108 protein-coding genes and 1 riboswitch (1 of these 109 running past the window's edge) are annotated in these 115343 nt (G+C 66.1%); of the genes, 85 read left to right on the forward strand and 23 right to left on the reverse strand.

Going from position 1 to position 115343, the window contains the following annotated elements; translation table 11 throughout:
- The first annotated feature begins 115 nt into the window (after positions 1–115).
- Both HCA61_RS00005 and HCA61_RS00010 read left to right on the forward strand, forming a co-directional pair.
- On the forward strand, positions 116–12271 hold the full coding sequence (locus tag HCA61_RS00005; RefSeq protein ID WP_240958875.1) for a non-ribosomal peptide synthetase: 12156 nt from the start codon (positions 116–118) through the stop codon (positions 12269–12271).
- Between the two features lie 172 nt (positions 12272–12443).
- Complete coding sequence (locus HCA61_RS00010; RefSeq protein ID WP_169685505.1) at positions 12444–13508, forward strand: alpha/beta hydrolase family protein; 1065 nt, start codon at positions 12444–12446, stop codon at positions 13506–13508.
- A gap of 101 nt (positions 13509–13609) precedes the next feature.
- Here HCA61_RS00010 and HCA61_RS00015 read toward each other — a convergent pair whose 3' ends face one another.
- The 5 genes from HCA61_RS00015 to HCA61_RS00035 form a co-directional block, all read right to left on the reverse strand.
- A complete protein-coding gene (locus HCA61_RS00015) occupies positions 13610–14638 on the reverse strand; it encodes an alpha/beta fold hydrolase (protein WP_169685507.1) in 1029 nt (342 codons plus the stop codon).
- Between the two features lie 102 nt (positions 14639–14740).
- A complete protein-coding gene (locus HCA61_RS00020) occupies positions 14741–15589 on the reverse strand; it encodes an ABC transporter permease (RefSeq protein ID WP_169685509.1) in 849 nt (282 codons plus the stop codon).
- A gap of 4 nt (positions 15590–15593) precedes the next feature.
- Positions 15594–16391, reverse strand: coding sequence for an ABC transporter permease (locus HCA61_RS00025; RefSeq protein ID WP_247274728.1), 798 nt, complete (start codon positions 16389–16391; stop codon positions 15594–15596).
- 50 nt (positions 16392–16441) lie between these two features.
- The gene (locus tag HCA61_RS00030; protein ID WP_169685513.1) at positions 16442–17452 is read right to left on the reverse strand and encodes an ATP-binding cassette domain-containing protein; all 1011 of its coding nucleotides are present in this window, start codon (positions 17450–17452) and stop codon (positions 16442–16444) included.
- Between the two features lie 141 nt (positions 17453–17593).
- Positions 17594–18283 (reverse strand): GntR family transcriptional regulator, encoded by a 690-nt coding sequence (locus HCA61_RS00035; RefSeq protein ID WP_169685515.1) that lies wholly within the window; start codon positions 18281–18283, stop codon positions 17594–17596.
- Positions 18284–18462: 179 nt separating this feature from the next.
- On the opposite strand from HCA61_RS00035, the gene HCA61_RS00040 reads away from it, so the two are divergent.
- From HCA61_RS00040 to map, 25 genes are all read left to right on the forward strand, one after another.
- On the forward strand, positions 18463–20112 hold the full coding sequence (locus tag HCA61_RS00040) for an amidase (RefSeq protein ID WP_169685517.1): 1650 nt from the start codon (positions 18463–18465) through the stop codon (positions 20110–20112).
- Between the two features lie 449 nt (positions 20113–20561).
- The gene (gene rpsJ, locus HCA61_RS00045) at positions 20562–20867 is read left to right on the forward strand and encodes a 30S ribosomal protein S10 (RefSeq protein WP_003938093.1); all 306 of its coding nucleotides are present in this window, start codon (positions 20562–20564) and stop codon (positions 20865–20867) included.
- A 39-nt stretch (positions 20868–20906) separates the two neighbouring features.
- Positions 20907–21560 (forward strand): 50S ribosomal protein L3, encoded by a 654-nt coding sequence (rplC, locus tag HCA61_RS00050; protein WP_169685519.1) that lies wholly within the window; start codon positions 20907–20909, stop codon positions 21558–21560.
- Positions 21557–22240, forward strand: coding sequence for a 50S ribosomal protein L4 (gene rplD / locus HCA61_RS00055; protein WP_169685521.1), 684 nt, complete (start codon positions 21557–21559; stop codon positions 22238–22240). The genes rplC and rplD overlap by 4 nt, the downstream gene beginning before the upstream one ends.
- Complete coding sequence (gene rplW / locus HCA61_RS00060; RefSeq protein WP_169685523.1) at positions 22237–22542, forward strand: 50S ribosomal protein L23; 306 nt, start codon at positions 22237–22239, stop codon at positions 22540–22542. Before rplD ends, rplW begins: the two co-directional genes overlap by 4 nt.
- Before the next feature lie 38 nt (positions 22543–22580).
- Positions 22581–23414 (forward strand): 50S ribosomal protein L2, encoded by an 834-nt coding sequence (gene rplB, locus HCA61_RS00065; protein ID WP_169685525.1) that lies wholly within the window; start codon positions 22581–22583, stop codon positions 23412–23414.
- Positions 23415–23433: 19 nt separating this feature from the next.
- Positions 23434–23715 carry a 30S ribosomal protein S19 gene (gene rpsS / locus HCA61_RS00070; protein WP_169685527.1) on the forward strand — a complete coding sequence of 94 codons (282 nt, stop codon included), beginning with the start codon at positions 23434–23436 and terminating at the stop codon, positions 23713–23715.
- A complete protein-coding gene (gene rplV / locus HCA61_RS00075; protein WP_169685529.1) occupies positions 23712–24104 on the forward strand; it encodes a 50S ribosomal protein L22 in 393 nt (130 codons plus the stop codon). The genes rpsS and rplV overlap by 4 nt, the downstream gene beginning before the upstream one ends.
- On the forward strand, positions 24104–24895 hold the full coding sequence (gene rpsC / locus HCA61_RS00080; protein WP_132471069.1) for a 30S ribosomal protein S3: 792 nt from the start codon (positions 24104–24106) through the stop codon (positions 24893–24895). Before rplV ends, rpsC begins: the two co-directional genes overlap by 1 nt.
- 4 nt (positions 24896–24899) lie before the next feature.
- On the forward strand, positions 24900–25316 hold the full coding sequence (gene rplP / locus HCA61_RS00085) for a 50S ribosomal protein L16 (RefSeq protein ID WP_169685532.1): 417 nt from the start codon (positions 24900–24902) through the stop codon (positions 25314–25316).
- Positions 25316–25552 (forward strand): 50S ribosomal protein L29, encoded by a 237-nt coding sequence (gene rpmC / locus HCA61_RS00090; RefSeq protein WP_054716697.1) that lies wholly within the window; start codon positions 25316–25318, stop codon positions 25550–25552. Before rplP ends, rpmC begins: the two co-directional genes overlap by 1 nt.
- The gene (gene rpsQ / locus HCA61_RS00095; protein WP_054805954.1) at positions 25549–25833 is read left to right on the forward strand and encodes a 30S ribosomal protein S17; all 285 of its coding nucleotides are present in this window, start codon (positions 25549–25551) and stop codon (positions 25831–25833) included. The genes rpmC and rpsQ overlap by 4 nt, the downstream gene beginning before the upstream one ends.
- A 297-nt stretch (positions 25834–26130) precedes the next feature.
- Positions 26131–26499, forward strand: coding sequence for a 50S ribosomal protein L14 (gene rplN, locus HCA61_RS00100; protein WP_003938082.1), 369 nt, complete (start codon positions 26131–26133; stop codon positions 26497–26499).
- Positions 26499–26816 carry a 50S ribosomal protein L24 gene (gene rplX, locus HCA61_RS00105; RefSeq protein WP_169685534.1) on the forward strand — a complete coding sequence of 106 codons (318 nt, stop codon included), beginning with the start codon at positions 26499–26501 and terminating at the stop codon, positions 26814–26816. Before rplN ends, rplX begins: the two co-directional genes overlap by 1 nt.
- 1 nt (position 26817) lies before the next feature.
- Positions 26818–27384 carry a 50S ribosomal protein L5 gene (rplE, locus tag HCA61_RS00110; protein WP_054716688.1) on the forward strand — a complete coding sequence of 189 codons (567 nt, stop codon included), beginning with the start codon at positions 26818–26820 and terminating at the stop codon, positions 27382–27384.
- A gap of 4 nt (positions 27385–27388) precedes the next feature.
- Positions 27389–27574 (forward strand): type Z 30S ribosomal protein S14, encoded by a 186-nt coding sequence (locus tag HCA61_RS00115; protein WP_169685536.1) that lies wholly within the window; start codon positions 27389–27391, stop codon positions 27572–27574.
- Positions 27575–27741: 167 nt separating this feature from the next.
- Entirely contained in the window at positions 27742–28140 is a 399-nt protein-coding gene (rpsH, locus tag HCA61_RS00120) for a 30S ribosomal protein S8 (RefSeq protein WP_054716682.1), read from the forward strand.
- 14 nt (positions 28141–28154) lie between these two features.
- Entirely contained in the window at positions 28155–28694 is a 540-nt protein-coding gene (gene rplF / locus HCA61_RS00125) for a 50S ribosomal protein L6 (RefSeq protein WP_169685538.1), read from the forward strand.
- Positions 28695–28696: 2 nt separating this feature from the next.
- Entirely contained in the window at positions 28697–29104 is a 408-nt protein-coding gene (gene rplR, locus HCA61_RS00130; protein ID WP_054716703.1) for a 50S ribosomal protein L18, read from the forward strand.
- Between the two features lie 31 nt (positions 29105–29135).
- A complete protein-coding gene (gene rpsE, locus HCA61_RS00135; protein ID WP_169685540.1) occupies positions 29136–29786 on the forward strand; it encodes a 30S ribosomal protein S5 in 651 nt (216 codons plus the stop codon).
- Positions 29786–29965 (forward strand): 50S ribosomal protein L30, encoded by a 180-nt coding sequence (rpmD, locus tag HCA61_RS00140; protein WP_054805962.1) that lies wholly within the window; start codon positions 29786–29788, stop codon positions 29963–29965. The genes rpsE and rpmD overlap by 1 nt, the downstream gene beginning before the upstream one ends.
- Positions 29966–29967: 2 nt before the next feature.
- Positions 29968–30411: a 50S ribosomal protein L15 gene (gene rplO, locus HCA61_RS00145; protein ID WP_169685542.1), complete on the forward strand. Its 444-nt coding sequence runs from the start codon at positions 29968–29970 to the stop codon at positions 30409–30411.
- A gap of 252 nt (positions 30412–30663) precedes the next feature.
- The gene (secY, locus tag HCA61_RS00150; protein ID WP_169685544.1) at positions 30664–31977 is read left to right on the forward strand and encodes a preprotein translocase subunit SecY; all 1314 of its coding nucleotides are present in this window, start codon (positions 30664–30666) and stop codon (positions 31975–31977) included.
- Positions 31974–32519 carry an adenylate kinase gene (locus HCA61_RS00155; RefSeq protein WP_169685546.1) on the forward strand — a complete coding sequence of 182 codons (546 nt, stop codon included), beginning with the start codon at positions 31974–31976 and terminating at the stop codon, positions 32517–32519. The genes secY and HCA61_RS00155 overlap by 4 nt, the downstream gene beginning before the upstream one ends.
- A gap of 17 nt (positions 32520–32536) precedes the next feature.
- Positions 32537–33334 (forward strand): type I methionyl aminopeptidase, encoded by a 798-nt coding sequence (gene map, locus HCA61_RS00160; protein ID WP_169685548.1) that lies wholly within the window; start codon positions 32537–32539, stop codon positions 33332–33334.
- On the opposite strand, the gene dtd is transcribed toward map, so the two are convergent.
- Positions 33335–33772 carry a D-aminoacyl-tRNA deacylase gene (gene dtd / locus HCA61_RS00165; RefSeq protein WP_169685550.1) on the reverse strand — a complete coding sequence of 146 codons (438 nt, stop codon included), beginning with the start codon at positions 33770–33772 and terminating at the stop codon, positions 33335–33337.
- A 186-nt stretch (positions 33773–33958) separates the two neighbouring features.
- On the opposite strand from dtd, the gene infA reads away from it, so the two are divergent.
- The 9 genes from infA to HCA61_RS00210 all read left to right on the forward strand — a co-directional run bounded on the left by infA (position 33959) and on the right by HCA61_RS00210 (position 39752).
- The gene (gene infA / locus HCA61_RS00170; RefSeq protein WP_006554587.1) at positions 33959–34180 is read left to right on the forward strand and encodes a translation initiation factor IF-1; all 222 of its coding nucleotides are present in this window, start codon (positions 33959–33961) and stop codon (positions 34178–34180) included.
- Positions 34181–34271: 91 nt separating this feature from the next.
- Entirely contained in the window at positions 34272–34385 is a 114-nt protein-coding gene (gene rpmJ / locus HCA61_RS26100; protein ID WP_003938068.1) for a 50S ribosomal protein L36, read from the forward strand.
- A 207-nt stretch (positions 34386–34592) separates the two neighbouring features.
- Positions 34593–34961, forward strand: coding sequence for a 30S ribosomal protein S13 (rpsM, locus tag HCA61_RS00180; protein ID WP_169685552.1), 369 nt, complete (start codon positions 34593–34595; stop codon positions 34959–34961).
- Complete coding sequence (rpsK, locus tag HCA61_RS00185; RefSeq protein ID WP_169685554.1) at positions 34961–35374, forward strand: 30S ribosomal protein S11; 414 nt, start codon at positions 34961–34963, stop codon at positions 35372–35374. Before rpsM ends, rpsK begins: the two co-directional genes overlap by 1 nt.
- A 27-nt stretch (positions 35375–35401) precedes the next feature.
- Positions 35402–36007 (forward strand): 30S ribosomal protein S4, encoded by a 606-nt coding sequence (gene rpsD / locus HCA61_RS00190; RefSeq protein ID WP_054715397.1) that lies wholly within the window; start codon positions 35402–35404, stop codon positions 36005–36007.
- Between the two features lie 144 nt (positions 36008–36151).
- Positions 36152–37210, forward strand: a complete 1059-nt coding sequence (locus HCA61_RS00195) for a DNA-directed RNA polymerase subunit alpha (RefSeq protein WP_054715400.1) — start codon at positions 36152–36154, stop codon at positions 37208–37210.
- A 30-nt stretch (positions 37211–37240) separates the two neighbouring features.
- Entirely contained in the window at positions 37241–37801 is a 561-nt protein-coding gene (gene rplQ, locus HCA61_RS00200; protein WP_169685556.1) for a 50S ribosomal protein L17, read from the forward strand.
- A gap of 5 nt (positions 37802–37806) precedes the next feature.
- Entirely contained in the window at positions 37807–38715 is a 909-nt protein-coding gene (truA, locus tag HCA61_RS00205) for a tRNA pseudouridine(38-40) synthase TruA (RefSeq protein ID WP_169685559.1), read from the forward strand.
- An 11-nt stretch (positions 38716–38726) separates the two neighbouring features.
- Positions 38727–39752: an alpha/beta hydrolase family protein gene (locus HCA61_RS00210; protein WP_240958876.1), complete on the forward strand. Its 1026-nt coding sequence runs from the start codon at positions 38727–38729 to the stop codon at positions 39750–39752.
- 423 nt (positions 39753–40175) lie between these two features.
- Here HCA61_RS00210 and HCA61_RS00215 read toward each other — a convergent pair whose 3' ends face one another.
- Positions 40176–41318, reverse strand: a complete 1143-nt coding sequence (locus HCA61_RS00215; RefSeq protein WP_169685563.1) for an acyl-CoA dehydrogenase family protein — start codon at positions 41316–41318, stop codon at positions 40176–40178.
- 70 nt (positions 41319–41388) lie between these two features.
- Between HCA61_RS00215 and HCA61_RS00220 the strand changes: the two genes are divergently transcribed.
- The gene (locus HCA61_RS00220; RefSeq protein ID WP_169685565.1) at positions 41389–41970 is read left to right on the forward strand and encodes a TetR/AcrR family transcriptional regulator; all 582 of its coding nucleotides are present in this window, start codon (positions 41389–41391) and stop codon (positions 41968–41970) included.
- A 19-nt stretch (positions 41971–41989) separates the two neighbouring features.
- Complete coding sequence (locus HCA61_RS00225; protein WP_169685567.1) at positions 41990–42577, forward strand: NAD(P)H-dependent oxidoreductase; 588 nt, start codon at positions 41990–41992, stop codon at positions 42575–42577.
- Between the two features lie 137 nt (positions 42578–42714).
- Here the strand turns inward: HCA61_RS00225 and eccE are convergent, their stop codons facing one another.
- Complete coding sequence (gene eccE / locus HCA61_RS00230) at positions 42715–44316, reverse strand: type VII secretion protein EccE (protein WP_247274687.1); 1602 nt, start codon at positions 44314–44316, stop codon at positions 42715–42717.
- Between the two features lie 148 nt (positions 44317–44464).
- Here eccE and eccB point away from each other — a divergent pair, with 148 nt between their 5' ends.
- On the forward strand, positions 44465–45922 hold the full coding sequence (eccB, locus tag HCA61_RS00235; protein ID WP_169685569.1) for a type VII secretion protein EccB: 1458 nt from the start codon (positions 44465–44467) through the stop codon (positions 45920–45922).
- On the opposite strand, the gene mycP is transcribed toward eccB, so the two are convergent.
- The gene (mycP, locus tag HCA61_RS00240) at positions 45868–47331 is read right to left on the reverse strand and encodes a type VII secretion-associated serine protease mycosin (protein ID WP_346777455.1); all 1464 of its coding nucleotides are present in this window, start codon (positions 47329–47331) and stop codon (positions 45868–45870) included. The two genes, eccB and mycP, sit on opposite strands and share 55 nt — an antisense overlap.
- Positions 47328–48791 (reverse strand): type VII secretion integral membrane protein EccD, encoded by a 1464-nt coding sequence (gene eccD / locus HCA61_RS00245; RefSeq protein ID WP_169685573.1) that lies wholly within the window; start codon positions 48789–48791, stop codon positions 47328–47330. The genes mycP and eccD overlap by 4 nt, the downstream gene beginning before the upstream one ends.
- A 173-nt stretch (positions 48792–48964) precedes the next feature.
- On the opposite strand from eccD, the gene eccCa reads away from it, so the two are divergent.
- The 9 genes from eccCa to HCA61_RS00290 all read left to right on the forward strand — a co-directional run bounded on the left by eccCa (position 48965) and on the right by HCA61_RS00290 (position 59750).
- Positions 48965–52966, forward strand: a complete 4002-nt coding sequence (gene eccCa, locus HCA61_RS00250; RefSeq protein ID WP_169685575.1) for a type VII secretion protein EccCa — start codon at positions 48965–48967, stop codon at positions 52964–52966.
- Positions 52963–54387 carry a type VII secretion-associated protein gene (locus HCA61_RS26715; RefSeq protein ID WP_169685577.1) on the forward strand — a complete coding sequence of 475 codons (1425 nt, stop codon included), beginning with the start codon at positions 52963–52965 and terminating at the stop codon, positions 54385–54387. The genes eccCa and HCA61_RS26715 overlap by 4 nt, the downstream gene beginning before the upstream one ends.
- A gap of 132 nt (positions 54388–54519) precedes the next feature.
- A complete protein-coding gene (locus HCA61_RS00260; protein WP_169685579.1) occupies positions 54520–54873 on the forward strand; it encodes a WXG100 family type VII secretion target in 354 nt (117 codons plus the stop codon).
- A 70-nt stretch (positions 54874–54943) separates the two neighbouring features.
- Positions 54944–55240, forward strand: a complete 297-nt coding sequence (locus HCA61_RS00265; RefSeq protein ID WP_169685581.1) for a WXG100 family type VII secretion target — start codon at positions 54944–54946, stop codon at positions 55238–55240.
- 266 nt (positions 55241–55506) lie between these two features.
- Positions 55507–55950 carry a 50S ribosomal protein L13 gene (gene rplM, locus HCA61_RS00270; protein WP_054714919.1) on the forward strand — a complete coding sequence of 148 codons (444 nt, stop codon included), beginning with the start codon at positions 55507–55509 and terminating at the stop codon, positions 55948–55950.
- Positions 55947–56465: a 30S ribosomal protein S9 gene (rpsI, locus tag HCA61_RS00275; RefSeq protein ID WP_169685583.1), complete on the forward strand. Its 519-nt coding sequence runs from the start codon at positions 55947–55949 to the stop codon at positions 56463–56465. Before rplM ends, rpsI begins: the two co-directional genes overlap by 4 nt.
- Positions 56466–56626: 161 nt before the next feature.
- Positions 56627–57964: a phosphoglucosamine mutase gene (gene glmM, locus HCA61_RS00280; RefSeq protein ID WP_169685585.1), complete on the forward strand. Its 1338-nt coding sequence runs from the start codon at positions 56627–56629 to the stop codon at positions 57962–57964.
- 110 nt (positions 57965–58074) lie between these two features.
- On the forward strand, positions 58075–58404 hold the full coding sequence (locus HCA61_RS00285; RefSeq protein WP_169685587.1) for a hypothetical protein: 330 nt from the start codon (positions 58075–58077) through the stop codon (positions 58402–58404).
- On the forward strand, positions 58401–59750 hold the full coding sequence (locus HCA61_RS00290; RefSeq protein WP_169685589.1) for a hypothetical protein: 1350 nt from the start codon (positions 58401–58403) through the stop codon (positions 59748–59750). Before HCA61_RS00285 ends, HCA61_RS00290 begins: the two co-directional genes overlap by 4 nt.
- An 11-nt stretch (positions 59751–59761) precedes the next feature.
- On the opposite strand, the gene HCA61_RS00295 is transcribed toward HCA61_RS00290, so the two are convergent.
- Positions 59762–60610, reverse strand: a complete 849-nt coding sequence (locus tag HCA61_RS00295) for a dienelactone hydrolase family protein (protein WP_169685591.1) — start codon at positions 60608–60610, stop codon at positions 59762–59764.
- 139 nt (positions 60611–60749) lie between these two features.
- Between HCA61_RS00295 and glmS the strand changes: the two genes are divergently transcribed.
- From glmS to tsaD, 8 genes are read left to right on the forward strand one after another with little or no spacing between them, the layout of a single operon-like run.
- Positions 60750–62615 (forward strand): glutamine--fructose-6-phosphate transaminase (isomerizing), encoded by a 1866-nt coding sequence (glmS, locus tag HCA61_RS00300; protein WP_169685593.1) that lies wholly within the window; start codon positions 60750–60752, stop codon positions 62613–62615.
- A gap of 36 nt (positions 62616–62651) precedes the next feature.
- Complete coding sequence (locus tag HCA61_RS00305; RefSeq protein WP_169685595.1) at positions 62652–64109, forward strand: NAD(P)H-hydrate dehydratase; 1458 nt, start codon at positions 62652–62654, stop codon at positions 64107–64109.
- Positions 64110–64167: 58 nt separating this feature from the next.
- Complete coding sequence (gene alr, locus HCA61_RS00310) at positions 64168–65346, forward strand: alanine racemase (protein ID WP_169685597.1); 1179 nt, start codon at positions 64168–64170, stop codon at positions 65344–65346.
- Positions 65343–66401 carry an alpha/beta hydrolase gene (locus HCA61_RS00315; protein WP_169685598.1) on the forward strand — a complete coding sequence of 353 codons (1059 nt, stop codon included), beginning with the start codon at positions 65343–65345 and terminating at the stop codon, positions 66399–66401. The genes alr and HCA61_RS00315 overlap by 4 nt, the downstream gene beginning before the upstream one ends.
- Complete coding sequence (gene tsaE, locus HCA61_RS00320; protein WP_240958877.1) at positions 66394–66858, forward strand: tRNA (adenosine(37)-N6)-threonylcarbamoyltransferase complex ATPase subunit type 1 TsaE; 465 nt, start codon at positions 66394–66396, stop codon at positions 66856–66858. The genes HCA61_RS00315 and tsaE overlap by 8 nt, the downstream gene beginning before the upstream one ends.
- Before the next feature lie 50 nt (positions 66859–66908).
- Positions 66909–67580, forward strand: coding sequence for a tRNA (adenosine(37)-N6)-threonylcarbamoyltransferase complex dimerization subunit type 1 TsaB (tsaB, locus tag HCA61_RS00325; RefSeq protein ID WP_169685602.1), 672 nt, complete (start codon positions 66909–66911; stop codon positions 67578–67580).
- Positions 67577–68056 carry a ribosomal protein S18-alanine N-acetyltransferase gene (rimI, locus tag HCA61_RS00330; protein WP_169685605.1) on the forward strand — a complete coding sequence of 160 codons (480 nt, stop codon included), beginning with the start codon at positions 67577–67579 and terminating at the stop codon, positions 68054–68056. Before tsaB ends, rimI begins: the two co-directional genes overlap by 4 nt.
- A 14-nt stretch (positions 68057–68070) precedes the next feature.
- The gene (tsaD, locus tag HCA61_RS00335; protein ID WP_169686772.1) at positions 68071–69099 is read left to right on the forward strand and encodes a tRNA (adenosine(37)-N6)-threonylcarbamoyltransferase complex transferase subunit TsaD; all 1029 of its coding nucleotides are present in this window, start codon (positions 68071–68073) and stop codon (positions 69097–69099) included.
- Between the two features lie 42 nt (positions 69100–69141).
- Here tsaD and HCA61_RS00340 read toward each other — a convergent pair whose 3' ends face one another.
- On the reverse strand, positions 69142–70818 hold the full coding sequence (locus HCA61_RS00340; RefSeq protein ID WP_169685607.1) for an Hsp70 family protein: 1677 nt from the start codon (positions 70816–70818) through the stop codon (positions 69142–69144).
- 314 nt (positions 70819–71132) lie between these two features.
- Here HCA61_RS00340 and groES point away from each other — a divergent pair, with 314 nt between their 5' ends.
- Together groES and groL are read left to right on the forward strand one after the other, a co-directional pair.
- The gene (groES, locus tag HCA61_RS00345; protein WP_006550071.1) at positions 71133–71435 is read left to right on the forward strand and encodes a co-chaperone GroES; all 303 of its coding nucleotides are present in this window, start codon (positions 71133–71135) and stop codon (positions 71433–71435) included.
- An 87-nt stretch (positions 71436–71522) separates the two neighbouring features.
- Positions 71523–73139, forward strand: coding sequence for a chaperonin GroEL (gene groL, locus HCA61_RS00350; RefSeq protein WP_169685609.1), 1617 nt, complete (start codon positions 71523–71525; stop codon positions 73137–73139).
- A gap of 156 nt (positions 73140–73295) precedes the next feature.
- Here groL and HCA61_RS00355 read toward each other — a convergent pair whose 3' ends face one another.
- Positions 73296–73589 (reverse strand): WhiB family transcriptional regulator, encoded by a 294-nt coding sequence (locus HCA61_RS00355; protein ID WP_054719026.1) that lies wholly within the window; start codon positions 73587–73589, stop codon positions 73296–73298.
- 624 nt (positions 73590–74213) lie between these two features.
- Here HCA61_RS00355 and HCA61_RS00360 point away from each other — a divergent pair.
- The 3 genes from HCA61_RS00360 to HCA61_RS00370 all read left to right on the forward strand — a co-directional run bounded on the left by HCA61_RS00360 (position 74214) and on the right by HCA61_RS00370 (position 76737).
- Entirely contained in the window at positions 74214–75014 is an 801-nt protein-coding gene (locus HCA61_RS00360; RefSeq protein ID WP_247274698.1) for a hypothetical protein, read from the forward strand.
- Positions 75015–75137: 123 nt separating this feature from the next.
- A complete protein-coding gene (locus HCA61_RS00365; protein WP_169685613.1) occupies positions 75138–75716 on the forward strand; it encodes a sigma-70 family RNA polymerase sigma factor in 579 nt (192 codons plus the stop codon).
- On the forward strand, positions 75709–76737 hold the full coding sequence (locus HCA61_RS00370) for an anti-sigma-D factor RsdA (RefSeq protein ID WP_169685615.1): 1029 nt from the start codon (positions 75709–75711) through the stop codon (positions 76735–76737). Before HCA61_RS00365 ends, HCA61_RS00370 begins: the two co-directional genes overlap by 8 nt.
- Before the next feature lie 80 nt (positions 76738–76817).
- Here HCA61_RS00370 and HCA61_RS00375 read toward each other — a convergent pair whose 3' ends face one another.
- A complete protein-coding gene (locus HCA61_RS00375; protein ID WP_169685617.1) occupies positions 76818–77228 on the reverse strand; it encodes a DUF5319 domain-containing protein in 411 nt (136 codons plus the stop codon).
- A gap of 241 nt (positions 77229–77469) precedes the next feature.
- Between HCA61_RS00375 and guaB the strand changes: the two genes are divergently transcribed.
- The 4 genes from guaB to guaA all read left to right on the forward strand — a co-directional run bounded on the left by guaB (position 77470) and on the right by guaA (position 83782).
- Positions 77470–78993 (forward strand): IMP dehydrogenase, encoded by a 1524-nt coding sequence (gene guaB / locus HCA61_RS00380; protein ID WP_169685619.1) that lies wholly within the window; start codon positions 77470–77472, stop codon positions 78991–78993.
- A gap of 71 nt (positions 78994–79064) precedes the next feature.
- Positions 79065–80204, forward strand: a complete 1140-nt coding sequence (locus HCA61_RS00385; protein WP_169685621.1) for a GuaB3 family IMP dehydrogenase-related protein — start codon at positions 79065–79067, stop codon at positions 80202–80204.
- A 199-nt stretch (positions 80205–80403) separates the two neighbouring features.
- On the forward strand, positions 80404–82149 hold the full coding sequence (locus HCA61_RS00390) for a GMC family oxidoreductase (protein WP_169685623.1): 1746 nt from the start codon (positions 80404–80406) through the stop codon (positions 82147–82149).
- Positions 82150–82210: 61 nt separating this feature from the next.
- Positions 82211–83782, forward strand: a complete 1572-nt coding sequence (gene guaA / locus HCA61_RS00395; protein ID WP_169685625.1) for a glutamine-hydrolyzing GMP synthase — start codon at positions 82211–82213, stop codon at positions 83780–83782.
- Positions 83783–83854: 72 nt separating this feature from the next.
- Here the strand turns inward: guaA and HCA61_RS00400 are convergent, their stop codons facing one another.
- On the reverse strand, positions 83855–84109 hold the full coding sequence (locus HCA61_RS00400; protein WP_169685627.1) for a hypothetical protein: 255 nt from the start codon (positions 84107–84109) through the stop codon (positions 83855–83857).
- Positions 84102–85517: a PspC domain-containing protein gene (locus HCA61_RS00405; RefSeq protein WP_169685629.1), complete on the reverse strand. Its 1416-nt coding sequence runs from the start codon at positions 85515–85517 to the stop codon at positions 84102–84104. The genes HCA61_RS00400 and HCA61_RS00405 overlap by 8 nt, the downstream gene beginning before the upstream one ends.
- Positions 85518–85614: 97 nt before the next feature.
- Between HCA61_RS00405 and HCA61_RS00410 the strand changes: the two genes are divergently transcribed.
- Together HCA61_RS00410 and HCA61_RS00415 are read left to right on the forward strand one after the other, a co-directional pair.
- Positions 85615–86952, forward strand: a complete 1338-nt coding sequence (locus HCA61_RS00410) for an ATP-binding protein (protein ID WP_169685631.1) — start codon at positions 85615–85617, stop codon at positions 86950–86952.
- On the forward strand, positions 86949–87635 hold the full coding sequence (locus tag HCA61_RS00415; RefSeq protein ID WP_169685632.1) for a response regulator transcription factor: 687 nt from the start codon (positions 86949–86951) through the stop codon (positions 87633–87635). The genes HCA61_RS00410 and HCA61_RS00415 overlap by 4 nt, the downstream gene beginning before the upstream one ends.
- A gap of 28 nt (positions 87636–87663) precedes the next feature.
- Here HCA61_RS00415 and HCA61_RS00420 read toward each other — a convergent pair whose 3' ends face one another.
- A complete protein-coding gene (locus tag HCA61_RS00420) occupies positions 87664–88146 on the reverse strand; it encodes a hypothetical protein (protein ID WP_169685634.1) in 483 nt (160 codons plus the stop codon).
- Between the two features lie 67 nt (positions 88147–88213).
- Positions 88214–89410: a serine/threonine-protein kinase gene (locus tag HCA61_RS00425; RefSeq protein WP_247274703.1), complete on the reverse strand. Its 1197-nt coding sequence runs from the start codon at positions 89408–89410 to the stop codon at positions 88214–88216.
- A 200-nt stretch (positions 89411–89610) separates the two neighbouring features.
- Between HCA61_RS00425 and HCA61_RS00430 the strand changes: the two genes are divergently transcribed.
- Genes HCA61_RS00430 through HCA61_RS00450 form a run of 5 tightly spaced genes read left to right on the forward strand, consistent with a single transcriptional unit; the run spans position 89611 to position 94282 of the window.
- Positions 89611–90417 carry a hypothetical protein gene (locus tag HCA61_RS00430; RefSeq protein WP_247274730.1) on the forward strand — a complete coding sequence of 269 codons (807 nt, stop codon included), beginning with the start codon at positions 89611–89613 and terminating at the stop codon, positions 90415–90417.
- Complete coding sequence (locus HCA61_RS00435; RefSeq protein ID WP_346777456.1) at positions 90414–92006, forward strand: DNA polymerase Y family protein; 1593 nt, start codon at positions 90414–90416, stop codon at positions 92004–92006. Before HCA61_RS00430 ends, HCA61_RS00435 begins: the two co-directional genes overlap by 4 nt.
- A gap of 27 nt (positions 92007–92033) precedes the next feature.
- Positions 92034–92795 (forward strand): alpha/beta hydrolase, encoded by a 762-nt coding sequence (locus HCA61_RS00440; RefSeq protein WP_169685636.1) that lies wholly within the window; start codon positions 92034–92036, stop codon positions 92793–92795.
- Between the two features lie 29 nt (positions 92796–92824).
- On the forward strand, positions 92825–93352 hold the full coding sequence (locus HCA61_RS00445) for a hypothetical protein (RefSeq protein WP_169685638.1): 528 nt from the start codon (positions 92825–92827) through the stop codon (positions 93350–93352).
- Positions 93353–93403: 51 nt separating this feature from the next.
- A complete protein-coding gene (locus tag HCA61_RS00450; protein WP_247274705.1) occupies positions 93404–94282 on the forward strand; it encodes a sucrase ferredoxin in 879 nt (292 codons plus the stop codon).
- Positions 94283–94304: 22 nt separating this feature from the next.
- Here the strand turns inward: HCA61_RS00450 and HCA61_RS00455 are convergent, their stop codons facing one another.
- Both HCA61_RS00455 and HCA61_RS00460 read right to left on the reverse strand, forming a co-directional pair.
- Complete coding sequence (locus HCA61_RS00455; protein WP_169685640.1) at positions 94305–96428, reverse strand: MMPL family transporter; 2124 nt, start codon at positions 96426–96428, stop codon at positions 94305–94307.
- 266 nt (positions 96429–96694) lie between these two features.
- Entirely contained in the window at positions 96695–98275 is a 1581-nt protein-coding gene (locus tag HCA61_RS00460; protein ID WP_169685642.1) for a multicopper oxidase domain-containing protein, read from the reverse strand.
- Positions 98276–98451: 176 nt separating this feature from the next.
- On the opposite strand from HCA61_RS00460, the gene HCA61_RS00465 reads away from it, so the two are divergent.
- From HCA61_RS00465 to HCA61_RS00490, 6 genes are all read left to right on the forward strand, one after another.
- Positions 98452–98955 carry a nuclear transport factor 2 family protein gene (locus HCA61_RS00465; RefSeq protein WP_169685644.1) on the forward strand — a complete coding sequence of 168 codons (504 nt, stop codon included), beginning with the start codon at positions 98452–98454 and terminating at the stop codon, positions 98953–98955.
- 3 nt (positions 98956–98958) lie between these two features.
- Positions 98959–99756: an SDR family NAD(P)-dependent oxidoreductase gene (locus HCA61_RS00470; RefSeq protein ID WP_169685647.1), complete on the forward strand. Its 798-nt coding sequence runs from the start codon at positions 98959–98961 to the stop codon at positions 99754–99756.
- A gap of 68 nt (positions 99757–99824) precedes the next feature.
- Complete coding sequence (locus tag HCA61_RS00475; RefSeq protein WP_169685649.1) at positions 99825–100733, forward strand: D-isomer specific 2-hydroxyacid dehydrogenase family protein; 909 nt, start codon at positions 99825–99827, stop codon at positions 100731–100733.
- A gap of 122 nt (positions 100734–100855) precedes the next feature.
- Complete coding sequence (locus HCA61_RS00480; protein ID WP_169685651.1) at positions 100856–104107, forward strand: error-prone DNA polymerase; 3252 nt, start codon at positions 100856–100858, stop codon at positions 104105–104107.
- An 11-nt stretch (positions 104108–104118) separates the two neighbouring features.
- The gene (locus HCA61_RS00485) at positions 104119–105000 is read left to right on the forward strand and encodes a DUF4349 domain-containing protein (RefSeq protein ID WP_169685654.1); all 882 of its coding nucleotides are present in this window, start codon (positions 104119–104121) and stop codon (positions 104998–105000) included.
- Positions 104993–105301, forward strand: a complete 309-nt coding sequence (locus HCA61_RS00490; protein ID WP_169685656.1) for a rhodanese-like domain-containing protein — start codon at positions 104993–104995, stop codon at positions 105299–105301. Before HCA61_RS00485 ends, HCA61_RS00490 begins: the two co-directional genes overlap by 8 nt.
- A 33-nt stretch (positions 105302–105334) precedes the next feature.
- Here the strand turns inward: HCA61_RS00490 and HCA61_RS00495 are convergent, their stop codons facing one another.
- Positions 105335–105799 carry a tRNA (cytidine(34)-2'-O)-methyltransferase gene (locus HCA61_RS00495; protein WP_169685658.1) on the reverse strand — a complete coding sequence of 155 codons (465 nt, stop codon included), beginning with the start codon at positions 105797–105799 and terminating at the stop codon, positions 105335–105337.
- 119 nt (positions 105800–105918) lie between these two features.
- Between HCA61_RS00495 and HCA61_RS00500 the strand changes: the two genes are divergently transcribed.
- The 3 genes from HCA61_RS00500 to HCA61_RS00510 are packed head-to-tail and all read left to right on the forward strand — an operon-like array spanning position 105919 to position 108589.
- Positions 105919–107433 carry a wax ester/triacylglycerol synthase domain-containing protein gene (locus HCA61_RS00500; protein WP_169685660.1) on the forward strand — a complete coding sequence of 505 codons (1515 nt, stop codon included), beginning with the start codon at positions 105919–105921 and terminating at the stop codon, positions 107431–107433.
- Between the two features lie 5 nt (positions 107434–107438).
- Positions 107439–108293, forward strand: a complete 855-nt coding sequence (locus tag HCA61_RS00505; RefSeq protein WP_247274710.1) for a bifunctional methylenetetrahydrofolate dehydrogenase/methenyltetrahydrofolate cyclohydrolase — start codon at positions 107439–107441, stop codon at positions 108291–108293.
- 11 nt (positions 108294–108304) lie between these two features.
- A complete protein-coding gene (locus HCA61_RS00510) occupies positions 108305–108589 on the forward strand; it encodes a DUF3017 domain-containing protein (protein ID WP_169685664.1) in 285 nt (94 codons plus the stop codon).
- A 31-nt stretch (positions 108590–108620) separates the two neighbouring features.
- On the opposite strand, the gene HCA61_RS00515 is transcribed toward HCA61_RS00510, so the two are convergent.
- Positions 108621–109748 carry a homoserine O-acetyltransferase gene (locus HCA61_RS00515; RefSeq protein WP_169685666.1) on the reverse strand — a complete coding sequence of 376 codons (1128 nt, stop codon included), beginning with the start codon at positions 109746–109748 and terminating at the stop codon, positions 108621–108623.
- Between the two features lie 110 nt (positions 109749–109858).
- A riboswitch (SAM riboswitch) is annotated at positions 109859–109973 on the reverse strand.
- A gap of 276 nt (positions 109974–110249) precedes the next feature.
- Between HCA61_RS00515 and HCA61_RS00520 the strand changes: the two genes are divergently transcribed.
- From HCA61_RS00520 to yhjD, 4 genes are read left to right on the forward strand one after another with little or no spacing between them, the layout of a single operon-like run.
- On the forward strand, positions 110250–111473 hold the full coding sequence (locus tag HCA61_RS00520; protein ID WP_169685668.1) for an NADP-dependent isocitrate dehydrogenase: 1224 nt from the start codon (positions 110250–110252) through the stop codon (positions 111471–111473).
- A 34-nt stretch (positions 111474–111507) separates the two neighbouring features.
- Positions 111508–112311, forward strand: coding sequence for an exodeoxyribonuclease III (locus HCA61_RS00525; protein ID WP_169685670.1), 804 nt, complete (start codon positions 111508–111510; stop codon positions 112309–112311).
- A gap of 57 nt (positions 112312–112368) precedes the next feature.
- The gene (gene trpS, locus HCA61_RS00530) at positions 112369–113418 is read left to right on the forward strand and encodes a tryptophan--tRNA ligase (protein WP_169685672.1); all 1050 of its coding nucleotides are present in this window, start codon (positions 112369–112371) and stop codon (positions 113416–113418) included.
- Positions 113419–113436: 18 nt separating this feature from the next.
- Positions 113437–114483 (forward strand): inner membrane protein YhjD, encoded by a 1047-nt coding sequence (gene yhjD, locus HCA61_RS00535; RefSeq protein WP_169685674.1) that lies wholly within the window; start codon positions 113437–113439, stop codon positions 114481–114483.
- Between the two features lie 158 nt (positions 114484–114641).
- Here the strand turns inward: yhjD and HCA61_RS00540 are convergent, their stop codons facing one another.
- On the reverse strand, positions 114642–115343 hold the 3' portion of the coding sequence (locus tag HCA61_RS00540; RefSeq protein WP_169685677.1) for a succinate dehydrogenase iron-sulfur subunit. It continues 78 nt past the right edge of the window; only the last 702 of its 780 coding nucleotides appear in the window; its start codon lies beyond the right edge, outside the window; its stop codon occupies positions 114642–114644.

Here is a 115343-nt window from a genome sequence, read left to right on the forward strand (position 1 = left end):
TCGTACGACACCTGCGGGTGAGACGCAGTTGGTGTCGTACGTGCATGGTGCCGCGGGCGTGGGCCTGGATGTCGGGGCGATCTCCCGCGAGGTATCCGAACGTCTTCCTTCGCATATGGTTCCGTCCGTCGTTCTCGAACTCGACACCATTCCGCTGTCGCCCACTGGGAAACTCGACCGCGACGCACTCCCCGATCCCAGCCCAGTGGTCACCGAGTTCCGGGCGCCGGAGTCCGCGACGGAGATCGCGGTGGCGACGGTGTTCGCGGATGTGCTCGGTGTCGAGCGGGTGGGTCTGGATGATGATTTCTTCGATCTCGGGGGTAACTCCCTCGTCGCGACCCGGGTCGCCGCCCGGCTCGGGGAACGCCTCGACACGCGCGTGCCTGCCCGCCTGGTCTTCGAAGGGTCGACCGTCGCGGAACTCGCCGCGCTCGCCGACCTGCACACCGGCGATACTGCCCGGACACCCCTCGTAGCCGGACCACGGCCCGATCCGATCCCGCTGTCACCTGCACAACAGCGAATCTGGTTCCTCAACCGGTTCGACACGGCGTCCGCTGCCGACAACATCCCAGTGGCCCTGCGGTTGCGCGGCAGACTCGACATCGCGGCGCTCCGCGCAGCCGTCCACGACGTGATCGAACGGCACGAATCGTTGCGCACCTTCTACCCCGACCGCGACGGTGTGGGCTGTCAAGTGGTCCTCGATGCGTCCGAGGTCGCGCCTCCCGTCGAGGTCGAGATCGTGCCTCCCGCCGATCTGGCCGGCCGTGTCATCCGCGCTGTCACCACTGGATTCGACGTCGCCGAAGAAGTGCCGCTGCGTGTCGAACTGCTGCAGGTGGCCGACGACGAGCATGTCCTCGTGCTCGTCGTGCATCACATCGCGGCCGACGGAGCATCCACCGGCCCGTTCGTACGAGACCTCGCCACCGCATACTTCGCTCGCACTGTGGGTGAGGCCCCAGGATGGTCGCCGCTCGACGTGCAGTACGCCGACTACACGGTGTGGCAGCGAGCGGTGCTCGGCCACGAGTCGGACCGCGGTTCGGTCGCGGCACGAGAGATCGAGTTCTGGACGAGAACGCTCGACGGACTACCCGACCGCCTCGACCTGCCGACCGACCGCCCTCGGCCCGTCGAGGCGTCCGGGCGCGGAGGCACCGTACTCTTCGAGATCGACGCCTCCCTGCACGCCGCTGTCGCGGAGACCGGGCAGGCGACGGGCTGTTCACCTTTCATGATCGTGCACGCTGCGCTCGCAACGCTGCTTGCAAGGTTGTCGTCCACGACGGACATCGCCATCGGCACCCCTGTCGCGGGGCGAGGCGAACAGGCCCTCGACGACCTCATCGGGATGTTCGTCAACACCCTCGTCCTACGCACGGCCGTCACGCCGGGCGACACCTTCGCGGCGCTGCTCGACCGAGTCCGCACCGGCGACATCGATGCGTTCGCGCACGCAGAACTACCGTTCGAGCGGCTGGTCGAGGTTCTCGACCCCGTGCGCTCGACCGGGCACCATCCCCTCTTCCAGGTCGCGTTGTTCTTCCAGAACATGGATCGTCCCGACCTGTCGTTGCCGGACCTCGACATCGACGCAGTCGATCTCGGCGGTGCCGTCGCCAAGTTCGATCTTCAGCTGACCGTCACCCCGCGACTCGACGCCGGGAAACCGTGCGGAATGTCCGCGCAGTTCACCTACGCCACGGATCTCTTCGATGAGAGCACGGTGCGCGGCCTCGCCGACGGTCTGGTCGCGACCCTCGATGCACTGGTCTCCGACCTCGACACCGTCGTGGGTGATGTCGACCTGCTGGCGCCCGAGGTTCGCCGCGAACTCGTCCACACCGTCAACGCCACCGACCATGGCGTGGACAGCGGAACACTGCTGTCCGAGTACCGCGCCCAGGTTCTCCGTACCCCGGATGCTTCCGCAGTCGTCTTCGGGGACGAGACGCTGACCTACGCGCAGTTCGACGCACGTGTCAACCGGCTCGCGCGCCACCTCATCGATATGGGCGTCGGCCCCGAGGCGCTCGTCGCGATCGGTATCCGTCGTTCCGTGGATCTCGTGGTGGCGATCTACGCCGTGATCACCGCGGGCGGCGCCTATGTTCCACTCGATCCGGACCATCCGTCGGAGCGGATCGGGCACATCCTCGACACCGCCCAGCCGGTGTGCGTGCTCACCACCGTCGCCGACGGTTCCGATCTGCCCTCCGACGCGAATGCGGTCGATGTCGACGCTCTCGTCCTGGATCACTATTCGGCGCAACCAGTTCAGGACCACGAACTGAGCGGGCCGATCCTGCCTGCCACCCCCGCCTACGTGATCTTCACCTCCGGGTCGACGGGACGCCCGAAGGGCGTCGCCGTGTCGCACGAGGCGATCGTCAATCAGGTCGCCTGGATGGTGCACGAATACACCATCGGCGCGGACGATGTGTACCTGCAGAAGACTGCCACCACCTTCGATGTGTCGCTGTGGGGATGGTTCCTGCCGCTGCGCAGCGGTGGGTGCCTGGTCGTCGCGGACCACGACGGCCATCGCGACCCGGCGTACGTGGCCGACATGATCGACCGTCACGGGGTGACGCTCACGGACTTCGTCCCGTCGATGCTCACCGTGTTTGCTGCGCACGCCCCGGCGGGGAGCTGCTCCGGCCTGCGTCTCGTGTTCGTCATCGGTGAGGCACTTCCCCCGGAAACGGTCGCCGCCTTCCATCGCCTCGGAACGACTGCCGCGGTACAGAACCTCTACGGACCCACCGAAGCCGCGGTTTCGGTCACCTACCAGGCCGCAGATGCCACCGGGGTCGTGCCCATCGGGCTACCCGAATGGAACGTCCGGGTCTACGTCCTCGACGCGCGTCTGCAGCCGGTTCCCCTCGGCACGCCGGGGGAGCTGTACCTCGCAGGAGTCCAGCTCGCGCGCGGGTACGTCCGCAGGCCCGACCTGACCTCCGACCGGTTCGTTGCGAGCCCTCTCGGGCCCGCCGGCGAACGGATGTACCGCACCGGCGATCTCGTTCGGTGGATCCGCACCGATGGCGGCGCAGTCGCTCTCGACTATCTGGGCCGTACCGACTTCCAGGTCAAGTTCCGCGGGCAGCGGATCGAACTCGGCGAGATCGAAACCGCGGTCCTCGCACACCCGGGGGTCACCCAGGCGACCGCGCTCGTCGTGCCCACCCCGACGGGCGAACAGCTCGTGGCCTATGTGGTCGGTGAATCCGTGGACCGGCAGGCGCTGCTCGCTACCGTGCGGGAGACATTGCCGTCGTACATGGTGCCGTCGGCGATCGTCGCGCTCGATGAATTCCCGCTCAACACGAGCGGCAAGCTGGACCGGAAGGCGCTGCCTGCGCCCGTCTTCGAGTCGCGAGAGTTCCGCGTGGCACGAACCCCGGTCGAAGAGATCGTCGCCGGTGTCTTCGGTGATGTCCTCGATGTCGAGCGGGTGGGCCGGGACGACGACTTCTTCGAGCTCGGCGGCAATTCGCTTGTGGCAACACAGGTCGTGGCGCGCCTCGGCTCCGCCCTCGGCACCAAGGTGGCGGTGCGCGCGCTCTTCGAGTACCCCGTCGTCGAATTCCTTGCCGCGCATGTCGAGTCCGCCTCGAGCGAGGCGTCCGTGGCGCCGTTGGCCGCGCAGATCCGACCCGAGCGGATTCCACTGTCGCTTGCACAGCAGCGGATGTGGTTCCTCAACCGGTTCGAGCCCGACTCGTCCGTGAACAACCTGCCACTCGCGATCCGGCTGCGTGGACCACTCGACGTCGAGGCCCTGCGCGCCGCGGTCGCCGATGTCATCCGACGACACGAGTCGCTGCGCACCGTCTATCCCGAATCGGACGGTACAGCGCAGCAGGTGATCCTCCCCGCAGCGTCGGCCGTACCCGACATCGTCGTGCTCGACACCGACGATGCCGACGTGGCGCGACACGTCGAGGCCACAGTGACGGGCGGGTTCGACGTTGCCGAACAGGTGCCCTTGCGGATCTCCCTGTTGCGCCTCGGCCACGACGAGCATGTGCTCGTCGTGGTGTTGCACCACATCAGCGGCGACGGTTTCTCGATGGGCCCACTCGCGCGGGACGTGATGCTCGCGTACACCTCGCGCGCGGAAGGCCACGAACCCGATTGGGCGCCGCTGCCCGTGCAGTATGCGGACTACGCGCTGTGGCAGCGCGAGGTCCTCGGATCCGAGACCGACCCGGAGTCACCGATCACCCGGCAGCTCACCTACTGGCGCGAGACGCTGAAGGGTATTCCCGAGCAGCTGGACCTGCCTGCGGATCGGCCGCGCCCCGCGGTCGCGTCGTATCGGGGTGCGATCACTGCATTCGAGATCGACGCACCGACACACGCGGCACTCGAACAGCTTGCCCGTGCGAGGGGCGCGTCGCTGTTCATGGTCGTGCACAGTGCACTTGCGGCGTTGCTCGCCCGGCTGTCCGGCACGGGCGACATCGTTGTCGGCTCGCCCATCGCGGGCCGCGGCGAGCAGCTCCTCGACGACGTGATCGGGATGTTCGTCAATACCCTGGTCTTGCGCACCGAGGTGAACCCGTCCGACACCTTCGGCGATCTGCTGGCGCGGGTTCGCGAAACCGACCTCGGTGCATTCGGACACGCCGACCTGCCGTTCGAACGCCTCGTCGAGGCCCTCGACCCTGAACGTTCCCAGGCCCGGCACCCGCTGTTCCAGGTCGCGCTGACGTTCCAGAATCTCGGGCAGTCCCACTTCGACCTTCCGGGGCTGACCGTCGAACCCGTCGATTTCCCGATCACCGACGCCAAGTTCGATCTGCAGGTCACCGTCGTCGAAGCCTTCGGGCCCGATGGGGCGCCCGGCGGAATTGCGGTGTCGCTCAACTACGCCACCGACCTGTTCGACGAGGCGACGATGAGCACATTCGGCGATCGACTCGGCCGGATGCTCAGCGCGGCTGCCGCCGATCCCGACACCGTGATCGGCGACGTGCCGCTGCTGTCCGAGGAGCAGCGTTCCACGCTGCTCGAAGCGTGGAACGAACCGGGTACGCGGGCGAGCGACGGCACTCTCGTCCAGCGTTTCGTCGATCAGGCGGCGCGCACACCCGACGCGATCGCCGTGACGTTCGGAGACCGGCACCTGACGTACCGCGAACTCGCTGCCCGTGTGAACCGGCTCGCACGTGAACTCGTCGATCACGGTGTGGGGCCCGACACTCTGGTGGCCGTGGCGATGGCTCGCACCGACGACCTCGTCGTCGCGCTGCTCGCGGTGCAGCAGGCCGGCGGCGGCTATCTGCCGCTCGACCTCACCTATCCGGCCGACCGCCTCGAGTTCATGCTCGCAGATGCGTCACCTGTCGTCGTGCTCGTCTCGGGCGACCGCGACGGGCTACCGAGCACCGGCATTCCCGTGATCGACCTCGCACTGATCGATCTGTCGACCCGTAGCGATGCACCCGTGACGGACGAGGATCGCGCAGCACCGCTGCGCAGCGACAATCTCGCGTATGTCATCTACACGTCCGGATCCACAGGCCGCCCCAAGGGGGTGCAGGTTCCGCACCGGACGGTCCTCGAATTGTTCGAGAACACCCGAGCAGCATTCGAATTCGACGGCGCCGACGTGTGGACCCTGTTCCATTCGTATGCCTTCGACTTCTCGGTCTGGGAACTGTGGGGTCCGCTCCTCCACGGCGGCCGGCTCGTCGTCGTCGACCACTTCACGTCCCGCTCGCCGGAGGACTTCCATGCGCTCCTCGTGCGAGAGCAGGTAACGGTCCTCAATCAGACGCCGTCGGCGTTCTACCAGCTTGCTGAAGCCGATCGTGTTGCGAAAGAACGAGACTCGGATCGGCTCGCGCTGCGTTACATCGTCTTCGGAGGTGAGGCCCTCGACCTGCGCCGTCTCGCCGATTGGTACCGCAGACACACCGACGATGCGCCTCGCCTGGTCAACATGTACGGGATCACCGAGACCACGGTGCACGTCTCCCGCCTCGAACTGAACTCGGACGACAGCGAGACCGCGGCCAGCCTCGTCGGCCGTGCGATCCCGGGGCTCGGCGTCTATGTCCTCGACCCGCGGTTGCAGCCGGTCCCCATCGGGGTCCCCGGCGAGATGTACGTGTCCGGCGATCAGCTCACCCGCGGCTACCTCGGCCGCAGTGCGTTGACCGCCGGCCGATTCGTCGCGGACCCGATCGGCTCGCCGGGCACCCGCATGTACCGCACCGGCGACATCGCGCGCTGGTCCTCCTCCGGGCAACTCGAGTACGTCGGACGCAGTGACTCCCAGGTGCAGCTGCGTGGATTCCGTGTCGAACTCGGGGAGATCGAAGCCGCGCTCATGTCTGTCGAGGGTGTCGCGCATGCAGTGGCTGTGGTGCGGACGGAGGCGCACACCGGAGACAAGCTCGTCGGATACATCGTCCCTCGCGCAGGTGCCACTGTTGCGCCCGCCGAGGTGCTCGGCGAGGTCGGGCAGTTCCTGACCGGATACATGGTCCCCGACGCGATCGTGATCCTCGATGCTCTGCCCCTGACTCCGAACGGAAAGCTCGACAAGAAGGCACTTCCCGCGCCGGTGTTTGCGGGGGACAAGAAATTCCGAGCTCCCGCAACGCCGACAGAGGTGGTGATCGCCGAGGTCTTCGCCGACGTGCTCGGCATCGACAAGGTCGGTGCCGACGACTCGTTCTTCGCGCTCGGGGGCGACAGCATCGTCTCGATCCAGCTGGTGTCGCGCGCCAAGGCGCTCGGCATCGTGTTCACGCCCCGGGAGGTTTTCGAACAGCGCACCGTGGCCGGACTCGCCGAAGTCGCGCGGATCGGTACCGGGACTGCGCCCTCGCTCGTCGAACTCGAGGGGGGAGGAATCGGCGAGATCCCGCTCACCCCGATCGTGCGATACATGGTCGAGCGCGGCGGCAACTTCGACCGCTACACCCAGACGATTGCGCTCGAACTTCCCGAGGGCATCACGCGTCCGGGCGTGGTCGCGACCCTTCGTGCCGTCATCGACCGGCACGATGTGCTGCGGGCGTCCCTGCGTCGCAACGAGACCGGAGAATGGGTGCTGGCGACGACCGCACCGGGCTCGATCGACGTCGATTCCCTGGTCACCCACGTCGAGGTGCCTGCCGACGTGGACGACGACCAGTGGCGGAGCATCGCGGCCCGCGAACTCGACAGCGCAGAGGCGCGGCTCGATCCGTCGCACGGCTCCGTGCTGCAGTTCGTCTGGCTCGACCCCGCACCCGGGGCAGACCGCACCGGACGGATGGTCGTGGTCGCCCATCACCTCGTGATCGACGGTGTGTCGTGGCGAATCCTGGTGCCCGACTTCGTGACTGCATGGGCACAGATCGATCACGGACAGCCCGTGGCGCTGCAACCGGTCGGAACGTCGTTCCGGACATGGGCCGATGCCCTGGTCCGCAGTGCCAGCGCTCGCACGGCCGAGCTGCCGATGTGGACGTCCATCTTGACCGGCGCCGACCCCCTTCTGGGTACGCGTGCCTTCGACCCCGCGATCGATCTTGCGTCGACCGTCGAGAAAGTCCAGGTCAGCGTCGCAGCCGAGGTCACCGAGACGCTGCTCACCACAGTGCCGGAGCTCTACCACGGCACCGTCAACGACGTGTTGCTCACGGGCCTTGCGCTGGCGCTCGCCGGTTGGCGTCGCGACCGCGGCACGGATGAACTGTCGGCGTTGATCGGACTCGAAGGTCACGGACGCGAGGAAGACCTCGTCCCCGGCGCCGACCTGTCACGAACCGTCGGCTGGTTCACCGCGATGTTCCCCGTGCGGCTGGATCTGTCCGGCATCGACCTGGACGACGCCATCGAGGGCGGAGCAGCTGCGGGCACTGCGCTCAAGGTCGTCAAGGAACACTTGCGCGCCATCCCCGACAAGGGACTCGGCTACGGACTTCTCCGGTACTGCAACGCCGACACTGCCGGGCAACTCGTACATCTGCCGTCCGGTCAGGTCAGCTTCAACTACCTCGGACGCCTCGACGCCGGTGAGGTGCCCCAGGGTCAGGCCGCAGAGTTGGGCTGGCTTCCCGCCGGCGACCTCGGTGACCTGTCCGGTCGCGACGACAGCGACGCCCCGGCGCTCGCGTCGGTGGACATCAACGCGGTGGTCATCGGAGGAGAGCTCGGCGCGAACCTCGGATTTCCCTCCGGTCTGCTCGACCGCGACGACGTCGAAGAACTCGGTCAGTGGTGGGTGCGCGCACTCGAAGCGCTCGCCACCCACGCGGCGCGCCCGGAGGCAGGAGGGCGGACACCGGCCGATCTCCCCTTGGTGGAGGCCACCCAGCGCGACATCGACACGTGGGAAGCGGAATACCCCAACGTGTCCGACGTCTGGCCGCTCGCACCGTTGCAGTCCGGATTGCTCTACCACGCGTTGCTCGCCGCAGGGCAGTCCGACGTCTACAGCACCCAAGTGCTGATCCACCTCGCCGGACTCGTCGACCCTGCGCGTCTACGAGGTGCTGCCTCCGCACTTCTCGACCGGTATCCCAACCTGCGAACCGCCTTCGTCTCGGGTGAATCCGGTGAACCGGTCCAGGTCGTCGTCGACGACGTCGTGCTGCCGTGGCGAGAACTCGACCTCACCGGGCCGGGAAACCGGGCGGCGGACACCGCAGAACTCGACGCGGTGCTGCGCGCCGACCAGGACGTGGCCTTCGACCTGGCAGCGCCACCGCTGATCCGCTTCACGATGGTGCGGACAGGGCCCGAATCCTGGACGCTCGCGGTCACGAGCCACCACATCCTCCTCGACGGCTGGTCGATGCCGTTGCTGATGAAGGACCTGCTGGTGCTGTACGCGACGTCGGGTGATGCTGCGGTCCTCGGCCGGGTGCCGTCCTACCGCGGCTATCTCGAGTGGCTGGGGCGCCGTGATCACCGCGAGTCGGTCGACGCGTGGGCCCACGCACTCGAAGGGGTCGACGAACCGTCGCTGCTGGTCGGCTCCGAGGCCGACGGCGCCGGAGCCACCTCGGCCGAGCACCACATCGATCTCGGCCGCGACCGCAGCGACACCCTCGGGGAGGTCGCCGCGACGCTCGGAGTCACGGTCAACACCGTCCTGCAGGGTGCGTGGGCGACACTCATCGCCCGCTCGACCGGTCGTGACGACGTCGTGTTCGGTACCACGGTGTCGGGCCGGCCCGCGGACCTTCCGGGTGTCGAATCGATGGTCGGACTCTTCATCAACACATTGCCCGTCCGCGTGCGACTCGGCGACTCCGAGACCACCGAGGAACTGCTCCAGCGCATCCAGGTCGATCAAGCGTCGCTTCTCGACCACCATCATGTGGGGCTCGCCGAGATCCAGCAGCGGACGGGCCTCGGAGCGCTGTTCGACACCCTGCTCGTGTACGAGTCGTATCCAGTGGACCGGAGTGGCATCGCAGAGGCGGGATCGATCGACGGATTGGTCGTCGCGGGGGTCAACACCCGCGACGCCACGCACTATCCGCTGACCGTTGCCGTCACCGCGGAAGACACCGTCACGCTCGGATTCAAGTATCGCAGCGACATTCTCGAGATGGATGCAGTGGCGGCGCTTGCCAACCGGTACCTCCGGATCATCGACAGCATCCTCGCCGACCCGGCAGTGCCGGTGGCCGCCCTGCCGTATCTCGACCCCGACGAGCTCCAGGACCTCGTCCGCCGCGACGGCGGACCAGCACTCCCAGCGGAGCCGCTGGGAGAGTTGCTGTCGACCGCAGCAGCACGCAACCCCGACGGCGTTGCGCTCGTCCACGACGGGCGTGCATGGACGTACTCCGAACTCGATGCGTTCTCGTCGCGGTTGGCACGACTGCTCATCTGGCGTGGACTCGGCACCGAAGACGTTGTGGCCGTGGGAATCACTCGATCGATCGAATCGGTTGCGGCGGTATGGTCGGTGGCGAAGACCGGTGCCGCGTACGTGCCCGTCGACCCGAACTACCCGGTCGACCGTGTCGCGCACATGGTCTCCGACTCCGGAGCGGCACTCGGCCTCACCGTGACACAGCATCGGCACGTACTCCCGGACGGTATCGAATGGATCGATCTGACCGCCGACACCGTCGTCACGGAGATGTCGGAATACTCGGTCCGGCCCGTCTCGGCGACCGAGCGGGTGCGTCCTGTGTACGCGGACAGCACTGCGTACATCATCTACACGTCCGGATCGACCGGTCTCCCCAAGGGAGTCGTCGTCGCCAACTCCGGCCTGGCGAACTTCTCCGCGGCACAGCGTGACCGCTACGGACTGGGGCCCGACACCAGGGCCCTGCATTTCGCCTCGCCGAGCTTCGACGCCTCAGTGCTCGAGATACTGCTTGCTGTAGGAGGGAGCGGGACGCTGGTGATCGCGCCGACGAGTGTCTACGGCGGCCGCGACCTCACAGAGCTCCTCCGACGCGAACGTGTCACCCACGCGTTCATCACCCCTGCGGCGGTGGAGTCGCTGGATCCGGAAGGTCTCGATGATCTCCGGGTGCTTGCAGTCGGCGGGGAGGCGGTCGCGCCGGAACTCGTGACGCGCTGGTCGCCGGGACGCATCTTCCACAATGTCTACGGCCCCACCGAAACGACGATCGTCACCACCATCAGCCGACCCTTGTCCGTCGATGACGAACTCACCATCGGTGGGCCGATCCGCGGTATGCGTGCTCTGGTCCTCGACTCCAGGTTGCGCCCGGTCCCGGTGGGTGTCGCGGGCGAGCTGTACATGTCGGGGATCCAGCTCACGCGTGGCTATCACCGGCGACCCGACCTCACGGCCGCGCGATTCGTCGCGGATCCGTACGGCTCCGGTGCCCGTCTCTACCGCACGGGGGACGTGGTGCGCTGGACCGAGAGCGGAGAGCTCGCGTACGTCGGACGCTCCGACTTCCAGGTCAAGATCCGAGGGTTCCGCATCGAACCGGGCGAGATCGACGCCGTCCTACGCACGCACGAGACGGTCGAATTCGCCGTCACGGTCGCTCGCGCGGCCGACGGCGGCACGGCGAGACTCGTCTCGTACGTGACGCCGGCTGCCGGTGCTGTGGCGGAGCCCCGGGAGCTGCTTGCCTTCGCCGCACAGTCGCTGGCACCGCAGATGGTGCCGGACGCAATCGTCGTTCTCGACGCGGTGCCGTTGACGCCGGTCGGCAAGATCGACCGGGACGCCCTCCCTGAACCCGAGGCTGTGATCCGTCCCTACCGTGCGCCACGCACGGACCTCGAAGCTCTTGTTGCGCGCGTCTTCGCCGAGATTCTCGGGGTGGAGCAGGTCGGTCTCGACGACGATTTCTTCGACCTCGGCGGAAATTCGCTCGTGGCCACTCGCGTCGTCGCGAGGCTGCGCGACGAGATCGGTGTCGGCGTGCGAGTCTCATGGCTGCTCGAGGCACCCATGGTGGCGACGCTCGCGGCCCGACTCGGTCGGGAGGCCGGCGGTGCAGGGGGCGTGGAACCGGATACCGCGCTTGCAGTGATCCTGCCGTTGCGCGCCGGGGATCCCACGGAAGCGGTGTTCTGCCTGCATCCGATGATCGGGCTCGCCTGGACCTACGCGCCGCTCGCGGCGCGCCTGGACGGACCGGGTGCCGTGTACGGGGTGCAGACACCGGTGTTGACCGAACCCGATTTCGCCGGGGCGTCACTGAACGATCTGGCGCGCAGGTACGCCGACGAGATAGTTGCAACCGTGCCGGACGGGCCGTACCGATTGCTCGGCTGGTCCCTCGGAGGTGTGCTCGCGCACGCGGTGGCGGTCGAACTCCGGTCCCGTGGTCTGAATGTGGAGAAACTTGCCCTGATCGACAGTATCCCGCGGATCGACACCGATCGTTTCGAGTCGGAGATCTCGGAGAACCTGCGCGCCCTCGGCGTCGAGGTGGAACCTGGGACGCTCGACGGCCGGCTTCCTGACGAGGCCGCCGAAGCCCTCGTGCGTGCGGTTCCGGCGGAACTGATCGAACTCGATATCGAGAGAGTCCAGCGCATCTTCGCTGCGGCGATGACGTCACCGGATCTGATCAACCGACACGAACCCGGAGTGTTCACCGGTGACGTGGAATTCTTCAGTGCGGTGGAGGAGCATCCGACCGAAGCGGACGCCGCGGACCTGTGGGTGCCGTTCGTCACGGGAGTCGTTCGCACCCGGTTCGTACCGGGGGGGCACGGAGAGATGATGGAACCGGCCGCGCTCGACGTGATCGTGCCTGCTCTGCACGATGATCGTGTCGATCTTGATCCACGGTGACCGCCCGGTATGGTGTGCTCGCGCAGGACTGTCGGATCGCGGATGTGCGATCCACGGTAACGTGCACGCCTGACCTGTAGATATACGTATTGCTGCGCCGGACGGTGCGCCTCGGACGCACCCGAGGTCTGGAGATCATGCCCGGGAAACGGGTCTGAGGAGGTTCAAGCGAATGAAGGTTGTCGAGTCGCGGACATGCACTCGAAGGACGAGACTCGCCGCGCTCTCGGCAGCTGTCGTGGCACTGCCGTTGTTCTTCGGTGGAGCCACGGCCGCGGCCGACCCCGTCTGGGACAGTGAGCAGCCTCTCGAGGTGGCCGAGTCCGAGAACGGCTCCTACATCACGCGTATCGAGCAGTACGGCGAGCAGCAGCTCCTCGTCTACGTCCACTCGGCGTCGATGAACAAGGAAGTGCTCCTGGATGTGTGGCGTCCGGCCGATACCAGCGAGCCCCGCCCGACGCTGTACCTGTTGAACGGTGCCGGCGGTGGTGAGGACAGCGCGACGTGGCGGTTCCGCACCGACGCCATCGACTTCTTCAAAGACAAGAACCTCAACGTCGTCTCGCCGGTCGGTGGCAAGTGGAGCTACTACACCGACTGGAAGAACGAGGACCCCGTTCTCGGAGTCAACAAGTGGGAGACCTTCCTCACCAAGGAAATCCCGCCGCTGATCGATGCTGCGTTGGGAACCAACGGCGTCAACGCGATCGCGGGCCTCTCCTCGTCCGGTACGTCAGTCCTCCAGCTGGCCATCGAAGGCGGCGACCTCTACCAGGGTGTGGCAGCGTACAGCGGCTGCGCGCAGACCTCCGATCCGATCGGACAGCAGTTCGTGAAGGTCACCACGGAGACCTGGGGCGGCGGCGACACTCGCAACATGTGGGGCGAGCTCGACGACCCGATGTGGCGGGAGAAGGACCCCTACGTGAACGCGGAGCAGCTGCGGGGTCTCGAACTGTACATCTCTAACGGCAACGGCCTTCCAGGTCCGTACGACACGCTCGATGGACCGGAGATCGATGGTCAAGTGGACGTGCTCGCGAACCAGGTGGTCGTGGGTGGCGTGATCGAGGCAGCCACCAACTACTGCACCCACAACCTGCAGAACCGCCTCAACGAGCTGGGTATCCCTGCGACCTACAACTTCCGCGACTCGGGTAGCCATTCATGGGGTTACTGGCAGGACGATCTGAAGGATTCGTGGCCGGTGCTCCAGCGCGCGCTCGGATTGTGACCTCTGCCGGACGTCCTCGATCCGGCACCTGACCGAGAAGGTCCCTCCTTCGGGAGGGACCTTCTCGGTGTCTCGGCGGGAACTCCCGTCGGGTCGGTGCTCTAGGGGGTTCCGGGCGCTTCCGGAACGGTGCAGGGCGCTTCGTTGACGTCGGCGTAAGCGGGATCGAGGGCGGATTTCACCAGATACAACGATTCGGGGAGCATCAACATCGTCGAATGATCTGCGGGTGAGGTCGGGCACAGGTCCTGGACCCACTTGTTCTCGACCGTGGCGCCGGCATCGGATTCGAGGAACGAACTCTCCGGAGGTGTCACGATTTCGTCGTGGCGCGTCGCGATCGACGTGTATTTGATTCCCGGCAGTGTCTCGGGGCCGTCGTTGAGCGCGGCGAGTACCCGGGAGCCTATGAGCTGTTGCTGGCCGGCCACACCGAGATTGGTGCCGGCGAACAGTGCCTGCGCAACGATGTCGTTGCCGTTCGTCAGGCCGAAGATCGCCAGCATCGCGTACAGCTGCTGGAGCCCATTGAAAGACGTGCCGTGATTCGTCGCACCGAGCATGATGAGGTTCTCGACCTTGTTACGTGCCGGGTCGAGGGGATCGGCTCCACCTTCGAACTTCAGGTACTGCCGTGACAGCATTCCGCCCTGCGAATGTCCTACCAGATCGACCTTGTCGCTGCCGGTGTGCTCGAGGACGGCATCGACGAAGTCCCGTACCTCCACCGCGGACTGCTCGATGTCGGTGACGCCCCAGATCGTCTTGTCGGGATCGAAGACGGCCTGCGCGCCGCCGTAGTTCAGCGCGTACACGCAGTAGCCGAGGTCGGCGAGCTGCGGCGCGACGATGGGCCACGTCTGCATCATTCCCGATCCGGTGCCGTGCACGAGTACCACCGGGCGCGGATGATCCGTGGAAGGGACGCAGTCGAGATCGTTGGTGCCTGCGGGACTGGGTCCCATCGTGGAGAGCAGTGCGGCGAGCCGCCCGTCGCCCGCCGCGGGGGCACTCGGCGGCTGATCCGTTGTTGGCTGGGCAGACGCCATCGCCGGTGTGGTGACCAGCGACGCCGAGGCAGCAAGGGCAGCGGTGGCGGTGGCCACAGCGATCCGGCGCGCAAATTTCATGGAGGCTCCTCGTGCGGACCGCCGGGGTCGTGGCGTATCCGTACCTGGTTGGACGCAAGTGAGATTAGCAGCGGAAACCATTTCCCTCCGGAAAGTTCGAGGTCATCCCTGCTGGGCTGCGCGCCGATAACCGCGAATGGCAGGCACCAGGAACAAGGCGAACATTCCGACCGACCACCCGAGGGTCTTGATCATCGGCTCGGCCAGCGGCCCACCCACCGCGAGGGCCCTCATGCTGTCGATCGCGCATGACATCGGCTGGTTCGCGACGATCGGCTGCAGCCACGTCGGATAGGCCATGACCGGCACGAATCCCGAATTGAAGAACATCAGGAGGGTGCACACGATCGACACCATCTCCACGAGTGGGATCTTGGTCGACAGAGTGGCCAGGACGGTCACCATCATGGCGAATCCCATCCCGAACACGATGGGTACCACCAACATCAACAATGTCGCCGGGATGCCCTGCGTGAACCGGAAACCCATGACGACACCTGCGGCGAAAATCACAATCGAGGTGACGAGGACGCGAACCGCCTCCGCCATCAGACGCCCCACCAGCCCCGCTGATCGATGGATCGGCAGCGTATAGAAACGACTCAGCAGGCCGGACTCACGTTCGGCACGCAACCCGACCGCACTGACGACGGAACCGAACATCGCACCCACCAGCACGATCATCGGTACTGTCCCGAATATCGATGGCTGCCCCGTTGCGGCGGTGATGCTGTCGCCGAGCACGATCCTGAACATCACCAGTGTCAGTGCGGGATAGATCAGCGCTTGGATCATCGTCGCCGGATCGCGTGCCCAGCGAAGTAGGAGCCGCCCGCATTGGAGGCGGCTGTGCTGCCACAACGCCGCGAGAGAGCTCTCGGCGACCACGGCGTTCGGCGCCGGATACCCGAACGATCCGGACCCTGTGCCCAGCGCAGTGCTCTGGCTCATCCGGTCACCTCCGCCTCGTATTGGCCCACACGGCGAGAGGCAGACACACGATGGTCAACCCGACCAGCCAAAGCAAACTCGGGTAGAACACCTCCCACGTGACCCCGCCGTCCGCCATGTCGCGCATAGCGAACGAGAACTGCGAGATCGGCTGATTACGCACGAACGGACGAATCCATTCGGGAAAACCTTGCTCGGGAACGAAGCCGCACGACAGCATCCCGAGGATCAGCTGGGGGAGTGTCAGCGCCTGCGAGGTCGCTTCGGGGCTCTTGGAGAGGCTGCCGATCGCATCGGCTCCCAGGCACAGCACGAGGCTGATGGCGAGTGCCGTCACTCCGAACAGAACCGCCTGCCCGAGTCCGGCGGTGAACCGGAAACCGATCAGATAACCGAATCCGATCGCGGCGAACAGGGAAATCACCGATCTCGTCATCCCCGCCGACATACGCGAAAGCAGCGGTACGGTCGGGGCGACGGGCATTGTCTTCAACCGGGTCGTCAGTCCGGTTGTCGCCTCCTGCGCGGCCATCTGGGCCGCCGAGATAGCGGTGAACGCCATCGATTGGAGGACGATGATCGGCATCAGGAACTGCGCGTAGTCGATGCCCTGCATCTGCATCACGAACTTCAGCGGGAGATAGAACCCGAGACCGAAGACGAAGGGTGCGATCACGGCAACGATCAGTTCGCCGTACCGCGCCATCGTGCGCAGAGTGCGTCCGGTCAGCGCCGACCATTGCGACACCGAGTTCGGATGGACACGGCGGTGCGTGCCGGACCGCCGGTCGGGAAGGCCCACACTCGGGTTGTCCGGGGGCCGACCGGCCGGAAGACGTTCGGTGCGGGCGGTCACGGGCCCTCTCCCACGGCGGCCGCGTCGAGTTCGGCGGATGCCGTCGACGCGCTGTGACCGGTCAGCTGCAGGAAGACGTCGTCCAAGGACGGCCGCCGCAAGCCGATATCGGCGAGTTCGATGTCGAGGGGCGAGAGCAGACGCAGTGCTTCGGTGAGGGTTGCTGCTCCGTCGGGCGCTGGGATGGAGACCCGGTCGATGTCGCCTGGCGACGAGAGATCGGCACGTACGGAATCGGGGACGAGGGAACCGAGCGCGTGCACGATCCCGGGCACCTCCGCAGGGTCGACAGGGACGATTTCGCAGTAGCTGCCCCCGGTCGAAGCCTTCAGTTCGTTCGCCGTCCCCCTGGCGATGACCGTTCCTCTGTCGATCACGATGATGTTGTCGCTCAGTACGTCGGCTTCTTCGAGGTACTGAGTGGTCAACAGGGTCGTGATTCCTTGCCGCTTCAGGGACTCGACCAGTGACCACACACCTTGGCGGGATCGTGGATCCAGTCCGGTGGTCGGCTCGTCGAGGAACACGACTTCGGGACGGACCACGAGTCCGCACGCGATGTCGACCCGGCGCCGCATACCACCGGAATAACCCTTGACCGGTCGGCGTCCCGCTTCGACGAGGTCGAACTCGAGGAGAAGCTCGTCCGCACGCAGCTTTGCAGAGGTCTTGTCGAGCCCCATCAACCGGCCGAACAGTACGAGATTCTCGCGTCCGGTGAGGGTGTCGTCCAAGGCGGCGAACTGCCCGGTCATCATGATCGAGCGTCGGACCGCAGCGGGGTTGGTCTCGACATCGTGACCTGCAACGACGGCACGTCCGCTCGAGGCGTGGATAAGTGTCGACAGGATCTTGACCATGGTGGTCTTTCCGGCACCGTTGGGGCCGAGGATCGCGAGGACAGAGCCTTCCGGAGCCGAGAAATCGACCCCGGCGAGTGCATGAACATCCCCGAACGACTTGTGGACATCCTCCACGAGGACTGCATGGTCGTGGTTGCCTCGCATCCGCACCCCACCGTCGAACTCGGTCCCTGTCGGGACTCGGTCATGGCCAGTCCAGCGGGTGTCCCCGCCTCCTTCGTCGAGATGCTACCGCTCCGAGGTGTTCCCGGCCGGGTGTCTGCGAACGGCCGGTGCGACGCGAGATCAGGACCAGATACCGATCTCGTCCAGATGCCGGACGAGACGACGTGCTCCATCGGTGAAGTGATCCCGGGTCTCTGTCCCGGCCGTGCTCGGATCATGCGCACGGAGGGCATCGAGAATTCGGTGATGCGCCGCAACGGCCTCGACCCCCCATTCCGGGTCGGACGAATAGAAACGTGCGGGGGTGTACCGCGTCGCGTTGTGCAGGAACCACGCGAGTTTGCGTGCGGCGGCGACCCGATTGAGTGTCCGATGGAAGGAGAATTCGAGAGCTTCGATTCGTGAGCCGTCGCCGGTCTGCACCGCGTCGGTGAACTTGGCGTTGATGTCGTCGAGCTCGGCGATCGTGTCGCCACCGATGGTCTCCGCAGCGCGCGCAGCGAGCTTCTCGGCGATGCACCCCTGCAACCAGAACACGTCGTCGATGTCGGATCGGGTCAGCGGTGCGACGACATAACCCCGATGCGGAACGAGTTCGACGAGGCCTTCGCCGCGAAGGGTGAGCAGGGCTTCACGAACCGGGGTCACGCTGACCCCGAGTTCGGCGGCGGTCTCGTCGAGCCGTACGAAATCGCCCGGCCGCACGTCGCCCGACATGATGCGGTTGCGGACGAACGACGCCACATCGTCCGACAGTTGGGGTCGCCGCCCCAGGCCGCGGGGAGAGCCGGACCGCTCGAACGGGGACATCGGCTTCTCCTGTATTCGTCATCGGTGCGGGGCTTCGTCGACGGTGGACTCGTCGATCCGGGCGATTATGGCGTACGGACAACGCCACGTGATGTGAAACCTCCCGATGGCGACGACCGCTCGTCGGCTCGCTGCATGTCAACTCTGCGCTCGCAGGGTATTCGTGCTTCTCTGGACAGATGAGTAGTGCGCTCTCCCGCCGCCGGATGTTGGGCTCCCTCGCGGGAGGTGCCCTGCTTCTGGGGACAACCACCGCGCAGCGTAGTCATGCCGCACCGGTGCGGCGACTTCCGGATCCGGGTGCGGTCGACGCAACGGACCCTGCACTTCTGAGTGCAGTCGAGGCCGCGAGCCTCCTGCACGCCGGCCGCTTGCACCCGAAGGAACTGCTCGATGCATGTCTGGCGCGGACGCGGGCTTTCGACGGCGCGATCGGCGCGTGGGTGCGGCTGTATCCGGAGTTCGCATATGCCGGCGCGGACGCCGCGGGGGAGAGGCTCACTCGGGCGCGGAACGAGGGGACCGCGGCTCCCGATGTCTGTGGTCTGCCGATCGCGCTCAAGGACCTTTTCGCCGTATCGGGGCTGCCACTGACCGCCTCGAGCAGAGTGCTCGAAGGGAATATCGCGGCCGGCGACTCCGGTGTGTGGAGCAAACTCCGGGACGCAGGCGCAATCCTCATGGGACACGCTCACACCGACGAGTTCGCGATCGGTATCGCGACACCGCAGGTGGGAAATCCGTGGAACACCGAGATGTCACCGGGTGGGTCGTCGGGCGGCAGTGCCGCGGTACTCGCGGCCCGCTTCGCTCCGCTCGCGGTCGGCAGCGACACCGGGGGATCGGTGAGGTTGCCTGCGAGCGCATGCGGGATCTCGTCGATCAAGCCCACGTACGGCCGAATCACTTCGCACGGCATGATTCCGCTGACCTGGACCCGCGACCACGTCGGGCCGATGGGGCGAAGTCTCGCCGATGCATCGTTGATGTTGTCGATCCTCGCGACCGTCGACGTCGCCGATCCGATCACTGCGCTCGGGCCCCCGGTCCCTGCCGGTGGGTATCCTCTCGTGGCGAAGGGCGGCGCATCGCCGTTGGCGGGGATTCGGCTGGGGCTTCCGCCGTCGGACCTTCCACCGCCGTTGCAGACTCTTTTCGACGATGCGGTCCACCTGGCACGTTCGCTCGGTGCTGAGGTGGTCCCCGTGGTGATGCCCCCGACTCCGACCTCGCTCGCGACGGGTGATGTCGTCGAAATGGGTTCGTATCACCGGCAATTCGCCGACCGGATCGGTTTGTATCGCCCGGAGCGAGTGCCCAGTGTCGGGTCTGCGGTGGCGTCCCTCGCGGTGCCTGTCGTGGACTACCTCATGCTCGAGCGAGACCGGTTGCGATACCAGTACGAGTACAACGAACTCTTCGTCGACAACGATCTGGACGCGGTGATGATCCCTGGCACGAAGGTGGACGCTGCCCGGCGCGAGGAGTTTCTCGGGGTGAGTGTGACCGAAGGCGTACCGGGTGACGTGAAGTGGGCCAACTACTCGGGTGCGCCGGTTGTGACACTCCCGGTGGGGCGGTCGGCGGCGACCGGAATGCCGTTCGGTGTACAGCTCGGCGCGAGGCCGTGGCAGGACGAACAGATCATCCAGATCGGCCTCGAGCTGCAGGAAACGCTTCCGGTGTGGCGCGACCTGCCCGTTCTGGTGCCTGCGCCGGGAGTTGCGCCCGAGGTGGTCCAGGTCGCGCCGGGTCCCGGGCCGGACCCGACCAACACCCTGGATGCGGCCGCGCCGTTGCGGACGCCCCCGATGAACGCGATAGGTTAGGTGTCCGCTCGACCGGTGAGAATTCGCCGGAGTTGTACTCGGCGGTGGATTGCTGCATACTGGTCGGGTTGCCTTGACCGGGCCATGGATGTTTCGCGGCTCGGAACGGTGAAGTAGTGACAGTCGCGGATCGAGCCTTACGGCCAGGTCGCGGCCACATGCAAGACGGAAGCAGTACCAGCGTGCGCTCGTATGAGCGCATCCGGTCCCGTTCTGTGCGGTGTCGAAATGCAGATTTCGGCGCCGGGGAATGAGCGACGGAGCGACACGCCCGACCGCGTGGACCGGAGAACAATGACAGATGAACAGCGGCAGCGGATCGGGTGAGCCCGGCTCGCGATGTGTATGAGTGCTGTTCTCTGTCGCCTGTTCCGTTCGGAACTGTGCAGACGAGGTGGTTCCCGATCAGATCGGGTGCTACGAAACGCGGCAAGAAAAGGACACTAAGCGTGGCGGGACAGAAGATCCGCATCAGGCTCAAGGCCTATGACCACGAGGCGATCGACGCATCTGCGCGCAAGATCGTCGAGACGGTCACCCGTACGGGTGCCCGTGTGGTCGGCCCGGTGCCGTTGCCCACTGAAAAGAACGTGTACTGCGTCATTCGCTCGCCGCACAAGTACAAGGACTCGCGCGAGCACTTCGAGATGCGTACTCACAAGCGGCTGATCGACATCCTCGACCCGACGCCGAAGACGGTTGACGCACTGATGCGCATCGACCTCCCGGCGAGCGTCGACGTCAACATTCAGTGACTTACAGCGAGCTTGTAGAAGACGCAGCGGAGAGAACAGATGACTAACCAGATCAAGGGAATCCTGGGCACCAAGCTCGGCATGACCCAGGTCTTCGACGAGAACAACCGGGTCGTTCCGGTGACCGTCGTCAAGGCCGGACCGAACGTGGTCACGCAGATTCGCACGGAGGAGCGCGACGGCTACAACGCTGTGCAGCTCGCCTTCGGTGCGATTGCGCCGCGCAAGGTCAACAAGCCGGTCCGCGGCCAGTTCGACAAGGCAGGCGTGACCCCGCGCCGCCACCTCGTCGAGCTTCGTGTCGAGGACTCCTCGGAGTACGAGGTCGGCCAGGAACTGACCGCAGAGGTGTTCGAAGACGGCGCATTCGTCGACATCACGGGCACTTCCAAGGGCAAGGGCTTCGCCGGCACCATGAAGCGTCACGGCTTCGCCGGTCAGGGCGCTTCGCACGGTGCGCAGGCTGTGCACCGTCGTCCCGGCTCCATCGGTGGCTGCGCCACCCCGGGTCGTGTCTTCAAGGGCACGCGCATGTCCGGCCGTATGGGTAGCGACCGCGTCACGACGCAGAACCTCTCCGTCCACAAGGTGGACGCCGAGAACGGTCTGCTGCTTATCAAGGGCGCGATCCCCGGCCGCAAGGGCGGCCTCGTGATCGTCAAGACTGCAGTGAAGGGTGGTGCACGGGCATGACCAGCACCGAGACCGCAACCAAGCTGACGCTGGACGTCAAGGCTGCAGGTGGCAAGTCCACCGGCACCGTCGATCTCCCCGCGGAGATCTTCGACGCCCCGGCCAACATCGCGTTGCTGCACCAGGTGGTTGTCGCGCAGCTCGCTGCTGCACGCCAGGGCACGCACTCGACCAAGACGCGCGGAGAGGTCCGCGGCGGTGGTCGTAAGCCGTACCGCCAGAAGGGCACCGGCCGCGCCCGTCAGGGCTCGACCCGCGCACCGCAGTTCGTCGGTGGCGGCACCGTTCACGGCCCGCAGCCGCGCGACTACAGCCAGCGCACCCCCAAGAAGATGAAGGCAGCCGCCCTGCGCGGTGCCCTCTCCGACCGGGCGCGCAACGAGCGCATCCACGTGATCACCGAGCTCGTCGCGGGTCAGACCCCGTCGACGAAGTCGGCACGTGCCTTCCTCGGTGAGCTCACCGAGCGTAAGAACGTGCTCCTGGTGGTGGGACGTGCAGACGTCGCCGCGTGGAAGAGCGTGCAGAACCTGCCGAACGTCCACACGCTCGCACCCGATCAGCTGAACACCTACGACGTCCTCTACAGCGACGATGTCGTGTTCAGCGTCGAGGCGCTCAACGCGTTCATTCACGGGCCGGCCGAGTCGGCTCAGGAAGTCAAGGAGGAGAGCAAGTGAGCACGATCGCCGATCCGCGCGACATCCTGCTGGCTCCCGTCGTCTCCGAGAAGTCCTACGGGCTGATGGAAGAGGGCACCTACACCTTCCTGGTCCACCCGGACTCGAACAAGACGCAGATCAAGATTGCCGTCGAGAAGGTCTTCGGCGTCAAGGTGAGCAGCGTCAACACCGCCAACCGTCAGGGCAAGCGCAAGCGGACGCGGTTCGGTTACGGCAAGCGCAAGGACACCAAGCGCGCGCTCGTGACCCTGACCGCCGACAGCAAGCCCATCGAGATCTTCGGAGGCCCGGTCGCCTAGGCGCCGGAACTCGCGAGAGATAGAGGACGAGAAGACTCATGGCAATCCGTAAGTACAAGCCGACTACGCCGGGCCGTCGTGGCGCCAGTGTGTCGGACTTCGCCGAGATCACTCGGTCGACGCCCGAGAAGTCGCTGATCCGCCCGCTGCACGGTCGCGGTGGTCGCAACGCGCACGGTCGTATCACGACCCGGCACAAGGGTGGCGGACACAAGCGCGCATACCGCTTGATCGATTTCCGTCGCAACGACAAGGACGGCATCCCGGCCAAGGTCGCTCACATCGAGTACGACCCCAACCGCACCGCCCGCATCGCGCTGCTCCACTACGTGGACGGCGAGAAGCGCTACATCATCGCCCCCAAGGGCCTGGTGCAGGGTGCTCCGGTCGAGTCCGGCCCGACGGCCGACATCAAGCCGGGCAACAACCTGCCGCTGCGCAACATCCCGACCGGTACCACCATCCACGCGGTGGAACTGCGTCCCGGTGGCGGAGCCAAGATGGCCCGTTCGGCCGGCGCGAGCATCCAGCTTCTCGGTAAGGAAGGCACCTACGCCACGCTGCGTATGCCGTCCGGTGAGATCCGTCGCGTCGACGTGCGCTGCCGCGCAACCGTCGGCGAGGTCGGCAACGCCGAGCAGTCGAACATCAACTGGGGCAAGGCCGGCCGTATGCGCTGGAAGGGCAAGCGTCCTACCGTCCGCGGTGTCGTGATGAACCCGGTCGACCACCCGCACGGCGGTGGTGAGGGCAAGACCTCCGGTGGTCGCCACCCGGTCAGCCCGTGGGGCAAGCCCGAGGGCCGCACCCGCAAGAACAAGGCGTCCGACAAGCTCATCGTTCGTCGTCGCCGCACCGGCAAGAAGCGCTAGTCAAGGAGGGAGTTAGAGAATGCCACGCAGCCTCAAGAAAGGCCCGTTCGTCGACGACCACCTCCTGGCCAAGGTGGACGCTCAGAACGAAAAGGGCACCAAGCAGGTCATCAAGACCTGGTCGCGCCGCTCGACGATCCTGCCCGATTTCATCGGTCACACGTTTGCAGTCCACGACGGACGCAAGCACGTTCCGGTGTTCGTCTCGGATTCGATGGTCGGCCACAAGCTCGGTGAATTCGCACCGACCCGTACGTTCAAGGGCCACATCAAGGACGACCGGAAGAGCAAGCGTCGATGAGTACTGAAACCACAAACCCGAGCGCTCGGGCTGTTGCGCGCCACGTGCGCGTGACCCCGATGAAGGCGCGCCGCGTCGTCGACATCGTTCGCGGAAAGTCTGTCGAGGAAGCCCTCGCAATTCTGAAGTTCGCGCCGCAGGCCGCTGCAGAGCCGGTCGCCAAGGTCATCGCCTCGGCAGCTGCGAACGCACAGAACAACCTGAACCTCGACCCCAGCACGCTCGTCATCGCGACGGCGTACGTGGACGAGGGCGCAACCCTCAAGCGGTTCCAGCCGCGTGCACAGGGTCGCGCGTTCCGTATCCGCAAGCGGTCGAGCCACATCACCGTGATCGTGGAGAGCGTCGGCTCGAACTCGTCTCGCAATCGCCGGAAGGGAGCTCAGTAGTGGGCCAGAAGATCAACCCGCACGGCTTCCGTCTGGGCATCACCACCGACTGGAAGTCGCGTTGGTACGCAGACAAGCAGTACGCGGACTACGTGAAGGAAGACGTCGCGATCCGTAAGTTCCTGGCCTCCGGCCTCGAGCGTGCGGGCATCGCGAAGGTCGAGATCGAGCGCACCCGCGATCGTGTGCGTGTGGATATCCACACCGCGCGTCCGGGCATCGTCATCGGCCGCCGCGGCGCCGAGGCCGATCGCATCCGTGCCGAGCTCGAGAAGCTGACCGGCAAGCAGGTTCAGCTCAACATCCTCGAGGTCAAGAACGCCGAGTCCGAGGCTCAGCTGGTGGCGCAGGGCGTCGCAGAGCAGCTCTCGAACCGCGTGGCGTTCCGCCGGGCGATGCGCAAGGCCATTCAGTCGGCCATGCGTCAGCCCAACGTCAAGGGCATCCGCGTGCAGTGCTCGGGCCGCCTCGGTGGCGCGGAGATGTCGCGTTCGGAGTTCTACCGCGAAGGTCGCGTCCCGCTGCACACGCTGCGCGCGGACATCGACTACGGCCTCTACGAGGCGAAGACCACCTTCGGTCGTATCGGCGTGAAGGTCTGGATCTACAAGGGCGACATCGTCGGTGGCCGTCGCGAGCTCGCTGCTGCCGCAGCTGCTCCCGCCGACCGTCCGCGTCGTGAGCGTCCGAGCCGCCCGCGTCGTTCCGGCGCCTCGGGCACCACCGCGACGAGCACCGAAGCGGGACGGGCAGCCGACGCCCCGGCTTCGGCAGAGAACAAGGAGGGCTGACGCAATGTTGATCCCCCGGCGGGTCAAACACCGCAAGCAGCACCATCCGAGCCGTTCGGGTAACGCCAAGGGCGGCACCCAGGTTGCCTTCGGCGAGTACGGCATCCAGGCTCTCGAGCCGGCCTACATCACGAACCGGCAGATCGAAGCCGCTCGTATCGCCATGACCCGGCACATCAAGCGTGGCGGCAAGATCTGGATCAACATCTTCCCGGATCGCCCGCTCACCAAGAAGCCGGCCGAAACCCGCATGGGTTCCGGTAAGGGTTCGCCCGAGTGGTGGGTCGCGAACGTCAAGCCCGGTCGCGTGCTGTTCGAGATGAGCTACCCGAACGAGGAGACTGCTCGTGAGGCCCTGCGCCGCGCGATGCACAAGCTCCCGTGCAAGTGCCGGATCGTGACGAGGGAGGAGCAGTTCTGATGGCTACCGAAACCCCCGCCGCAGAACTTCGCGAGCTCACCGAGGAAGAGTTGACCTCGAAGCTTCGCGAGTCCAAGGAAGAGCTGTTCAACCTCCGCTTCCAGATGGCTACCGGTCAGCTGGACAACAACCGACGACTGCGCACCGTGCGTAACGAGATCGCTCGTATCTACACGGTTCTGCGCGAGCGTGAGCTCGGTCTGGCCACCGGCCCGGATGCGGGTGACGTGGCATGAGTGAGGAAAAGGCAGTGACCCAGAACGAAGAGCGCGCGAGCCGCAAGGTCCGCATCGGCTACGTCGTCTCGGACAAGATGGAAAAGACCATCGTGGTCGAGCTCGAGGATCGCGTGAAGCACCCGCTGTACGGCAAGATCATCCGCCGTACGACCAAGGTGAAGGCACACGACGAGAACGGTCTCGCCGGCATCGGCGACCGCGTGCAGCTGATGGAGACCCGTCCGCTGTCCGCGTCGAAGCGCTGGCGTCTGGTCGAGGTGCTCGAGAAGGCCAAGTAGTCCTCTCACACCTCGTGTGACGAAAATCCTCGGCCCGGCGTCCATTTCGGACGCCGGGCCGAGGTCGTGTTCGGAGTGCGGAAGCAGACGCGGAGTTTCGTGCGTCCCACCGGGATCCGGGATGGGAGTGATCGCACAGTTCGCTAATTTGCCCGGGGTACGGTATATGGCCTACCCTGGACGGGTTGCTTCGCGGGACCCGTGTGTCTTGCACACGTGCGCCGTGAGTAGCCGACGACCGCGTACGTCCAGGTCGGAAATCTGACGTACAAACCAATCCAGGTCAAGGAGACGTAAGTGATCCAGCAGGAGTCGCGACTGCGCGTCGCCGACAACACGGGTGCCAAGGAGATTCTCTGCATCCGCGTTCTCGGTGGTTCGTCCCGTCGCTACGCCGGTATCGGCGACATCATTGTCGCCACCGTCAAGGACGCCATCCCCGGCGGCAACGTCAAGCGTGGCGATGTCGTCAAGGCCGTGATCGTGCGCACCGCCAAGGAGCGCCGCCGGCCGGACGGCTCGTACATCAAGTTCGATGAGAACGCCGCAGTCATCATCAAGGGTGACAACGATCCGCGCGGCACCCGCATCTTCGGACCCGTCGGTCGCGAGCTTCGCGACAAGCGGTTCATGAAGATCGTCTCGCTCGCTCCGGAGGTGCTGTGATGAAGGTGCACAAGGGCGACACCGTGCTCGTCATCTCGGGTAAGGACAAGGGTGCGAAGGGCAAGGTCATTGCTGCCTTCCCGCGCGAGAACCGTGTCCTCGTCGAGGGCGTGAACCGGATCAAGAAGCACACCGCGGTCTCGGCCAACGAGCGTGGCGCCTCTTCGGGCGGCATCGTGACGCAGGAGGCCCCGATCCACGTTTCCAACGTTGCGGTCGTCGACTCGGACGGAAACGCCACTCGCGTCGGCTACCGGACCGATGAGGAAACCGGCAAGCGCGTTCGGATTTCCCGGAAGAACGGGAAGGACATCTGACATGACCACCACCGAGAACAAGATCCAGCCGCGTCTGAAGACCCGCTACCGCGCGGAGATCCGTGACGCGCTGAACGCGGAGTTCGCCTACGCGAACGTCATGCAGATCCCCGGCGTCGTGAAGGTCGTCGTCAACATGGGTGTCGGCGACGCAGCCCGCGACGCGAAGCTCATCAACGGCGCGGTCAACGACCTCGCGTTGATCACCGGTCAGAAGCCGGAGATCCGCAAGGCCCGTAAGTCCATCGCGCAGTTCAAGCTTCGCGAGGGTATGCCCATCGGTGCGCGTGTCACGCTCCGCGGCGATCGCATGTGGGAGTTCCTGGACCGTCTCGTGTCCATCGCGCTTCCCCGTATCCGCGACTTCCGTGGCCTGAACGGCAACCAGTTCGATGGCAACGGCAACTACACGTTCGGCCTGAACGAGCAGTCGATGTTCCACGAGATCGACGTGGACAAGATCGACCGCCCGCGCGGCATGGACATCACTGTCGTGACCACCGCTACCAACAACGAAGAAGGCCGTGCCCTGCTCAAGCACCTCGGCTTCCCGTTCAAGGAGAACTGAGCCCATGGCTAAGAAGGCACTGGTCAACAAGGCCAACAAGAAGCCGAAGTTTGCGGTTCGCGCTTACACGCGCTGCCAGCGTTGCGGTCGCCCGCACGCGGTGTTCCGCAAGTTCGGTCTCTGCCGCGTCTGCCTCCGTGAGATGGCACACGCAGGCGAGCTTCCGGGAGTTCACAAGAGCTCCTGGTGACGTGAGCGGGTGGGCGGAGACCTCGTGCCTCCGCCCACCGTCACGCTGTCAGGGGCCGGCTCATTTCGGGCCGGCTCGCATTTGAAACCAAATTCGCTGCAGGCCCACGACCGGATTCTTCCGGTGTTGCATGGGAACCGCTCCGAGAAAGGTGTACAGGTCAGACCATGACCATGACCGACCCCATCGCAGACTTCTTGACGCGTCTGCGTAACGCCAACACGGCGTTCCACGACGAGGTGAAGCTCCCGTCGTCGAAGATCAAGGTGAACATCGCCGAGATCCTCAAGCGCGAGGGCTACATCTCCGACTACCGCACCGAGGACGCCGAGGTGGGCAAGACCCTCGTCGTCGACCTCAAGTACGGGCCTTCCCGTGAGCGCAGCCTCGCCGGCGTGCGACGCGTGTCGAAGCCCGGCCTTCGTGTGTACGCGAAGTCCACCAACCTGCCCAAGGTCCTGGGCGGACTCGGCGTGGCGATCATCTCCACGTCGTCCGGTCTGCTCACCGATCGCCAGGCGGCCAAGCAGGGAGTAGGCGGGGAAGTCCTCGCCTACGTCTGGTAAGGGAGGCCACCACAATGTCGCGAATCGGAAAACTCCCCGTTGCAGTTCCCTCGGGTGTCGAGGTGAACATCGATGGCCAGAATGTCGCAGTGAAGGGCCCCAAGGGCAACCTGTCGCTGACGATCGCTGAGCCCATCTCCATCGCCAAGGGCGACGACGGGGCACTGAACATCAACCGCCCCAACGACGAGCGTCGCAGCCGTGCGCTGCACGGTCTGTCGCGGACCCTGGTGCAGAACCTCATCGTCGGTGTGACCGAGGGTTACACCATCAAGATGGAGATCTTCGGCGTCGGCTACCGCGTGGCGCTCAAGGGCAAGGACCTCGAGTTCTCGCTCGGCTACAGCCACCCGGTGCTCATCGAGGCCCCCGAAGGCATCACCTTTGCCGTCGAGGCCCCCACGAAGTTCTCGATTGCGGGTATCGACAAGCAGCAGGTCGGCCAGATCGCGGCCAACATTCGCCGTTTGCGTAAGTCCGACCCGTACAAGGGCAAGGGCATCCGCTACGAGGGTGAGCAGGTCCGTCGCAAGGTCGGAAAGACGGGTAAGTGATCATGAGCCAGACCGAGAACCAGAAGGCCAAGCGGATCCCGCGCGGCAAGGATGCGTCCACCACGCGTCGGCTGTCGAAGACGCGTCGTCATTTCCGCCTCCGCAAGAAGATCGCCGGAACGGCAGAGCGTCCGCGTCTCGTCGTCAACCGTTCGTCGCGCCACATGCACGTGCAGGTCATCAACGACCTCACCGGCACGACCGTTGCCGCTGCGTCGACCATCGAGGCCGACGTGCGTGCGCTCGAGGGCGACAAGAAGGCGCGTGGCGCCAAGGTCGGCCAGCTGATCGCCGAGCGCGCGAAGGCTGCCGGCGTGGAATCCGTGGTCTTCGACCGCGGTGGACACACCTACAGCGGCCGCATCGCGGCCCTCGCGGACGCAGCGCGCGAGAGCGGGCTGAAGTTCTGATGATCATCTTTTCGAACGGAAGGAACGTCTGATGCCGGGACGTCAGCGGCGTGACGGCGGAAACGGCCCCGCCGGACAGAATGGCCCCAACACCGGGGACAACCGTGGTGGTCGCGACCGCCGCGATCGCGACTCGCGCGGTGGCAACGCTGCCGAGCGGTCGAACCACATCGAGCGTGTCGTCTCGATCAACCGTGTGTCGAAGGTCGTCAAGGGCGGCCGTCGCTTCAGCTTCACCGCGCTGGTGATCGTCGGAGACGGCAACGGTGTGGTCGGCGTCGGTTACGGCAAGGCCAAGGAAGTTCCCGCGGCCATCACCAAGGGTGTCGAGGAAGCTCGCAAGAACTTCTTCCGCGTTCCGCTCATCGGCGGAACCATCACCCACCCGGTTCAGGGTGAGGCTGCTGCAGGCGTCGTCCTGCTGCGTCCGGCTTCCCCCGGTACCGGTGTGATCGCCGGTGGCGCGGTTCGCGCCGTGCTGGAGTGCGCGGGCATCTCCGACATCCTGTCGAAGTCGCTCGGCTCCGACAATGCCATCAACGTGGTGCACGCGACGGTTGCAGCTCTCAAGGGCCTGCAGCGTCCGGAGGAAGTTGCGGCTCGCCGCGGGCTTCCCCTCGAGGACGTCGCTCCCGCAGGCATGCTTCGCGCCCGTGCACTGGCTGCTGGGAGCGTGAAGTAATGGCAGAGCTGAAGATCACCCAGATCAAGAGCACCATCGGTACCAAGCAGAATCAGCGTGACAGCCTGCGCACCCTCGGCCTGCGGAAGATCCGCCAGTCGGTGGTCCGCGAGGACAACGCGCAGAACCGTGGCTTGATCAACGTGGTGCGTCACCTCGTGACCGTTGAGGAGGTCTGAGAATGACCATCAAGCTGCATCACCTGCGCCCGGCTCCGGGCGCGAAGACGGACAAGACCCGCGTCGGACGCGGTGAGGGTTCGAAGGGCAAGACCGCTGGTCGCGGTACGAAGGGCACCAAGGCGCGTAAGAACGTCTCGGCAGCCTTCGAGGGTGGCCAGATGCCCCTGCACATGCGTCTGCCGAAGCTCAAGGGATTCAAGAACGCATTCCGCACCGAGTACCAGGTCGTCAACGTCAGCGACATCGCCCGGGTCTTCCCGGAGGGTGGCCAGATCGGCGTCGACGAGCTCGTTGCCAAGGGCCTGGTTCGCAAGAACCAGCTCGTGAAGGTCCTCGGCGAGGGCGAGATCGCGGTTGCCGTTCAGGTGTCCGCGAACAAGTTCTCCGGCTCCGCCAAGGAGAAGATCGCCGCTGCCGGTGGTACTGCAACCGAACTGGCCTGACCGGTTCGATTCTGTATGAATCACGGCTGACGAACGGCCGCGGTGCAGTCGATGACTGCGCCGCGGCCGTTCGCGTATCTCTGTGCTGCCGTACGCTTGTGACGTACTTGCAGCGCGTTGCGCCTCCTCGTCGTCCCGCGGATGATCCTGACCGGTGGCCGTCGGGGTGCGCACTGTTAGAGTTCTAGAGTTGTCTACTGTCCGACGGGCCCATCCGGCCTGTCGCTCCCGATCGGCCTGCCAGGAGGATTCTTGCTTTCCGCCTTCGTCTCGGCCCTCAGGACACCGGACCTGAGGCGGAAGATCCTCATCGCCCTCGGGCTGGTGGCTCTGTACCGTCTCGGCGCCTCGGTGCCGTCCCCGGGCGTCGACTACGGAAACGTCCAGGCGTGTGTCGACCAGCTCGCCGGCAGTGAACAGGCCGGCATCTACTCCCTGATCAATCTGTTCTCGGGTGGTGCCCTCCTTCAGCTGTCGGTGTTCGCTATCGGCATCATGCCGTTCATCACCGCGAGCATCATCGTGCAGCTGCTCACCGTCGTGATCCCCAGATTCGAAGAACTCCGCAAGGAGGGGCAGGCGGGTCAGGCCAAGATGACGCAGTACACGCGTTATCTGGCTGTGGCGCTCGCCGTCCTGCAGGCAACCGGCATCGTGGCGCTCGCCGCCCGAGGGCAGCTGCTGCAGGGCTGCTCCGAGCCGATCCTGGCCGACGACAGCGTCTTCGGCATGGTCGTGATCGTCCTCGTCATGACTGCGGGCGCCGCGGTGGTGATGTGGTTCGGCGAACTGATCACCGAACGCGGTGTCGGCAACGGCATGTCGATCCTGATCTTCGCAGGTATCGCGTCCGCGCTGCCGAGCGAAGGCCGGACGATCCTCGAATCCCGAGGTGGTCTCGTCTTCGCGATCGTGCTGGTTGTCGCGCTGCTTCTCATCACCGGCGTCGTCTTCGTCGAGCAGGGACAACGTCGTATCCCGGTGCAGTACGCCAAGCGGATGGTGGGCCGCCGTATGTACGGTGGTTCGTCGACTTATCTGCCGCTGAAGGTCAACCAGGCCGGCATCATCCCGGTGATCTTCGCGTCGTCGTTGCTGTATCTGCCCAACCTGATCGCTCAGCTCACCGGCGCGACCACCAACCCCGAGCCGAGCTGGTGGCAGCGCATCATCAACGAATATCTCGTCAACCCGAACAACCCGGTCTACATCGCGTTGTACTTCGGATTGATCGTGTTCTTCGTGTTCTTCTACGTCGCCATCACGTTCAATCCGGAAGAACGCGCCGACGAGATGAAGAAGTACGGCGGCTTCGTCCCCGGTATCCGGCCGGGCAGGCCCACCGCCGAGTACCTCAGCTACGTGCTCAACCGAATCACGGTTCCCGGCTCGATCTACCTCGGTCTCATCGCAGTACTTCCGAACTTCTTCTTGTCGGGCGGCCAGACCGCCAGCAGCATCTTCGGCGGCGCAGCGGTGCTCATTCTCGTCAGTGTCGCGCTGGACACTGTCAAGCAGATCGAAAGTCAATTGATGCAGCGCAACTACGAAGGGTTCCTCAAGTGAGACTTGTACTCCTCGGTCCTCCCGGTGCCGGCAAAGGCACACAGGCCGCAATCCTGTCCGAGAAGCTCGGCGTTCCCGCCATTTCGACCGGCGATCTCTTCCGCGCCAATATCGGGCAGGGCACCGCGCTCGGCTTGGAAGCCAAGAAGTACATCGATGCCGGAGATCTCGTCCCCGCGGAGATCACCAACAACATGGTGCGCGAACGGCTTGCAGAGCCCGACGCCGCCAACGGATTCCTTCTGGACGGGTTCCCTCGTAGCGTCGAGCAGGCCGAGGAACTCGGCAACATCCTGAAGAACCTGTCCACTTCTCTCGACGGTGTGCTGTCGTTCGTCATCGACGAGGACGTCGTCGTCGGTCGCATGCTCGCTCGCGGTCGTGCCGATGACACCGAAGACGTCATCCGCAACCGTCTCCGGGTCTACCGGGAAGAGACCGCGCCGTTGCTCGACCACTATGCAGATGTCCTCATCACGGTCGACGCTGTCGGCGAGGTCGACGAGATCAACGCGCGCGCACTCGCGGCGCTCGGCAAGTAGACACAGGAATTTTCGGTATGGGTTTCGGGCGCAAGCGCAAAGTGGTTCCGTTCCGCACTTCCGGCGAGCTCGACGCGATGGCGGCCGCTGGTGCCATCGTGGGCGCCGCGCTCGTAGCGGTACGAGATGCGGCCAAGCCGGGCGTGAGCACCCTGGAACTCGACCGGGTGGCGGAAGCGGTGATCCGTGATGCGGGTGCCGTTCCGTCGTTCCTGGGATACCACGGCTTCACCGGCTCGATCTGTTCGTCGGTCAACGACCGGGTGGTGCACGGCATCCCTTCGGCAGACGAGATCCTGGCCGAGGGTGACCTGGTGTCGATCGACTGCGGAGCGATCCTCGACGGATGGCACGGCGATTCCGCCTGGAGCTTCGGGGTGGGGGAGTTGTCCGCTGCCGACTCCGACCTCAGCGACGCGACGCGCCTGTCGATGGAAGCGGGTATCGCCGCGATGATCGCGGGTAACCGCCTCACCGACGTATCCCACGCGATCGAAAAGGGCACACACGCCGCAGAACGTCTGCACGGTCGTCCGTACGGCATCGTGGACGGCTACGGTGGGCACGCCATCGGCCGCGAGATGCATATGGACCCGTTCCTCCCGAACGAGGGCAAGCCCGGCAAGGGTCCGCAGCTCGTGGTGGGTTCGGTGCTCGCGATCGAGCCGATGCTCACCCTCGGCACCCACGAGACCGTCGTCCTCGACGACGAGTGGACCGTGGTGACCACCGACGGGAGTCGTGCGGCGCACTGGGAGCACACCGTGGCTGTCACCGAGGACGGTCCTCGTATCCTGACTCTTCGCGCGGAGTAGTCACACCTCGACGAGCAGGGTGACCGGGCCGTCGTTGACGAGGCTCACTTCCATGTGGGCACCGAACACTCCGGATTCGACATGTGCACCGAGTGTGCGCAGCGCCGAGATGAACTCGTCGATCAAGGGTTCGGCCACGGGTCTGGGGGCTGCCGCCGACCACGACGGACGTCTGCTCTTCCGGGTATCCGCCATGAGGGTGAACTGGCTCACGACCAGCAGCGGAGCATGCAGGTCCGAGGCAGACTTCTCGTCTTCGAGAATCCGCATCGACCAGACCTTGCGTGCGAGTGTCGCGGCTTTCGCTGCGTCGTCGTCGTGGGTGACACCGACGAGGACGAGCAGACCGTGACCGCCGTCCGGGGGCGTGATCCGCGCGACCTCCGCTCCGTCGACCGTGACGGATGCAGTGGTGACCCGTTGAATCAGCGCACGCACGTGTGCCTCCTTACATCATTGCCATTTGGCCAGGTGAGAAAGTTCCCGTAATATCGATCGGTGGTGCGCGCTGCGCTCCGGTCGGTCTGCGTCGACGTGGTCTTCGCAAAGGAGATCCGGGGATGCCGAGCGTCACGGTATCGGATACCGATGCAACCACACGTCGAACAACGGATCGCGGAGGATATGGCTAAGAAGGACGGCGCAATCGAGGTCGAGGGTCGGGTTATCGAACCGCTTCCCAATGCGATGTTCCGCATCGAGCTGGAGAACGGCCACAAGGTGCTGGCCCACATCAGCGGCAAGATGCGGCAGCACTACATTCGTATCCTTCCCGAGGACCGGGTTGTCGTGGAGCTTTCGCCCTACGACCTCACGCGTGGACGCATCGTCTACCGCTACAAGTAACAGGCTTCCCCGGCCGGACGGTCGGGGAAAAACATGTCTCCGGAAGGGCTACGCCGTATCCGGAGGCGCACATACAGGAGATCGGACGCACGTGAAGGTTCAGCCTAGCGTCAAGAAGATCTGCGAGAAGTGCAAGGTGATCCGTCGTAACGGTCGGGTCATGGTGATCTGCGAGAACCTGCGTCACAAGCAGCGTCAGGGCTAGATCCACCTTCCTCGCGAAGATCTGCTTGGCAACAAGCAAGAAGACCTTCCAGTACCAGTCGCACGGTTACGATCCGCGATTCGTCGCGGAGCTGTGCGATATACCCCCGGTTCGGAGGCCGGGGCCCCACTGTGTTTGTCACTACACAGTTTCTTACGCAGGGGACGGGCTGGGAGCAGACCTCCGCACACCGAATAGGAATGCCACATGGCACGTCTCGCAGGTGTTGATCTTCCCCGCGAAAAGCGGATGGAGATCGCACTGACCTACATCTACGGCATCGGCCGTACCCGCTCCAAGGAGATCCTCGAGGCAACCGGCGTCAGCCCGGACCTGCGCAGCAAGGATCTGTCCGACGAGGATCTCTCGAAGCTCCGCGAGTACATCGAGGAGAGCTACAAGGTCGAGGGTGACCTTCGTCGCGAGGTCCAGGCGGATATCCGTCGCAAGATCGAGATCGGCTGCTACCAGGGCCTGCGACACCGTCGTGGTCTGCCCGTGCGTGGACAGCGCACCAAGACCAACGCTCGTACCCGTAAGGGCCCGAAGCGCACCGTCGCAGGAAAGAAGAAGTAATGCCTCCCAAGTCACGCACCACCGGTCCGAAGAAGACCCAGAAGGCACGGCGCAGGGACAAGAAGAACGTCCCGCACGGCGCTGCTCACATCAAGAGCACCTTCAACAACACCATCGTCTCGATCACGGATCCTCAGGGCAACGTGATCTCCTGGGCGTCCTCGGGCCACGTCGGCTTCAAGGGCTCGCGCAAGTCGACTCCGTTCGCCGCGCAGCTCGCCGCCGAGAACGCTGCCCGCAAGGCGCAGGAGCACGGTGTCAAGAAGGTCGACGTCTTCGTCAAGGGCCCGGGTTCGGGCCGCGAGACCGCGATCCGCTCCCTCCAGGCCGCAGGCCTCGAGGTCGGCACCATCTCCGACGTCACGCCCCAGCCGCACAACGGCTGCCGCCCTCCCAAGCGTCGTCGCGTCTAACAACGGGAAAGGAAAAGGTTCTAAGTCATGGCACGTTATACCGGTCCCGTTACCCGTAAGTCGCGTCGTCTCCGCGTCGACCTGGTCGGAGGCGACCAGGCCTTCGAGCGTCGCCCCTACCCGCCCGGCCAGCACGGCCGCGCGCGGATCAAGGAGAGCGAGTACCTGCTCCAGCTGCAGGAGAAGCAGAAGGCACGCTTCTCCTACGGCATCATGGAGAAGCAGTTCCGTCGCTACTACGAGGAAGCAGCCAGCCGCCCGGGTAAGACCGGTGAGGTCCTGCTGACCATCCTCGAGTCGCGCCTGGACAACGTCGTCTACCGTGCCGGCCTCGCGCGCACCCGCCGCCAGGCCCGCCAGCTGGTGTCCCACGGACACTTCCTGGTCAACGGCAAGAAGGTCGACATCCCGAGCTACCGCGTCTCCCAGTACGACATCATCGATGTCCGTGAGAAGTCGCTGAGCACGCTGCCGTTCCAGATCGCGCGTGAGACCCAGGGCGAGCGCCCGGTCGCCGCGTGGCTGCAGGTCGTCGGTCCGCGTCTGCGGGTGCTGGTCCACCAGCTGCCCGAGCGCGCGCAGATCGAGATCCCGCTGCAGGAACAGCTCATCGTCGAGTACTACTCGAAGTAAGAGCGCTTCGTGCTCTGTGGTCGGAGCTTCGTGCTCTGGCCACCGGGCACTTCGTGCCGTGGTGTCCTCCTTGCCTTCTCGGGCGGGAGGACACCACACCACCACTAGGGCGTCAAATAGCGGACGCCCACAAGGAGGCAACTCATGCTCATCTCGCAGCGACCCACTCTGACCGAAGAGGTCCTCGCCGACAATCGGTCGAAGTTCGTCATCGAGCCGCTCGAGCCCGGCTTCGGCTACACGCTCGGCAACTCGCTTCGTCGCACCCTGCTCTCCTCGATCCCCGGTGCCGCCGTCACCAGCATTCGCATCGACGGTGTGCTCCACGAGTTCACCACGGTTCCCGGTGTCAAGGAGGATGTCACCGACATCATCCTGAATCTCAAGGGCCTCGTGGTCAGCTCGGAAGAGGACGAGCCGGTCACCATGTACGTCCGTAAGCAGGGCCCGGGCGTCGTCACCGCAGCGGACATCGTTCCGCCGGCCGGTGTCGAGATCCACAATCCCGATCTGCACATCGCCACCCTGAACGACAAGGGCAAGCTGGAGGTCGAGCTCGTCGTCGAGCGCGGTCGCGGCTACGTCCCCGCCGTCCAGAACAAGGCATCCGGCGCCGAGATCGGCCGTATCCCGGTCGACTCGATCTACTCGCCGGTGCTCAAGGTGACGTACAAGGTGGAGGCCACCCGCGTCGAGCAGCGCACCGACTTCGATCGGCTGATCCTCGATGTGGAGACCAAGAACTCGATCGCTGCACGCGATGCACTCGCGTCGGCAGGCAAGACTCTTGTCGAGCTCTTCGGTCTGGCTCGTGAGCTGAACGTCGAAGCAGAAGGCATCGAGATCGGTCCCTCGCCCGCCGAGGCCGACCACATCGCCTCCTTCGGACTTCCGATCGAGGATCTGGACCTGACGGTCCGGTCCTACAACTGCCTGAAGCGCGAAGGTGTTCACACCGTCGGCGAGCTGGTGGCACGCACGGAATCCGACCTGCTCGACATCCGCAACTTCGGTCAGAAGTCCATCGACGAGGTCAAGGTCAAGCTGCACTCGCTCGGCCTGTCGCTGAAGGACAGCCCCGCGTCCTTCGATCCCAGCAGTGTTGCCGGCTATGACGCCGCCACCGGTACCTGGAGCGACACCGACGCCGGGTTCGGCGACACCGACGGCAACGAGGACTACGCCGAGACCGAGCAGCTGTAGCAGCTCACGGTCCGTTACTAGGAGAAAATCATGCCCAAGCCCAAGAAGGGCGCCCGCTTCGGCGGGTCGGCCTCGCACCAGAAGGCGATCTTCGCCAACCTGGCCACCGCGCTCTTCGAGCACGGCCGCATCACCACCACCGAGGCCAAGGCCAAGGCCCTGCGCCCGTACGCCGAGAAGCTCGTCACGCACGCAAAGGCCGGCACGCTGGCTTCGCGTCGTGAGGTGCTGAAGGTCATCCGCAACAAGGACGTCGTGCACGCCCTCTTCGCGGAGATCGGTCCCTCGTTCGAGGACCGCAACGGCGGCTACACGCGCATCATCAAGACGATGCCGCGCAAGGGCGACAATGCGCCCATGGCGATCATCGAGCTCGTGCGCGAGAAGACGGTCTCGTCCGAAGCCGATCGCGCTCGGCGTGTGGCGGCTTCGCAGGCCGCACCGGCTGCCGAGGAGAACGTGGTGGAGGCCACCACGGCCGACGCCACCGACGCCGAGGTCGAGAACGCCGATGCTGTCGTCGAGGCGATCGAAGACACCACCGCAACGGCCGCTGACGCGACCGAGGCGGACGAGGCCAAGAAGGACTAGTCCACTTGGTTTCGGCACCAGCTGAATCGAACGAGCCCGTCGCCCCGTTCAGGGACGGCGGGCTCGTCGCATCGGACACCCCCGGTGAGCACCTCACGCGCCTTCGGCTCGACATCTCGTACGACGGAACCGATTTCTCGGGTTGGGCCCGTCAGCCCGGCCGCCGCACCGTGTGCGGTGAGATCGAAGAGAAGCTGTCGGCCATCGTGCGGGCACCAGTGCTTCTCACCGTGGCCGGACGCACCGATGCCGGTGTACATGCGAGGGGGCAGGTCGCCCACGTCGACGTGCCCACCGAGGCGCTGCCCGACGACCCGTCGCGTTGGGTCCGTCGTCTCGCGCGGTTCCTCCCACGCGATGTCCGAGTCACGGGGATATCGGTTGCGCCGGAACATTTCGATGCGCGTTTCTCCGCGGTCCGCCGTCATTACGAATACCGCGTGACAACGGCCGTGTACGGAGCCGACCCGCTACGTGCCCGCGACACCGTTTCCTGGCCGAAGAGCGTCGACCTCGGTGCGATGCAGAGCGCCTCCCGGTCATTGTTGGGACTTCACGATTTCGCGGCATTCTGCAAGCGGCGCGAAGGCGCGACCACGGTTCGTGAACTCCAGCGCTACGACTGGATCCGGTCCGGCGACATTCTCACCGCGCATGTGAGCGCCGACGCGTTCTGCTGGTCGATGGTTCGCAGTCTCGTCGGCGCGGCGCTGGCGGTGGGAGAGGGTCGCCGCTCGGTCGAATGGATGACCGCTCTCCTCGACGAACGTCGACGCGCTGCCTCTGTCGCAGTCGCTCCCGCGCACGGTCTCTCGCTCGTTCGCGTCGACTACCCTGCTGATGAGGATCTTGCTGCACGCAATTCGGAGACACGGGAGACGCGCGGGCCGATCGCCCGTGGCTGCTGCGGATGAGGGGAACGACCTTGGCTGGAACACGGTATGCGTTCGCAGCGGCTGTTGCGGTCACGGTCGTCGCGATGACAGGTGGCCCCGCGCCCGGCACCGTCCATGCCGACACCCCGCCCGCAACGGAGACCGGGACCGCTGAATACGGTGTCGCCACACTCGAGCGTGTGGACCGGCGTTCCGACCGTGACTGGTCTCTGTTCGTCTACTCCGCAGCGATGGAGCGCACGATCGAGCTTCAGGTGATCCGTCCCGCCGACACCAGCGCCGCGCGTCCGGTGCTGTATCTGCTCAACGGCGCCGGCGGTGGTGTCGACGACGCCACCTGGCGCAAACAGACCGATGTCATGGATTTCTTCGGCGACAAGGATGTCAATGTCGTCACGCCGGTAGGCGGTGCGTTCAGTTATTACACCGATTGGCTTGCAGACGATCCGGAGCTGGGTCGCAACATGTGGACGACATTCCTCACCGAAGAAGCACCGCCGATAGTCGACGCTGCCCTCGGTGCGAGCGGTCGAAATGCGATCGCGGGTGTGTCCATGTCGGCAACATCGGCGCTCGCGCTCGCCGAGCATGCGCCGAATCTGTACGCGGCCGTCGCATCGTACAGCGGTTGTGCCGAGACTGCGACGGTCGAGGGCAGCCGCTATGTCGAGATGGTGGTGGGCCTCGGCGGTGGTGACGTCGAGAACATGTGGGGACCGATCGATGGTCCGTACTGGGTGGAGCGGGATGTGATCCGCAATGCCGAGCGGCTGCGGGGAACCGCAGTGTTCGTGTCGTCGAGCGGGGGACAACCCGGCGTGCACGAAGCCCGCGCGTGGGATGAACACGGACCCGCAGTCATACCCGACATAGCGCTGCTCGGGGTGATCGAGACCGCGGTGAGTAGGTGCACGGACAGGCTGCGCACCGAGCTGGATGGGCTCGGAATCGAGGCGACCTACTCGACCCGCGCCGAGGGAACCCACACGTGGGGATATTGGGAAGACGCGCTGCATGAATCCTGGCCCCTGCTCTCGGAGGCCATGAGCGCCTGACCGCACTATCTGCGGCGTGTCACCCCCGGGGTGCGAGGCGACACGCCGCTGTCACCCGTAATGCGGGCCCGTGCGCCGGACGGTCCGGTGGGCAGGACGAAGTCTGCTCGTGCGAACACTATCTTGCCCGAGCGCGTAGGAGTTGTGGTGAGCCCTCAGAGGAGGATGCCCAAGCCGGCGAGCAGAGTGAGCAGGGTGGCGCCGAGTGATCCGAGAACCATGGTTTCCTCCTTCGTTCGGTGAGCCTCGGCCCGGTTCGGACCTGAGGGGGCGGCCTCGGCCCCCGATGGGGGGTGAGGGCCTCGGTCGCCCACCACAGACATACCCCACCTTGGCGGTATCAATCCTCGGTTGCGTCGAAATCTGGAGGGAGGTGGGCTGTCTCGTTCCGTGAACTCCTGCCCGATGGGGCTACGGCGCAGGTCAGCCGGCCAGTGACCGGGCAATCACGAGACGCTGGATCTGGTTCGTGCCCTCGAAGATCTGGGTGATCTTCGCGTCGCGCATGAACCGCTCGACGGGAAAGTCACGTGTGTAGCCGTACCCACCGAGGACCTGTACGGCGTCGGTCGTAACCTTCATCGCGGCGTCCGTGGCTACCAGCTTTGCGACCGAGGCCTGACGTGAATAGGGAAGACCTGCGTCCTTACGTCGAGCGGCATCGATGTAGGTTGCGCGCGCGGAGTCGACGGCGGCAGCCATGTCGGCCAGAACGAAACCGAGACCCTGATGGTCGATGATCGCCTTGCCGAAGGCCTTCCGCTCCTTCGCGTATGCGGTTGCTTCGTCGAGAGCGGCCTGAGCGAGTCCGGTCGCGACGGCAGCGATGCCGAGTCGTCCTGAATCGAGAGCGCTGAACGCAATGGGAAGGCCCTGCCCCTCGGCGCCGATGCGACGCTCGGCGGGAACGAAAGCATCGTCGTAATGGGCTGCGGTGGTCGGGATCGCATGCAGGCCCATCTTCTCCTCGGGCTTCCCGAAAGTCAGGCCGTCAGTTCCGGCGGGCACCAGAAAACAGGAGATGCCCTTGCTGCCGGTGTCGCTCGTCCGCGCGAACAAGGTGTAGAAGTCCGCTTTGCCGCCGTTGGTGATCCACGCCTTCGAGCCGTTGATTCGATATCCGCCTGGGGTCGCCTGAGCCCGGCAGGTCAGGGCCGCTGCATCGGAGCCGGCCTGCGGTTCGGACAGGCTGTAGGCGCCGATGGTCTCGCCACCGAGCATGTCGGGAAGCCACTGGGATTTCTGCTCGTCGGTGCCGTGCGTCGCGACTGCGAAGCACGACAGGCCGTGCACGCTCACAGCGACGGCGACTGCTGCCCACCGTGCGCCGAGCTCCTCGAGAACCTGGAGGTACACCTCGTACGGCTGATTTCCGCCTCCGAACTCTTCGGCGTAGGGGAGGCTGAGCAGTCCGGCTGCGCCGAGCGCGGGGAACACACCTTCCGGGAAGGTCTCGTTGCGTTCGTGTTCGACGACGCGGGGTGCGAGTACTTTGTCGGCGACGTCGCGTGTGAGCTCGATCAGGTCGTAGGCCTCGGGGGTGGGTAACAGGCGCTCGACGGGCACGGCGGAACTCCTCGCAGAAGACGGATACACAAAATAGTACTAGGAGTGATACTGCAGTACTGTATCGAGTATGGCAAGAGTAGGGGTACGGCGCACCACTGCACGGCAGGCGCAACTGTTCGACCAGCTTGTCGAGTTGTTCCTGGCCGAAGGATTCGCGCACTTCACTCTCGAGGACATTGCAACTCGTCTGCGGTGTTCGAAATCGACACTCTATGCCCTCGCCGAGAACAAGGACCGACTCGTCTACGCCGTCACCGTCCATTTCTTTCGCGGCGCAACCGAGCGTGTCGAAGCCGACATCGCGGACGCCGCAGGAGCCGAGACGCGCATCCGCACCTACCTCGAATCCGTCGGCAGGCAGCTCGAACCCGCATCGGCCCGCTTCATGGAGGACATCGCCGCAACACCGGTCGCGCGGGAGGTGTACGAGCGCAACACCCGCCTCGCAGCCGGCCGGATCCGGGCACTGATCTCGGACGGCGTCGATGCCCGCGAGTTGCGCGACGTGCACGCGGCCTTTGTCGCCGACGTCATTGCCACAGTGATGGTGCGTATCCAGCAGCGGCAGGTGGCGCAGCAGACCGGTCTCGACGACGCGCAGGCCTATCGCGAACTCGCGGCGCTTCTGACCCACGGTATGACGACCTGAGGCACCTTACGATCGGGGCATGGACCAGAAGCTGCAGGTACCGATCCGGCTCGGGATCATCGTGGCGAGTGTGCGTGAGGGCAGGGTCGCCCCTGTCGTCGCGAACTGGTTCGCCGAGGCGGCGAGACGCTATTCGACGGTAGATGCTCAGGAGTTCGACATCGACATCATCGATCTCGCTCGGACGCCGTTACCCCAAGAGCTTTCGGGAGGATCCGAAGTCGAGGCGTTCACGCGGCGGATCGATGCGGCGGAAGCATTCGTCGTGGTCACCTCCGAGTACAACCACGGTTATCCGGCAGCGCTCAAGACAGCCATCGACAGTGTCAAGCATGAATGGCGCGCGAAGCCGGTCGGATTCGTGTCCTATGGCGGGCTGTCCGGTGGGCTCCGTGCGGTCGAGCAGTTACGGCAGGTCGTCGTGGAGGTTCATATGGTGCCGGTGCGGGAGTCCGTGAGCTTCCACCGCGTCAAGCACGCCTTCGACGCAGACGGTACGACGCGCGATGGTGCGGCCATCGACGCCGCCGAGCGGATGCTCGGGCAGCTGGAGTGGTGGGTGCACGCAGTCAGGTGTGGCCGGAGATCACGCCCGTACCCGGGCTGACCGCACCGTAGTCGGCGCAAGCCCGGCCGTTCACGGTCGGGAGGAGGTCGGGAACGGTGTTCGAAGCGTCGTCACATGGATCGACGACCCATGCCGTGCGCGGATGCTCACCGCGAAGATGCTCACCGCGAAGATGCTCACCGCGAAGAGACGGACTCCATGGTGCGGGGGCGTCCGATGTGGGCGGACTCGGCCGCGATGGTGACGAGCGTCAGTGTCATCCGCTTTCGATGTGTGGTGAGCACAATCCGATTGCCGAATCCGTTCGGCTGTTCGATGGCAATGGTGGGAGATTCGCGGGGCCACTGATCCGGGTGTGCATGCACGTGGATCGTGCCGGGGTGCCGCCTGCCGGTCGGCCGTACTCCGTCGAAGACCACGGTGTCGAACTCGCGGTCGTCGGGATACTCGCCGGCGATCCGCAGTCGATCCGGTGATGCGGCACCGTTCAGCAGTGGGCGCCAGGCATCGGCGCGATCGGTGTGGATCACCACGCGCGCACCGACCGCCACCGCGCGGAATACGATCTGCTGCGCGAGATACAACTCGCCCGCCACATGGACCGAGTCCACTCCGGGGCCGGTGAGGCGTACCGCGACTGCTCGTCCGGACTCGTCCGAGCCGATCAGCTGACCGCAGCCCGCGACGGGCAGTGCCAACTCGTCGAGAGATCCACGACCGACGCTGCGCAGATCGGTGATGTCCTCGAGTCCGTTCGCCGCATACGGCAGGGATGCGAGCAGCACTTCACGCTCGCGCCCGTGGACGGTGCGCACACCGGAGGCGAGCGGTGCCTCGTGGGTGCGGGTGGTGTACCGGACGAGGCCTCCGACCCGTGTCGTGCCGAAGGACCCGGGGCGCATGCGCACCGTCACCGTCGACGACAGTGACGGGTGGGTCCAGATCTCGGTCAGGGTGCGCGCGTCGAGTCGCCGCGGATCGAGTACCCCACCCGTGCTGTAGCCGGTGGGAAGGCGGACATGACGCCAGGACTCCTCTGCCGTCAGCGGATCGGCGCCGTGAGTGATCCGGAGGGCAGCAGATCGGATCTCCTGTGCGGTCAGCAGCCTTGCCTCGCAGCCGGAATCGCTCAGCGCACGCACCACTCGCCGGGCCGACGCAGTGATCGTGCGGGTCGCGCCTCGGGCGCCACCGCCGCGCCGGTCCACGGCGTCGCGACACGTCGACGCATCGAGGCGTAGTGCAACCCACACCGTGCGCATCGCGGCAGCAGGCAGGGGGCCGATCAGCTGCGCATAGACCTGCCCCGCGGGCGTCGCGTCCAATACGCGTCGACCGTGGACGACGACATCGATTCCGTCGAGGGTCACGTCGTGTCGGCGCAGGCAGCCGGAGAGCGCGCCCAAGGGCAGAGTCAGCGACGAGTCGGCACGATCTCGTGCCAGCAGTGTGATGACCCCAGCAGGTGCGAGCACCTCGACGACCGCAGTTACTTGTGTTCCGTCCCAACGTAAACCGATCGGCCGGCCGGTCGGCTGTGCTGCATCGCGGATCTCCGCGCAGGCGTGTGCTCTCGGAAATCTGTACCGCAACAGCGTCATCGCAGCGTCGATCACACCGAGGCCGCGGACCCGGAGAAGCATGAGAACCGCGGTGGCAGCCGCTGCGGCGGCTGCCGCCCATGGGGGCGCACCCGACACGGCCACTGCGATCCAGACCACGAGTGCAGCGCACTGCGCCATGACGATCCGTGAGATGAGGCGGGGCCGTTCGTACACGGATCTTTCCCGCACGACCTCGGACACAGTTCGATCCACAGCGCTCCCCCCGACACCGATCGGGCGGCCCTGTGGGTGCGCGCCCGAACTTCCCGATGTGCAACTGTACTGTGTTGCGGCAGTGAGCGTGCCGCACGGGGGAGGACACATGGCATCGCAACCCACCACTCGATGGCAGGTAAGCGGTTACCGATTTCTGATGAGACGGATGGAGCATGCGCTCGTTCGCCGAGACGTGCGCATGGTCCATGACCCCATGCGCTCACAGTCGCGGTCGCTGATGGTGGGGGCGGTGATCGCCTGCCTGGTTCTTGCCGGGTGCGCCGCGTTGGCCCTGTTCCGGCCCCAGGACAAGATCGGCAATGCGGAACTCGTGGTCGGCAGGGATTCCGGTGCGCTCTACGTTGCGATCGACGGAACATTCCATCCCGCGATGAATCTCGCATCCGCGCGGCTTGTGCTCGATGATCCCGTCGAACCGACCGTCGTAGCCGACGAGGAACTGGAGGCCCGTCCCAGAGGGCCGCTCGTCGGCATTCCCGGTGCTCCGTCGTCCCTGGCGTACGTCGGACACGACACACCCTGGACCGTGTGCGACACGGTCGATTCAGGCGGACGGCAGTTCGTCACGACCGCGGTCTCGGCAGGCGTGCCCGAGTATTCCGGTGTCGGTGGCCCGCTCGACGACGACGAAGCGCTCCTCATCACCTCCGAGGGGGAATTCCACCTCGTCTACGGAGACGGCAGAGCCGAGATCGATCCGCAGGACCGCGCACTGACGCGGGTCCTGGGACTCGACCTCGGGTCGGCGAGGCCCGTAGGCGCAGGATTGCTCGCGGCACTCCCGGAACTACCGGAGCTCACCGCGCCGGACATCCCGGATGCGGGGAGCATCCCGCGAGTGCCGATAGGTGGTCTTCGCGTCGGATCTGTTGTCGGACTCGCGGAACCGAACGGTCAGCGCTATTACGTCGTACTGAGCGATGGCGTGCAGGAGGTGTCGAGCGCGACTGCACAGATCATTCATACGTCGGATTCACAGGGCATCGCCGAGATTCCGATCGTTCCGCCCGACACTCTCGCGGACGCGCCGACGGTACAGCACCTCGAGGTCGGCACGTTTCCCACGGTCGTACCCACGATCCTCGGGCCCGCTGACAGGCCCGTCGGGTGTCTGACATGGGAACCGGAAGCGGGACCCGAGGATCAGCGACGATCGGGTCTGGTGCTGTCGGCGGGTGAAGCCCTGCCGATTGCCGAGGACGCGATCCCGGTCGAGCCCGCGCAGGCCGACGGACCGGGACCGAACGTGGATGCCGTCCATATTCCTCCGGGGCGTGGCACATTCGTGCAGACGACGTCGGTCGTCCCCGACAGCGAACGCCGAGGTGCACTGTTCTACGTCGCAGACACCGGTGTCCGTTACGGCGTAGCCGATGCTGCGGCGGCCAGGGCACTCGGGTTGGAGGGAGACCCGGCGCGAGCGCCGTGGCAGATCATCGGCTTGCTCGCCCCCGGGCCCTCGCTCGGGCATGCCGAGGCGTTACTCGCTCACGATGGTGTCGCCCCGGACCCGCGACCTGGACCGATCGGCGCAGGAGAATGAGTGTTGCTCGCATGTCTCCGCCTACGTGCACGTTCCCGGAAGGGCAGTGCGGCGAGCAGCGCGGCGACGAGTAGGACGAGGACCGCGGCACCGCCGCTCCATGCAACGAGTCGTGCAGTCGGGTCGGGAGGTTCCACGTGCGCGGGGCCTGCGATCGCTCTAGGGGCCGCAGGGTGGTCCTGCTCGACCGGTAGTGGTGCGGTGACCGCGGCCAACGGATCGATCACGCCGTGCCCGACCCGCGGGTTCCAGCCTTCCGCAGGTGCGTGGGCGGTCGACTCGATGCGGTCCATCACGGCGCGGGCGTCGAGGTGGGGATGGCGGGCTCGCACCAACGCGACTGTTGCAGAGACCAGTGGTGCGGAGAAACTCGTTCCGGAGAGCGGCACCGGACCCTGGGCGCCGACCTGTGCGTCTATGAGACCGTCGGAGAACGGGTCGAGGGAGACGATGCCGTTTCCGGGCGCTGCGACATCCACCCACGGCCCGGGAACACTCTCGTCGGACGGTGTGCCGTCGGCTTCGACCCAGCCGACCGTGAGCACATAGTCGTCATACCAGGCGGGGGAGGCGATCGTCGTGATCGAATCCCACGGATCTGCCTGCGGGTCGAGCGGATTCGCTGCAGGAGGATTCCCCGCCCGGCACACATCCTTGTTCCCCGCCGCCGCGACCACCACCGCGTCTTCGACGTCGGTGGCGTACTGGACTGCCGCGCCGAGCGGTCCGTCGGCGATCCCGTCGACCGCGAGCGTGCACGCGACCTCCGAGATGTTGATGACGGTGGCGCCGAGGTCTGCAGCATGCCGCACCGCAGACGCCAGGGTGCGCACGTCACCGTAACCGGGAGAGTTCTGCGCGGCCGCTTCGTCGCCGGCGGAGCGGTCGGAATAGTTGCGGCTGGATTGACGGATGGCGATGACCTCGACGTCGGGGGCGCCGCCGGCGAATCCCGACCCCGCGACCGGTTGCGCCGCGATGAGACCGGCGACGAGGGTCCCGTGCGCGTCACAGTCGACCGTGCCGTCGTCGGTAGCCACGTAGTCGCCGCCCGGGGTGAGTCGGGGGAGTCGCGGGTGCGGGTTCACTCCCGTATCGATCACAGCCACGATCTGACCTGCACCGCGCGTCAGCGGCCACACCCGCTCGAAATTCATGATGCGTTGTGCGAGCGGTCGCTGCAGGCTGTCGGCGACAGGCCTGCCCCGGGTGCACATATTGCGCTGTTCGGTCGCCTCCGGGGCCCCGGGTTCGCCCGCGGCGGGCAGCAGTCCGCTGTCGGGGACGGGGGGAGTTGCGGTGGCCGGTCCCGCTGCCGCGATCGTGACGACCAGAGCGGTGACGAGCGAGGCAGCGGTGAGCCGTCGACGATGTGTCGCCCGCCGCGAGAGCGCCGGGAGGTCGCTCACAACCCACGGACCGCGGAGTAGAGGCCGGCAACCCAGCATGCCAGCGGCACGATCGCGGCGATGACGGCGTACTCGGTGAGTTCGCTGATCCGCCGCTGCACCGGTGTGAATGTGCGGCGCGGAACAACGACCCCGAGGACCAGGGCGCCGACGAACAAGACGACAGTGACCCCGAAGAGCACCTGTGGAGCAATGCTTCCGGAAAGCCCGGCACCGACCACCAGGCCGAGGAGGAGGATTGCACCACCGAGGATCATCGGCGCCGCCTGCTCCGACCCGATGTAGGTGCGACCTCGGAACATCAGGATGATCCCCGTCGCGACCGCCAGTGCGACTCCGGGCCAGGAGACACCCGACTCCTGCATCGGCCACGCTGCGCACCACGCACCGGCCGTCGCGAGCACGACCACCGCATAGATCCACCCGGTCAGATGAGCTCGCGCACGCGCGGTTCTCGCTTCGAGCTCCTCGAACGTGGGCGGCGGATTCTCGTCGTCCGGATCTGGAACCACGGGGTCGAGGGAGGTGCCGGGCGCCGGAACCGGGGGAAGGGGAAGGCGGGCGAGGAGCGCGGCGGCGCGGGCGGCGAAGGTCACCAGCAGCAGCGCGGTCACGACGATACCTGCGCCGAGCGCAGGTACCGGCGTGTCGGTCGCAGTCGCGACGATCAGTGCGATCGTCGCAACCGACGAGACCGTCGAGATCGCAGTGAACGTCGAGAGTCCGACCGTCGTGACGTTGACCGTGATCATGCCGACCGCGCCGGTCAGGATCGTGGCCAGCAGCAGGTGGGGGGCGCCGAAATCGCCAGGAACCAGCAGCATCCCGGTGACGAAGGACGCGGGTGCTGCGCAGACCGCCAGCAGCAACCCGATAGACCGGTCGAGGTAGATACGTGCGATGACAGCTGCCGCGGTCACGAGCAGGAGTGCCAGTACGGCAGTGGCGATTCCCGCGACCATTCGCTCGCTTCCGGACGACGGCAACAGGAGCAGCAACCCGCACCCGAGCGTGATCGCGGCCGCTGCGACCGCGGCCCCGACCACCGCCGCGGTGCGATCGGACCAACGACGCAATCGGTCGCGGCCCGCAACCGCCACGCTGTACATCACGTCGTCGAACAGTGGCGGCGACGAGGGCGCGGACGATTCTGCGAGGACGAGCACCTCGCCGTCGCGGATCCCGAGCTCGTCGAGACTCAACGCACCCGCGAGCGGTTCCTGGCCTATCCGGGCGAGAGTCCAGGTTTCCGGCTGGACCCGTTCGGGGGTGCGGTCGAAGTCGTTGTGGGGACGGTGAGCAGCCACCAGATCGACGATTCCGGCCAGCAGGAGGGCAACCGGCACGCCGAGTGGCAGCGCCAGATCGACCTCGGAATGTTTGGTGAGCACTGTGATCCGGCACAATTCCGGTGCCGCTACCGCACCGGGTACGTTCGGGCTCGTCGGTGCAGCCGTCATCGATTGTTCCCCCCGTCGTTCGTGCGCCGACCCGGAGACCGAAGGTGGCGCGGACCTTTCGACGACGCAGACCTTACGACATCGCCGTGGCTGTACTTGTTGCGGTGCGCTACTCTTCCACGACCGTGGGGGGAAGGTCGTTGTCGGCGGCCGGTGTGTACGGGGGATGGGGAATGAGCACGATTCGTTTCGCGCGTCGAGTGCGTCGGGATGCGCCACGCGCACCCGGTGGGGAAGTGAGTCTGCAGGCGCCACCGGATATTCCGAGAGCAACACCGGGCAACTTGCTCATGAAGCTGCTGCCCCTGGTGATGGTTGCGGCGATGATAGGCATGGTCGCGCTCATGTTCGGCTCCGGAATGGCGCGCAGCCCCATGGCTTTGGTCTTCCCGCTGATGATGATGGTGTCGATGATCGGTATGCTCGCCAACAGCGGTCGCGGCGGTGGCGCGAAAACTGCCGAGGCAAACGAGGATCGCAAAGACTACCTGCGCTACCTCGACACCCTGCGGGGCGACGTCGCCGAGACAGGGTCGGCGCAGCGGCGGGCCCTCGAATGGACCCACCCGGACCCGGCGCTGTTGTGGACCCTCGTCGGGACGGTCCGGATGTGGGAACGCCGAACTTCCGACGCGGACTTCTGCCACGTGCGGGTGGGCCTGGGGGGACAGCGACTCGCGACGAAGCTGATCGCTCCCGAGACCGGCCCGGTCGAGGATCTCGAACCGGTTGCCGCGGTGTCGCTGCGCCGCTTCGTTCGCGCGCACTCGGTGGTGCCTGCGCTCCCGACGGCCGTGTCGATGCGTGGATTCGCGTCGGTCGGTATCAGTGGCGACCGTGAGGCCGCACAGCAGTTGGCCCGGGCGATGCTCGCTCAACTGTGCACCTTTCATGCACCCGATGTACTCCAGGTCGCGGTCGTCTGCGGACCGGACACCGCCGCGGAATGGGAGTGGGTCAAGTGGCTCCCTCACGCGCAGCATCCCGAGGCGCGCGACGGGGCAGGCAGCACCCGCATGGTGTTCGGTTCCGTACTCGAACTCGAGACGGTCCTCGGTGTTCACCTGTCGTCGCGCGGACGGTTCGTCCGCAACGCACCCGCCGTCGAAACCGTCCCGCAACTGCTGATCGTCATCGACGGCGGGGTCTCCGGATCCGGTTCCGGCCTCCTCGACGAGGGGCTCGACTCGGTGACACTCCTCGACCTCTCCGGGTTCGCGCCGCGGCTCGCGGCGCATCGTGGGCTGCAGCTGGTCGTGGAGAACGGTCGTCTCGGCGCGAGAACGGGCAGTTCCGTGGAGACCTTTGCCGAGGCCGACGGGATCGGTGCCCCGCAATCGCAGGCCCTGGCACGCCGACTCGCCCCGTATCGGGCCGCTACTCAGTTCGCGACGGACGACGGAGCCGATACCGGCAGCATCGAGAATTGGCAGGACCTACTCGGACTCGGCGACATCGCACGACTCGATCCGCTGCAGGCCTGGGCACCGAGATCCGGTCGCGACAGGCTGCGAGTCCCGATCGGTATCGGTGTGGACGGCGCTCCCGTCGAGATCGACCTGAAGGAGTCTGCGGAGAACGGCATGGGTCCGCATGGCCTGTGCATCGGTGCCACGGGTTCGGGAAAGAGCGAGTTCCTGCGGACTCTCGTGCTCGGCCTCGTCGCAACGCACTCACCGGATGCACTCAACCTCGTCCTCATCGATTTCAAGGGCGGCGCGACTTTCCTCGGGCTCGATCGGAGTCCGCACGTTGCAGCAGTCATCACCAACCTGGCCGACGAGCTCGCGATGGTCGAACGGATGAAAGACGCACTCGAGGGCGAGATGACCCGCAGGCAGGAGCTGTTGCGAGCGGCAGGCAACTTCGCGAATGTCGGTGACTACGAAAGAGCCAGGAGCGCCGGTGCTCCGCTCGCACCGTTGCCGGCGTTGTTCATCGTCGTCGACGAGTTCTCGGAGCTGCTCGCCCAGCAGCCCGAATTCGCCGACCTCTTTGCGGCGATCGGTCGTCTCGGCAGGTCGCTGCACATGCACTTGCTGCTGGCGAGTCAGCGGCTCGACGAAGGAAAATTGCGTGGTCTCGACAGCCACCTGTCCTACCGGATCGGATTGAAGACCTTTTCTGCGAACGAATCCCGCAGCGTTCTCGGTGTTCCGGATGCGTACAGCCTGCCACCCACGCCAGGTGCCGGCTACCTCAAATGCGATTCCGCGGAGATCGTGCGTTTCGATGCAGCCTACGTTTCGGGGCCGTACGAACCCGGCCGACCGGCGCGCAGGAGCCGGACGGCGTCCGCGGGAACTGTCGGCCCGCGGGTGTTCACGGCCCGCGATGTACCTGCCGATCGGGGAGCCCCCCTGCCGGTCCCGCCGGTGAGCGATCCGAACCCGGACACGGAGGCGACCACGACCGACGGCGGCCGCACCGTCCTGGACGTCGTGGTCGGCAGGGTCCGTGGTCACGGCACCCCGGCACACGAGGTGTGGCTTCCGCCGCTGGACGAGTCTCCGAGCCTCGACAGAATCCTGTCGCACTCGTTGCTCACCGGAGATGTGCTGCGCCAGTCCACTTTGCGGACGATGATCGGGATCGTCGACCGGCCCTTCGAGCAGCGTCGGGACCCTTTGGTCGTCGACCTGTCGGGAGCTGCAGGCAACGCCATCGTGGTCGGAGGTCCGCAATCGGGTAAATCGACGTTGCTGCGCACCCTGATCGTCTCGTTGGCCGCTACCCACACAGCTGAGCAGGTCCAGTTCTACTGCCTCGATTTCGGTGGCGGCACTCTGGCCGGGCTCTCCGGCCTCCCACACGTCGGTTCCGTGGCGAATCGTCTTGCCGCGGACCGGGTTCGGCGCACCGTCGCGGAACTCATGGGGCTACTGCGTCGGAGAGAGCAGCAGTTCGGCGATTGGGGGCTCGAATCGATGTCGCAGATGAGACGGTTGCGTGCCGACGGTGCCCCGCATGTCTCCGCAGATCCTTTCGGCGATGTCTTCCTCGTGATCGACGGCTGGCCCAGCATTCGGGAGGACTTCGAGCCACTCGAGCAGAGTGTCGGTGTCCTGGCGTCGCGCGGGTTGTCCTACGGAATCCATGTCGTCATCAGTGCACCGCGGTGGTGGGACGTCCGGCCGGCACTGCGTGACCACCTCGGAACGCGTCTCGAACTCCGTCTCGGCGACCCGGCCGATTCGGAATACGGGCGCAAGAAGGCGGCGCTGGTACCCGAGGGCAGGCCCGGCCGAGGAATCGAGCGGGACGGACTTCACGTACTGGCTGCACTGCCGCGGGTCGACGGCAGTGCAGGTGTCGACGATCTCAGCGAGGGCGTGGCCGCGGCTGTCGCCGCGATCGCTGCGGCAACTCCGGGGGGGCACGCGCCGGCTGTCAGGATGCTGCCGGAGGAGGTCGACCGCGCGGCCGTGCTCGCTGCGCTTCCGGGCGGCTGGCCGATCTCGTCCAACGCACCGGTCGCGCAACGGCTACGCGTGCCGATCGGGATCGACGAGGCGGAGCTCGCTCCGGTGGCCCTCGACTTCGCCGAGAGTCCCCATCTGCTGGTGTTCGGAGATTCCGAGTGCGGGAAGACCACGCTGCTCCACGGGATCTGCCGGAGTCTGATGGAGTCGAACACCGGGGCGCAGGCACGGATCATCATCGGCGACTACCGCCGGACCATGCTCGGGGTGGTCGAAGGCGACCATCTCGGCGGTTACGCGCCGAGCGGGTCCGTGCTGTCGACGATGGCCGTCGAACTCGCCGGGATCTTCGAACGACGGCTTCCGGGCGCCGACACCACCCAGCAGCAGCTGCGCGACCGATCATGGTGGACGGGCCCCGAGGTGTTCGTCATCGTCGACGACTACGACCTGGTTGCGTCATCCGGTCAGAATCCGTTGACGCCGCTTCTCGAGTATCTTCCGCAGGCGAAGGATATCGGTCTGCACCTGATCATCGCGCGGCGCGCGGGCGGTGCGAGTCGAGCGCTGTACGAACCGGTCATCGCCCGGTTGCGGGAACTGTCCACGCCGGGCCTGATCATGTGCGGAAGTCGCGACGAGGGCGCGCTCATCGGCACTGCACGGCCCGGTCCGATGCCGCCCGGACGAGGAATCCTCGTGCGACGCAACGGTAACGAACTCATCCAGACAGCCCGACTGCAACCGTCGTGAGCACGGATGTGCTGGGACTCCACATCGGACCGTCAGGCGTGTGTGCGCGCCGTGGCGAACGAATCCGGTACGTGCCCGCCATCGCCGGGAGGCTGGGCGACGGGTGGGTTTTCGGAGACGCCGCGGCGGCACTCGAGACGACCGACGTGTTTGCGGATGACTCCGTCGAGATGCTCACCGGACTGATGCGCTATGCCGCTGCAGCGGTCGGTGCGGCCCCGAGCACGGGAACTGTCGTCGCGGTGCATCCCACGAAGTGGAGTGCGCGGCGGCGTGACGCGCTGTACACCGCCGTTCGGAACGTGGCCCGCAATGCGGAGTTGATCCCGGCCGCGGTCGCGGCATGCGACGCAGTCGAGGTGGCTCCGGACGAACGATGTGTGACGCTCGAGGTCGAGACGGACGGGGTCACGGCGACCTCGCTCGAACAGGGTGGCGGTGGGCGTGCTGTCATCGACCGTGTTGCGAGGGATCCGGGCCTGGCGGTCGACGAGGTGGATTCCGACGACGGCACCGCATGCCTCAGGTCTCTGATCGAAGCGGTTGCCGGACGAGTCGATCCGGATGTCCTGCTGGTGACGGGCGTTCCGGGTGAGCCTGCGGGTGTCGAATTGTGCGCGCGGTTGGGCGTGCGGATCGGACGCGGGATCCGGGTTGTTCCCGTCGCCGCATCGGAGATGCTTGCACCGCTCACGCAGGTGTCCGAGTCGAGTGATGGGCGGGCCGGGGCCGCAGAGAGCGATGCCGGGACGTCGACGGCGCAGTGGCTGCGGGACGTCCGTGCCCCGATGCCCGAGCCGTCACGTGCCCCGGTATCGGCTTGGGCGCTCGCGGGGGCGCTGCTCGTGGTCATCGTCGTTGCCGCGATGGTGCTCACATCGGGTAGTGAGGGTACCGGCGAGATCGTCGCGGACACCGGTGTTGCCGGCAGTACCGACGTGGCCGAACCTGCCGACAGCCCTTCGGCCACGGCCTCGCCGGATGCGGACGACCCCGAGTTCGCCACGATCGATCTGGGTCCCGTGCGCCTGGACCTCCCATCGTCTTGGCGTGTACGCGATTCCGATGCACAGCAGCCGGGACGGGCCGAGCTGTTGCCGGATTCAGGGCCCGATCGAAGGATTGTGGTCGTGTATTCACATCTGGCGGACGGGATGGATTCGGATGCGGTGGCGATCAGTCTTGCAGCGCGCGCGGCGGCGCGTAGCGATGTGATCCGAGATATCGAGTCGGACACACGCTTCGGTGATCGTCCGGTCATCTCCTACCTCGAGGTGCCCGACGAGTTCTCCACGGTGCGGTGGTCGGTCGTCGTCATGCCCGGTATCCAGATTTCGATCGGCTGCCAGTTCCTCGCCGACGAATGGACCGGAATCAGAAATGAATGCGAACAGGCTGTGCACACAGTGGAGCCGGTGTGAGAAATCTTCGACGTAGTTCGGATCGAGCGGAACCGATCCGGCGCGGGCTGCGTCGAATCAGGTGTAGGGGCGGAGCGGTCGGACCAACGGGGGCCGAGGGAACCGCAACGCCGAACAAAGGAGGGGTACGCGATGAGCGAGGACGGAAGCGGTAGCGGGGGGCAGGTCACTACTGATGTCGTGACCATGGAAGTGGTCGCGAGTCAGCTGCAGGACTCGCGAACCGAACTCGAAGGCACGATCCAGGCGCTTCGTGCGCGAGTCGCGGCGGTCGACGAAGTGTGGCGAAGCAAGGCAGCGAATCAATTCGCGGGAATCATGGAACGCTGGGACCGCAATGGCAGGCAGCTGAACCTGGCACTCGACGAACTGGCAGAGGGCGTTCGAAGCAGTGGCCGGTCCTACGAGGAGGCCGTGCAGGAGCAATCTGCGGCGTTGAATCGCGTCGATCCGGGATCCGGTTCGTCCCTGAGCGGAACTTACTGATCGACCGACGTACGTCGGCAGTCCACTGGACGGCAAGTCCAGGACCACTTCGAACAGACAGGAAACCCACATGCCCGATGGCGAGATCTATCAGAATTTCGGCGGCATAGATGATCTGCACGCGGGACTTTCCACGCTGCAGAAGAACATGAACGACACGCTCGACCGCATTGCGCGCCAGGTGGCCCCGCTGATCGAAACCTGGGGCGGCGACGCCCAGGAAACCTACCGAGGCACACAGGAACGCTGGAATCAGGCGCAACTCGGGCTCAATCAGGTCCTGTTCGAGATCAACTCTGCCGTTGCCGGCGGCAACGACAGGATGCGCGACACCGAGGCGCTGAACAAGGGACGTTTCCCCGGGTGAAATCTGCCCGCCATGCGGGATGGGGGAGACCCCGCTGCGCGATGTCCCGGGGGTGGAGAGGCCGCCGGGACATCGCGTGCTCGGGAAGTGGGAGCTGCCGCGCTTTGACCCTGCAGCCCTCCGGCGGGTATTGTGTGCGATCGGCGTGTCGCACGCTGTCGTAGCCATGTGCGCGGCAAACGTCGTCTCTCGGGTCTCAACTGGCCGCCGAGGTCGACTATGCGCGGCACGCGGGCCAGCAGCGAAACGATAGACGAGGAAGATCTGTGTCTACGTACACACCGAAAGCCGGCGACGTGACCCATCAGTGGCACGTAATCGACGCCACCGACGTGGTGCTCGGCCGCCTCGCGGTGCAGGCGGCAAACCTGCTCCGCGGTAAGCACAAGCCCACCTTTGCTCCGCATGTCGACGGTGGTGACTTCGTCGTCATCATCAACGCCGACAAGGTTGCCATCTCCGGCAACAAGCGCGAAGGCAAGTTCCTCTACAGCCACTCCGGTCACCCGGGTGGTCTCCGCGCTCGTTCCGTGGGCGAGGTTCTCGAGAAGAACCCCGACCGCCTCGTGGAGAAGGCCGTCACCGGCATGCTCCCCAAGAACAAGCTCGGCCGCGCCATCGCGAAGAAGCTGAAGGTCTACGCGGGCCCGAACCACCCCCACGCCGCGCAGCAGCCGGTGCCGTTCGAGATCAAGCAGGTGGCCCAGTGACGGCGCCGGAGGAGCAGAACGTGAATCCCGAAGAGTACGCCGACAACGTCGAGGTTGCCGCGGACGAATACGTCGTCGAGGAGGTTGCCGAGGACTTCGTCGAGGCACCCGTCGCGCCGATCGTGTTCGATCGTCCGATCCAGACCGTCGGTCGCCGTAAGGAGGCAGTCGCTCGCGTCCGCCTCGTGCCCGGCTCCGGCAAGTTCGTGCTCAACGGACGCACCATCGAGGACTACTTCCCGAACAAGGTGCACCAGCAGCTCGTGAAGTCGCCGTTGGTGACCGTCGAGCGCGTCGAGTCGTTCGACATCCACGCGAGCCTGCACGGCGGCGGACCGTCCGGCCAGGCCGGCGCTCTGCGTCTCGCCATCGCGCGTGCGCTGACCGAGGTTACCCCCGAGGATCGCCCGGCGCTCAAGCGCGCAGGCTTCCTCACTCGTGACCCGCGTGCGACCGAGCGTAAGAAGTACGGTCTCAAGAAGGCCCGTAAGGCACCTCAGTACTCCAAGCGCTGATGTGTCGCCGACGCTGACCTCGTCAGCTTCGGCACCTGTTCGACCACGAGAGCAGGCGCCGGTAGAGAACTACTACCGGTGCCTGCTTTCGTGCATTCTGATTCCGGTGACAGCGTCCATGAGTGGCCTGTCTTCCGAAGACTCGACGTGAGGACGTGTGTATGGCCCGGTTGTTCGGCACGGACGGGGTTCGCGGGATGGCGAACGCCGGATTGACGGTGGAATTGGCGATGCGACTCGCAGGAGCGGCGGCGACCGTGCTCGCGCCCGCCCGCGACGGTCGTCGCCGGGTTGCCGTGGTGGGGCGTGATCCGCGTGCGAGTGGCGAGATGCTCGAGGCCGCCGTCACCGCGGGGCTTGCCGCAGCCGGCGTCGACGTCGTGTCGGTCGGTGTGCTGCCCACTCCGGCAGTCGCATATCTCACCGGTGAGTACGCTGCGGACCTCGGTGTGATGATCTCCGCGTCACACAATCCCATGCCGGACAACGGAATCAAGATCTTCGCCGCGGGCGGTCACAAACTCGACGATGCCGCCGAGGACAGGATCGAGGCTGCACTGCACGATGAAACGCCTCCGGCCCGACCGACCGGAGCCGGTGTCGGCAGGATCCGAACCGCCGACGACGCGGCAGATCGTTATCTGGCGCACCTTGCGAGCGCGACGAGCGTGTCGCTCGACGGTGTCACAGTGGTGGTCGACTGCGCACACGGCGCGGCGTCACACGTCGGGCCCGCCGCCTATGCTGCGGCCGGCGCCACGGTGATTGCGATCAGCGCCGAACCGGACGGTCTCAACATCAACGACGGTTGCGGGTCGACGCATCTCGCGTCCTTGCAGAAAGCCGTGATCGAGCACGGTGCCGATCTCGGCCTCGGACACGACGGCGACGCGGATCGTTGCCTCGCGGTCGATGCGTCCGGCGCGGTCGTCGACGGCGACGCCATCATGGCGGTGCTCGCACTGAGCATGCGAGACCGCGACGAACTGCGTGACGACACACTCGTCGCAACCGTCATGAGCAACCTCGGTCTGCACCTGGCGATGCGGGAGTCCGGAATCGAGGTCGTGACAGTCGGCGTCGGCGACCGGTATGTGCTCGAGGAACTCCGCCGTGGCGGATTCTCCCTCGGAGGAGAGCAATCCGGACACATCGTCTTCCCCGCGCACGGCACGACCGGTGACGGCGTTCTGACCGGACTGCGGTTGATGGAACGGATGGCAGTGACCGGAACGTCACTCGCCGATCTGGCCGCGGTGATGCAGTCGCTCCCGCAGGTCCTCGTCAATGTTCCCGTATCGGACAAAGCTGCGGTCGCGGCGAACCGGGCGGTCGCAGATGCCGTTGCCGAAGCCGAACGGGAACTCGGCACTACCGGGCGAGTGCTGTTGCGACCATCCGGCACCGAACAGCTCGTCCGCGTCATGGTCGAGGCGTCGGAGAACACGCACGCACAGGCTGTTGCCGATCGACTGGCGAAAGTCGTTGCCGGCGTCTGAGGGAAATGATCGCCGTACCGCGGCGGTTCTTTTCGTCGAACGGGGAACCGGATCAGCTGCCGCTGCGTCAAACTCTGTGATGGTGTCGACCGACACGTGAAGGAGTGGGCGTGGAGCCACGAGCCGAACTGTATTTCGACGGCACAGCCGTCCGGGCTGTCGTTTCGACGGTGACCAGTTCTGCGATGTCAGCGGACCGGACATGTCGCCGTGCGCTCGGCGCCCTGGAATTCGGGCCGCGACACGCAGGGCAGTCGTATCGATCGCGAGGGGCTGCCCTCGAAGAGGGGTATCGGCGCCTACGGCGAGCGCTCGACGAATGGACCGCGGTGACCAACCGGTCTTCCGATGCCGCGGCGAGAGCCGCGGACGGATACCGCGACCAGGAACAGGCCACCTTCGACGCACTCCGCGGCACCCGGACGGACCTCGCTCCGTGAACTCATCGAGGACAGGTCCGTCCCTGTCGCTCGATGCCGGTGCACGCGGTCTGGATTTCTTCGCCGCCTACCTTCCGCACGCTCACAAGGCCGGCATCGCAGACCGGATCACCGTCGAAGGTTTGCGCGCACGCTACGACGAGCAGATCGGACTCGACATATCGGTACTCGCCGACGACGCAGCCGTGCTGACCCGACTCGCAGGCGACCTGGACAGCCTGGTCACGGAGCAATCGGACGGAGTGCGCGCCTTACGTTCGGCGTGGCGAGGAGATGTCGGCGACCTCGCCCACGACGACCTGCATCGAGCCGTGCAGCGCGGTGCGATGCTGTACGACACGGTAGATGCGCTGGCCAGAACCTGCACGGATGCCGTCGACGGCATCACCCGCGCGGTCGACGAGAAGGCGAACGCCATCGGACCATTCGCGGACATGTCGGTCGCCGGCCGGACCCCCGAGGACATCGGCACGATCATTGCCGGAACGGTCGGCGACGGAGGCCCCACCTTGGAGCAGGTGGCACGGTGGTGCGCGGAGGCAGGCACACCCGCTCCCGAGCCGGCCGGAGTCGCGGCGTGGTGCGAGCACTGGTTGGACGAGGTGTTCGCGCCGACGATGCAGTCGAGGATCGATCGGTTCATCGAGGTGTGCGATATCGCCCACGACACCGTCGACCGCCACCTCGTCGCGATCACCCGTGCCTTCGACCCGCTCGACACACCTGTATCGGCGTCGGAGCCCGCGAGACAGTCGAGACAGTTCGGCGGTGGTCCCTTCGGCACGGTCGATACCGGAGGGCCGGATGACATCCTCGGAGCGGCGACAGACCTCGTGGATGCCGGTCGAGAACTGATCGGTGCCGTTACGGATCTGACCGGTGCAGTAGCAGACCTCGCGACGGCCGCGATGGAGGGAGCAGCCGCTGTCACCGACGCTGCCGCGTCCGCCTTCACCGCCGCTGCCGCGTCCGGGATCGCCAGGCCCTGCGTCGAGGGCTTCGAGCCCCCACCGGACCCGGCCGTGCAGGCAGGGCCGGCAGACCCGGCGGTGCAGGCAGGGCCGGCAGACCCGGCCGTGCAGGCAGAGCCGGCAGACCCGGCCGTGCTCGCGCCGAAGGCGGCCGAGTCCGGCCCGGCTCCACAACCGCCGTCCACACCGCAAGAGCCGCCTTCGTCGCAGGACGCGTCGCCACCCTCCGGGGCCATGGTCGCTCAGGCACCCACCGAAAGCCGAGCTGCCAACCGTCGAACGGGCGTGAATGCGGGTGCCGCGGCAACCGACCCCGCCGACACCGAGTCGCCCCAGGACGACGGAGTCGTGCTCGCCGAGGCAGGACCGTTGTGACGACGCCGGATCTAGCTGCTGAGCAACTTGTTGATGCGGCTACCGAGATCGTCCTCGACCAGAGCGGGATCCGCGATCACGGTGGAACCGGGAATTTCGGTCGTGGGATCGGAGAACGCCGCGTAGGTCTTGTCGTCGGTGAGTAGGTTCAGGAGGTACCCGGTCAGGAGCGCCCGGGTGCGCTCCTGCGTCTTCCGCTCGGCCCCACCGAACCCGAGGGCGCCGAGCAGGCGACGGCCTTCCACGAGCCCCTGGTCGTCGGCCTTGTCGACGACGCGCAATTGCACGTCCTCGCCGCCCCAATTCCGGGCCAGCGATACCGCGTCGCTGTTCATCGTGCCGAAACTCTTCTCTCCGACGAGCACCAACCCGGGTGCTGTGACGCGGGCGGCGGCTTCGGCTGCCGACGGAGAGGTAGGGGCGGGGTAGAGCGCCGCGACAGCGCCCACCCTGCGCTGCGCCGCACCCAGAATCGCTGCACCGGCGCCCATACCGTGCCCGACGAGAGCAAGCCGGTGCGGATGCACGCTAATGCGGCCGGTGCCCAGGCGGACGCCCGTGCAGATGTCGAGGGTGGTCAGCAGATCGGTGGCCAACCCGACGGTGGAAGGGACAGGGCCGCGTTCGGTGCCGGGCGCTGCAGCCACGATCCCCCACGAGGCGAGATGCTCGAGCAGCCCCGAGTACTTGCCGATGCCGGTCAGCCAGCCGTGACCGAACGCCACCGCGGGAAGGTTGAAGCCTTCCGCAGGGGTGTAGACGATGCCGGGGAGACCGGCGAGCGCGAGGTCGCCGCGCAGCACCGTGTGCGGGCCGCGCTTCGAGAGTTGCCGAGCCAGGGATTTCGGGTTCGCCGCCACGGCGAGAACGTTAGCCGATCGTCGTGGCAGACGGGTGCGGTGATCGGGCTGGGCGTGCCGCATCTGCTCCGAGTACCGTGCACAACCTGGTCACCAGCGCATTGTCGATGAGCAGAGCGTGCCAAGTACCCTGCTAACCATGTGCGGAATCGTGGGGTATGTCGGGCACCGCCGTGCCCTCGACGTGGTGGTGGAGGCCCTTCGGCGGATGGAGTACCGAGGCTACGACTCGGCCGGCATCGCCGTTCTCGACGGCGCGGGTGGGCTCGCCGTCGAACGTAAGGCCGGCCGACTCGCGAACCTGGAAGCCGAACTCGCCGAGATCGGTGAGGACCGATTCGACGGCACGGCAGGGATGGGACACACGAGGTGGGCGACGCACGGTCGTCCCACCGACCGCAACGCGCATCCGCATCGCGATGCGAGCGGCCGGATCGCGGTGGTCCACAACGGCATCATCGAGAACTTCGCGCCGCTTCGTGCCGAACTCGAAGCGGCAGGCGTCGAACTGGAATCCGATACCGACACCGAGGTCGCGGTCCACCTGGTCGCCCGCGCGTATGCACACGGGCCTACGGCCGGTGATTTCGTCGAGAGCGCCCGCAGTGTGCTGCGCCGTCTCGAAGGCGCGTTCACGCTCGTGTTCGTGCATGCGGACCATCCGGGAACGATCATCGCGGCCCGCCGCTCGACGCCGCTGGTCGTCGGCGTCGGAGACGGTGAGATGTTCATTGCCTCGGATGTGGCGGCATTCATCGAGTTCACCCGCGACGCCGTCGAGCTGGGCCAGGACCAGGTCGTGGTGATCACGAAGGATTCGTACGAGGTCACCGACTTCGACGGCAATACCGATGTGCCGACGCAGCCGTTCACCATCGACTGGGATCTCGCGGCTGCGGAGAAGGGCGGTCACGACTACTTCATGCTCAAGGAGATCGAGGAGCAGCCCGCCGCGGTTGCCGATACCTTGCGCGGGCATTTCGTCGACGGCCGGATCGTGCTCGACGAGCAGCGGCTGTCGGATCAGGAACTGCGGGACATCGACAAGGTGTTCGTCGTCGCGTGTGGCAGCTCCTATCACTCGGGTCTGGTGGCGAAGTACGCGATCGAGCATTGGACGCGGTTGCCCGTCGAGGTGGAGCTGGCATCGGAGTTCCGGTACCGGGATCCGGTGCTGGACCGGTCGACGCTGGTGGTGGCGATCTCGCAGTCGGGGGAAACCGCCGACACGCTCGAGGCGGTGCGGCACGCGAAGGACCAGAAGGCGCGGGTGCTTGCGGTGTGCAACACCAATGGTGCGCAGATTCCGCGTGAGGCCGATGCGGTGCTGTATACGCGGACCGGTCCGGAGATCGGGGTTGCCTCGACGAAGGCGTTCCTGGCGCAGATGGCGGCGAACCTGTTGGTGGGGTTGGCGTTGGCGCAGGCGCGGGGCACCAAGTATCCCGATGAGGTGGCGCGCGAATATCAGGATCTCGAGGCGATGCCCGCGAAGATCGAGCAGTTGCTGCTCGGGATGGAGCCGGTGCGGGAGTTGGCGCGTGCGTTGGCGGCGTCGCCTGCGGTGCTGTTCCTGGGGCGGCATGTGGGGTATCCAGTGGCGCTCGAGGGTGCGCTCAAGCTCAAAGAGCTGGCGTACATGCATGCGGAGGGTTTCGCCGCAGGGGAGCTCAAGCACGGGCCGATCGCGTTGATCGAGGACGGATTGCCCGTCATCGTCGTCATGCCGTCACCCAAGGGGCGTGCTGTTCTGCACAGCAAGTTGCTCAGCAACATCCGGGAGATCCAGGCCCGTGGTGCGGTGACCGTGGTCATCGCGGAGGAGGGTGACGAGACGGTGCGTCCGTTCGCGGATCATCTCGTGGAGATCCCGGCGTCGCCGTCGTTGTTGCAGCCGTTGTTGTCGACGGTGCCGTTGCAGGTGTTCGCGGCGGAAGTTGCGCAGTCGCGTGGGTACGACGTGGACAAGCCCCGTAATCTCGCCAAGTCCGTCACCGTCGAATAGTCGCGAGAAGCGCAGATCGATCGACCGGGAGTCCCGATGCGCAGCTACCACCCGTGTGAGCAGGTTCGTGCCGCGGAGGCGAAACACCTGGCGGTCCTGCCAGAGGGCACGCTGATGCGCCGAGCCGCGTTCGGGCTCGCGCGGCTGGTGGCCGAGGAACTTCGCGCGCGCACAGGTGCCGTCGCGGGGCGGACGGTGACCTTGCTCGTGGGTTCCGGCGACAACGGCGGCGACGCTCTGTGGGCCGGTGCGTTCCTGCGTCGACGCGGGGTCGCGGTGACCGCACTGTTGCTCGCTCCGGATCGTGCGCATCCTGCAGGACTCGCCGCATTGCGCGCGGCGGGGGGCCGCACGGCAACCGCGACGCCCGAGCATCTCGGCGATCCCGACCTCGTGCTCGACGGTATCGTCGGAATATCCGGCCGTGGTCCGTTGCGCCCGGCAGCGGCAGTCCTCGTCGATGCGATCACCGCACCGATCGTCGCGGTCGACACGCCGAGCGGTGTCGATCCCGACACCGGGGCGATCGACGGCCCGGCGGTTACCGCCGCCCTCACAGTCACGTTCGGTGCACGCAAACCCGTGCACGTCCTTGCCCCGACGCGATGCGGGCGCGTCGAACTGATCGACATCGGTCTCGACCTGCCGCCGTCGGACCTGGTAGCGGCGGACCCCGCCGAGCTGGGCGCGATCTGGCCGGTCCCCGGGGCGGACGACGACAAGTACAGCCAGGGTGTGGTCGGCATCGTGGCAGGCAGCGCACGGTATCCCGGGGCCGCAGTGCTCTGCACGGGCGCAGCGGTGGCTGCAACTTCCGGAATGGTGCGTTACGTCGGTAGCGCGGGAGCGGAGATACTCGCGCATTATCCGGAGGTCGTCGCGGCGCCCACATTCGACGCTGCGGGTCGCGTACAGGCGTGGGTGGTCGGGCCGGGCGGTGGCACGGACGCGCGTGCGGAGAACACGCTGCGCGACGTTCTGTCGACCGATCTACCGGTGGTCGTCGACGCCGACGGCCTGACGATCCTCGCGCGCAACCCGTCACTCGTGCGGGGTCGTGCCGCGCCGACGCTTCTCACTCCGCATGCGGGGGAGTTCGCGCGTCTCACCGGCAACGACCCGCAGTCGGACCGGCTCGGTTCTGCGCGCAGCCTCGCCGCGGACCTCCAGGTGCACGTGCTGCTCAAGGGACGCACCACGCTCATCGCCCGACCCGACGGACACACGTTCGTCAACGATGCGGGTGGATCGTGGGCGTCGACCGCGGGCGCCGGGGATCTGCTGGCCGGAGTCGTAGGAGCGCTGGTGTCGTCGGGCATGCCGATCGACCTTGCTGCCGCTGCGGGCGCTCGCGCGCACTCACTTGCCGCGAATCTCGCAGCGCGTGGTGAGGACGGCGAGAGTGTCGGAACCGCACCGGTATCGGCAAGCACCATCGCCGAACATCTTCGCGCCGCGGTGCGAATTCTGCGGACCCACGCATCCGAATCGTAATCAGACACACCCGGGCTCCCCGAAGGCACCGATCGTCGCGGTGGCAGGATCAATTCATGTGACCGCCCTACAACGCACCCCGTCCACCGGCCGATCGCTTCCTCAAGCAGAAGCGATCATCGATCTGGACGCGGTCGCGCACAACGTCAGGCGCCTTCGGGACTACGTCGGCGACACAGCGATCATGGCGGTCGTCAAGGCCGACGCCTACAACCACGGGGCAGTCCCTGTCGCCCGCGCGGCGCTCGCCGCCGGCGCACGCGAACTGGGCGTCACCACGCTCGCCGAAGGGCTCGAGTTGCGCGCCGCCGGAATCGACGCGCCCATCCTGTCATGGCTGCACACGGTCGACGCAGACTACGCACCGGCGATCGCGGCCGGGATCGAACTCGGTGTCTCGTCGCCGCGCCACCTCGCGGCCATAGTTGCCGCCGCGGGAAGCATCGGCGAAACCGCAGTCATCACCGCCAAGGTCGACACGGGGCTCAACCGCAACGGTGTGGCACGCAACGAGTGGCCCGAGTTCGTGCGCGATGTGGCCCGTGCGCAGGCGACCGGCGCAGTCCGGTTGCGCGGACTGTTCTCACACCTTGCCCACGGCGACGAACTCGGCCATCCCGAGATCGATGTGCAACGCGACAGGCTCCACCAGGCCGCTGACGACCTCCGGCGCGCCTCGCTGACGCCCGAGGTCGTCCATCTGGCCAACTCTGCTGCCACCGTTACCCGACCTGACCTGCGATTCGACATGGTTCGGCCGGGAATTGCGATATACGGGCTGACGCCGATCCCGGAGCAGGGCGATTTCGGGTTGCGGCCGGTCATGACGTTGCGAACGAGGGTGGCGCTGGTGAAGAAGGTTTCGGCAGGTTCGGGTGTGTCGTACGGGCACCGCTGGGTTGCCCCCGCCGACACGACGGTGGCGCTGTTGCCGATGGGTTACGCCGACGGGATCCGCCGCAATCTCAGCGGCCGAATCGATGTTCTGCTCGGCGGTCGGCGCCGCCCCCAGGTGGGCCGCGTGTGCATGGACCAGGTCGTCGTCGACCTCGGTCCGGACGGTGGGGGAGTACAGGAGGGCGACGAAGCGTTGTTCTTCGGTGACGGACGTCTCGGTGAGCCCGGAGCACAGGACTGGGCCGAACTCTTGGACACGATCAACTACGAGATCGTGACGGGGATCGGTGGCCGAACCGTCCGCACCTATGTAGGTGGTGAAGGAGGCGTGTTGCGATGACGCTGATGGGTCGAATGGGTCTGTTGGGTGCCAGTCTGGTGACACTCGCATCATCGGCGGGTCTGTATGCCGTGCGGAGCGCCGGAATGCCCGCCAACGAGATGTACCGGGGTGAGGACTTCGACGCTCTGCTGCGGCTGCCCCAGCGAACCGTCCTGACCGACGACGGCATCTCCCTCGTGGTGCGCGAATCCGGATCGTCACGCGCTCCGCTGACCGTCGTGTTCGTCCACGGCTACTGCCTGCGTATGCAGTCGTGGCATCTGCAGTATCGGCACGTGCGCGAGCGGTGGGGCGAGGATGTCCGAATGGTCTTCTACGACCAGCGAGGCCATGGAGAGTCCGGTATGCCCGGCCGGAATTCGTGCACCATCGCACAACTCGGCCGCGACCTCGGCCGGGTCATCGACGAATGCACCCCGGACGGGCCGGTCGTCGTGATCGGTCACTCGATGGGCGGTATGACGACGATCGCTCTTGCGTCCCAGCGGCCGGACCTGTTCGAGTCCCGGATCGTGGGCGTGGGGTTGCTCGCGACCACGGCTGCTGGCCTGAACAAGAGCGGGCTCGGCCGCAACCTCGAGAACCCCGTCATCGACGCGTTCCGGTACGCGGCGCGGACCGCACCCGGATTCGTGCAGGCAGCACGCGGTATGGCGCGCGCGGTGGTCACACCGATCCTGCGTGCGGCGTCGTATGGGACGGTGGTCAGCCCGCGACTCGCCGAGTTGTCCGACCGGATGCTCGACGAGACCTCGGTACTGACGATCGTGAACTTCCTGCGCACCCTCGAACTGCACGATGAATCCGCTGCGCTCCCCGTGCTGGGGTCGGTGCCGTCGCTCGTACTCTGTGGCGACGCAGACATGGTGATCCCGTTCTCGAGCTCGGAGGCATTGGCCGAGTCGCTTCCCGGAGCCGAACTCGAGCGGGTCCGTGGGGGCGGGCACCTCGTCCAATTCGAGTTCCCGGAGATCGTCAACAGTGCGATCGACCGACTGATCCAGCGAGGTTTCGCGCATGAGGTTTCCACCAGACGAGCCGCAATTGTCTGATTCAGCACAGTCCGTCGAACTGCCGACCGTCGAGGACACCGAAGCGTTCGGCCGCCGACTGGCAGAAGATCTCCGCGCCGGGGACCTCGTGGTGCTCGACGGTCCGCTCGGGGCGGGCAAGACCGCACTGACGAGAGGACTCGCAGCCGGGCTGGGGGTACAGGGCCGCGTGACCTCGCCGACATTCGTCATCGCCCGCGAGCATCGGCCGGGACAGCGCGACGGTGCACCACCGGTGGGCCTGGTCCATGTCGATGCGTACCGGCTGGGCGACGGCCCGAACGCCCTCGACGAACTCGATGCACTGGATCTCGACACCGACCTCGACGCGGCCGTTGTGGTGGTCGAGTGGGGCGGCGGGCTCGTGGAGAAGCTCACCGACCGGCACCTGCGCGTGCGATTGCGTCGTGATCCCGGGTCCGATGTGCGCCGTGCGGAATGGGCCTGGGTCGACTGACCCGGCGCTGAAGTCCTGGCAAGACTGCGGACCGGGTAACCTGGTGAATCGTGCTCGTGCTCGCCGTCGATACCTCAACACCCGTCGTGACCTCGGGGCTCGTCCGACTCGGCAGTGAGGGAGACGCACCCCACATCTCCACGGTTGCCGTGCGCCTGACCGACAATCCCCGGGCCCACGCGGAGATCCTCACTCCACAGATCCTCGAGTGCTTCGACGAGGCCGGATACACACCGGCCGATCTCGACGCGATCGTCGTGGGTGTCGGACCGGGTCCGTTCACCGGACTGCGTGTCGGCATGGTCACCGCGGCGGCGTTCGGTGATGCCCTCGGCATTCCGGTCTACGGTGTCTGCAGCCTCGACGCAATCGCGCAGGATGCGCACGGTGGAGAACCCGATGGTGGCGAACTTCTCGTGGTCACCGACGCGCGGCGTCGTGAGGTGTACTTCGCTCGGTACGACGGATTCTGCCGCCGTACCGAGGGCCCCGATGTCCGCAAGCCTGCGGAGGTGCCCTCCGAGCCCTCGAGCCGGGTTGCTGGGTCGGCCCAGCATGCTGCGCTGTTCCCGCTTCCCGCAGTACCCGTGTACTCGCCGTCGCCTGCGGGTCTGGTTGCCGCGATCTCGCCGGCTCTGCGTGCGGGACGGGATCCCGAGCCATTGGTACCGCTGTACCTGCGGCGGCCCGATGCTGTTGCGACTGCGGATCGTCGCAGATGAGTGTGCGGATCGATGCACTCCGCGGCGACGACGTGGACCGGTGCGCAGAACTCGAAACCGTTTTGTTCCCTGGAGACGACCCCTGGAGCGCAGACGCGTTTCGTTCGGAACTGGCTTCGCCCCACAACTACTACGTAGCTGCGCGCGACGAGTCGGGGACTCTCCTCGGCTACGCCGGGCTGGCACGGCTCGGCACCGGAGTCGACCCGGAGTCCGAGGTGCACACGATCGGCGTGGATCCCGGCGCCCGGCGCCGCGGGATCGGTAGCGCTCTGCTGACCGCGCTGCTGCATGTCGCGGATCGATGGGGTGGGCCGGTGTTCCTCGAGGTCCGCACCGACAACGACGCCGCGATTGCGTTGTATCGGGGTGAGGGTTTCGAGGTCGTGGGGACGAGGAAACGTTACTACCAGCCGAGTGGGGCCGACGCGTACACCATGCGTCGCCCGGATCGGCGAGAGGAGCTACGACGGTGACCGGACCGATCGTGATGGGGATCGAAAGCTCGTGTGACGAGACCGGCGTCGGTATCGTCCGTTTCGTCGGTGACGGCACGCTCGAGCTTCTCGCCGACGAGGTCGCCTCGAGCGTCGACGAGCATGCCCGATTCGGTGGTGTGGTTCCCGAGATAGCCTCCCGCGCACACCTGGAGGCGATGGTGCCCACGATGCAGCGGGCGCTCGCCTCGGCCGGTATCTCCAAGCCCGACGCGGTATGCGTCACGATCGGCCCCGGCTTGGCGGGGGCGCTCCTCGTCGGAGTTGCCGCAGCCAAGGCATATGCAGCGGCGTGGAACGTTCCCTTCTACGCGATCAACCACCTCGCCGGACACGTCGCCGTGGACACGCTCGAACACGGACCGATGCCGCCGTGCGTCGCACTGCTCGTCTCGGGCGGGCACACGCACCTCCTGCACGTCGAGGACCTCAGCAAGCCGATCGTCGAACTCGGAACCACCGTCGACGACGCGGCGGGGGAAGCGTTCGACAAGGTCGCGCGTCTGCTCGGACTCGGCTATCCCGGAGGTCCGGAGGTCGATCGGCTCGCGCGAGAGGGAGACCGGAACGCGGTGGTGTTCCCGCGCGGCATGACAGGCCCGCGCGATGCCCGCAACGATTTCTCGTTCTCCGGGCTCAAGACGGCTGTCGCACGGTTCGTCGAAGCGAAGGAACGCGCCGGTGAGCCGGTACCGCTTGCCGATGTCGCAGCCGGTTTCCAGGAGGCCGTGGCCGATGTGCTCACGATGAAGGCGGTGCGTGCGGCCCGCGATCTCGGTGTCGACACCTTGGTGCTCGGTGGAGGCGCGACTGCGAACACTCGATTGCGTGCGCTGGCCGAGGAACGTTGCGCGGAAGCCGGCATGACCCTGCGTGTACCCCGGCCGCGGTTGTGCACCGACAACGGCGTGATGATCGCAGCGCTGGGCGCGCACCTCATCGCAGGGGGAGCGACTCCGTCGTCGCTGTCCGTGGGAACGGATCCTGGGCTGTCGGTGTCGGTGGCACAGGTTTCGGCCTGATCTCGACCCGGGACGGCGCTGTCTCCCTCTTACCCGGTCGTCTTACCCGGTCGTCGTCGAGGTGCCCGAGGGGGTCGGGTCCCCGCCGGTGTTGTTGCTCTCGGTGGTCGATTGTCCTTCGATGAGCGGTGTCGTGGAGATGAGTCCGGGCCGCGTGGTCAGTGCCGGAGATGACGGCTCGGGGGAGACGGATGGCACCGGGTCGGGCTCGGTTGTCTCTGTGGGGTCGGTCGTCTCTGTGGGGTCCGTCGGGTCCGTGGGTGTCGTGGGGTCGGTCGGATCTGTGGGGTCCGTGGGGTCGGTCGGGTCCGTCGGTGTCGTGGGGTCCGTCGGGTCGGTAGGGGTTGTGGGACCGGTCGGATCGGTGGGGGTCGGCTGCGGTGAGGTCGTCGTGTCACCGGGGCTGTGCGGCTGCCACTTGTCGGTGGTCTCGTCGGGTGCGGCCTCGAGCGTCTGGACCTGGTCGATCGGGGTCGGAGTTGCCGTGGGATTGCTGTTCGACACGGGGATATCCGTCTGCGGAATTGTGGACGGTGGTGGAGTGGGGAGCGGCGTCCCCTCCAACCGGCTCTCGGTGCTCCGCGTCGATGAGAGGGACGAGTCGGGATCGGCCGACGGGATATCGGTCTCCTCCGGATACGGTGGCTGCGACGGGTCTTCCGTGAGGACTACCCCATTGGTCCCGGCAGGGGACACCGGTGTGCTGGCGGACCGGTCGGTGAACTTGTCGGTGGCAAATCCGGCGACGACTGCGGCGAGCACCAGTGCGGCTGCCACAGCACCGGACATGCGCGCGCCCGCCGACGTCGATGAAGCGTTCGGTGAACCGACGACGTCGTAACCGCCGAAGTGAGCGGAGCTCGACAGGTGCGCAGCGCCCTGAGCTGCTGCGGAGGCGGGTTCCGGGACTGTGATGACCTGGCCGTCGAAGCTGTCGGTGACGGCGTCGGTCAACGCGGGAACTGCCGCAGTACCGCCGACGAGGGCGAGTGTGCGCGGACGTGGCAACGATTGGGTCGTGACCTGACGGGTGAAGGTGGCGGCGGTAGCGGACAGGTCGGCGGTGAGTGTCGCGAGATCGGTGCGGGTGAGGGTCACCGAGGCATCGGGCCCTGCTTCGGCAATGTCGATCCGGGTGTGTTCGGCTGTGGTGAGTACTTCCTGGGCGCCCTGACAGCGTGCCTTCAGAAGTGCGGGATCGACCTGCATGCGCATTTTCATGCGTTTGGTCGCGCGGTAGACGTGGTCGTAGATCACGGTTCCGATTGCATTGCCGCTGACGTCGTCTGTCCGCGCAGATCGCAGTACGGTGCCGGATTCCTGATCGAGGACCGAGACGGTGGTGCCGGACGCGCCCAGATCGGCGATAGCGATCGAGCCGGGCTCGGTGCGCGCTCCGACGGTACGAAGGTACGTCAGGAGGGCGGTGGTCTCGGGAACGAGCCGTACGAGTTTGCCTCGGCGTTCCGCAGCGGTACGGATCGCGTCTGCCTGCTCTTCGGTGCGATAGGCGACGGTGATGGAGTCGGGGACCGGTTGATCCACGACCTGTGTGGTCATCAACGAGATTGCATCGAAGACGAGATCGCCGACATCACGGTGGTGGTCGGAATCGACCGCCAGCCTGCGGTACTCGGATGTGAGCCCGGTGGCAGTGTCGACGAGCAGGGCCGCGCCGACGCCGGAGGCGCCGACGGAGATCCCTAGCGACGTTGGCATTGTTCACCTCTCGTGCGTGACTGGCGATCGTCGGGGCGAGGTTCGCTCTCCGCCATGATTACCGAATGGTCACGCTCTCGGTTTCCGTTATTGAACCGTAACATGCGAGCCGTCCCGTTCGCTCTCCGCGTGTCAGCACCCGCAGCCCTTGAGCGCTGGCACTCGCATGTATAGAGTGCTAGTGACACCGAGCGTCGGCCCGGCACCCGCGACGACGGGACTGCGCGAGGAGTCACTCTGGTGACTGAACAAAACCGAGTTCGAGGACGACGAGAGCCTCGGACCCAAGTACCCCTGAAAGTGGAGGGCTCATCGTGGCGAGCGTGAACATCAAGCCGCTCGAGGACAAGATCCTCGTCCAGGCCAACGAGGCCGAGACGACGACTGCCTCCGGCCTGGTCATTCCTGATACGGCGAAGGAAAAGCCCCAGGAGGGCACCGTCGTCGCCGTCGGCCCCGGCCGCTGGGACGAGGATGGCGACAAGCGCATCCCGCTGGACGTCAAAGAAGGTGACGTCGTCATCTACAGCAAGTACGGCGGAACCGAGATCAAGTACGCCGGCGAGGAGTACCTGATCCTTTCGGCCCGCGACGTTCTGGCTGTCGTCGCAAAGTAGGCCGCAACTGTTCCGCCCCGGAGTTCCGTAACGGACCCGGGGCGGAATCTGTTGGGGATCATCCGAACCCAGGAGTAGTCGGAGAACATGTCCAAGCAAATCGAGTTCAACGAGACCGCGCGCCGTGCCCTCGAGCGCGGTGTCGACCAGCTCGCCGACGCCGTCAAGGTCACCCTCGGCCCCCGTGGGCGGCATGTGGTGCTCGCCAAGGCGTTCGGCGGTCCCACGGTGACCAACGATGGCGTGAGCATCGCTCGCGAGATCGAGTTGGAGGATCCGTTCGAGAATCTCGGCGCCCAGCTCGTCAAGAGTGTCGCCACCAAGACCAACGACGTTGCAGGCGACGGCACGACCACTGCGACCGTCCTCGCGCAGGCGCTCGTCAAGGCCGGTCTGAAGAACGTTGCCGCGGGTGCCAACCCCATCGCACTCGGCGTGGGGATCTCCAAGGGGGCCGAGAAGGTCTCCGAGGCGCTTGTCGCCGCAGCGACTCCCGTCGAGGGAAAGAAGGCCATCGCTCAGGTCGCCACGGTGTCCTCCCGTGACGCCGAGATCGGCGAGATGGTGGGCGAAGCGCTCACCGTCGTGGGAGAGAACGGTGTGGTCACGGTCGAGGAGTCCTCGACCCTGAGCACCGACCTCGTCGTCACCGAGGGCGTCCAGTTCGACAAGGGCTACCTGTCGCCCTACTTCATCACCGACGTCGACGCTCAGGAAGCAGTCCTCGAGGACGCCCTCGTGCTGCTGTACCGCGAGAAGATCAGCTCGCTGCCCGACTTCCTGCCGTTGCTCGAGAAGATCGCCGAATCCGGTAAGCCGGTTCTGCTCATCGCAGAGGACATCGAGGGCGAGCCGCTCTCGACCTTGGTGATCAACTCGATCCGCAAGACGCTCAAGGCTGTCGCGGTGAAGGCTCCGTTCTTCGGTGACCGCCGTAAGGCGTTCCTCGACGATCTCGCCGTCGTGACCGCAGGTACCGTGATCAACTCCGACATCGGTCTGTCCTTGAAGGAGGCCGGACTCGATCTGCTCGGCTCGGCCCGTCGTGTCGTAGTGACGAAGGACAACACCACGATCGTCGACGGTGCAGGCTCGGCCGAGGACATCGAGAACCGCGCAGCTCAGCTGCGTCGCGAGATCGAGAGCACCGATTCCGATTGGGACCGGGAGAAGCTCGAGGAACGCCTCGCCAAGCTCGCGGGTGGAATCGCCGTCATCCAGGTCGGCGCTGCTACCGAGACCGATCTGAAGGAACGCAAGTTTCGCGTCGAGGACGCTGTCAACGCCGCGAAGGCTGCCGTCGAGGAGGGCATCGTGCCCGGCGGTGGCTCCGCGCTGGTGCAGGCGTCGTTGGCGCTCGCCGAGCTCGAGGCCTCGCTGTCCGGTGACGAAGCCACCGGTGTCGCAGTGTTGCGGACCGCCCTGACGGCACCGCTCTACTGGATCGCCTCGAATGCCGGACTCGACGGTGCGGTCGTGGTGAGCAAGGTCGCCGAGGCGACGAAGGGGCACGGCTTCAACGCGGCCACGCTCACCTACGGTGATCTGCTCGCCGACGGTGTCGTCGACCCCGTGAAGGTGACCCGGTCGGCGGTCGTCAACGCTGCTTCCGTGGCTCGGATGGTTCTGACCACGGAGAGTGCTGTCGTGGACAAGCCCGAGCCGGTCGAGGACGACGGCCACGGGCACGGACACGCCCACTAGGCGGTACAGGTCCTCCGGCGAGCTCCGGGGGGTCACGATGTACGAAGCCCCGCACGGATTTCTCCGTGCGGGGCTTCGTCGTGTCTCGGTGGTATGCATCAGGAACCGGCTGTCAGCCCCGCAGCGGGTGCGGGGGAGCTTCGGCCCAGGCGGCGCTCATACCGCGACCTTGCGGCGATGGTGTCGCGTGTAGAGCTCGCGTTCACTTTCCGACATCCCGCCCCAGATGCCATAGGGCTCCGCGACCCGAAGGGCGTGCTCGCGGCACTGGATGAGGACGGGGCAGCTCTGGCACAGTTCCTTGGCTCGGTTCTCGCGCTGGCTTCGGGCGCGACCGCGCTCGCCGTCCGGGTGGAAGAAGACGGAGGAGTCCGCGCCTCGGCACTTACCATGCATCTGCCAGTCCCAGAGGTCGGCGTTCGGACCAGGCAGGGTGTGAGGTGCGGGCATGTGCACTCCTTTGCAGCGTGCTCACCCGAGTAGGGGAGCGGACCATCGTTCGGAAAGGCGTCCTTCCGAACCGGACCCCAGTAATGTCCGGCTCCTTCACCGTAAAAGTGGTAACGATTATTCGTCAATGCCTTCGGTCAGTGGTGAAGTCCATAACGAAAATGGAAAGAATTAACGGCGAAAATATTTACATTGGTCGGTGATCATGATCGCGGTACGGGCACGATGACGGGCTGCAAGGCCGAAGTGGTGCCGTGATATCGATCGTTTAGGGACTCTGACCTGGGGGTTTCTTCCGGATGCGGGGTGTGCTGGGCTGTGATAATCGACGTGCGAGATCACGATTCACCGCCCGGAAACCTACATGCACCATGTATGCAATTCATTCTTTGTTCAACTGGATGTCGGTTTCAGGACTGGAGAAATGCCTGAATCCATTGTTTGAGAATTGTTGCGCACCCAGTGCGAAATTCTCGAACCCGAGGGAATGGGAAACTTTGCAGTCGCGGTGCAATGATTCTCCGTATGTTGATCCTCAGCAACTCGGAACCCGAAATCGGCGCGGAGCCTCGGGGTGACGCAACCTCGTTTCGTGCGGCGGCCTTCGGTGGGAGCCCGTCCCACGTGCCCACAACGGCTACTCCCGTGATCGAAGAACGCTGGATGCGTGCGGTCGCGCTCGGGGCGCAAGGCCGCTACAGCGCCGCCCGGGCGGAGTTGGCAGTGGTGAACCGGTCGGGTCCGCGAGGAGTGTGGGCGTCGCTTGCCGCGAGCACCGAAGCATCGTTCCTGAGGCAACTCGGATGGCACCGCGCTGCCGCAGTGCACGACGGTCGCGCACTGGCCGCAATCGCAGGAATTGCCATCGACACTCGCAGTGTCGAGTCGGGATTGCGACTTGTGGAGGCACGTTGCGACGCGTTGACCGGACTGGCCGCTGACGCGCTCGGCCGGGGGCGACTCGCTCAGGCGCATCGACTGCTCGAGCGGTGCTCCGAGGTTCTCGCCAGGCCACGGTGGGGCGACAACGAACTGCATGGCGAAGACGGACTGTTGCGTCAGCGGATCAGGTTGTCGTGGGTCACGGCGGAGACTGCCCTGGCATCCGGCGACTTCGAGACCGCGCGTGTGTTCGCGGATCGTGCTGCGACCGCCTCCGACGCTTTCGCGTCGGTACGCCATCAAGTGAAGTCGGACCTCATTCGTGCTGCCGCACTCACCGATGCGCCGGACCGGACTCCAGCCCTCGAGCTTGCGACCGAAGTGTGTGGCAGGGCTGCTGTGCACAGTCTGATTCCGCTGCAGTGGGCAGCGTCGATGTTGCTGGTCGGTCTGGGTGCGGGGGCCGGCGCCGAGCGCATGCGTGACGAATGCGCTACGGCGGTGGCGCGCGGTGGAGGCCGGTTCGCAACGATCCGGCCCTAGTTCGGTGCCCGCCCGCGATGGTTCGTCACGGGGTGTCGTTACTCTGGAGACGTTCCACTGCCAGGTGGAAGCACGCCCGGTTGGGGGACCGTGTCACTTGTAACGCCAGGACTTGCGCATTCGATGACTGTTATGGGTGAGGAGTTGGGCTCCGCCGTTGCTGCGGCTGCGCAGGGCGATCGGGCTGCTCTCGCTCGAGTACTTGCAAGTATTCGGCCTCTCGTCGTCCGGTATTGCCGGGCGCGGGTCGGATCTGCCGAGCGTGGACAGCTTTCGGCAGACGATGTGGCGCAGGAGGTGTGCCTGGCGGTGATGACGGCGTTGCCCCGTTACCAGGATCAGGGGCGTCCTTTCATGGCGTTCGTGTACGGCATTGCCGCACACAAGGTCGCCGATGCGCATCGCAACTCCGCACGTAACCGTGCGGATCCGGTAGCCGATGTACCCGAGGTGATGTCGCTCGACGACAGTCCCGAGGACCACGCGTTGAACTCCGAAGCGAGCAGGCAGATGAAGGATCTGCTCGGCACGCTGCCCGAGAAGCAACGGGAGATCCTCATCATGCGTCTGGTCATGGGGATGTCGGCCGAAGAGACGGCGTCTGCACTCGGGAGTACTGCAGGTGCGATCCGGGTGGCCCAGCACCGGGCCATCGCGAAACTCAAGAAGGAAGTGACGAGAGCAGGTGAGAGGAATGGGTAGGAGGCGCGGCGCGGGGCACGGCATATCCGACGATTTTCCCGACGACGGCACCCCCGTGGACATCGCGGCAGTGCGGCGCGATGACGCCCTCATCGATGCGATCTCGGGCGATGGTCCAGTGGAGACCCAGTCGACCGAAGAGTACGAGCTCGCCACGATGCTCGCGGGGTGGCGAGCCGAGATCCTGGCAGATCCGCTACCCGCAGGCCCTGATTTCGACGAGGTCGTCGCGGCGGTCAACCGTGAGCTCGGTGCCCGTGAGGCCCTGGCGGCGCAACCGCCGACGCGTTCCAAGGGTCAGCTCCGGTTGATCCGCCCGCTTGCCGGAGCCGCCGCACTCATCGCGGCTGCCATCGGCGGTGCCGCCACCGTCTCGTACAGCGCGGAACCGGGAGACGCACTCTGGGGCGTCAAGGAAGTCGTGTTCAGCGAACAGGCCGAGTCGACCATGGCGAGGATCGATACCAGTTCGACCTTGCAGAAGGCCGAAGAACTGATCGCAGGCGGCGAAACCGAGGCAGCGACCGAACTGCTCAAATCGGCGGAAGTGCGGTCCTCGGAGGTCAGGGATGCGGGCCAACGTAACGAACTCGGCGATTGGTTGCAGCGGCTCACCGAAGAGATGAACCGAGCGATTCCTCCGCTGCCGGTGCCGCCACCGCTCCCGGGAATGCCGTTGCCTCCCGGGCCGGAAGCTGCAGCAGTGCCGCCCGTGCAACCGAGCGTTCCGGGGGCACCGCAGCCGACGGCGCCCGTCGAACCCACGACGAATCCGGAGCCGAGCGTCGATCCGACGATCCTGAACGCACCTACGTCGCCGGTGGAGACAACCTCCCCGTCCGTGCCGCCGAGCACCGGGACACCCAGCCCGGACAGTTCGACCGGTACGACGGAGCCGGCCCCGACGACAACGGTGTCCGCACCGGACCCGAGTACGTCGTCCGGTACACAGGGATCGAGCACCGCACAGCCCTCGTCGGCCGACCTGGACCTCGACCAGACGACCTCCGGCGGCGCCTGACGTCAGACCACGAAAGCCCGGCAGCGCGAGCTGCCGGGCTTTCATCGTTGTGTCGCCCTGCTCCTCAGGAATCGGGGTCGTCAGGAATCGAGCCCGTAGGGGTCGACCGGCATGGCCTCGTTCATCGATGCGTCGGCGTAGCCGCGACAGTAATCCCACGTGACGTAAGCTTCGGGAGACGGGTCGAATGCGGGCTCATGCGGGCGAACTGTGCCGTCGACGAGCAGTTGGAGCAGGTTTGCGCGGAGCATGTCCCAGTCGTGGTAGTGCTCCTGGTGGCAATCCTCACAACATACGACGAGTCCGCGGACACCGCGGGGAGCCAACAATGCTTCGTACACCGCGAGGTCGGCAAGATCCTCTTCGACCGCGAGGCGTTCGGCAGGGTCCAAGGGTTGGCCCGGTTCGATCGCGTCCAATGCGGCAGACGGATCGTCGGGATCTCCTGCAAACGGATCCGGTGGCAGACCGGGGGGCAACTGATCACGCACGCCACCACGGTACGCAGTGCGAGGGGGTCCGCGCCAGCCGTCGAGGGTGGACACGCCGACGAACGGGGGTATTCGGGAGATCTCGACCACGCCTGCACGGGTTGCGGCGAGTCACGCGGTTGCAAACAGATACCATGGTCGTCGACGGCTTCGCCATCTGTGACGTTGTCGTTCACACAATCCCACTGTCGGACGGTCCGTCCGTCCGCCCCCATCGATCACCACGGAGGGTCCGAACCGCATGAGTAGTACCGGAGGGCACGTGCACACCGGCGGTGACGACCCGAACAAGGTCGCAATGCTCGGTCTGACCTTCGACGATGTGCTGCTGCTGCCTGCGGCCTCGGACATCGTCCCCAGCAAGGTCGACACCTCGAGTCAGCTCACCCGCGAGATCCGCCTCCGGATCCCGCTGGTCAGTTCCGCGATGGACACGGTCACCGAATCACGTATGGCCATCGCGATGGCCCGCGCCGGGGGTATGGGCGTACTACATCGCAACATGCCTGCAGAGGTACAGGCCGCGCAGGTCGAGACCGTCAAGCGGTCGGAGGCGGGCATGGTCACCGACCCGGTCACCTGCAAGCCCACCGACACCCTCGCCGAGGTCGACGCGAAGTGCGCGCGATTCCGGATCTCCGGCCTTCCGGTGACCGACGACGCAGGTCAGCTCGTCGGCATCATCACCAACCGCGATATGCGGTTCGAGGTGGACCAGAACCGCCAGGTCGCCGAGGTGATGACCCACGCTCCGCTCGTCACCGCAAGCGAAGGCGTGACCGCGGAGGCCGCACTCGGACTCCTGCGCCGCCACAAGATCGAGAAGCTGCCGATCGTCGATGGACAGGGCAAACTCACCGGTCTGATCACGGTCAAGGACTTCGTGAAGACCGAGCAACATCCCTTCGCCACGAAGGACCGCGACGGGCGACTTCTCGTCGGTGCCGCGGTCGGTGTCGGCGACGAGGCATGGTCTCGTGCGATGACGCTCGCCGACGCGGGCGTCGACGTGCTCGTGGTCGACAGCGCTCACGGGCACTCCGCCGGAGTGCTGTCCATGATCTCGAAGCTCAAGGCAGAGGTAGGCGACCGAGTCCAGATCATCGGCGGCAATGTCGCCACCCGCGAGGGAGCCACGGCGCTCATCGAAGCAGGCGTCGACGCAGTCAAGGTCGGCGTCGGGCCCGGCTCGATCTGCACGACCCGCGTCGTTGCGGGCGTCGGCGCACCGCAGATCACGGCGATTCTCGAAGCCACCGCGGCTGCGAACGCACTCGGCGTCCCTGTGATCGCCGACGGCGGCCTGCAGTTCTCCGGTGACGTCGCGAAGGCTCTCGCCGCAGGCGCCTCCACCGCGATGCTGGGCTCTCTCCTCGCCGGTACCGCCGAATCGCCGGGCGAACTGATTCTCGTCAACGGCAAACAGTTCAAGAGCTACCGCGGCATGGGTTCGCTCGGTGCCATGCAGAGCCGCGGCGAGGCCAAGTCGTATTCCAAGGACCGTTACTTCCAGGACGACGTCCTGTCGGAGGACAAGCTGGTTCCGGAAGGCATCGAAGGCCGCGTTCCGTTCCGGGGGCCACTGCAGCAGGTCACCCATCAGCTCATCGGTGGTCTGCGCGCCGCGATGGGCTACACCGGAGCCTCGACCATCGAAGAACTGCAGCGCGCCCAGTTCGTACAGATCACCGCCGCGGGGCTCAAGGAGAGCCATCCGCACGACATCACCATCACTGCGGAGGCACCGAACTACGCTGCCCGCTAGGTTCGGTGCGTTCGCACTAGGTCTCGTCTCGGTCGACGGGGCAACCGCATTCTCACGAGAAAGGGGCGCGCGTGCGCGACCTCGTTGAAATCGGCATGGGCCGGACAGCCCGCCGCACGTACGAGCTGGACGATGTGGACATCGTGCCGTCGCGTCGTACCCGCTCGTCCAAAGAGGTGTCGACGGCGTGGCAGCTCGACGCCTATCGGTTCGACATTCCCGTGCTTGCACATCCGACCGACGCGCTCGTGTCTCCGGCGTTCGCGGTGGAACTCGGCAAGGCCGGCGGCCTCGGTGTGATCAACGGTGAGGGGCTGTGGGGGCGGCACGCCGATGTCGATGCCGTGATCGCCCGGCTCGTCGACATCGCCGAGAGCGATCCGGATCCGAGCGCAGCGATCGCGTACCTGCAGGAGTTGCACGCAGCGCCGTTGCAGGCCGATCTGCTTGCCGCAGCGGTCGCGCAGGTGCGCGACTCGGGTGTCACCACCGCGGTGCGTGTGAGTCCGCAGAATGCCCGGGCGCTGACGCCGGAGCTGGTCAAGGCCGGTGTCGACCTTCTGGTGGTGCACGGCACGATCATCTCGGCGGAGCATGTGGCGCACGGCGAGAGCGAACCGCTCAACCTGAAGACGTTCATCTCGGAACTCGATGTGCCGGTGGTTGCGGGAGGCGTGAGCGATCACCGTACGGCTCTTCACCTGATGCGCACCGGCGCCGCGGGCGTCATCGTCGGTTTCGGGTCGACGCACGGAGCCACCACCACGAGTGCATCGCTCGGGATCGGTGTCCCCATGGCCACCGCGATCGCGGATGCTGCTGCGGCCCGCCGCGACTACCTGGACGAGACCGGGGGCCGGTACGTCCATGTCATCGCCGACGGCGACATCGAGACCTCCGGCGATCTCGCGAAGGCGATCGCCTGCGGTGCTGATGCTGCGATGCTGGGAGCCCCGCTCGCCATTGCTGCGGAGGCGCCGGGCAGTGGATGGTACTGGCCGTCCGCAGCCGCACATCCGTCCCTTCCTCGGGGTACCGCACTCCAGGTAGCCTTCGACGAGCGGCCGAGTCTGGCGCGTGTGCTGTCGGGGCCGTCCGACGACCCCTACGGTTCGCTGAATTTCGTCGGTGGTCTGCGACGGGCGATGGCGAAGTCGGGATACTCGGATCTCAAGGAATTCCAAAAGGTCGGGTTGTCGGTGCGGGCCTGACCGAATCCGTTCCACCAAGGTGGCCGGATGCGACAATGTGTGCGTTGTAGTGCACAGATGTCGCATCCGGCCACTGCTGTATGCAGTGACCTGCAGTTTCTGAAACTGCCCGTAACAGTGAGGATGCCCTTGTGTGCGCGAACACATCGGCGGCGTGCATACTGGCCGGTAACAACGCAGGTTCGGCGGAGGTGCTCCAATGGGTAAACAGCGGGTCACGGACTACGACGTTCTGATCGTCGGGTCGGGTTTCGGTGGCAGTGTCACCGCGCTGCGGCTGGTGGAAAAGGGCTACAAGGTCGGCATTCTCGAGGCCGGTCGTCGTTTTGCCGACGCCGACTTCGCCAAGAACAGCTGGGATCTGAAGCGATTCCTCTGGGCGCCGAAGCTCGGATGCTTCGGCATCCAGCGAGTCCATCTTCTCCGCGACTGCTTGATTCTCGCCGGTGCGGGTGTCGGCGGTGGATCGCTCAACTACGCCAACACCCTGTACAAACCGTCTGCCGCGTTCTTCCAGGACCCGCAATGGGCGGACATCACGGACTGGCACGACGAATTGAGTCCGTTCTACGACCAGGCGCGGCGCATGCTCGGCGTCGTGCAGTACCACCGTATGACCGCGGCGGACAAGGTGATCAAGGAAGTGGCCGACGACATGGGCGTGGGCGACACGTTCATTCAGACGCCGGTCGGTGTGTACTTCGGTGAACCAGGGAGGACTGTCCCGGACCCGTACTTCGGCGGCGCAGGCCCGGATCGTGCCGGTTGCATCGAATGCGGCGAATGCATGACGGGGTGCCGCCACGGAGCGAAGAACACCCTCGTCAAGAACTACCTCGGTCTTGCCGAGCGTGCGGGTGCGGACATCCTCCCCATGACCACCGTGACCGATCTGAGCGAAGGGGCGGACGGCACGTGGACAGTACGCACCGAACGCACCGGAGCATGGGTGCGCAAGGGCGCACGGAGTTTCACAGCATCGCACGTCGTGCTCGCAGCAGGGACCTGGGGCACACAGCACCTGCTGCACCATCTCAAGGACACCGGCGCCCTGCCGAAACTGTCCGACCGCCTCGGGGAGCTCACCCGCACCAACTCCGAGTCCATCGTCGGAGCGGGCAAGCTGAAGGTCGATCCCGAGATGGATCTGACCGACGGCGTCGCGATCACTTCCTCGTTCCATCCCACCTCGGACACCCACATCGAACCCGTCCGGTACGGCAAGGGTTCCAACGCCATGGGTCTGCTGCAGACACTGATGACCGACGGCGACGGCCCGGTCCCGCGCTGGGTGAAGTTCCTCGGCCAGGTCGCGAAGAACCCCACCAGGATGCTGCGGATGCTCTCGGTGAAGGACTGGAGTGAGCGGACCATCATCGCGCTGGTTATGCAGAACCTCGACAATTCCATCACGACCTACACCAAGAAGAATGTGTTCGGACGGCGCAAGGTGACCAGCAAGCAGGGCCACGGGGAGCCGAACCCGACGTGGATCCCGGCGGGCAACGAGGCCACCCGCCGGATGGCGGAGAAGATCGACGGGATCGCCGGCGGCACCTGGGGTGAGATCGTCAACATTCCCCTCACCGCGCACTTCCTCGGCGGCGCGGTCATCGGAACCGACCGGGAGCGCGGTGTCATCGACCCGTACCACCGGGTGTACGGCTACCCGACGCTGAGTGTTGTCGACGGGGCGGCCATCTCGGCGAACCTCGGCGTCAACCCGTCACTGACCATCGCGGCGCAGGCGGAACGTGCGGCCTCGCTGTGGCCGAACAAGGGTGAGCAGGATCTGCGTCCCGCGCAGGACGAGTCGTACGTTCGGCTGCAGCCGAACGAGCCGAAGAATCCCGTCGTCCCGGAAGGTGCGCCCGGCGCGCTGTCCCTGCCGATCGTCGAGATCACCGGTGGGGCGGGAGCGGTCCGAGTGCCACGGCAGATGTGATCTACGCATGACCTGAGCGGCCGCGTCCGGATGTCCGGGCGCGGCCGCTTAGACTGTTCGGGTGTCGCAAACCCAGCAGTCCCGACCCGTACTCGTCGTCGACTTCGGAGCCCAGTACGCACAGCTGATCGCACGACGTGTGCGCGAGGCCAATGTCTATTCGGAAGTTGTCCCGCACACCACGAGCGTCGAGGAGATCGCGGCCAAGGAACCCCTTGCGGTGATCCTGTCCGGCGGTCCTTCCAGCGTGTACGAGGATGGTGCTCCGCAACTCGACCCGAAACTGTTCGGCCTGGACATTCCGGTGTTCGGCATCTGCTACGGCTTCCAGGCCATGGCGAATGCGCTGGGCGGCACTGTCGCGCACACCGGAGCCCGTGAGTACGGCCGCACCGACCTGTCCGTGTCCGGCGGTGTGTTGCACGACGGTCTGCCCGCGACGCAACCCGTGTGGATGAGCCACGGTGACGGCGTGACCGTCGCACCCGAGGGATTCGAGGTGACCGCCACGAGTGCAGGCGCACCCGTCGCCGCATTCGAAGACCGTGCGCGTCGCCTCGCCGGCGTCCAGTACCACCCCGAAGTGCTGCATTCACCGCACGGCCAGCAGGTTCTGAGCCGGTTCCTGCACGAGATCGCGGGCATTCCCGGCGAGTGGACCGCCGCCAACATCGCCGATGCACTCGTCGAGCAGGTCCGGGAGCAGGTCGGTGACGGACGCGCGATCTGCGGGCTCTCCGGTGGTGTCGATTCCGCAGTGGCTGCGGCTCTCGTGCAGCGCGCTATCGGTGACCGATTGACCTGTGTGTTCGTCGACCACGGTCTGATGCGCGAGGGGGAACGGCAGCAGGTCGAGCGCGACTTCGTCGCAGCGACAGGGGCTCGGCTCATCACCGTCGACGCGTCCGAAACGTTCCTGAGTGAACTGTCCGGCGTCACCGATCCCGAGACGAAGCGCAAGATCATCGGTCGCGAGTTCATCCGCAGCTTCGAAGGCGCAGTGTCGGAGGTCCTCGGCGAAGGCGCATCGAAGGGCGAGAAGGTCGAGTTCCTCGTACAGGGCACCTTGTACCCCGACGTCGTCGAATCCGGCGGAGGATCCGGAACCGCGAACATCAAGAGCCATCACAATGTCGGCGGGCTCCCCGAAGACCTGCAGTTCGAACTCGTCGAACCGCTTCGCCTGCTGTTCAAGGACGAGGTGCGCGCGGTCGGTCGTCAACTCGGTCTGCCCGAGGAGATCGTGGGCCGTCAGCCGTTCCCGGGCCCCGGCCTCGGCATCCGCATCATCGGTGAGGTCACCCGCGAGCGTCTCGAGATCTTGCGCCATGCCGATTCGATCGCCCGCGAGGAACTGACGTCCGCCGGTCTGGACGGTCAGATCTGGCAGTGCCCCGTGGTGCTGCTCGCCGACGTGCGCAGCGTCGGTGTCCAGGGCGACGGACGCACCTACGGTCACCCGATCGTGCTGCGTCCGGTCTCCAGCGAGGACGCGATGACCGCGGACTGGACGCGCCTGCCCTACGAGACCCTCGAGCGGATCTCCACGCGCATCACCAACGAGGTGGCCGACGTCAACCGCGTGGTCCTCGACGTGACGAGCAAGCCGCCGGGAACCATCGAGTGGGAGTGACGACACCGTCGGTGTCGTGAGATATGCCTGTGCCCCGGACCGTCACGGTCCGGGGCACAGGCATCGTCGTCCCTAGTGGTGGTTCTTCCTGCGACCCGGAATCAGCACGAGGATCGCGCCGATGACGATCGCAGCACCGACGAGAATCCATCCGGTGTCGAACGTGCCGAGGAAGTCGAGGGAGAAGGGACCGATGAGGGCCCACCCGCTGACCACCAGTGCTGCGATCGCAGAGAGCAGAAGCAGGATCGAAGGCCCGCGTCGTGACTTGCCGGTTGCGCCGGCGTCGTCGGTTCCAGTGTCGAATGTGGTGTCGAAATCAGCCACGACGCACCTCCGTGTTTCCCATGACTGTGTCGATGTCGATGGACAGGACCGGTCCTCCGGGACCGTCGTCTCCACCGTCGAACCCCTGCATAGTGCACGGGGACGCGGCGGTCGAGCTGCACGTGATGTCGACGTCGAGGTTCGGGGGCAAGAAGATCTGCGAGTCGCCGAGCCGGGTGTCGATCGAGATCGCGTGGTCCTGCGTCAGATCGAGATTCGTCAGATCGAGCTGTAGGTCTCCGAGCTGCACGGAGTACTCCGAGTTCAACTCTGCGGCCGTACGCGCCTCGAATCGTTGCTCACCCGACGACTGGATGTCGAGCGGCCCGACCAATGATCCGAGGATGACGAACCCCATCAGAGGCCCGGTCACCACCAGGAGACCGTATCCGCGGTGCAGGAACGCACCGAGCAGGAGACCCAGACCGATCACCGCCAGAGCGATCGCCGCGATCCGTGCCGGGGTCAGCCATTGGAGATCGGTGGAGACTGCGACCGTCCCGGCAGCTGCCGCTGCCAATACCGCGAACCCGAGGATTGTCGTGGTCAGACGCGATCGCGGCTTCTTCTCGACGGGGACAGGTGAGTGCGTCGGTGCCGGTTCGGGGAGATCCCACGCAAACGGCGCGACACCGAGCGGATCCCAGGCGGGTGGTGTGGCACTGCCGGTACCGGGTGACCGGTCCTGCACCTGTGCGGTGTGGTTCGAGTCGGGCGCGTCCTTCGACAACGAGACGGTGCTGTCGCTCCCCGGCGCACCGTTGTCCGGGTCGTTGTTGCCCGGGCCGTCGGTCGCACCACCGGTGGCGTCACGCTGCGTGGCCGGGGATTCGGGCGCGAACGGTGACCGGGACGGCTGGGTGAACGTCGGGTCGGTGAACGGTGTCTGGGCGAACGGCGTCTGGAACGGTTGACCGAACGGCGGCGCCGGGAACATGTTGCGGTGGGACGAGAACCCGTTGGCCGGCGGCGGGAGGGTAGGAGGTGCGGGCCGACGTTGATAGAGCAACCACCAGCCGCCGAGCATCAGCACCATGCTGATGAAGCCGGAACCGCCGGAGCCGACACCGACCGGGCCGACCGCGCTTGCGGCGATCGCGAGTGCGACGAGAAGGACGACCACCTTGCTGCTCGAGTCGGAGCTGTGTCCGCGACCGACGAGCGATTCGATCGCCGATACCTGGTCGCCGTGCCGGGTGAACAGTACCCATGCCGCCAGGTACAGCACGATGCCTGCACCGCCGAAGAGCGCTGACACGACGAACGCAATCCGCACCAGCACGGGGTCGATGCCGTACCGCACACCGATACCTGCGCACACACCGGCGACGTGTCCCTGCTCGGGCAACCGCACAGGGCGGGTGCGCCACATATCTGTGAGTTGTTCTGGGAAGGTTCGCGTGGTCATGGCATCCATCCTGTCGGTCCGGGTCGTTCCGCACATCAGGGGCGAACCCTGATTTCGTGACCGCTGGAGGAGGCTTCGACCTCAGGGTCGTTCCCCGATGCCCCGGGGCGCGACATCGTGTCAGTATCGACTAGTGGACCTTGTATCCGGATTACCCGTGCCTGTCGATCGCCTCCAACGGAGGGTCGGCGGTCGAGTCGTCGGTGGGGTCGCAGGCGGCCTCGCCGATCATCTCGATATCGACGTCACCAAGGTACGTGTCGCATTCACGGTGCTCGCCGCGCTCGGAGGACTGGGCATCGTCGCCTACGGACTGCTGTGGATGTTCGTCCCGCCCGGAGCCGACACGGATCGGCCGTCGGGAACGGAACGCCGTCGCGCTGTGGGACTCGCAGTCATGGGCATTGCGCTCGCCATCGGGTTGTCGTGGTTGTTCAGCGGAGGTGCGGCCTCGGCGATCGCGCCGGTCGTCGTCGTGTCGGTGGGCGCGGCCCTCGTCTGGCGGGAGTTCGACGCCGAAGGCCCCCGCTCGGTGTTCGGTCTGCCTGCAAAACCGACAGTGCTCGCGTGGGCGCGCGTCCTCGGAGGCCTCACCCTCGTGGTCACCGGCCTCGGTGTCGTCGTCCTCGCTCAGGTGGACGTCGAGGCACTGCGATCGTCGCTGCTCGCTGTCATCGTCACGTTGGTCGGGGCCGCCCTGCTGTCCGTGCCGTTGTGGATTCGCATGTGGAGAGCCCTCGAGACCGAGCGCGCGGCACGGGTCCGCACCGAGGAGCGCGACGAGATCGCCTCGCACCTGCACGATTCCGTGTTGCAGACGTTGGCGCTGATCCAGAAACAGGCGGACAGTCCGCAGGAGGTCGTGCGACTCGCGCGCAGCCAGGAACGTGAGTTGCGGCGCTGGCTCTTCGGCGGCGACGAAACTCCTCGCACGTCCCTGGCCGAAGCGCTGCGCACCATCGCCGGGGAAGTGGAGGACCAGCGCGGTGTGTCCGTGGCTCCCGTGATCGTCGGCGACGTGGCGCCCGATGACGAGGACGTATCAGCGGAGGCATTCACGGCGGTGCTCGGTGCCACCCGGGAAGCCCTTGTCAACGCAGCGAAGCACGCGCAAGTGGACAACATCGACCTGTTCGCAGAGGTCGAACCCCACGAGATCAGTGTGTTCGTCCGCGATCGGGGTGTCGGTTTCGACCCGGACACTGTGCCGGAAGACCGGCATGGCCTCGCGCGGTCGATCACCGCGCGGATCGAACGACGCGGTGGACGCACCGTGGTCAAGACCGCGCTCGGGAAGGGCACGGAGGTCCGCATTCACATGCCTCGATCCGGTGGGGGACACGCCCCGGAGACGACCCCGCAGACGGCAGGTACGGAGGAGGCGACCTTAGAGTGGGAGGCGACCCAGCCCCACCACGAGGAGCAGCCCCAGTGAGTTCGACTTCGGTGACACCGTCCGAGATCTCCGAATCGACCCGGCGTTTCCGGGTTTTTCTCGTCGACGACCACGCGGTGTTCAGGTCCGGCGTCCGAGCCGAACTGGGACGCGAACAGGACATGGAGATCGTCGGTGAGGCCGGCGGTGTTGCGGAGGCTGTCGCAGGGATCGGCGCCGCGAAACCCGATGTGGTGCTGCTCGACGTGCACATGCCCGACGGTGGCGGTGTCGCAGTGCTCAGCCGTATCGATCCGGGGTCGGTGTGCCTGGCATTGAGCGTGTCCGATGCCGCCGAGGACGTCATCGCGGTGATCAGGGCGGGAGCACGCGGCTACGTCACCAAGACGATCTCCGGCCCGGATCTCGCCGACGCGGTACGGCGGGTGGCGGGGGGAGATGCGGTCTTCAGCCCACGCTTGGCCGGGTTCGTGCTGGATTCGTTCACCGGCAGGTCGACTGCGCCGGAGCCCCCGCTCGATCCCGAACTCGATTCACTGACTCCGCGCGAACTCGAGGTGCTGCGACTGCTCGCCCGCGGATACACCTACCGTGAGATTGCCGAGGAACTCGTGATCTCGGTGAAGACCGTCGAGACGCACGCGTCGAATGTGCTGCGCAAGACCCAGCAGTCCAACCGCAATGCGCTTACCCGGTGGGCGCATCGGCGGCGTATCGACTGATACGGGGACGGGGTGTCGGTGAAGCCCGTCAATGTGTGACGAGGCGTTCGGTGCTCCTCTCCGAGAGGGCTCGTGTCACGTTGTCGATGCCGGATCGGACGGTGGCGCCGTACCCGTCGTCGGCGAGGGCGTCGAGGTAGATCCGTGCCGCGGTGAGGTGCTCGGTTGCGGCATCGAAATTGCCCAGGCGGCGGTGATCGTCGGCAAGGTTGAGATGCAGCGACGGGTAGAACCCGCGGATCTGCAGCGATGCGTGCTCCTGCTGCACTCGGGTGTCGTCGAGAGAATCGGCAGCCTCGAGTGCCCGGGCATCCCACGTGAGGGAAATTGCTGCATCGTCGTAGAGATCGGCAAGGAAGTGCGCGAGAGTGCAGCGGTGCAGCGCGTCGCCGTCGGGTCCGATTTCGTCCCACAGAGTTTCGAGACGGGCACGCGCGGCGACGGTGTCGCCGGAGCGGCCTGTGGTGACGGCTTCGGTGATGGCGGCCATGGTCGGATCAGGTGTGGTCATCGGTCTCCTCGTGTTGGTTTCGCCGGGCTGACGAACAGTGGCACACGGCACCGACACGCTGCAGGGATCAGGCCACGAGGAACGCGATGACGAGCGCGATGACGAGCGCGATGAGGATGATCGCACCCATCACCGCCATCGCCATGGGCGCATACGCGAGGACCTTCTCCTGCGTCGATTCCGGGAGATCGCCCTTGGGAACCAGACGGTCGAGTACGGAGGCCGGCCACGAGGACGGCGAGCCGGTGCTTCCGGCCCTCGGTGTCGTGGGCATGGTCAAAGGCTGATCCATGAACGAACTTCGGGGGCGTGTCTGGTCGTCGGCCGGAGTCGAACGTTGGGCCCAGGACGGAACGGTGCCGTCCTGGGACACGATGGGCCTGCCGCGGAGCACGGCCGGGTTTCCGCCTGGGCCGAGCACCACTTCGGTGAGGCGATTGCGTGCCTCGATCATCGTCGGCCTGCGTGCCGGGTCGGGTTCGAGCATGGCGAGCAGGGTGTCGGTGAGGAGCCCGGTTCTGGTCGGAGGGATGATCTCGGCACGGGCGACGCGGTGCAGGAGCGCGATCGAGTCCGCTTCGTAGCCGAACGGTGGCTGCCCCTCGATTGCGGTGTAGAGGGTGGCGCCGAGGGAGAACACGTCGCTCGCCTCGGTGGGATCGCTTCCCCGGGCGACCTCGGGTGCGAAATAGGCGGGGGTACCGATGATCACACTGGACGGATCGTTGTCGCCCTTGGCGCGGGCGATGCCGAAGTCGCTGATCTTCACGACGCCTGCGTCGTTGCCGCGTTCGGCGATGAGGATATTGCCCGGCTTGACATCGCGATGCACGATGCCTGCCTCGTGAGCGGCTGCGAGAGCGTCGGCGACATCGGCACCGATCTGCGCGACCACGTACGGCGGCAAGGTGTCGATCGCGTTCATGACTTGCGCGAGGCTGCGGGACGGCAGGTGCTCCATGACCAACCACGGTTCGCCGTAGTGGAGTGCGACGTCGTACATGGAGATCGCGTGCTCATGGGTGAGCTGGGCGGCGACCCGGCCCTCGCGGAGGGCGAGTCTGCGGATCTCCTCGGCGGCGGCAGGGTCGAGATCTGCGGTGGAGATCACCTGCTTGACGGCCACGTTCCGCCCGAGTCGATTGTCGCGGGCGAGCCATACGGCGCCCATGCCTCCGCCACCGAGTTTGGAATCGAGTCGATATCGCCCGGCCACCAGGTGATCCGGACCGACGACCCTTCCCTCTCGTTCCCGTTCTGCCACCTCACGAGGGTAATCGATCCCGGCGGATACCTCGGCGGCTCGACGGATTGCGGTGGGGGCGATCACTTGACGGCAGGTACCGGCATCGGGTCTACTGGACAAGTTCGAAAATACGTTCGAATTCAATTCGGGCTGGGCCACGTCTTCCCCGTGGTCGGCAGGTCGTGAACGAATACGGCTGGCGGATGACAGGGGTGCATGTGGGTGAAGTGGCCGAATTTCCGGTCGATGAAGAAACAGTCGGCGACGGTGGAGGGCCGAGTAGAGCGGAGCGGATCGAAGCGCTGAGGCGCCGGATCTCCGCAGTTCCGGCGAAAGGAGAGACCTCCGCGCCTGCTCCGGTGCACAGTCCGGTCGAACGGGTACTACCGGTGCCCGAACCTCTCACCGAACTGCTCCCGCATGGAGGATTGGTTCGCGGCACCGTGGTGTCCGTATCGGGGTCGGCATCGTTGCTGCTGGGCATGGTGGCGGCGGTGACCGCGGCGGGTGGGCACGCAGCCGTTATCGGTCAGCGGCGACTCGGATTGCTCGCGGCGGCGGAAATGGGGGCCCGGCTGAGCCGGGTGGCGATGATCCCCGACCCGGGCCCCGACCCGGTGGAGGTTGCGGCCGTGCTGCTCGATGGGCTGGACCTGGTGGTGCTCGGTTTGGGAGGAAGGTCGATTCCGCCGTCGCGAAGCCGCGTCGTCGCGGCTCGTGTGCGGAGCAAAGGTGCGGTCCTGGTGGTCACCGACGGGCGTTGGGACGGCGCGCAGGTGCGCCTCGAGGCGCAGGTGAGTGGTTACGAAGGGCTGACAGGACCGGGACGGGCGCGGTTGTGCGGTATCGGGCTGTCGGTGCGGGCCTCGGGGCGTGCCGCCGGTCCCCGAACTGCGCGTATCGATGTCTGTGCCGAGCCCGATGGTGTGCGATGGGTATCCGGTGAGCGGCGGCGAGCAGATGCTGTGTCGACCGTTACTGCGTCGACCGTCGATTCTGTTCCGAACCTCGTGGTGGCCCAGTGATCAGGGATGGTCCGGCGACCGGAGGTGGCCGGTCGACGTCGCGTGTCGTGGCGGTGTGGTGCCCGGACTGGCCCGCGGTGGCTGCGGCTGCGGCGGCAGGCATTCCTGCCACCGCGCCGATTGCCGTGGTGTCCGGGAATCGGGTGGTCGCATGTTCGGCGTCGGCCCGAGCGGCCGGTGTCGTCCGTGGCTCGGTGCGTCGTGAAGCTCAAGGAAGATGCCCTGAACTTCATGTGGCACAAAATGATCCGGGCCGGGATGCTCGGCTCTTCGAGCCGGTGGTCGCGGCGATCGATGCGGCCGCTCCCGGTGTCGAGGTGCTGCGCCCGGGCCTCGTTGCACTCGCGGCGCGCGGCGTCGTGCGATGGTTCGGATCGGAGGAGGCCGCCGCAGAACGTCTCGTCGACGAGGTCGCTTCCGTGGGAGTGGAATGCCAGGTCGGTATTGCCGACGAACTGTCCACCGCAGTGCTCGCTGCCCGTAGGGCTGCATTGGTGTCGAGCGGCGACGGCCCTGCGTTCCTTGCTCCGCTGCCGATTTCTCAGTTGGCAGTGGAGCCGGCGCTGGCTGCGCCGGAGCGTGCCGACCTGGTCGATCTGCTACGTCGGCTGGGGGTGCGCACGATCGGGGCGTTTGCGGCGCTGCCGGTATCCGATGTGGCGTCGAGGTTCGGCGCTGACGCGGTGGTGGCGCACCGGTGTGCACGTGGACTACCCGAGCGTCCGCCGTCGGGGCGTGCGGTGCCTCCCGATCTCACGGTGGAGCACGTGTGCGATCCCCCGATCGAGCGGGTGGACACCGCGGCGTTCCTCGGTCGGACGCTCGCCGAACTGTTGCACACCCGACTTGCTGCGGCCGGTGTGGCGTGCACGCGGCTCCTCGTGTCGGCCCACGCCGGCAGCGGTGAAGAACTGGCGCGGACGTGGCGCTGTGCCGGGCCGTTGACCCCCGAAGGGACCGCAGACCGGGTGCGCTGGCAACTCGACGGTTGGCTTACCGGACGCAGCGCCGATCGCGCCACCACCGGGATCACCATGTTGCGTCTCGAGCCCGTGGAAGTGGTGGATTCCGGCACTTTGCAGTTGGGTCTGTGGGGCGGTATCGGCGAGGAGGACGAACGGGCACGGAGGGCACTGGTCCGAGTGCAGGGCCTGCTCGGCGGTGATGCGGTCCGGGTGGGGGTGCTCAGCGGTGGACGCGGACCCGTTGAGCGAATCACTCTCGTCCCGGTGGGGGAAGAGGCAGTGCCCTCGTCGGATCCGGACGCGCCCTGGCCCGGACGGTTACCACCCCCGGCCCCGGCCATGGTGATGCACGTGCCGCCGCCGATCGCGTTGGACGACGACGTGGGTGAGGGGGTGACGATCACCGAACGGGGTCTGCTCAGTGGTCGGCCGACGCAGTTGCGATGGGGAAGTCGCAGCTGGCAGGTGACCGGATGGGCGGGACCCTGGCCGGTGGACGAATACTGGTGGGATCCCGAGACCGCCCGCGACATCGCGCGACTGCAGGTGCAGCTCGATGGAGGCCGGGCCCTGCTGATCGTCCACGGAGCAGACGGGTGGAGTGTGGAGGGTGTCTACGACTGAGCGGGCAGGCTGATTAGGCTGACAACCGTGGCTACCTCCGTCCTCACCGCGACGCCGAACGATGTCGCGATCGCCTACCGGGATTCGGCGCCTCGCAGAACAGCTGAGGGGGTGCCGGTCGTGCTGGTGCACGGCATGGGCGGCGATGCGCGCACCTGGGACAGGTTCACCCGGCGGCTCACCGCCGCCGGGCGCCGGGTGGTCGCTGTGGACCTGCGCGGACACGGCCGCAGCGCTCGCGCGACGTCGTACCGGTTCTCGGAGTTCGCCGCCGATATCGCAGGCCTGTGCGAGCACCTGGGTTTCGACACCGTGGATCTGGTGGGGCATTCCCTCGGTGGGCACGCCGGTTCGCTGGTGGCGCAGCAGCAGCCCGGGTTGGTGCGACGGCTCGTCCTGGAGGAGGCGCCGCTACCGTTGCGCGCGAGCGATCCCGTTCCCGAGGTTCCTGCGCACCGCCCGACGCCCACCGAACTGTGGCATGCCGCCACCAGCATGGTGCTCAATCCGCGCGCAGTGTTCTCGTTCGACCGATCGATGATCGACTCCGTGGTATCTCAGTTCCACACGTCGAATCCGATGTGGTGGGAACAACTTCCGTCGATGAAGTCTCCGACGATGCTGCTGCGCGGTGCGCGCCGTGGAAGCATGGTCGACCCGCGACTGCTCACCGAGGCCCTGGCGCTGATCCCGAACGGTGCGGTGCGGGAGATTCCATGCGGGCACAGCATTCATCGCGATCGATCAGAGGATTTCGTGGCAGCGGTGATGCCTTTCCTCACCGACTGATCTCGCCGGACTTGGCCTACGATCGGGGCATGGCCTTGTCTTCACCCGACCGGAAGCTGATCGCGACCTCCGCTCTGTTCGTCGTTTCGCAGGCGAACATCGCTCGTGTCCTCGGTTCCACCGCGCTCACCGTCGGTACGGTGCAGACGACGTTCTCGGCGTCGAAGTACCGGAAGATACTCGACAATCTCGGACCGGCCGAGCTTTCCCGCTACCGGGAGCACTACTACTGGGACATGTTCCACCCGCTGACCTTCGCGGTGGCGTTGCGCGCCGGTGCGCGCGCACTCGACGACCATCGGCCGTTGTCGCCTGCGGTACGCAGAATCCTGCTCACTGCACCCGTGATCGCTGCGGCGGGCGACTACGCGGAGAACGTGGCAGGCCTGTACCTCCTCGACCACCGCGACAAGATTGCCGACGACTCGGTGCGCCTCGCATCCACGATCAGTGTCACCAAGTGGATGCTCGCCGCCGGTTGTCTCGCTTACCTTTCGCAGGGCTTCCTCAGGATCTGGACACAGGCGGGGCTCAGGCGTCTGCGGCGCACTCGCTGACATGTTGCAGCCCGACTTTCATCGGGTGTGCGGGCGGGACACAATGGCGACGTGACCACCGCTGCCCCCACTTGTTCTGCACTGTCCGCCGTCGACGAACCCTTGCCCGGCACCACTGCGACGGCCCCCGGCTACGTATGCCTGGAGTTCCCGTCGGCGTGGGGTCACGACGTACTCGACGGCACCGCGCTCGGCGCAGAGTTGTCGAGTGAACTCTCGGCCCGCGCTGCGGCGACGGGCGTACGGATCATGTTCATCAGGCGTCCCGGCCGCGATGTTCCGCGACCGGTGAAAACTGTGCTCATCGCTCGAACCGAGCCGGGCGACGCGTGGTGCGAACGACTCGAGGTCACCGACCCGGCGGAGCTGCTCGATATCGTGCCGCGCGTGGTGGCCGGGCCCCCTCCGGGGTTGGGGGAGGCGGTGTCCGGCCCGATCGTGCTCGTCTGCGCGCACGGCAAACGAGACCGGTGCTGTGCGGTGCTCGGCCGCCCCGTCGCGTCGGCGCTGAAGGAAGAATTCTCGGACGCGGTCTGGGAATGTTCGCATACCGGCGGGCACCGGTTCGCTCCGTCGATGATTCTGCTGCCCAGCGGTTACTCGTACGGTCGTCTCGACGCCGAGCAGAGCGTCGAGGTGGTGCGTGCGGCCGTCCGCGGTGAAGCCCTCGCGCTCGGTGCGCGTGGCCGCAGCACGTGGGGAGCAGCAGGTCAGGTTGCCGAACTCGCGGTACGGGGTGCTGTCGGTGACCTGTCGATCGACGCCTTCACCGTCGACGAGACCGGAACCGAACCACTCGTGCGGCACCGTGACGGACGGGAATGGCGGGTCGACGTCGAGGTTCGGGAGCTCTCGGATCGACCCGCGAGTTGCGGTGCCGCGCCCAAGCCTGTGCGCCCCGTGGTCGCCACGAAGCTCACGCAACTGTAGGTAGCTCGGCCGACGAACCTTTTCAGTGCCCGAGCCCGAATTTCTCGTGGACCTTCTTCATCCACTGCGGAGCCCACCAGTTTGCTTCGCCCATCAGTTTGATCAGCGACGGCACCAGCAGCATGCGCACGACGGTCGCATCGATGATCAGGGCGATGATCATGCCGACTCCGAGGAATCGCATGATCGACAATCCCGAGACGGTGAATGCTCCGGTCACCACGATCAGCAGCAGGGCCGCGGACGTGACCACACGTCCGGTGCGTGAGATGCCGTACTCGACGGCCTCGACGGTCGTTGCCCCTGCCGCACGCGCTTCGACCATGCGCGACATCAGGAAGACCTCGTAGTCGGTGGACAGTCCGAACACCACAGCAAGGATCAGCACGACGAATGTCGGCTCCAACTCGTTGGGCACCACATCGATCAGCGATGCGCCGTGCCCGAGCTGGAACACCCACGTGAGCACGCCGAAGGTCGCGGCGAGACTCAGACCTGCCATCAGCACGGCCTTGATCGGCAGTACCACCGATCCGAACGCGAGGAACAGCAGGATCAGGGTCGAGACCACCATGATCAGGACCATCCACGGCAGTGCGTCGGAGACTGCGGTATTTGCGTCGTCGACCAACGCCCGACTGCCGCCGACGAGCAGTTCGGAGCCGTCCGGGACGGGGATCGACCGCAACTCGTCGGTGATCTCACTGGCCCTGTCGGTACCGTCCACGCCTTGTGCGTAGACGGCCTGCACCACGGCGACGTCGTCCTGCTGACCGACGGTGACGACCTGCGAAATCCCCTCGATGCCTGCGACTTCGCGCGACACGGTGCGGAGGGCATCGGCGTCGACGGCCTGCCCGCCGTCGTCGCGCAGGACGAGTGTCGGACCGTTGCCCGTGCTCGGGAACTCGTCGAGGAGCGTCTGGGTCGCCGCGCGCGCGGCGCTGTCCTCGGGCAACGCGGTGTACTCGACCTCGCCGAACTGAGCTTTCAGGACCGGTGTGGCGAGGAACAGCAGTCCCGCGGTGATGACGATCGCGATGAGAGCGGGTCGCTTCATCACCTTGTGTACGACGCTGCCCCAGAACTTGCGTGCACGAGCCTCGCTGCGCGTCGACGCCTCGCGATCCCAGGTCCACGCGTTGATGCGATGCCCGAGGAGCGCCAACACGGCAGGCACCGCCGTCAGGGACAGGACGGCGGCACTGAACACCGAGGCCATCGCTCCGAGACCGAGCGACCGGAGCACGGCCTGTGGGAAGACGAGCATGCCCGCGAATGCGCAGATGAGCAGGGCCGCCGAGAACATCACGGTGCGGCCCGCCGTCAGCATCGTCCGTTTCGTCGCGGCAGCAGGGTCTGATCCGGCGGCGAGTTCCTCGCGGTATCGGCTGACGATGAACAATCCGTAGTCGATCGCAAGCCCCAGGCCGATCAGCGAGGTGATGTTGAGCGCGTACGACGACACTTCGGTGACCGTCGAGAGCAGCCGTAGCGTCGCGAGGGAGGAGAAGATGGCCAACACCCCGACGAAGACGGGGACAGCCGCGGCTACGACACCGCCGAAGATGAGGACGAGCAGGATGAGTGTGATCGGAATCGCGATGGCCTCGGCCTTGACGAGATCTCGCTCGAGAGTGTGGGTGAACTCGATGGAGACGACGGTGTTGCCCGCGAACTGGGACTCGACGCCGGGCACCTCGAGTTCGTCGAGGGCCGATTGGAAGTCGGCCGCCGTCACACCCGAGTTCGTGCCGAGCGTGATGGTGGCCGCCACACTCTGCTGGTCTGTCGAGAGCAAGAGCTGATTCGTCGGTGGTGGTGCCGTCCAGTAGGTCGTGATGGCCTCGGACGGATACTGCTCGTCGAACGCGGCGAGCGTCTGCTCGATGTCGGGCCGGATGTCGTCGATGGTCCTGCCCTCGGGCGCGGTGTACATCGCGATGATGTCGGCAGTCTGCGACCCGAACGTGTCGTAGATGATCTGCTGCGCCTGCATGGCTTCGCTGTCGGCGACGTAGTACCCGGCGCTGGACAACTTGCCGAAGACACCGATGCCCCATGCACCTGCGACGAGAACGACGAGTAGGACGAGGGCGAGCACCCACCGGCTTCTTGCTACGACGATCTCGGCCCAGCGATTCATACATACTCCCGGTCTGCTCGGTGCTGCCGAACGGCAACTGTAATCGCGAGCAGGACGCGGGTGATCGTCGGTGGGCCGGAGAGAGGCGGACCGACGCGCCGGGTGCCTCACGGCACGGGGCGCAACGTGGTTCCAGCCGGACGGTATTCCACGAAGGCAATTCACATTGGCTCCGGGGCGTACCGGCGCGCCGATCCGAATGGGTCAACGCGGTCGCACGAGGATCTATTCCGAGTGAACTGTTGTGCGACGAGGCGCACACTTGCCTACCCCGTGGCGTCCCCTCCACTGTGGCCCGAGTGGTCGCCGTGGGTCGAGTGGATGGGAAGGACACCGACCTCGTCGACCTCATCGGCGCCGACGACCACGAACTGACCCATCATTCCATCGTCCTCGTGCCGGAGCAGATGGCAGTGGTACATGTACGGAACGTTGGGGTCGGTGTGGTCGTCGAATCGCATGAGCAGTCGCACTGTGGCGCCGGGCGGGACGTAGACGGTGTCCTTCCGGCCGATCAGCGTCGGATGGTCGGTAGGCATACCGGTCGCCTCGACGACCTGGAACTGCACGTCGTGGACATGGAAGTTGTGGACCACCCCGCTGATGTTGGTGACTTCCCACAGCTCGGTGGTGCCGGCGACGACGACCTCGTCGATCCGGTTCATGTCCATCTCGCGGTCGTTGATCTCGGTCGAGTTCGTGAGGTCGAAAGTGCGGGTGACGGTCGGTTCGCCGAGATCCTCCAGCGTTGCCAGCCGTGCCGGGACCGCTTCGTTCGATTCGAGAATGTCGGCGGTGCGGAGTTCGAGAACGTCGACGCTGTCGTCGCCTCCCGAGAATCGGGTCTGCCAGAAATCGGCGCGCAGATCGGGTGGGGTGCTGCGGAGCATGTTCCGGGTTCCCGCCGGCGCCTCGACCACGATCTCCGCTCGCTCGCCGGGCGAGAGTTGGAGACTGCGGAGCGCGACGGGTGATTCCAACAGCCCGCCGTCGGTACCGATCAGATCGAACGGTAGACCGGTGTCGAACGAGAAGTTGTAGATTCGTGCGTTCGACGCGTTGAGCAGCCGCAGCCGGACGCGTTCGGTTGTTACATCCAGGAATGCGCCGGGAGTGCCGTTGACGAGGATCTCGTCGCCGAGAACTCCGACATTGGCGAACATCGCGCCGTCCTCGTCGAGCTGCGTGCCGTCGAATTTCTTGTCCTGCACGATCACCGGGATGTCGTCGACTCCGTACTCATCGGGGAGTCCGGGGCCGCCCTGCTCGTCGAGGAGGAACATGCCCGCGAGACCTCGATACACGTGCGACGCCGTGGAGCCGTGGAGGTGCGGGTGGTACCAGAGGGTCGCGGCAGGTTGGTCGATCGTCCAATGCGGAGACCAGGTGGCCCCGGGTTCGACCGTCTGGTGGGGGCCGCCGTCCATCGCGGCGGGCAGATGCATTCCGTGCCAGTGCAGCGTGCTCGTCTCGCCGACTTCGTTGGTCACGTTCACCCGAACGTTCTCACCGCGCTCGGCACGCAGGGTCGGGCCGAGATAGTCGCCATTCACACCCCAGGTCTGCGTGTCGGGCCCGTGCCCCAGGTCGCTGGTGCCGCGCTGCAGGGTCAGGTCGAACACGCGGGTGCCGTCATCGGTCACCGTGCTGTCGGCGAGTGGAGGAACATTCAGTGGCCGGTCGAATGCCACCTGTCCTGTCGTGTCGATCGAGGCCGTGTTCCAGAAGAAGAGCCCGGCACCCGCCGCGCCGAGAATCAGCACCACGCCGAGGGCGAACAGGGTCGCCACGATCCGCACCAATAGTTTCACGTGCTCGATCGTGGTCGTCCGAGACCGGGAACACATCAGGTTCGGGACCTGATCTTCGACTGGGGGAGAACCCCCGGTCCGCGTCCGCCGCAATTACAGGAGAAGATCTTCTGTAATTGCGTCGGAGTCGCTACCGTGCATGGCAGGGACCGAATCCTTCGGAGGGAGAAGATGATGCGTGCTGGGTTGCGAGGTGGGAGGGTCGACTGTCGATGAGCGATGTCGAGGAACTGCGCGAGATGGTCGCAGCGCTGGCCGCCGAGGTTCGTGTGCTCAGTGACCAGGTCGAGATCATGCAGCTGGTCGCCCAGTACGGACCCGCGGTCGACAGCGGGTCAGGGGAGGCGGCGGCTGCACTCTGGACCGACGACGGCATCTTCGACGCCGTTCCGCAGCGGCGGATGCGCGGGCACGAGGAGATCGTCGGCATGGTTCACGGCGAGGGCCACCAGAGCCTGCTCCGAGACGGATGCGGTCATGTCCTGACCGTGCCGCACATCGTGGTCGACGGTGACCACGCCACCGGCCGTAGCTACGCGCTCAACATCCGCTGGGATGCCGACGCCGACCGATTCTGGGTGGCGCGGGTCTCTGCGAACACCTGGCGTTGGGTGCGGACACCGAAAGGTTGGCGGATCGAGGAACGGATCAACGCCAATCTCGACGGCACCACCGAACACCGAGAGATGCTCACACCATTCACCGAAAGCGACTGAACAATGACGACAGACTTGGTAGACAAATACGGGCACTGGGGCATCGTCGTCGGTGGTTCCGACGGGATCGGTGCCGCGTTCGCTCACGGAATGGCACGCCGGGGCATGAATGTTGTGCTGGTGGCACGACGAACAACCGTGCTGGAGGAATGCGCCACCGAAATCCGAGCGCGGCACGGTGTCGAGGTGCGCACGGTCGCGCTCGACATGAGCGCTGCCGATGCCCCGGAGCGGCTCGAAACCGCAACAGTCGATCTCGAAATCGGGCTGTTCGTCTACAACGCAGGCAGTGACGATCGCAGTACCGCGTTTCTCGACAAGGATCTCGATACCCACCTGTCGCTGGTCCATCGCAATTGCACGAGTGTGCTCGAAACGACCTACAGGTTCGGTGGCCCGATGGTGGCGCGGGGACGCGGTGCCGTCGTCCTTGTGACATCAGGTGCCGCATGGGTCGGGGGCCCCACCCTCGCGACCTACGGCGCAACGAAGGCATTCGATCTCATCCTTGCGGAAAGTCTGTGGGCCGAGTGGCGCAGTAGCGGGGTCGACGTTCTCGGACTCGTGCTCGGCGCGACCGCCACCCCGTCGATGCATCGAGCGCTCGGCACTGCGGGTGAAACGCACCGCGATCTGGCCGATCCCCACGATGTCGCGGAGGAAGCGCTCGAGCACCTGTCCGATGGACCCACGTGGATCTGCGGTACCGACAACCCCACCGGCGGTTCACCGTTCGGAGCTATGGGCCGCCGCGACGCGGTGCTTGCGCTGAGCCGAAGCATGGGAGTGAACGACAAATAGGACGTCCGGAACACCTCCGGTGCGCACTTGTCTCGATGACGGCGCCGCGCGGCGATAGGGTTCCAGGCATGCGAATTCATCTGGGACCCGATCACGACGATCATCTCGCGACCGCGATCGTCGACGGCGGTGCCGCGCTCGCAGAGCTCGACGACGCCGACGCACTGGTGTGGGACGGTGGTCCCGACGATTTCCCGAAGAACCTGCCCGACCATATCCGTTGGGTGCAGCTCACCTACGCCGGTATCGAGCCGTTCTTCCGGGCCGGGCTGATCGACGACCGGCGCATCTGGGCGAATGCCTCGGGTGTGTACGCCGACAACGTCGCCGAGTACGCAGTCGGGGGACTGCTCGTAGGGTTGCGCCAGTTCCACACCTCACTCGGAGCGACGAGCTGGCGGAAAGACGAGATCGATCCGCGGGTTCGGACACTCCACGGATCGACCGTGGCAATCGTGGGAGCCGGCGGGATCGGCCGCGCCATGATCCCGCGGTTGCACGCTTTCGGTGTGGAAGTGGTGGCGGTCAACCGTTCGGGTCGCCCGGTCGACGGAGCGAAGGTGACGCTGCCGTCGAGCCGCACCGCGGAAGTGTGGTCGATGGCCGATCATTTCGTGATTGCGGCTCCGGCAACCGAAGACACCGATCGGCTCGTCGACGCCGCTGTGCTCGAGGCGATGCCTGACACGGCATGGCTCGTCAATGTTGCGCGCGGCAACCTGGTCGATACGGATGCACTCGTCGATGCGATGCGCGCGGAGAAGATTGCAGGGGCGGTGCTCGACGTGACCGAACCCGAGCCCTTGCCCGACGGACACCCGCTGTGGGATCTCGACAATGTCGTGATCACCCCGCACATTGCGAACACCCGAAGCGGTCTGACCGCGGCGTTCGCGCCGACGCTGCGTGAGAACGTGCGCAGGTTCATCGCGGGGGAGGAGTTGCTCGCTCGGGTCGAGCCGAGCGCCGGGTACTGACTCAGCTTTCCTCCTGTCGCACGGGTTTCCGAAGGCTCAGAACCTGAGGGAACCCATGGAACGGGAGGAAGGATGAATCGAACACGTGTACGATAACCGTGCTGGTGTCACGGGAGGCGAAGATGGGATGGAACAACGGTCCGCCGACCTGGTCGGAGATGGAGCGTGTCCTCTCCGGCCGCTCCGCTCCGATGCACCCGGGCGACGGCAACGACGCCCCCGCCTGGTCTCGTACCCGTCCCGGTTACGAGGGGAAGGTGCAGCTGCCCTCCGGTCCCGTCGTGCCGTACGCCGAACTGCACTCGCACTCGGCATACAGCTTCCTCGACGGCGCCTCGACGCCCGAAGAACTCGTCGAAGAGGCTGTTCGTCTCGGCCTGGAGGCCCTCGCGCTCACCGACCACGACGGCCTCTACGGCGTCGTGCGGTTTGCGGAGGCCGCGCGGGAGCTCGACATGCGCACCGTGTTCGGAGCCGAACTCGGCCTCGACGACGCGCACCTGCTGGTCCTCGCGCGGGGCAGCGAAGGGTACAGGCGCCTGTCTCGACAGATCGCCGCCGCGCACCTGGCGGGCGGGGAGAAGAACAAGCCCCGCTACGACTACGACGCACTCACCGACGCCGCCTGCGGACATTGGCAGATTCTCACCGGATGCCGTAGAGGGCATGTGCGGCAGGCTCTCGACGCGGACGGCCCCGACGGCGCGGACCGTGCGCTGCGCGAACTCGTCGACCGATTCGGAACCGAGCGCGTCACCGTCGAACTCACCTGGCATGGTCTGCCCGACGACCACGAACGCAACACCGTCCTCGCGGAACTTGCCGGACGATACGGACTTTCGTGTGTGGCGAGTACCGCTGCGCACTTCTCCGTTCCGCGCCGGCGACGGCTCGCGATGGCCATGGCGGCGATCTCCGACCGGCAGAGCCTCGACGCCGCTGCGGGCAGACTGCCCCCGGTCGGTGGCGGCCACCTGCGATCGGGCGCGGAGATGGCACGTCTGTCCGCGGCGTTTCCCGGTGTTGTACAGGCCGCCGCAGACCTCGGCCGCGAATGCGCCTTCGACCTGAGTCTCATCGCACCGAAACTGCCGCCGTTCGACGTACCCGACGGACACACAGAGCAGTCATGGCTTCGTGAACTCACCTACGGCGGAGCCCTGCGCCGATACGGGCCCCCGGAACACTACCGGGACGCCTACCGGCAGATCGAACACGAACTCGCCATCATCGAGCAGCTGGGTTTCCCGGGATACTTCCTCGTCGTCCACGATATTGTGCAGTTCTGTAAGAGTAACGACATCCTTTGCCAGGGAAGAGGTTCCGCGGCGAATTCTGCCGTGTGCTATGCGATCGGCATCACCAATGTCGATCCCGTCCGCAACGGTCTGCTGTTCGAGAGGTTCCTGTCGCCGGAACGTGACGGCCCACCGGATATCGATCTCGACATCGAATCCGACCGCCGTGAAGAGGCCATCCAGCACGTCTACGAGAAATACGGGCGCACCCATGCCGCGCAGGTGGCCAACGTCATCACCTACCGTGGCAAGTCCGCGGTGCGCGACATGGCGCGGGCGCTCGGCTATGCGCAGGGTCAGCAGGACGCGTGGAGCAAGCAGGTCAGCCGTTGGGGCGGTGTGGGTTCCGGATCTGAGACCGAGAGCGCGACCGATATCCCCGAGCCGGTGCTTCGGCTCGCAGCCCAGATCGAGGGTCTGCCGCGGCACCTCGGCATCCACTCGGGCGGGATGGTGATCTGCGACCGGCCCGTCGCCGACGTCGTCCCCGTCGAATGGGCACGTATGGCCGGTCGCACCGTCCTGCAATGGGACAAGGACGACTGCGCCGCCGTCGGACTGGTCAAATTCGATCTGCTCGGCCTCGGCATGCTCTCTGCGCTGCACTACATGATCGACCTCGTCGCCGAACACGAAGGCATCCACGTCGATCTCGCGCAACTCGATCTGTCGGAGGACGCCGTCTACGAGATGTTGCGCCGCGCGGATTCCGTCGGCGTGTTCCAGGTGGAGTCGCGTGCGCAGATGGCGACACTGCCAAGGTTGAAACCGCGGCACTTCTACGATCTCGTGATCGAGGTGGCGCTGATCCGCCCCGGACCCATCCAGGGCGGATCCGTGCACCCGTACATCCGGCGGCGCAACGGCCTCGAACCCGTCGTCTACGACCATCCGTGCCTCGAGAAAACGCTCGAACGCACTCTCGGGATCCCGCTGTTCCAAGAACAATTGATGCAGATGGCCGTCGATGTCGCCGGTTTCACCGCTGCGGAAGCCGACCAGCTGCGTCGCGCGATGGGGTCGAAGAGATCCCCGGAGAAGATGGAACGTCTGCGCGCGCGGTTCTATCAGGGTATGCGAGAGCTGCACGGACTGACCGGGGAGGTCGCCGATCGAATCTACGAGAAGCTGTACGCCTTCGCGAATTTCGGATTCCCCGAAAGTCATTCGCAGAGCTTCGCTTCGCTGGTGTTCTATTCGTCCTGGTTCAAACTGCATCACCCTGCGGCATTCTGCGCGGGCCTGCTCCGAGCGCAGCCGATGGGTTTCTACTCGCCGCAATCGTTGGTAGCCGACGCCCGGCGACACGGTGTCGTGGTGCACGGACCGGACGTCAACGCGAGTCTCGCCCACGCCACCGTCGAGAATCGAGGCCGGGAAGTGCGCCTCGGGCTGGGGGAGGTGCGACACATCGGCGATGATCTCGCCGCACGCATCATCGAGGAGCGACAGGCACACGGCCGGTACCTTTCCCTGCTCGACCTGACCGCCCGCGTCGAACTCTCCACGGCCGCGGCCGAAGCCCTCGCGACGGCCGGTGCATTGTCGAGTTTCGGCGTCACCAGGCGAGAAGCGCTGTGGGCGGCCGGTCCGGCATCGACGCAACGTGCGGGCCGGCTACCGGGCATCGGCGCGTCCGCCCCGGCCCCCACTCTGCCCGGCATGAGCGATGTCGAGCTCGCCGCGGCCGACGTGTGGGCCACCGGCGTCTCACCGGACAGCTATCCGACGCAGTTCCTGCGCGACCGGCTCGACGCGCTGGGGGTGATCCCCGCGTCGCGCTTGCTGCAGATCCCGGACGGGACTCGGGTGCTCGTCGGTGGTGCGGTCACCCATCGTCAGCGTCCGGCGACCGCAGCCGGTGTCACCTTTCTCAACCTCGAGGACGAGACCGGCATGGTGAATGTGGTGTGCTCGGTGGGGTTGTGGGCGAGATACCGGACCCTCGCGCACACCGCCCCCGCACTGCTGGTGCGCGGACGAGTCCAGAACGCGGACGGTGTCGTGACGGTGCTGGCCGACCGACTGCAGCGGATGGATCTACGGACACCGGTGAAATCCCGCGACTTTCGATAGCATCGCGCCCCATGAGACGCCTGATGATGGTTGCGCTCCTCGCGCTGGTCGCGTTCGTCGCCGCTGCGTGCGGTGAGGGCGGTGGCGGCAGCGGCTCGGGATCCATGGCGGATTCGGCACCTGCGATGTCCGAGTCCGGGCCGGCGCTCAGCGACGGTGCCCGTTCCTCTACGCCGGCAGGCGAGGCAGAGCCGGACCGGAAGGAGGTCGTGACCGGACGCATCATGCTCACCGCAGACGATCCCGTCGCGACCGGTCGCGAGGTGGTCACCATCGTGGAAGACGCCGACGGCCGTATCGACTCGATCACCGAGCGACCCGAGTCGAGCAGTGTGCTCACCGTCCGTGTCCCCGCCGACGGGCTCGACGCCGTGATCGACGACGTGCGGCAGCTCGGACGCGTCACGAGCCTGACCACGAGCCGCGACGACGTCACCCTGCAGTACACCGACCTCGAAGCCCGAGTGGGAGCGCTGCGCGCCTCCGTGGATCGGTTACGGACCCTGATCGAGACGGCCGACAACACCGCCGACATCATCGAAGCGGAGAACGCCCTTGCCGAGCGGCAGGCCGACCTCGACAGCCTCGAAGCCCAGCGTCGGCAGCTGGCCGACATGGTCGACCTGTCGACGCTCACCGTCGACATCAGCACCCAGCAGCGCCCGTCGGACAGTGACAGTTTCTGGGACGGCATCGTCGAGGGGTGGAACAGCCTGTGGGCGACCCTGGGGGCCGCGGTGGTCGCAGCGGGTGTCGCGCTACCGTGGTTGGCGTTCCTGATCGTGTGCGCCGGAATCATCTACCTGGTGGTCCGGTGGATCGCCCGATCGGGACGGTCTTCCGCCGGAAATCCCGGCGAGGCCCCCGACGAGAGGACCGACAACGATGCGTGAAGTCGATCTGGCTGCACTGGAAACCGCACTCGCCGAGGGGGCACCCGTCATCGACGTGCGCGAACTCGACGAGTACATCCAGGTGCGGGTGCCAGGCGTGACGCACATTCCGCTCAGCGAGTTCGTGGCACGGGTCGAGGAGATCCCCGCGGCCGAGACCGTGTACATCATCTGTGCGGTGGGTGGACGCAGTCTGCAGGCCGCCGACTATCTGTCCGGTCGCGGCATCAACGCCGTCTCCGTTGCCGGTGGCACCGACGGCTGGCAGCAGTCGGGCCGCCCCGTCGAGAGCGGTGCCTGAGCGCCGGCGTGGTCAGCAGCTGACGCAGACCGGTCACACTGCGCCGTCGAACCCGTGCTGGCGCCACGCCTCGTAGGCCACCACCGCGGCGGCATTCGACAGGTTCAGCGAGCGGCGTCCGGGCAACATCGGAATGCGGACCTGCGTGGTGACATGCGGATCGGCGAGTACCTCGTCGGACAGCCCGGTCGGTTCGGGACCGAACAACAGGACGTCGCCCGCGCGGTACTCGATGTCGGCGTAGCTGGTCGTGGCGTGTGCCGTGAACGCGAAGACACGCTCCGGCTTCAGTGCTTCCCACGCCGCTTGCAGATCGGCGTGCACCGTCACCGACGCCAGATCGTGGTAGTCGAGCCCGGCTCGCCGTAGCTTCGGCTCGGACAGATCGAACCCGAGAGGCTCCACGAGGTGCAGCTCGTCGCCGGTCGCGGCGACCATCCTGATCGCATTACCCGTATTCGGTGGGATACAGGGTGCATGGAACATCACTCGGAACACTCGCTCCAGCTTGCCAGCCGGTTCGAGGCAAGACACACGCGGGGGATGCGGCCGCGGCCGCGAGCTGTTTCAATCGGACGGGCAGACGCACAGCGAGACCGCGGAGGCGAACCATCGCGATGACACGCACCCACGGAGTCCGTCTGGCTCCGCGCGACGCCCTCCACGTGTTCACCTCGGAGGCGAACCCCGAAGACCCACCTGCGGTAATGCTGAGTTTCTATGTGTTCGACACCGAACAGGACGCGAATCCGGTCCGCACCAACGCCGAGGCAGTGGCCTGGTTCCTCGATCGGCTGGAGCGGACGCCGGCGCTTCGCCGCCGCCTGCATCGAGTTCCCGCCGACCTCGACTACCCGTACTGGGTCGAAGCGGATGTCGACCCCGAGCACCACATTCGTTTCACGAGGGTCGGCCACACCTCCCGCAGCGAACTGCACAGGCGCCTGGCCTCGATGAAGGAGGACCCCCTCGACCTGACGAGGCCGCCCTGGGAGGTGCATGTCCTGACCGATATCAGCGGGGTCGACGATCTTCCTGCGGCGTCGACCATCGTCGCGTTGCGAATACACCATTCGCTCACCGACGGACTGGGAGCCGCCGAGATCGCCCGTGCGTTGTTCGACGATCCGGGCGCGAAGCCGGTCGGCGCCGAGGCGCTCTCCTCCGTTCCCGGTGTGGTCCGCGCGGCATCGGCACTGCCGTTCAAGTTCGCGCGGATGGTACCTGCTGTGCTCGCTGCACTCCGAGCGCGGAAGGCGCTGACCACGCTGACCGCAGCGGGAACCATCACCCCACCGGCGCCGTGCCGTCCACGAACGCGTTTCGACACCGGTGGCAGCGGGCCTCGGCAGTTCGGCCGGGTCCGCATGGATCTGCGCGACGTCCGGGCCGTCGCTCGCTCCACCGGAACATCCGTCAACGATGTGATCCTGTCCGTGGTCTCGGGCGGTCTGCACTCGTATCTGGAACATCACGGAGAAATCCCGCCGGCGTCGCTCGCGGCGATCGTCCCCCGATCGACCCGGGGCAAGTCCGGCGTCGAGGCAGGGAAGACCCGTGCGGCCAACGAGGTCACGCTCATGTACGTCGACCTGCACACCGACCATGACGACCCGCTCGAGCGACTCCGCCTCGTCCGGGAATCGTCGAATCTGGAGAAGCAGCGTGTCGCGCATCCGGAGACGGCGGCAACCACCGCGCCCATCGATGCTTCGCCCGCGGTGGACCTGAAGGTGTCGATCCGGCGTGCCCGCAACCGGAAGCCCGAGTCGAGCGGCGACGTCGTCGCGCTGGCGAACACCGCGGTGACCAATGTGCCCCGCGGCCGGGTCGAGGGCCTCCGTTTCGGCGACAGTCCGGTGGTGGAAGCGCTGGGGACACCGATGCTCAGCCGGACCTCCGCCCTCGTCCATTCGGTGACATCGCTCGGAAATACTCTGAATCTGACGTTCCTGGTGAGTGTTTCGTCGATGCCGGACCCCGAGGACTACGAACGCCGTCTCGCGTCGGCGTTCGAAGATCTGTACCGGGCCGGAGCCCCCGCCGGCGATCAGGTGGACTCGCGCGGTTGTTCCCCGTCCGGAACGATGTGGCACCGCCCGCCGCGAGCGAGTGGATACCTGGAAGAATGAGCGACGTGACTGCGACTATCCTGGACGGCAAAGCAACCCGCGACGAGATCTTCGAGGACCTGTCGGTCCGCGTCGCTGCGCTGAAGGACAAGGGCATCACGCCCGGCCTCGGCACGATCCTGGTGGGCGACGACCCCGGATCGGCAGCGTACGTGCGCGGCAAGCACAACGACTGCGCCAAGGTCGGCATCACCTCGATCCGTAAGGATCTGCCCGCCGATATCACCCAGGAGCAGCTCGAAGCGGTGATCGACGAACTCAACGCCGACCCCGCATGCACGGGCTACATCGTGCAGTTGCCGCTGCCGAAGCACCTCGACGAGAACGCCGCCCTCGAGCGCATCGATCCCGCCAAGGATGCCGACGGACTGCATCCCGTCAATCTCGGACGCCTGGTGCTCGGCAAGGATGCGGCGTTGCCGTGTACCCCGCGGGGCATCGTCCACCTGCTGCGCCGCTACGAGGTGCCGATCAACGGCGCCCACGTGGTGGTCATCGGCCGCGGCGTGACCGTCGGCCGTCCGATCGGGCTGCTGCTGACCCGTCGCAGCGAGAACGCGACCGTGACGCTGTGCCACACCGGCACCAAGGACCTCGCCGCCGAGGTGAAGCGCGCCGACATCATCGTCGCCGCCGCAGGCGTGCCCGCACTCATCACCGCCGACATGGTCAAGCCCGGTGCAGCGGTGCTCGACGTCGGTGTCTCGCGCACTGCCGACGGCCTGCGCGGCGACGTCGCCGCCGACGTCAGCGACGTTGCCGGATTCCTCTCGCCGAACCCCGGTGGTGTCGGGCCGCTCACCCGCGCGTTCCTGCTGACGAATGTCGTCGAACGCGCCGAGCACGACGCCGGTCTCTGAGCAACCGGCAGATGGCCAGTTCGGTGCGACTCACACGATTGAACCTGCCGTTGCTGGCGGTTGCCCTGGTGATCGTCGCGGCGGTGGTCCTCGTGCTGGCCGATCGCTGGCGCCGAGGCGCATTCGTGTTCGGTGGTGCGATGATCCTCGCGGGGATCCTCCGGTGGGCTCTCGACTCCGATCAGGTGGGAGTGCTCGCGGTGCGAGGCAAACGCTTCGACGTGGCCGCGATGCTCGCCATGGGCGGGGCGATCGTCGGACTGGCTGTCTCGATCGACCCCTTGGGTACGGGTTAGCCCACTCGGTGGAACAGGCCGGCGAGCGCGGCTACGCGCTCGCCAGTTCCATCAGCTCGACGAGCAACTTCGCGACCGCGTCGGCCTCGGTGAGGAAGCCGTCGTGTCCGTCGCGTGATTCGAGCACGCGCAGCCCGGCGCAATGGGGGAGACCGTCTGCGATCTCCTGCTGCAATCGAATCGGGTAGAGACGATCCGAATCGACGCCCGCAACGATCGTCGGTACGTGCGTGCTCGCCAATGCAGCCTCGACGCCACCGCGACCGCGGCCTACGTCGTGCCGGTTCATCGCGTCGCTCAGCACCACGTAGGTCCCGGGGTCGAACCGCTTGACGAGCTTCGTTGCCTGGTGGTCGAGATAGCTCTGCACGGCGTAGCGTCCGTCACGCCACGGATCCTCGTCGTCTTGAGGGAGGTTGGCGAACCGCGAGTCGAGTTCCTCCTCGCTGCGATACGAGAGATGGGCCATGCGCCGCGCGACACCCAGCCCGGTCTCGGGTCGGCGGCCGGTCTCGTAGTAATCGCCGCCCTGCCAGTCCGGATCCGCCATGATGGCAGCGATCTGGGTGCTCTGGACACCGATCTGATCCGCGGTTGCGCGGGCGCCGACCGCCAGGACCAGTGCCGCACGCACTCGGCTCGGGTGGGTGACGACCCATTCGAGCGAACGCATGCCGCCCATCGATCCACCCGTCACCGCGGCCAATGTCTCGATGCCGAGGACGTCGAGAAGGGCGGCTTCCGCGGTGATCTGATCGCGGATGGTGATCCGCGGGAATCGTGAGCCCCACGGTTTGCCGTCGGGCGCGGTGCTGCCGGGGCCGGTGGTGCCCTGGCATCCGCCGAGGACGTTCGTGGCCACCACACACCACCGGTCGGTGTCGATCGGCGCGCCGGGGCCGACCATGCCGGACCACCAGCCCGGCGACGGGTGATCCGGTCCGGCCGGTCCCGTGATGTGTGAGTCTCCGGTCAGCGCGTGCTCGACGAGCACGACGTTGTCGCGGGTGGGTGACAGCGCGCCCCACCGCTGCAGAGCGACGGTGACATCGGGGAGGATGTCACCGCTTTCGAGGGTGATGCTGCCGATGTCGACGGTGTCGAGCTTTCCGTCTTCTGCGGGAAGTTCGATTCGTCGACGGTTGGTACCTGTTGTCAAGATGCGACCGCCTCGAGGCCAGTGGTGATGGTCAATGTGTCCTGCTTGCCATGTCGGGGCACTGGGACGAGAGCCGGTATCGACAGTCCATCAGCATTTCGAACCTCCCAAGAGCCGGCTTGTCGCCCGCGGTGCGCCGACGACCGTGTCCTCACCCGGAGCACCCCACCCTGGCCGGAGGGTTGCCGACCAGCAAGCCGGGGCTTCGCGCTGGCACTCATGACCTCGTCGGCAGTCTAACGGCTGGATCGTAGGGCTCGGCACGCGGCTCTCGCCCTTCGCTCAGCCGGTGCTCGAGCAGCAAGAAAGTTACCGGTCAGTAGTGCTTGCGGGGTGGCAGCCGGGGTTGTGCGTGCATCGAATAGCAGTACGCTTGTTCTGTTTGGCTCCGCACCCGAGGCGTGCGGAGTCTTGCTCACACGCCTGAGCTGAACGCGGCCGCATTCCGGAAGTGCGGTCGCTCGGGACTCGACTGCCGTCCGAGGAGGACACGAACCGCGTATGTCCAAGATCAAGGTTGAGGGTAAGGTCGTCGAACTCGACGGCGACGAGATGACCCGCATCATCTGGCAGTTCATCAAGGACAAGCTCATTCATCCCTACCTGGATGTGGATCTCGAGTACTACGACCTCGGCATCGAGAACCGTGATGCGACCGACGACCAGGTCACCATCGATTCAGCGAACGCCATCAAGAAGCACGGCGTCGGTGTCAAGTGCGCGACCATCACCCCGGACGAGGCGCGCGTCGAAGAGTTCGGCCTGAAGAAGATGTGGCGGTCACCCAACGGCACCATCCGTAATATCCTCGGCGGCACCATCTTCCGTGCACCTATCATCATCTCCAACGTGCCCAGGCTGGTTCCGGGTTGGACGAAGCCGGTCATCGTCGGCCGTCACGCGTTCGGTGACCAGTACCGTGCCACCGACTTCAAGGTCCCCGGAGCCGGCACCGTCACCATCACCTACACACCGGACGACGGCTCCGAGCCGATCGAGCACGAGATATGCAGGATTCCCGAGGACGGCGGCGTCGTCATGGGGATGTACAACTACAAGAAGTCCATCCAGGACTTCGCGCGCGCCTCGCTGTCCTACGGTCTGCAGCGCAACTACCCGGTCTACCTGTCGACCAAGAACACGATCCTCAAGGCCTACGACGGCATGTTCAAGGACGAGTTCCAGCGGATCTACGAGGAAGAATTCAAAGCGGAGTTCGACGCCGCCGGACTCACCTACGAGCACCGCCTGATCGACGACATGGTGGCGTCGTCCCTCAAGTGGGAGGGCGGCTACGTCTGGGCCTGCAAGAACTACGACGGTGACGTCCAGTCCGACACTGTTGCGCAGGGCTACGGCTCGCTCGGACTCATGACTTCCGTGCTGATGACTCCGGACGGCAAGACCGTCGAAGCGGAGGCCGCTCACGGCACCGTCACTCGGCACTACCGGCAACACCAGCAGGGCAAGCCGACATCGACCAATCCCATTGCGTCGATCTTCGCGTGGACACGAGGTCTCGAGCATCGCGGCAAACTCGACGACACGCCCGAGGTGATCGAGTTCGCGCAGGCGCTGGAGGACGTCGTCATCAAGACCGTCGAGGCAGGCAGCATGACCAAGGACCTTGCGCTGCTCGTCGGTCCGGAACAATCGTGGCTGGCCACTGAGGAGTTCCTCGGGACGCTCGACGAGAACCTGCAGAAGTCCCGCGCCTCGCATTAGAGGCCCGTCGGCGGCGTCGGATACGGTGTGCGGCGTGTCCCTCACCATCACCACCGTGAACGTCAACGGCGTGCGCGCTGCGGCAGGAAAGGGCCTGCTGGCCTGGCTCGAAACCTCCGCGGCCGACATCGTCTGTCTCCAGGAAGTACGTGCGACCGAGAAGCAGTTCCACGCCGCGATCGCGCCCGCACTGGACGCCGGTTGGCATGTCACCGGATCAGAGGCGTCTGCGAAGGGACGCGCGGGAGTTGCGATCCTGTCGCGCGTACCGGCGGACGCCGTGCGTGTCGGTTTCGACGTCGAGGAGTTCGCCGACTCGGGCCGCTACATCGAGGCGGATTTCGGGGACGTGACCGTCGGCAGCCTGTACCTGCCCACCGGTGAAGCAGACACTCCGAAGCAGGACGACAAGGAACGCTTCATGAAGGGCTTCGCCGCGTACCTGGGGGAGCGCGCCGCCGACGTGATCGCGGCAGGCCGCGACATGGTGGTGTGCGGCGACTGGAACATCGCCCACACCGAGCGCGACATCAAGAACTGGAAGGGCAACGTCAAGAAGTCCGGTTTCCTGCCCGACGAGCGGGCCTGGGTGGATGATCTGCTGGCGACCGGTCAGTGGCTCGACGTCGTACGCGACCTGCACGGCGATGTCGCCGGCCCGTATTCCTGGTGGTCCTACCGCGGCAAGGCGTTCGATACCGACGCCGGCTGGCGGATCGACTACCACCTCGTGACCCCGGCCCTGGCCACCCTGGCGACCGACGCGCGGGTCGAGCGCGCCGCGAGCTATGCCGAGCGCTGGTCGGACCACGCCCCGGTCACCGTCACGTTCGGGTAGGCGCCCCTCGCCGACCTCGTTCGGTCTCGTAAACCGATGCGTGAAAGTATCGAGGCCATGTCGACGCCAGATCAGAACACCACAGCGCAGGACACCCGGCCGGCCGCCAGGCCCCGGGTGCTCTCGGGCATCCAGCCCACCTCGGATTCGTTCCACCTCGGGAACTTTCTGGGGGCGCTGCAGCAGTGGGTCCCGGCGCAGGACGAGAACGACGCCTTCTACTTCATCCCCGACCTGCACGCCATCACGGTGCCGCAGAAACCGAAGGAACTGCGGCAGCGGGTCCTCGTTGCCGCAGCGCAGCTGCTTGCGATCGGTATCGATCCGGAGCGCTCCGTGCTGTTCGTGCAGAGCCAGGTTCCCGAGCACGCCGAGTTGTCCTGGGTGCTCAACTGCCTGACCGGTTTCGGTGAAGCGAGCCGCATGACGCAGTTCAAGGACAAGTCGGCCAAGCAGGGGTCCGAGCATGCGAGCGTCGGTCTGTTCACCTATCCGGTGCTCATGGCCGCGGACATCCTCCTCTACCGCGCCCACAAGGTTCCCGTCGGTGAGGATCAGCGCCAGCATCTCGAGCTCACCCGCGATCTCGCACAGCGTTTCAACAAGCGGTTCGGAAAGACCTTCGTCGTTCCGGAGCCTCAGATCGTCAAGGGCACAGCCAAGATCTACGACCTGCAGGACCCGACGTCGAAGATGAGCAAGTCGGCGGCCACCGATGCCGGCCTGATCAATCTGCTCGACGACCCGAAGATCTCGGCGAAGAAGATCAAGTCGGCGGTGACCGACAACGACCGCGAGATCCGATTCGACCCGGAGAACAAGCCGGGCGTGAGCAACCTGCTCACCATCCAATCAGCCCTGTCGGGCCGCTCGATCGACGAACTCGTCGCCGGGTACGAGGGCAAGGGCTACGGCGACCTCAAGAGCGACACGGCAGAGGTGCTCACCGAGTTCGTCACACCGTTGCGGGCGAAAGTGGACGAGTACCTCGCTGACGAGGCAGAGCTACTCCGGATTCTGTCGAACGGCGCGGATCGGGCACGTGAGGTGGCTTCCCGGACACTGGCCCAGGTCTATGACAAGGTGGGATTCCTACCGCGAAAGTGATTGCGTAAGGAGACCCAGATGGTCGGTGGCCCCGACGTCGACGACAAGCCCGGCTTCCTCGACCGCCAACGTGCGGCCCGTCCGTGGCTCGACCATCTGGTTCGCTCCGGAACGCGATATCAGGAGAACAAAGGCGACTACTACGCCGCGGGCCTGACCTACTTCACGGTCCTCGCGATCGTCCCGGTCATCATGGTGGCGTTCTCGATCGCCGGTTTCATTCTCGCCGGTCGCCCGGAGATGCTCGAGCAGATCAGCGATGCGATCACCGAGAACATCCCCGGTGAGCTCGGCGGCACGGTCCAGGGAATCATCGATTCCGCGATCGATTCCCGCGGCGCCGTGGGGGTCATCGGTCTGATCACCGCGTCGTACGCAGGTCTCGGCTGGATGGCGAACCTGCGAGATGCCCTCACCGCCATGTGGGACCATCCGCGTGAGAAGGGGAACTTTCTCGTCGTCAAGCTCAAGGACGGCGGTGCGTTGATCGGCCTGGGTTTGGCGATGGTCGTGTCGTTGGGATTGTCCGCGGTCAGCAGTGGGCCGGTGATGCAGTGGATCGTGGAGTTGCTGAACATCGAGAACCTCGTCGGTGTGGGTGTGCTTCTACGTATCGCCGCTCTCCTCATTGCAGTCGCTGCCACGAGTGCGGTGTTCACGTGGGTCATTGCCCGCCTGCCCCGCGAACCGGTCACCTTCCGCAGCGCGATCCTCGGCGGTGTGATCGCGGGAATCGGCTTCGAAATCCTCAAACAGGCCGGCTCGATCTACCTCGAGAGTGTTCTCCAGGGGCCTGCGGGTGTTGCGTTCGGTCCGATACTCGGCATCCTGGTTTTCGGCAACATCACCGCACGACTGGTGTTGTTCTGCACCGCGTTTGCCGCGTCGACGAAGGCGAACATGGCACTCGCGCATGTCCCGGCGCCGGATTCCGCGATAATAACCCCGCGTGTACAGGTCAACGAGGGGACAGGGATGCGAGGCGGGATCGCGCTGGTGGGGGCCGGTGTCCTCGGTGGCGCACTGCTCGGATCGCGGGTCCGGAACCGGCGTTCGCGCGGGTAGGCGCCGGATTCAGGTCTGCGGCCCTGACTGCCCACGGACCGCTTCGATGAACGGGGCCGGCTGAGGTCAAGGTCCGGCTGAGGGCAAGGTTTCGGATACGGCGAAGGCCCGCACACGAGTGTGCGGGCCTTCGCCGGGGCTGCAGCGGTGGTCTGCTGTCAGCGCGCAAACATCAGCGCGCGCTTGACTTCCTGGATCGCCTTCGTCACCTGGATGCCGCGAGGGCATGCGTCGGTGCAGTTGAAGGTGGTGCGGCAGCGCCACACACCTTCCTTGTCGTTGAGGATGTCCAGGCGCTCGGCGGCACCTTCGTCACGCGAATCGAAGATGAACCGGTGCGCGTTGACGATGGCAGCGGGACCGAAGTAGCTGCCGTCGCTCCAGTACACCGGGCACGAGGTGGTGCAGCACGCACACAGGATGCACTTGGTGGTGTCGTCGAAACGTGCGCGGTCGTGCTGCGACTGGATGCGCTCGCGGGTCGGCTCGTTGCCGGTGGCGATGAGGAACGGCTTGACGGCACGGAACGCGTCGAAGAACGGCTCCATGTCGACGATGAGGTCCTTCTCGACCGGAAGACCACGGATGGGCTCGATCGTGATCGTGACGGGCTTTCCGTCCTTGGGCAGCATGTCCTTCATGAGGATCTTGCAGGCCAGACGGTTGACGCCGTTGATCCGCATCGCGTCGGACCCGCACACACCGTGTGCGCAGCTGCGGCGGAACGTGAGGGTGCCGTCGAGGTAGCCCTTCACGTACAGCAGCAGGTTGAGCATGCGGTCGGTGGGAAGCGCGGGAACCTGGAAGGAGTCCCAGTGCTGGCCCTTGCCGTCCTCCGGGTTGAACCGGGCGATCTTGAG

Origin of the sequence: Rhodococcus sp. HNM0563, from assembly GCF_012726195.1 — a bacterium.
Classification (GTDB): Bacteria; Actinomycetota; Actinomycetes; order Mycobacteriales; family Mycobacteriaceae; genus Rhodococcus.

Excerpts from the sequence above, each read along its gene's own strand:
- HCA61_RS00005 (WP_240958875.1), top strand. The coding sequence starts at position 116 with ATGGTTCCGTCCGTCGTTCTCGAACTCGACACCATTCCGCTGTCGCCC.
- HCA61_RS00010 (WP_169685505.1), top strand. The coding sequence starts at position 12,444 with ATGAAGGTTGTCGAGTCGCGGACATGCACTCGAAGGACGAGACTCGCC.
- HCA61_RS00015 (WP_169685507.1), bottom strand. The coding sequence starts at position 14,638 with ATGAAATTTGCGCGCCGGATCGCTGTGGCCACCGCCACCGCTGCCCTT.
- HCA61_RS00020 (WP_169685509.1), bottom strand. The coding sequence starts at position 15,589 with ATGAGCCAGAGCACTGCGCTGGGCACAGGGTCCGGATCGTTCGGGTAT.
- HCA61_RS00030 (WP_169685513.1), bottom strand. The coding sequence starts at position 17,452 with ATGCGAGGCAACCACGACCATGCAGTCCTCGTGGAGGATGTCCACAAG.
- HCA61_RS00035 (WP_169685515.1), bottom strand. The coding sequence starts at position 18,283 with ATGTCCCCGTTCGAGCGGTCCGGCTCTCCCCGCGGCCTGGGGCGGCGA.
- HCA61_RS00040 (WP_169685517.1), top strand. The coding sequence starts at position 18,463 with ATGAGTAGTGCGCTCTCCCGCCGCCGGATGTTGGGCTCCCTCGCGGGA.
- rplC (WP_169685519.1), top strand. The coding sequence starts at position 20,907 with ATGACTAACCAGATCAAGGGAATCCTGGGCACCAAGCTCGGCATGACC.
- rplD (WP_169685521.1), top strand. The coding sequence starts at position 21,557 with ATGACCAGCACCGAGACCGCAACCAAGCTGACGCTGGACGTCAAGGCT.
- rplB (WP_169685525.1), top strand. The coding sequence starts at position 22,581 with ATGGCAATCCGTAAGTACAAGCCGACTACGCCGGGCCGTCGTGGCGCC.
- rpsS (WP_169685527.1), top strand. The coding sequence starts at position 23,434 with ATGCCACGCAGCCTCAAGAAAGGCCCGTTCGTCGACGACCACCTCCTG.
- rplV (WP_169685529.1), top strand. The coding sequence starts at position 23,712 with ATGAGTACTGAAACCACAAACCCGAGCGCTCGGGCTGTTGCGCGCCAC.
- rplP (WP_169685532.1), top strand. The coding sequence starts at position 24,900 with ATGTTGATCCCCCGGCGGGTCAAACACCGCAAGCAGCACCATCCGAGC.
- rpmC (WP_054716697.1), top strand. The coding sequence starts at position 25,316 with ATGGCTACCGAAACCCCCGCCGCAGAACTTCGCGAGCTCACCGAGGAA.
- rpsQ (WP_054805954.1), top strand. The coding sequence starts at position 25,549 with ATGAGTGAGGAAAAGGCAGTGACCCAGAACGAAGAGCGCGCGAGCCGC.
- rplX (WP_169685534.1), top strand. The coding sequence starts at position 26,499 with ATGAAGGTGCACAAGGGCGACACCGTGCTCGTCATCTCGGGTAAGGAC.
- rplE (WP_054716688.1), top strand. The coding sequence starts at position 26,818 with ATGACCACCACCGAGAACAAGATCCAGCCGCGTCTGAAGACCCGCTAC.
- HCA61_RS00115 (WP_169685536.1), top strand. The coding sequence starts at position 27,389 with ATGGCTAAGAAGGCACTGGTCAACAAGGCCAACAAGAAGCCGAAGTTT.
- rpsH (WP_054716682.1), top strand. The coding sequence starts at position 27,742 with ATGACCATGACCGACCCCATCGCAGACTTCTTGACGCGTCTGCGTAAC.
- rplF (WP_169685538.1), top strand. The coding sequence starts at position 28,155 with ATGTCGCGAATCGGAAAACTCCCCGTTGCAGTTCCCTCGGGTGTCGAG.
- rplR (WP_054716703.1), top strand. The coding sequence starts at position 28,697 with ATGAGCCAGACCGAGAACCAGAAGGCCAAGCGGATCCCGCGCGGCAAG.
- rpsE (WP_169685540.1), top strand. The coding sequence starts at position 29,136 with ATGCCGGGACGTCAGCGGCGTGACGGCGGAAACGGCCCCGCCGGACAG.
- rpmD (WP_054805962.1), top strand. The coding sequence starts at position 29,786 with ATGGCAGAGCTGAAGATCACCCAGATCAAGAGCACCATCGGTACCAAG.
- rplO (WP_169685542.1), top strand. The coding sequence starts at position 29,968 with ATGACCATCAAGCTGCATCACCTGCGCCCGGCTCCGGGCGCGAAGACG.
- map (WP_169685548.1), top strand. The coding sequence starts at position 32,537 with ATGGGTTTCGGGCGCAAGCGCAAAGTGGTTCCGTTCCGCACTTCCGGC.
- infA (WP_006554587.1), top strand. The coding sequence starts at position 33,959 with ATGGCTAAGAAGGACGGCGCAATCGAGGTCGAGGGTCGGGTTATCGAA.
- rpsM (WP_169685552.1), top strand. The coding sequence starts at position 34,593 with ATGGCACGTCTCGCAGGTGTTGATCTTCCCCGCGAAAAGCGGATGGAG.
- rpsK (WP_169685554.1), top strand. The coding sequence starts at position 34,961 with ATGCCTCCCAAGTCACGCACCACCGGTCCGAAGAAGACCCAGAAGGCA.
- rpsD (WP_054715397.1), top strand. The coding sequence starts at position 35,402 with ATGGCACGTTATACCGGTCCCGTTACCCGTAAGTCGCGTCGTCTCCGC.
- HCA61_RS00195 (WP_054715400.1), top strand. The coding sequence starts at position 36,152 with ATGCTCATCTCGCAGCGACCCACTCTGACCGAAGAGGTCCTCGCCGAC.
- rplQ (WP_169685556.1), top strand. The coding sequence starts at position 37,241 with ATGCCCAAGCCCAAGAAGGGCGCCCGCTTCGGCGGGTCGGCCTCGCAC.
- HCA61_RS00220 (WP_169685565.1), top strand. The coding sequence starts at position 41,389 with ATGGCAAGAGTAGGGGTACGGCGCACCACTGCACGGCAGGCGCAACTG.
- HCA61_RS00225 (WP_169685567.1), top strand. The coding sequence starts at position 41,990 with ATGGACCAGAAGCTGCAGGTACCGATCCGGCTCGGGATCATCGTGGCG.
- eccB (WP_169685569.1), top strand. The coding sequence starts at position 44,465 with ATGGCATCGCAACCCACCACTCGATGGCAGGTAAGCGGTTACCGATTT.
- eccD (WP_169685573.1), bottom strand. The coding sequence starts at position 48,791 with ATGACGGCTGCACCGACGAGCCCGAACGTACCCGGTGCGGTAGCGGCA.
- eccCa (WP_169685575.1), top strand. The coding sequence starts at position 48,965 with ATGAGCACGATTCGTTTCGCGCGTCGAGTGCGTCGGGATGCGCCACGC.
- HCA61_RS00260 (WP_169685579.1), top strand. The coding sequence starts at position 54,520 with ATGAGCGAGGACGGAAGCGGTAGCGGGGGGCAGGTCACTACTGATGTC.
- HCA61_RS00265 (WP_169685581.1), top strand. The coding sequence starts at position 54,944 with ATGCCCGATGGCGAGATCTATCAGAATTTCGGCGGCATAGATGATCTG.
- glmM (WP_169685585.1), top strand. The coding sequence starts at position 56,627 with ATGGCCCGGTTGTTCGGCACGGACGGGGTTCGCGGGATGGCGAACGCC.
- glmS (WP_169685593.1), top strand. The coding sequence starts at position 60,750 with ATGTGCGGAATCGTGGGGTATGTCGGGCACCGCCGTGCCCTCGACGTG.
- HCA61_RS00305 (WP_169685595.1), top strand. The coding sequence starts at position 62,652 with ATGCGCAGCTACCACCCGTGTGAGCAGGTTCGTGCCGCGGAGGCGAAA.
- HCA61_RS00315 (WP_169685598.1), top strand. The coding sequence starts at position 65,343 with ATGACGCTGATGGGTCGAATGGGTCTGTTGGGTGCCAGTCTGGTGACA.
- rimI (WP_169685605.1), top strand. The coding sequence starts at position 67,577 with ATGAGTGTGCGGATCGATGCACTCCGCGGCGACGACGTGGACCGGTGC.
- tsaD (WP_169686772.1), top strand. The coding sequence starts at position 68,071 with ATGGGGATCGAAAGCTCGTGTGACGAGACCGGCGTCGGTATCGTCCGT.
- HCA61_RS00340 (WP_169685607.1), bottom strand. The coding sequence starts at position 70,818 with ATGCCAACGTCGCTAGGGATCTCCGTCGGCGCCTCCGGCGTCGGCGCG.
- groL (WP_169685609.1), top strand. The coding sequence starts at position 71,523 with ATGTCCAAGCAAATCGAGTTCAACGAGACCGCGCGCCGTGCCCTCGAG.
- HCA61_RS00355 (WP_054719026.1), bottom strand. The coding sequence starts at position 73,589 with ATGCCCGCACCTCACACCCTGCCTGGTCCGAACGCCGACCTCTGGGAC.
- HCA61_RS00365 (WP_169685613.1), top strand. The coding sequence starts at position 75,138 with ATGACTGTTATGGGTGAGGAGTTGGGCTCCGCCGTTGCTGCGGCTGCG.
- HCA61_RS00370 (WP_169685615.1), top strand. The coding sequence starts at position 75,709 with ATGGGTAGGAGGCGCGGCGCGGGGCACGGCATATCCGACGATTTTCCC.
- guaB (WP_169685619.1), top strand. The coding sequence starts at position 77,470 with ATGAGTAGTACCGGAGGGCACGTGCACACCGGCGGTGACGACCCGAAC.
- HCA61_RS00390 (WP_169685623.1), top strand. The coding sequence starts at position 80,404 with ATGGGTAAACAGCGGGTCACGGACTACGACGTTCTGATCGTCGGGTCG.
- HCA61_RS00405 (WP_169685629.1), bottom strand. The coding sequence starts at position 85,517 with ATGACCACGCGAACCTTCCCAGAACAACTCACAGATATGTGGCGCACC.
- HCA61_RS00410 (WP_169685631.1), top strand. The coding sequence starts at position 85,615 with ATGCCCCGGGGCGCGACATCGTGTCAGTATCGACTAGTGGACCTTGTA.
- HCA61_RS00420 (WP_169685634.1), bottom strand. The coding sequence starts at position 88,146 with ATGACCACACCTGATCCGACCATGGCCGCCATCACCGAAGCCGTCACC.
- HCA61_RS00445 (WP_169685638.1), top strand. The coding sequence starts at position 92,825 with ATGGCCTTGTCTTCACCCGACCGGAAGCTGATCGCGACCTCCGCTCTG.
- HCA61_RS00455 (WP_169685640.1), bottom strand. The coding sequence starts at position 96,428 with ATGAATCGCTGGGCCGAGATCGTCGTAGCAAGAAGCCGGTGGGTGCTC.
- HCA61_RS00460 (WP_169685642.1), bottom strand. The coding sequence starts at position 98,275 with ATGTGTTCCCGGTCTCGGACGACCACGATCGAGCACGTGAAACTATTG.
- HCA61_RS00465 (WP_169685644.1), top strand. The coding sequence starts at position 98,452 with ATGAGCGATGTCGAGGAACTGCGCGAGATGGTCGCAGCGCTGGCCGCC.
- HCA61_RS00470 (WP_169685647.1), top strand. The coding sequence starts at position 98,959 with ATGACGACAGACTTGGTAGACAAATACGGGCACTGGGGCATCGTCGTC.
- HCA61_RS00475 (WP_169685649.1), top strand. The coding sequence starts at position 99,825 with ATGCGAATTCATCTGGGACCCGATCACGACGATCATCTCGCGACCGCG.
- HCA61_RS00480 (WP_169685651.1), top strand. The coding sequence starts at position 100,856 with ATGGGATGGAACAACGGTCCGCCGACCTGGTCGGAGATGGAGCGTGTC.
- HCA61_RS00485 (WP_169685654.1), top strand. The coding sequence starts at position 104,119 with ATGAGACGCCTGATGATGGTTGCGCTCCTCGCGCTGGTCGCGTTCGTC.
- HCA61_RS00490 (WP_169685656.1), top strand. The coding sequence starts at position 104,993 with ATGCGTGAAGTCGATCTGGCTGCACTGGAAACCGCACTCGCCGAGGGG.
- HCA61_RS00500 (WP_169685660.1), top strand. The coding sequence starts at position 105,919 with ATGACACGCACCCACGGAGTCCGTCTGGCTCCGCGCGACGCCCTCCAC.
- HCA61_RS00510 (WP_169685664.1), top strand. The coding sequence starts at position 108,305 with ATGGCCAGTTCGGTGCGACTCACACGATTGAACCTGCCGTTGCTGGCG.
- HCA61_RS00520 (WP_169685668.1), top strand. The coding sequence starts at position 110,250 with ATGTCCAAGATCAAGGTTGAGGGTAAGGTCGTCGAACTCGACGGCGAC.
- trpS (WP_169685672.1), top strand. The coding sequence starts at position 112,369 with ATGTCGACGCCAGATCAGAACACCACAGCGCAGGACACCCGGCCGGCC.
- yhjD (WP_169685674.1), top strand. The coding sequence starts at position 113,437 with ATGGTCGGTGGCCCCGACGTCGACGACAAGCCCGGCTTCCTCGACCGC.